Origin of the sequence: Cohnella herbarum (assembly GCF_012849095.1) — a bacterium.
Taxonomy (GTDB): Bacteria; Bacillota; Bacilli; order Paenibacillales; family Paenibacillaceae; genus Cohnella; species Cohnella herbarum.
This window is the reverse complement of the sequence record NZ_CP051680.1, coordinates 2,652,888-2,768,230: the sequence shown is the minus strand read 5'-3', so window position 1 is coordinate 2,768,230 and position 115,343 is coordinate 2,652,888. Positions and strand designations below refer to the sequence as shown.

The 115,343-nt window shown below is 51.3% G+C and carries 86 protein-coding genes (1 of these 86 only partly in view); 67 read left to right on the top strand and 19 right to left on the bottom strand.

Annotated features, from left to right (window positions below; all coding sequences use genetic code 11):
- On the top strand, window positions 1–2,144 hold the 3' portion of the coding sequence (locus HH215_RS12360; protein ID WP_169280183.1) for a DUF4832 domain-containing protein. Its footprint begins 772 nt before the window's first position; the window shows 2,144 of its 2,916 coding nt (coding positions 773–2,916); its start codon lies beyond the left edge, outside the window; its stop codon occupies window positions 2,142–2,144.
- A gap of 71 nt (window positions 2,145–2,215) precedes the next feature.
- On the opposite strand, the gene HH215_RS36365 is transcribed toward HH215_RS12360, so the two are convergent.
- Entirely contained in the window at window positions 2,216–7,192 is a 4,977-nt protein-coding gene (locus tag HH215_RS36365; RefSeq protein ID WP_169280182.1) for a DUF4832 domain-containing protein, read from the bottom strand.
- A gap of 387 nt (window positions 7,193–7,579) precedes the next feature.
- Here HH215_RS36365 and HH215_RS36025 point away from each other — a divergent pair, with 387 nt between their 5' ends.
- The 7 genes from HH215_RS36025 to HH215_RS12320 all read left to right on the top strand — a co-directional run bounded on the left by HH215_RS36025 (window position 7,580) and on the right by HH215_RS12320 (window position 18,769).
- Window positions 7,580–9,844 (top strand): DUF4832 domain-containing protein, encoded by a 2,265-nt coding sequence (locus HH215_RS36025; protein WP_217362292.1) that lies wholly within the window; start codon window positions 7,580–7,582, stop codon window positions 9,842–9,844.
- Between the two features lie 794 nt (window positions 9,845–10,638).
- Window positions 10,639–11,994: an ABC transporter substrate-binding protein gene (locus HH215_RS12345; RefSeq protein WP_254450457.1), complete on the top strand. Its 1,356-nt coding sequence runs from the start codon at window positions 10,639–10,641 to the stop codon at window positions 11,992–11,994.
- A 72-nt stretch (window positions 11,995–12,066) separates the two neighbouring features.
- Window positions 12,067–12,936 (top strand): carbohydrate ABC transporter permease, encoded by an 870-nt coding sequence (locus HH215_RS12340; RefSeq protein WP_169280181.1) that lies wholly within the window; start codon window positions 12,067–12,069, stop codon window positions 12,934–12,936.
- 16 nt (window positions 12,937–12,952) lie between these two features.
- Window positions 12,953–13,792: a carbohydrate ABC transporter permease gene (locus HH215_RS12335; RefSeq protein WP_169280180.1), complete on the top strand. Its 840-nt coding sequence runs from the start codon at window positions 12,953–12,955 to the stop codon at window positions 13,790–13,792.
- Between the two features lie 137 nt (window positions 13,793–13,929).
- On the top strand, window positions 13,930–15,414 hold the full coding sequence (locus HH215_RS12330) for an extracellular solute-binding protein (protein WP_169280179.1): 1,485 nt from the start codon (window positions 13,930–13,932) through the stop codon (window positions 15,412–15,414).
- A complete protein-coding gene (locus tag HH215_RS12325) occupies window positions 15,411–17,150 on the top strand; it encodes a sensor histidine kinase (protein WP_169280178.1) in 1,740 nt (579 codons plus the stop codon). Before HH215_RS12330 ends, HH215_RS12325 begins: the two co-directional genes overlap by 4 nt.
- Window positions 17,151–17,152: 2 nt before the next feature.
- Window positions 17,153–18,769 (top strand): response regulator transcription factor, encoded by a 1,617-nt coding sequence (locus HH215_RS12320; RefSeq protein WP_169280177.1) that lies wholly within the window; start codon window positions 17,153–17,155, stop codon window positions 18,767–18,769.
- A gap of 267 nt (window positions 18,770–19,036) precedes the next feature.
- On the opposite strand, the gene HH215_RS12315 is transcribed toward HH215_RS12320, so the two are convergent.
- Both HH215_RS12315 and HH215_RS12310 read right to left on the bottom strand, forming a co-directional pair.
- A complete protein-coding gene (locus tag HH215_RS12315) occupies window positions 19,037–19,549 on the bottom strand; it encodes a transcriptional regulator (RefSeq protein ID WP_254450456.1) in 513 nt (170 codons plus the stop codon).
- A gap of 167 nt (window positions 19,550–19,716) precedes the next feature.
- A complete protein-coding gene (locus tag HH215_RS12310; protein ID WP_169280176.1) occupies window positions 19,717–20,151 on the bottom strand; it encodes a flavodoxin domain-containing protein in 435 nt (144 codons plus the stop codon).
- Between the two features lie 256 nt (window positions 20,152–20,407).
- Between HH215_RS12310 and HH215_RS12305 the strand changes: the two genes are divergently transcribed.
- The 4 genes from HH215_RS12305 to HH215_RS12290 all read left to right on the top strand — a co-directional run bounded on the left by HH215_RS12305 (window position 20,408) and on the right by HH215_RS12290 (window position 23,213).
- Entirely contained in the window at window positions 20,408–20,851 is a 444-nt protein-coding gene (locus HH215_RS12305) for a VOC family protein (protein WP_169280175.1), read from the top strand.
- A 64-nt stretch (window positions 20,852–20,915) separates the two neighbouring features.
- Window positions 20,916–21,545 (top strand): TetR/AcrR family transcriptional regulator, encoded by a 630-nt coding sequence (locus tag HH215_RS12300; protein WP_169280174.1) that lies wholly within the window; start codon window positions 20,916–20,918, stop codon window positions 21,543–21,545.
- A gap of 120 nt (window positions 21,546–21,665) precedes the next feature.
- A complete protein-coding gene (locus tag HH215_RS12295; protein WP_169280173.1) occupies window positions 21,666–22,250 on the top strand; it encodes a TetR/AcrR family transcriptional regulator in 585 nt (194 codons plus the stop codon).
- Between the two features lie 69 nt (window positions 22,251–22,319).
- A complete protein-coding gene (locus HH215_RS12290) occupies window positions 22,320–23,213 on the top strand; it encodes an alpha/beta fold hydrolase (RefSeq protein WP_169280172.1) in 894 nt (297 codons plus the stop codon).
- A 12-nt stretch (window positions 23,214–23,225) separates the two neighbouring features.
- On the opposite strand, the gene HH215_RS12285 is transcribed toward HH215_RS12290, so the two are convergent.
- Entirely contained in the window at window positions 23,226–23,630 is a 405-nt protein-coding gene (locus tag HH215_RS12285) for a MerR family transcriptional regulator (protein ID WP_169280171.1), read from the bottom strand.
- Between the two features lie 112 nt (window positions 23,631–23,742).
- Between HH215_RS12285 and HH215_RS12280 the strand changes: the two genes are divergently transcribed.
- The 24 genes from HH215_RS12280 (at window position 23,743) to HH215_RS12165 (ending at window position 50,224) form a co-directional block, all read left to right on the top strand.
- Window positions 23,743–24,507 carry an SDR family oxidoreductase gene (locus HH215_RS12280; RefSeq protein WP_169280170.1) on the top strand — a complete coding sequence of 255 codons (765 nt, stop codon included), beginning with the start codon at window positions 23,743–23,745 and terminating at the stop codon, window positions 24,505–24,507.
- Between the two features lie 489 nt (window positions 24,508–24,996).
- A complete protein-coding gene (gene tnpC / locus HH215_RS12275; RefSeq protein WP_169280169.1) occupies window positions 24,997–26,490 on the top strand; it encodes an IS66 family transposase in 1,494 nt (497 codons plus the stop codon).
- Between the two features lie 286 nt (window positions 26,491–26,776).
- Complete coding sequence (locus HH215_RS12270) at window positions 26,777–27,529, top strand: GntR family transcriptional regulator (protein WP_169280168.1); 753 nt, start codon at window positions 26,777–26,779, stop codon at window positions 27,527–27,529.
- 78 nt (window positions 27,530–27,607) lie between these two features.
- A complete protein-coding gene (locus tag HH215_RS12265) occupies window positions 27,608–28,549 on the top strand; it encodes a glycoside hydrolase family 88 protein (protein ID WP_169280167.1) in 942 nt (313 codons plus the stop codon).
- A 21-nt stretch (window positions 28,550–28,570) separates the two neighbouring features.
- Window positions 28,571–29,554 carry a PfkB family carbohydrate kinase gene (locus HH215_RS12260; RefSeq protein ID WP_169280166.1) on the top strand — a complete coding sequence of 328 codons (984 nt, stop codon included), beginning with the start codon at window positions 28,571–28,573 and terminating at the stop codon, window positions 29,552–29,554.
- Between the two features lie 3 nt (window positions 29,555–29,557).
- Window positions 29,558–30,391, top strand: a complete 834-nt coding sequence (locus HH215_RS12255) for a sugar phosphate isomerase/epimerase family protein (protein ID WP_169280165.1) — start codon at window positions 29,558–29,560, stop codon at window positions 30,389–30,391.
- A gap of 14 nt (window positions 30,392–30,405) precedes the next feature.
- Window positions 30,406–30,723, top strand: coding sequence for a Gfo/Idh/MocA family oxidoreductase (locus HH215_RS12250; protein WP_169280164.1), 318 nt, complete (start codon window positions 30,406–30,408; stop codon window positions 30,721–30,723).
- 55 nt (window positions 30,724–30,778) lie between these two features.
- Window positions 30,779–32,122, top strand: a complete 1,344-nt coding sequence (locus tag HH215_RS12245) for an ABC transporter substrate-binding protein (protein ID WP_169280163.1) — start codon at window positions 30,779–30,781, stop codon at window positions 32,120–32,122.
- A 98-nt stretch (window positions 32,123–32,220) separates the two neighbouring features.
- Window positions 32,221–33,141, top strand: a complete 921-nt coding sequence (locus tag HH215_RS12240; RefSeq protein ID WP_169280162.1) for a carbohydrate ABC transporter permease — start codon at window positions 32,221–32,223, stop codon at window positions 33,139–33,141.
- Window positions 33,138–33,959 (top strand): carbohydrate ABC transporter permease, encoded by an 822-nt coding sequence (locus tag HH215_RS12235; RefSeq protein ID WP_169280161.1) that lies wholly within the window; start codon window positions 33,138–33,140, stop codon window positions 33,957–33,959. The genes HH215_RS12240 and HH215_RS12235 overlap by 4 nt, the downstream gene beginning before the upstream one ends.
- A 40-nt stretch (window positions 33,960–33,999) precedes the next feature.
- Window positions 34,000–35,052: a zinc-dependent alcohol dehydrogenase gene (locus HH215_RS12230; RefSeq protein ID WP_217362291.1), complete on the top strand. Its 1,053-nt coding sequence runs from the start codon at window positions 34,000–34,002 to the stop codon at window positions 35,050–35,052.
- A 24-nt stretch (window positions 35,053–35,076) separates the two neighbouring features.
- Complete coding sequence (locus HH215_RS12225) at window positions 35,077–36,078, top strand: SMP-30/gluconolactonase/LRE family protein (protein ID WP_169280160.1); 1,002 nt, start codon at window positions 35,077–35,079, stop codon at window positions 36,076–36,078.
- A gap of 126 nt (window positions 36,079–36,204) precedes the next feature.
- On the top strand, window positions 36,205–37,158 hold the full coding sequence (locus tag HH215_RS12220; protein ID WP_169280159.1) for a phosphoglycerate dehydrogenase: 954 nt from the start codon (window positions 36,205–36,207) through the stop codon (window positions 37,156–37,158).
- A 26-nt stretch (window positions 37,159–37,184) separates the two neighbouring features.
- The gene (locus tag HH215_RS12215; protein ID WP_169280158.1) at window positions 37,185–38,132 is read left to right on the top strand and encodes a shikimate dehydrogenase family protein; all 948 of its coding nucleotides are present in this window, start codon (window positions 37,185–37,187) and stop codon (window positions 38,130–38,132) included.
- Between the two features lie 24 nt (window positions 38,133–38,156).
- A complete protein-coding gene (locus tag HH215_RS12210; protein ID WP_169280157.1) occupies window positions 38,157–38,741 on the top strand; it encodes a glucose-6-phosphate isomerase in 585 nt (194 codons plus the stop codon).
- Window positions 38,742–38,762: 21 nt separating this feature from the next.
- Entirely contained in the window at window positions 38,763–39,743 is a 981-nt protein-coding gene (locus HH215_RS12205; RefSeq protein WP_169280156.1) for an aldo/keto reductase, read from the top strand.
- Between the two features lie 427 nt (window positions 39,744–40,170).
- Window positions 40,171–41,055, top strand: coding sequence for an ABC transporter permease (locus HH215_RS12200; RefSeq protein WP_169284357.1), 885 nt, complete (start codon window positions 40,171–40,173; stop codon window positions 41,053–41,055).
- 16 nt (window positions 41,056–41,071) lie between these two features.
- Complete coding sequence (locus tag HH215_RS12195; protein WP_375140521.1) at window positions 41,072–41,944, top strand: carbohydrate ABC transporter permease; 873 nt, start codon at window positions 41,072–41,074, stop codon at window positions 41,942–41,944.
- 148 nt (window positions 41,945–42,092) lie between these two features.
- Entirely contained in the window at window positions 42,093–43,691 is a 1,599-nt protein-coding gene (locus HH215_RS12190; RefSeq protein WP_169280155.1) for an extracellular solute-binding protein, read from the top strand.
- A gap of 145 nt (window positions 43,692–43,836) precedes the next feature.
- Window positions 43,837–44,871, top strand: coding sequence for a response regulator (locus HH215_RS12185; RefSeq protein WP_169280154.1), 1,035 nt, complete (start codon window positions 43,837–43,839; stop codon window positions 44,869–44,871).
- On the top strand, window positions 44,868–46,718 hold the full coding sequence (locus HH215_RS12180) for a cache domain-containing sensor histidine kinase (protein ID WP_169280153.1): 1,851 nt from the start codon (window positions 44,868–44,870) through the stop codon (window positions 46,716–46,718). Before HH215_RS12185 ends, HH215_RS12180 begins: the two co-directional genes overlap by 4 nt.
- Before the next feature lie 34 nt (window positions 46,719–46,752).
- Window positions 46,753–47,520: an SDR family NAD(P)-dependent oxidoreductase gene (locus HH215_RS12175; RefSeq protein WP_169280152.1), complete on the top strand. Its 768-nt coding sequence runs from the start codon at window positions 46,753–46,755 to the stop codon at window positions 47,518–47,520.
- Window positions 47,521–47,563: 43 nt separating this feature from the next.
- Window positions 47,564–49,876, top strand: a complete 2,313-nt coding sequence (locus tag HH215_RS12170) for a DUF4962 domain-containing protein (protein WP_169280151.1) — start codon at window positions 47,564–47,566, stop codon at window positions 49,874–49,876.
- Between the two features lie 24 nt (window positions 49,877–49,900).
- Window positions 49,901–50,224: a cupin domain-containing protein gene (locus tag HH215_RS12165; protein WP_169280150.1), complete on the top strand. Its 324-nt coding sequence runs from the start codon at window positions 49,901–49,903 to the stop codon at window positions 50,222–50,224.
- A 67-nt stretch (window positions 50,225–50,291) separates the two neighbouring features.
- Here the strand turns inward: HH215_RS12165 and HH215_RS12160 are convergent, their stop codons facing one another.
- Both HH215_RS12160 and HH215_RS12155 read right to left on the bottom strand, forming a co-directional pair.
- A complete protein-coding gene (locus tag HH215_RS12160) occupies window positions 50,292–51,080 on the bottom strand; it encodes an alpha/beta fold hydrolase (protein ID WP_169280149.1) in 789 nt (262 codons plus the stop codon).
- A complete protein-coding gene (locus HH215_RS12155) occupies window positions 51,052–51,615 on the bottom strand; it encodes a PadR family transcriptional regulator (RefSeq protein ID WP_169280148.1) in 564 nt (187 codons plus the stop codon). The genes HH215_RS12160 and HH215_RS12155 overlap by 29 nt, the downstream gene beginning before the upstream one ends.
- A gap of 197 nt (window positions 51,616–51,812) precedes the next feature.
- Between HH215_RS12155 and HH215_RS12150 the strand changes: the two genes are divergently transcribed.
- The 3 genes from HH215_RS12150 to HH215_RS12140 all read left to right on the top strand — a co-directional run bounded on the left by HH215_RS12150 (window position 51,813) and on the right by HH215_RS12140 (window position 56,887).
- Window positions 51,813–52,262 carry a VOC family protein gene (locus HH215_RS12150; protein ID WP_169280147.1) on the top strand — a complete coding sequence of 150 codons (450 nt, stop codon included), beginning with the start codon at window positions 51,813–51,815 and terminating at the stop codon, window positions 52,260–52,262.
- Between the two features lie 762 nt (window positions 52,263–53,024).
- On the top strand, window positions 53,025–55,247 hold the full coding sequence (locus HH215_RS12145; RefSeq protein WP_510549639.1) for a bifunctional 2',3'-cyclic-nucleotide 2'-phosphodiesterase/3'-nucleotidase: 2,223 nt from the start codon (window positions 53,025–53,027) through the stop codon (window positions 55,245–55,247).
- 194 nt (window positions 55,248–55,441) lie between these two features.
- Window positions 55,442–56,887: a hypothetical protein gene (locus HH215_RS12140; RefSeq protein WP_169280146.1), complete on the top strand. Its 1,446-nt coding sequence runs from the start codon at window positions 55,442–55,444 to the stop codon at window positions 56,885–56,887.
- Window positions 56,888–56,926: 39 nt separating this feature from the next.
- Here the strand turns inward: HH215_RS12140 and HH215_RS12135 are convergent, their stop codons facing one another.
- The gene (locus HH215_RS12135; RefSeq protein WP_169280145.1) at window positions 56,927–57,259 is read right to left on the bottom strand and encodes a winged helix-turn-helix transcriptional regulator; all 333 of its coding nucleotides are present in this window, start codon (window positions 57,257–57,259) and stop codon (window positions 56,927–56,929) included.
- A gap of 223 nt (window positions 57,260–57,482) precedes the next feature.
- On the opposite strand from HH215_RS12135, the gene HH215_RS12130 reads away from it, so the two are divergent.
- The gene (locus HH215_RS12130; RefSeq protein WP_169284354.1) at window positions 57,483–58,268 is read left to right on the top strand and encodes a TetR/AcrR family transcriptional regulator; all 786 of its coding nucleotides are present in this window, start codon (window positions 57,483–57,485) and stop codon (window positions 58,266–58,268) included.
- Window positions 58,269–58,388: 120 nt separating this feature from the next.
- Here the strand turns inward: HH215_RS12130 and HH215_RS12125 are convergent, their stop codons facing one another.
- The 5 genes from HH215_RS12125 to HH215_RS12105 all read right to left on the bottom strand — a co-directional run bounded on the left by HH215_RS12125 (window position 58,389) and on the right by HH215_RS12105 (window position 62,661).
- Window positions 58,389–59,177 carry an ABC transporter permease gene (locus HH215_RS12125; RefSeq protein WP_169280144.1) on the bottom strand — a complete coding sequence of 263 codons (789 nt, stop codon included), beginning with the start codon at window positions 59,175–59,177 and terminating at the stop codon, window positions 58,389–58,391.
- On the bottom strand, window positions 59,174–60,058 hold the full coding sequence (locus tag HH215_RS12120; RefSeq protein ID WP_169280143.1) for an ATP-binding cassette domain-containing protein: 885 nt from the start codon (window positions 60,056–60,058) through the stop codon (window positions 59,174–59,176). Before HH215_RS12120 ends, HH215_RS12125 begins: the two co-directional genes overlap by 4 nt.
- A 261-nt stretch (window positions 60,059–60,319) precedes the next feature.
- Entirely contained in the window at window positions 60,320–60,877 is a 558-nt protein-coding gene (locus HH215_RS12115; RefSeq protein ID WP_169280142.1) for a peroxiredoxin-like family protein, read from the bottom strand.
- An 83-nt stretch (window positions 60,878–60,960) separates the two neighbouring features.
- Complete coding sequence (locus HH215_RS12110; RefSeq protein ID WP_169280141.1) at window positions 60,961–61,638, bottom strand: Crp/Fnr family transcriptional regulator; 678 nt, start codon at window positions 61,636–61,638, stop codon at window positions 60,961–60,963.
- A gap of 39 nt (window positions 61,639–61,677) precedes the next feature.
- Window positions 61,678–62,661: a LacI family DNA-binding transcriptional regulator gene (locus HH215_RS12105; protein ID WP_169280140.1), complete on the bottom strand. Its 984-nt coding sequence runs from the start codon at window positions 62,659–62,661 to the stop codon at window positions 61,678–61,680.
- Window positions 62,662–62,880: 219 nt separating this feature from the next.
- On the opposite strand from HH215_RS12105, the gene HH215_RS12100 reads away from it, so the two are divergent.
- Window positions 62,881–65,091 (top strand): glycoside hydrolase family 3 N-terminal domain-containing protein, encoded by a 2,211-nt coding sequence (locus HH215_RS12100; RefSeq protein ID WP_169280139.1) that lies wholly within the window; start codon window positions 62,881–62,883, stop codon window positions 65,089–65,091.
- 499 nt (window positions 65,092–65,590) lie between these two features.
- Here HH215_RS12100 and HH215_RS12095 read toward each other — a convergent pair whose 3' ends face one another.
- Window positions 65,591–66,463 (bottom strand): carbohydrate ABC transporter permease, encoded by an 873-nt coding sequence (locus HH215_RS12095; protein WP_169280138.1) that lies wholly within the window; start codon window positions 66,461–66,463, stop codon window positions 65,591–65,593.
- 119 nt (window positions 66,464–66,582) lie between these two features.
- A complete protein-coding gene (locus HH215_RS12090) occupies window positions 66,583–67,536 on the bottom strand; it encodes an ABC transporter permease (RefSeq protein ID WP_169280137.1) in 954 nt (317 codons plus the stop codon).
- A 145-nt stretch (window positions 67,537–67,681) separates the two neighbouring features.
- Between HH215_RS12090 and HH215_RS12085 the strand changes: the two genes are divergently transcribed.
- From HH215_RS12085 to HH215_RS12045, 9 genes are all read left to right on the top strand, one after another.
- Window positions 67,682–69,514 (top strand): sensor histidine kinase, encoded by a 1,833-nt coding sequence (locus HH215_RS12085; RefSeq protein WP_169280136.1) that lies wholly within the window; start codon window positions 67,682–67,684, stop codon window positions 69,512–69,514.
- Window positions 69,495–71,102: a response regulator gene (locus HH215_RS12080; RefSeq protein ID WP_169280135.1), complete on the top strand. Its 1,608-nt coding sequence runs from the start codon at window positions 69,495–69,497 to the stop codon at window positions 71,100–71,102. The genes HH215_RS12085 and HH215_RS12080 overlap by 20 nt, the downstream gene beginning before the upstream one ends.
- Window positions 71,103–71,209: 107 nt before the next feature.
- Window positions 71,210–72,898 carry a type 2 periplasmic-binding domain-containing protein gene (locus tag HH215_RS12075; protein WP_169280134.1) on the top strand — a complete coding sequence of 563 codons (1,689 nt, stop codon included), beginning with the start codon at window positions 71,210–71,212 and terminating at the stop codon, window positions 72,896–72,898.
- A gap of 222 nt (window positions 72,899–73,120) precedes the next feature.
- Window positions 73,121–74,956, top strand: a complete 1,836-nt coding sequence (locus HH215_RS12070; RefSeq protein WP_169280133.1) for a CapA family protein — start codon at window positions 73,121–73,123, stop codon at window positions 74,954–74,956.
- Window positions 74,957–75,002: 46 nt separating this feature from the next.
- Complete coding sequence (locus HH215_RS12065; RefSeq protein ID WP_169280132.1) at window positions 75,003–75,731, top strand: N-acetylmuramoyl-L-alanine amidase family protein; 729 nt, start codon at window positions 75,003–75,005, stop codon at window positions 75,729–75,731.
- 83 nt (window positions 75,732–75,814) lie between these two features.
- A complete protein-coding gene (locus tag HH215_RS12060) occupies window positions 75,815–76,471 on the top strand; it encodes a response regulator transcription factor (protein ID WP_169280131.1) in 657 nt (218 codons plus the stop codon).
- A 3-nt stretch (window positions 76,472–76,474) separates the two neighbouring features.
- Window positions 76,475–77,929, top strand: a complete 1,455-nt coding sequence (locus tag HH215_RS12055) for a sensor histidine kinase (RefSeq protein WP_169280130.1) — start codon at window positions 76,475–76,477, stop codon at window positions 77,927–77,929.
- Window positions 77,929–78,675, top strand: a complete 747-nt coding sequence (locus HH215_RS12050) for a hypothetical protein (RefSeq protein ID WP_169280129.1) — start codon at window positions 77,929–77,931, stop codon at window positions 78,673–78,675. The genes HH215_RS12055 and HH215_RS12050 overlap by 1 nt, the downstream gene beginning before the upstream one ends.
- Before the next feature lie 169 nt (window positions 78,676–78,844).
- A complete protein-coding gene (locus HH215_RS12045) occupies window positions 78,845–82,192 on the top strand; it encodes an ATP-binding protein (RefSeq protein WP_169280128.1) in 3,348 nt (1,115 codons plus the stop codon).
- A 104-nt stretch (window positions 82,193–82,296) separates the two neighbouring features.
- On the opposite strand, the gene HH215_RS12040 is transcribed toward HH215_RS12045, so the two are convergent.
- The gene (locus tag HH215_RS12040) at window positions 82,297–83,031 is read right to left on the bottom strand and encodes a stalk domain-containing protein (protein WP_169280127.1); all 735 of its coding nucleotides are present in this window, start codon (window positions 83,029–83,031) and stop codon (window positions 82,297–82,299) included.
- A 181-nt stretch (window positions 83,032–83,212) separates the two neighbouring features.
- On the opposite strand from HH215_RS12040, the gene HH215_RS12035 reads away from it, so the two are divergent.
- The 7 genes from HH215_RS12035 (at window position 83,213) to HH215_RS12005 (ending at window position 96,425) form a co-directional block, all read left to right on the top strand.
- Complete coding sequence (locus HH215_RS12035; protein ID WP_169280126.1) at window positions 83,213–87,025, top strand: RCC1 domain-containing protein; 3,813 nt, start codon at window positions 83,213–83,215, stop codon at window positions 87,023–87,025.
- A gap of 54 nt (window positions 87,026–87,079) precedes the next feature.
- Window positions 87,080–88,801 carry an S-layer homology domain-containing protein gene (locus HH215_RS12030; RefSeq protein ID WP_169280125.1) on the top strand — a complete coding sequence of 574 codons (1,722 nt, stop codon included), beginning with the start codon at window positions 87,080–87,082 and terminating at the stop codon, window positions 88,799–88,801.
- A gap of 182 nt (window positions 88,802–88,983) precedes the next feature.
- A complete protein-coding gene (locus HH215_RS12025) occupies window positions 88,984–90,825 on the top strand; it encodes an assimilatory sulfite reductase (NADPH) flavoprotein subunit (protein ID WP_169280124.1) in 1,842 nt (613 codons plus the stop codon).
- A 31-nt stretch (window positions 90,826–90,856) separates the two neighbouring features.
- Window positions 90,857–92,578 carry an assimilatory sulfite reductase (NADPH) hemoprotein subunit gene (gene cysI / locus HH215_RS12020; RefSeq protein WP_169280123.1) on the top strand — a complete coding sequence of 574 codons (1,722 nt, stop codon included), beginning with the start codon at window positions 90,857–90,859 and terminating at the stop codon, window positions 92,576–92,578.
- A 134-nt stretch (window positions 92,579–92,712) separates the two neighbouring features.
- Window positions 92,713–93,600 (top strand): EamA family transporter RarD, encoded by an 888-nt coding sequence (rarD, locus tag HH215_RS12015; RefSeq protein WP_169280122.1) that lies wholly within the window; start codon window positions 92,713–92,715, stop codon window positions 93,598–93,600.
- 153 nt (window positions 93,601–93,753) lie between these two features.
- On the top strand, window positions 93,754–94,986 hold the full coding sequence (locus HH215_RS12010) for an MFS transporter (RefSeq protein WP_254450454.1): 1,233 nt from the start codon (window positions 93,754–93,756) through the stop codon (window positions 94,984–94,986).
- Window positions 94,987–95,003: 17 nt separating this feature from the next.
- The gene (locus tag HH215_RS12005; RefSeq protein WP_169280120.1) at window positions 95,004–96,425 is read left to right on the top strand and encodes a cobyrinic acid a,c-diamide synthase CobB; all 1,422 of its coding nucleotides are present in this window, start codon (window positions 95,004–95,006) and stop codon (window positions 96,423–96,425) included.
- 550 nt (window positions 96,426–96,975) lie between these two features.
- Here the strand turns inward: HH215_RS12005 and HH215_RS12000 are convergent.
- Window positions 96,976–97,923: an aldo/keto reductase family protein gene (locus HH215_RS12000; RefSeq protein WP_169280119.1), complete on the bottom strand. Its 948-nt coding sequence runs from the start codon at window positions 97,921–97,923 to the stop codon at window positions 96,976–96,978.
- 243 nt (window positions 97,924–98,166) lie between these two features.
- Between HH215_RS12000 and HH215_RS11995 the strand changes: the two genes are divergently transcribed.
- Window positions 98,167–100,197 carry a glycosyltransferase gene (locus tag HH215_RS11995; RefSeq protein ID WP_169280118.1) on the top strand — a complete coding sequence of 677 codons (2,031 nt, stop codon included), beginning with the start codon at window positions 98,167–98,169 and terminating at the stop codon, window positions 100,195–100,197.
- A 52-nt stretch (window positions 100,198–100,249) separates the two neighbouring features.
- Here HH215_RS11995 and HH215_RS11990 read toward each other — a convergent pair whose 3' ends face one another.
- Both HH215_RS11990 and HH215_RS11985 read right to left on the bottom strand, forming a co-directional pair.
- The gene (locus HH215_RS11990) at window positions 100,250–101,344 is read right to left on the bottom strand and encodes a Gfo/Idh/MocA family protein (RefSeq protein ID WP_169280117.1); all 1,095 of its coding nucleotides are present in this window, start codon (window positions 101,342–101,344) and stop codon (window positions 100,250–100,252) included.
- The gene (locus tag HH215_RS11985; protein ID WP_169280116.1) at window positions 101,341–102,453 is read right to left on the bottom strand and encodes a DegT/DnrJ/EryC1/StrS family aminotransferase; all 1,113 of its coding nucleotides are present in this window, start codon (window positions 102,451–102,453) and stop codon (window positions 101,341–101,343) included. The genes HH215_RS11990 and HH215_RS11985 overlap by 4 nt, the downstream gene beginning before the upstream one ends.
- A gap of 166 nt (window positions 102,454–102,619) precedes the next feature.
- Here HH215_RS11985 and HH215_RS11980 point away from each other — a divergent pair, with 166 nt between their 5' ends.
- From HH215_RS11980 to HH215_RS11965, 4 genes are all read left to right on the top strand, one after another.
- Window positions 102,620–103,333, top strand: a complete 714-nt coding sequence (locus tag HH215_RS11980) for an acyltransferase (protein WP_169280115.1) — start codon at window positions 102,620–102,622, stop codon at window positions 103,331–103,333.
- Window positions 103,330–104,676 carry a nucleotide sugar dehydrogenase gene (locus HH215_RS11975; protein ID WP_254450453.1) on the top strand — a complete coding sequence of 449 codons (1,347 nt, stop codon included), beginning with the start codon at window positions 103,330–103,332 and terminating at the stop codon, window positions 104,674–104,676. Before HH215_RS11980 ends, HH215_RS11975 begins: the two co-directional genes overlap by 4 nt.
- A gap of 108 nt (window positions 104,677–104,784) precedes the next feature.
- Window positions 104,785–107,115, top strand: a complete 2,331-nt coding sequence (locus tag HH215_RS11970; protein ID WP_169280114.1) for an NTTRR-F1 domain — start codon at window positions 104,785–104,787, stop codon at window positions 107,113–107,115.
- Window positions 107,116–107,245: 130 nt separating this feature from the next.
- On the top strand, window positions 107,246–108,316 hold the full coding sequence (locus HH215_RS11965; protein WP_169280113.1) for a glycosyltransferase family 2 protein: 1,071 nt from the start codon (window positions 107,246–107,248) through the stop codon (window positions 108,314–108,316).
- A gap of 103 nt (window positions 108,317–108,419) precedes the next feature.
- Here the strand turns inward: HH215_RS11965 and HH215_RS11960 are convergent, their stop codons facing one another.
- Complete coding sequence (locus tag HH215_RS11960; RefSeq protein WP_169280112.1) at window positions 108,420–108,758, bottom strand: L,D-transpeptidase; 339 nt, start codon at window positions 108,756–108,758, stop codon at window positions 108,420–108,422.
- A 113-nt stretch (window positions 108,759–108,871) separates the two neighbouring features.
- On the opposite strand from HH215_RS11960, the gene HH215_RS11955 reads away from it, so the two are divergent.
- The 5 genes from HH215_RS11955 (at window position 108,872) to HH215_RS11935 (ending at window position 115,049) form a co-directional block, all read left to right on the top strand.
- Entirely contained in the window at window positions 108,872–110,146 is a 1,275-nt protein-coding gene (locus HH215_RS11955) for a M48 family metallopeptidase (protein ID WP_169280111.1), read from the top strand.
- A 196-nt stretch (window positions 110,147–110,342) separates the two neighbouring features.
- Entirely contained in the window at window positions 110,343–110,924 is a 582-nt protein-coding gene (locus HH215_RS11950) for a hypothetical protein (protein WP_169280110.1), read from the top strand.
- 76 nt (window positions 110,925–111,000) lie between these two features.
- Window positions 111,001–113,304, top strand: a complete 2,304-nt coding sequence (locus tag HH215_RS11945) for a glycosyl hydrolase family 65 domain-containing protein (protein WP_169280109.1) — start codon at window positions 111,001–111,003, stop codon at window positions 113,302–113,304.
- Window positions 113,297–113,929 carry a beta-phosphoglucomutase gene (pgmB, locus tag HH215_RS11940; protein WP_375140520.1) on the top strand — a complete coding sequence of 211 codons (633 nt, stop codon included), beginning with the start codon at window positions 113,297–113,299 and terminating at the stop codon, window positions 113,927–113,929. Before HH215_RS11945 ends, pgmB begins: the two co-directional genes overlap by 8 nt.
- A gap of 124 nt (window positions 113,930–114,053) precedes the next feature.
- A complete protein-coding gene (locus tag HH215_RS11935) occupies window positions 114,054–115,049 on the top strand; it encodes an aldose 1-epimerase (protein ID WP_169280108.1) in 996 nt (331 codons plus the stop codon).
- The last annotated feature ends 294 nt before the right edge of the window (window positions 115,050–115,343 follow it).

Below are 115,343 nucleotides of genomic sequence, written 5' to 3'. Positions count from 1 at the left end.
TCAACAGCGGGGAAGTGGCTTACGACTGGGGCGATCAATCGAATCTGGGTGGTAGCCCGGATGGGACATTAGGAAGCGCGAGCAATACGAACTACGTTATCGATTGGATCATGAGGACGCACACGTCGAGCCTGGGATGGATCGCGGAATACAACGCGAGCAATTCCGCCGTCGAAGCCGGTGCGACCGCCATGCAGAAGGTGCTCGGATACCGGTTCGTCATTAACCAGGCGACCTTCTCCGGCAGCGTACAGCCCGGCGGCACGATGAACGTATCGTTTAACGTGACGAATAAAGGCTCATCTCCGTTCTACTACGATTGGCCGGTAGAAGCCAGCTTGCTAAGAGCGGACAAATCGGTCGCTTGGAAAGGGCTGTTTAACGCCGATGTCAGGCAATGGCTTCCGGGGACGGATTGGAACGTCGCTACGAGAGCCTATAACAATGCTCCCGCCGCGAATGCCGTTTCGGGTGCGTTTACGATCCCAACCAACCTGGCTGCGGGAACGTATACTCTAGCTTTGTCCATCTTGGATCCTTCGGGCTGGAAACCAAGCGTTCGATTCGCCAATACGAACTATTATGCCGGTGGCCGGACCCCGATCGGCAAAGTGGGAATCGGCGGGGATCCGAGCGATCAGAATCTCGGTTCGTTCGCCGCGCTAAAACCGGATAACACGTTGTCTTATAGCTTAACAAGCGGTCCTTACGACGGAGGTACGAGCGGAGGGGGCGGCGGAGACACGCAAGCGCCTAGCGCGCCCGCGAATCTAATCAGCACGGGTACGACCGCAAGCAGCGCTAGCTTAGCTTGGAGCGCTTCGACGGACAATGTCGGGGTAACCGGCTACGACGTGTACCGCGGGGGCAGCTTGATCGGATCGACGTCATCTACTTCTTACACCGACTCGGGGCTAAACGCCGCAACGGCATACAGCTACACGGTGAAAGCGAAGGACGCCGCGGGCAATGTTTCGCTTTCCAGCAATACGTTAAACGTCACGACCGCATCCGGCGGCGGAGGGGGAACCGTCTCCTACGAAGCGGAAGCTTCCGTGAATACAATGGCCGGAGGAGCTGCGGCAAGCGCGTGTTCCGCTTGCTCCGGCGGCTCGAAAGTCGGTTATGTCGGCAATAACGCCGGAACGCTTCAGTTCAACGGAGTTAACGCGTCCGCGGCGGGAGCGGCTACGTTGACCGTGTCGTATTTGAATGGCGATGCCAGCCGTACGGCGCAAATAAGCGTAAACGGCGGATCGGCGGTCACGCTTACGTTTCCAAACACGGGCGGATGGACTACGGTCGGAACCATTCAGACGCAAGTACAGCTGAACGCGGGCAACAATACGATCAAATTGTCCAATCCGAGCGGCTGGGCACCCGATTTCGACCGGATCCAGGTGAGTTCGGGAAGCGGTTCGGGAGATACGCAAGCGCCCTCCGCTCCATCCAACCTAAGCGTCGCGGGTAAAACGGCATCGAGCATTAGCTTGTCTTGGACGGCAGCTACGGACAATGTCGGAGTCGTCGGTTACGATATTTACAGAGGCGGCTCTTACGTAGGGACGTCTACGACAACCGCTTATACCGATACGGGACTTGCCGCAAGCACGGCATACTCCTATTTCGTCAAAGCCAAGGATGCCGCGAACAATATTTCCGCGGCGAGCAATACCGTCTCGGATACGACGAGCTCCTCCGGCGGAGGCACGGCGGCGCTTGTGTTGGACAATTTCGATAATTCTCCTTCTTGGCCCGGGAGCAACGACTTGGGCAAGTGGGCCGGAGCCAACAGCTTCGCGAACAATGCGGGAGCGATCGATAGCGGAGCGCTTAAGCTTCAATATAGCAATAATGGATGGCTCGGGAGCGACGTAAATCAGAGCATCGCCGCTTATACGAAGATGATCGTTCGAGTGAAGGGGGCCGCCGGAGGGGAGCAAAGCCATTTCCGCGTTACGCTTGGCGGCGTCGAGAAAACGTTCGGAGATTTCAGCGGGAATACGATAACGACGGCATACAAAGACATCGCGATCGACTTGGTCGCGAACGGAGTGAACCGGAGCGCGCCGGGCCAATTGACGATGGCGTTCTGGTATGGCGGCAGCGGAACGATCTGGATCGACGAAATTCGGTTTGAATAGTCGGTCGGTTGTTAGGAGCAAAGAGCTTGGCGAGAGCATCGCCAAGCTCTTTGCTTTTGGTTATTAGGGACTTATTGAAGCGTAATCGGGCCGAGCTCGAGCCAGCCGTCCGCTCCTTGGCTTTGATTGGCAAACAGGATCGGAAGCGGGTTGTTCCAGGGCAAGTAACTCGGCATGTGGCCCTTGGCTCGCACGTCCGCCTCTTTGATTTTCCAGAGGGGATTATACACGTGCATGACCAGTTTGTATTGGCCGGGCGGTACGCCCGCGGCATTAACCGTCGCGTCGAAATACTGCGGCTGGCCGAAGTTGACGTAAATTGGATTACCGGATACGTTCCATTCCGGGAATACCTTGACTTGCTTCGGCACGATCGTCCGTAAATCCCAATCGGTCGTCCACGTTTTGACGATATTGCCGCTTCCGTCTTTCAGCGCGAGCTCAACGGGATACATGTCCGGACCGTAATAGAAAGGCGCCGAACCGCTGTTCTCGATTTGAACTCCGACTTTGAAGCTGCCGGATACGGAATTGTTGAAGTACGCGTTCTTCGCGTAGAAATTGTAGCCCATCTTCTGCCATACGCTCACTTCGTTCGGATCGTTTTTGTTGTATTTGCAATTCTGGCAGATCATCCAAGTCGCATGGGTCATTTCAACGTCCGTCAAGGCGTCGTCCTTGGTAGCGGAAGCCGGGTCGAACAGATTTCCTTGGACTTCGGGACGAACTTCGCCTCCGATGCTTGCCGTTACCCATTTGTTCTCCGCGCCGAATAGGAGCGCTTGAGTCAACAGGGAATCCGATTTGCCGTTCATGGACAGGGGTAGCGTCATACTGCCAACGCGTCCGAGTACGGGATCCATCTCCCGGTAGGCGAACGAGTCGTCATGGTAGCCGATTCGCGCGAGTGTCGTAATGTGCGTTCCTCCGCCGGATCGCGGATATCTGTTCTCAACCCGGGTGACGCGGAAAGCGGAGTTATAGGCATCGAGAATGAGATTCGCGTTGGCGTCGGACATCATCCAGTTCTGAGTGCCGTTACTGCCGTCGTTCGGCCAAGTATGCCATTCCCCCCATCGGCCTACGAGCCCCATGTGGATGAAGGCGATGCGAGGATCGCCGTCGTACTTGGCTCCGAACGCGGCGATGAAGTTCTGGAACGCTTGCATGACGACAGGAGAATCGTAGTTGAGGATACAGCCGTTTCGGACTTGGCTCATTAAGAAGTCCGGAACGTCTTTGCTCGAGAACGATTCGCAGGATGCGACCCGCAGCGATAGCTGTTTGCCGTGGGAAGCGACTTCGTCCAACGCTTTCTCCACGAGTTCCCAATCGTACGAGTTCGCGCCGGTCATCAGCTCGCCGAAGCCGAAGTACTTCCATTCGATCGAATTGTTGATTCCGCCGTATTGCGTTGCGGTCTTATCGGCATGATCGCCGGGATAGTACCAGATCGCGAAGCCTTTCAGCGGATTGGTAACCGGGTCGGTTCCTTTCGCCAAGGGATGAACCGCAAGCGATGCATCCGGACTGTTTACCGCGTAAGGATTGACGGGGACTCCGGCCGGAACGGTCGAAGCGGCTCCTCCGGGAGGCGGCGCATTCGTCGTGACTGCGAGCGAAGAGCTCGCGGCGGACAAGTTCCCGGCGGCATCGGCGGCTTTGACGGTATAGTTGTAGGAGGTGTTTGCCGCGAGTCCCGTATCTGTGAAGGCGGTTCCCGTCGGCGTGCCGACGGAGGTCCCGTTCCGGTAGACGACATAGCCGGTTACGCCTACATTGTCAGTCGAAGCGCTCCAAGATAGGCTGACGGAATTGCTGGTTTTTACCGTTGAAGCTAAGTTGGAAGGAATGGAGGGCGCGATGGCGTCAGGCGGAGCACTGAGCGTAATTCTGTCGAAATCCGGCGCCCAGCCGCCGGAATTCGACAATTTAATCGTATTCGTTCCCGCGGTAAGGGATAGCGTTACGTCAATCGAAGCGACGGTACTCCATCCCCCGCTATTCGGAAAATTCAACGTGGCGGGAGAACCGCCGTTCACGCTGATTTGCGCGGAGCGGCCGGCGTCCCCGTTCAGATAATAGACTTTGACCGTTTGGCTTCCGGAGCTGGCCGGAGTTACTCCATTGAACTGAAGCGTGCCGCCGTTGTTGCCGACGTATCCGACTTTGGAGCCGCCGGAGCATGTGCCGCATGAAGAGACCGCGGCTCCGCCTGCTAACGTATTGCCCGCCGCTTCCGCTTCATAGCTGATTTGCGAAGAGGCGGCATCGGTCGTTACCAATAGGCTTGGGCTGGCCGCGGATTGGTTACCCGCGGCATCCGTAGCTTTGACGGTATAACTGTAAGTTGTGGCCGCACTTAGCCCTGTGTCGGTAAAGCTGGTTCCCGTCAGCGTGCCGACTTGCGTCCCGTTCCGATAGACGACGTAACCAGTAACGCCTACGTTATCGGTAGACGCGCTCCAAGAAAGACCGACCGTGCTGCTTGTTTTGCCCGTAGACGCAAGGTTCGCCGGAACCGAAGGCGCGATCGTATCTCCGCCATTGCCGCCGGTACCGCCTCCATCGGCGGAGATCGTGTCGATCATAAGTACCGAATAGGTAGCGTCGCGATGCACGATGCGCAAATACTGGGTATTGGCTAGGTTTGCGTTAAATGCGGATAGCGGAATGGCGATATCCGTATAGCTGCCGGTAATATTTCCGTATGTGCTAATCGGCCCGACCGTGTGATCCGTACCGTCATTTAGCACGACATTCCAATGGCTCTCGGTGTCGGTATCGCTCCAATCGCGTGCTCGGATGATTAAATTGCTTGCCCCGGCTAGGCTTTGATTAACGTTTTCCTGCAAAAATTGTCCGTTTCCGCCGGAGTTCAGGACGATATTACCCGAGCTGTCCGATCCGTAATACAAACTATCCATCGTCCAACTGAAGCTTTGGTTCAGATCGTTTTTCTTATTGGCGAAAACCGTCTGGTTGGCGTAAGAATCGATCGTTACCGGCTGAGGAGCGGAAGGGGTCGCGCTCGCCTGAGGCGAGTTGCCGCTGCTGCCGGCTCCGTTCGCCGCGCGGACTACGTAATAGTAGGTCGTTCCGTTCGTCAATGCGGTGTTCGTGTAAGAGGTGCCGGCAATGCCCGTGGCGACTTGGGCATATCCCGTTCCGTTCGTGGCGGAGCGGAGCACGGTATAGCTAGTTGCTCCCGTGGAAGCGGGCCAGGTCAGAACGACTTGCGAATTGCCCGGCGTCGCCGTTAACGAAGCGGGGGCGGAAGGAATCGAGATGGCTGCCGGAGTCGCGCCGGCTTGGTTCGAGTTGCCGCTTGTTCCAACGGCGTTAACGGCTCTGACCACGTAATAATAAGTCGTTCCGTTCGTTAAACCGGTATTCGTATAGCTTGTGGACGTAAGGCCGCTCGCAATTTGCGCGTAGCCGGAGCCGCTGGTAGCGGAACGAAGCACCGTGTAGCTGCTCGCCCCCGCGGAAATGTCCCAAGTCAAAGTAACTTGGCTATTACCCGGCGATGCTTGCAAGTTCGCCGGCGCTTCGGGCACGACCGGGTCTCCGCTGACGGATATGGCGTTTGCCAACACGTTGTAACCTTTGACGGCATCCCATGTGCCCGTATTGGCGAACCGGACGGAATATTCCGGCCGCGTGCGTAAGTTGACGTCCGCATCCGGGAGCCAGAGGGCTAATTTGTAGGTACCGGCAACCATGTTGCCCGGAAGGGCGACGGTTTGGTTCGATAAAGCGACGGGGCCGCTCAACCATTGCCGTACGTCCACTCCGGTCAACTGGACATTATAGCGCTGCGTTCCGTTATCGAATACTAGGAAAGCAGGGCGTGATTTAATGATCCCGGAATAGCCGTCATTGCTCAGGTTGGCGGAGAAGCCGAAGCTGCCGCCGGGACTTATGCTCGTAGGGAAGTTGGCGTCGATCAACCGCAGCCTGTAACCGAGCTTTCGCTTGATCCGGGTAAAGGCGGTTTCCGCCGGATCGTTGCCGGATGCGGAGAGGTTGGCATTTTTCCAGATGTTGATATTAACGGCCGCGAAATCCTCGTTGATTTCGGTAAAATTGAGCTTGCTCATTTCCGACTGGACATTAACGCCCGCCAAGTCGTTGCTGCCCGCGGAGTCGCAGGTTTCCCCTCCCATCATTTTATTGCCACCGGTAGAGGTCGCCAGATCGTACATCCATTGCTTCTTCTGTTCGACATAGAACCAGCCCATCCAAGAATTGTTATCGTAGGTTCCCATATCCGCGCTGTCGGACAGGAAACAGTCGTTATGGAAGCCGATCCGGTCCTTGTCGTCCTGCGTCAAAGCGGTCGTTCCCGAAGGAGTTGGAAGCTCGAGCACCTCCTTGATGAATATCGGGTAACGAATGACGAGCGGAATGGAGGAAGGAGTCGTGCTCAAAATTTTCTTAATGATGCGATAACGCGTGTCGGCATCCGTTCGGGTGAACGGATCGGTAAATTGACTCGTATGCCATTCCCCCCACGGTCCGAGATAGCCGGCTTCCAAATGGAGAACGACATCGGCGTTGGCCGATATGACCGCGTTGATCTGCTGAATATGCCCCAGTATGCGGCTTTCGGGGACGGTCGGCGATCCCGACCAGGCGTAGGCGGGACGCAGGACGATTTTTAATCCTGCTGTCCGAATGGCCGCGAGACCGGAGGATAAGCTGTCGAGAAGAGCTTGCGGAAGTTGATCCGCGTTCGTGTACTTGTCTAGGTGGATATAGCTGTGAATGAGGGAGTTCCCGGCTTGTTTGGCACGGGCGAAGGTGCGGTCCAGCATGTCCGGGTTAAAGCCGGCGATGCTCGTAGCGGAGCTGGCGTAGTCGTTGACGGAGGGATCGTTGACTATCTCGTACCGGTTATGATATCCGCGCTCCGGGTTCGGGAAAACGCTTGCATAATCGGGGTTAAAAGTAAAAGAGGCAGCGTTGGCAACATAGGCGGGCAATAAGCCTGCAATCAGAATAACGGTCAACAAGGCCGCGAGAAGCTTCTTTTTTAACATCATCGTACCTCCACGTTTTTATTGAGATTCCATGAAGATCCCATCTAAATGATGTCGGAAAGGTCACCCCCTTATCTTCCGATTCGCCTACCTTTCAAATCTAACCTCCTTGAATTGCGCAGCGGATAGAAAATATTTGCGCAACTTATTCACATTATAACTGCTTTTTTCACAGTTTAAACGCTTCTTTTTACCTGTTTAATAACTATTTAGTCGGGTAAGAGAAGTTAAAATGAATCATTCTATACATTAATAGCGCTTACATGTTATAATCCGCTTGATTTAATTGCGCAAATATTTGCTCTATTGCGAAGGGGGCGCTAAGGCATTGGGAGCGTTAGGGTGCGCGTATGTTTGGATGCAAAAAGAAAAAGCGGGAGGATGAAGGCTATGAGGAAAACGGGAGAAGGATTGTTTCTCAAGAAGGCTGGATCGATTGCGCTAGCGTTCGCGATCGTCCTAGCGGGGGTGGGGAGTTACTCCGCGAAAGCGGCGGGTACATCGGTATCGCCGATCATCGACGATTACGAAAGCTATGCGGACGACGCGGCAATACAGTCCTCATGGAGGCTGGATTGGTCGGATAAGCCGGGTTCGGTGGCCGTCGGGATCGGTAAAGCAAGCGGCAGCCAAACGTTGAAGCTGACCGTCAAGGATTCCTCGGCGACTTGGGCGAATATTTTGCATCCGATTGCGGAAACGAACGGCGATGCTTCGGGGTTTGAGGGCGTGACCTTCTGGCTGAATAACGACACGTCGGATGGCAAGGCGTTAGATCTCGGCATGGAAGCGAAGACGGGCGCGGCCAATGGGGCGTTTAATCTGAAGACGGATGGGGCGGCGCAAGTATCGAAGACGGCTGGCAGTTGGGAAACGGCCAAATTCAACGGAGGGTCGCTTCGCGTCGAGGCCGGATTTAAGGGGACGGTGCGCATTGCATGGGATCAATTTAATCAAGCTGCATGGCAATGCGGAGGAGACCAGGTAAAATGCGGTGCCGAATTGGACCCGAGCAAAATGACCGGTTTTCAGTTCGGATACAATCCGACCGTTCATGCTAACAACGTCATTCAGATCGACGATGTCGGGTATTATGGCAATTCATCTTCCTCGGGCGGCACAAGTACCCCCGGCGTTCCGGCGGCTCCGAAAACGGGACCGAAAGCTCCTTCTTGGGCAACTCTCGCCGGTACTCATAAACTAGCATACAAACAAGCGCCGATCGATAATCCGCTGAAAGGGTTTTTGCCTTTTCTGGACGCGGGGAAGGAAGGCTTCTACAAGGAGGGCGACGACTGGCGCGACCGTCCGAGTCAAATGCCGTACAGCCTGGAGTTCCTATACGAGCCTGTCGGCGCCGTGATGAAAGGTCCGAACAAGTTCGATTGGAGCCACTTCGACAAGCAACTGAACGAAATCGCATCCCGCGGGCATCAAGCGGTATTTCGGTTTTATTTGGATTATCCGAACAAACCGTCCGGAATACCGAAATTCTTGCTGGATGGCGGACTCCGGACGAATAGCTACACGGAATTCGACAATGGCAAGGAATCCGCTAGCGTATCGCCGGACTGGAACGATCCGAATCTGGTCACAGCTCTGGAGAGCTTCTCTGCCGCCTTGGGCAAACGTTATGACGGCGATCCTCGGGTAGGCTTCATCATGGTCGGATTAATTGGTTTCTGGGGGGAATGGCATACGTGGCCTTATGACGGCTGGACGCCGAAGAAGGACGAGCAAGGAAACGAGCTCAAGGATGAGAAGGGCGAGACGGTTCGTCTAACCAATTGGATGCCGTCGGAAGGAAATCAAAAAAGGGTGCTGGACGCTATGGACAAGGCGTTCGATCATAAGCGCCTCGTCGTGCGTAATCCGATAGCCAACGACACGTTTCAGACGAAAAATTACGATATCGGATACCATGACGATTCCTTTGCTTTCGAGACGCTGCCACTGAGCATGGGAGGGCAAGATTGGCATTTCTGGGGCCGGGCAATTACGGCGGGCGATACCGACTTCTGGAAGAAGCGGCCTATGGGTGGAGAGATGCGGCCGGAAATCCAAGTTCCGATGTGGAACAACGACCCGCCGCGCTATAATGACCCTGCGAAACCGATAGATGGCAAACAAGGAGAAGATTTTTACGAAAGCCTCAAGCTGACGCATGCTTCGTTCATGATGAACCAAGGCGTGTTCCAGATGCCGATGTCGGGAGAACCCTTGAAAAAGGCGAAAGAAGGCTCTAGAAGTCTCGGGTACGAGTACCAGGTATCCAAAGCTTATTTAGACGGAACCGAAGGAAAACTGAAGATCGGCGTGGAAATCGAGAATCGCGGAGTCGCGCCGTTCTATTACGATTGGAAAGTGGAGCTCGCGGCGAAGTCCGGGGGTAAAATCATTAACGTTTGGAGCGTGAACTGGAAAATCAGCGGAGTGCTTCCGAACGATTCCGAGGGCAATCAAAGCGTCGCTTTCCAATCGATCACGCAAAATCCGAAGCTGGCGAACGGCTCGTACGAGATCTTAATGCGCGTTGTCAATCCGCTTGAGAAGCTCAATTCCAAAGCCGTTAAATTCATGTTCGCCAATAAGGATCAAGGTGCCGACGGATGGTTAAAGCTAGGTCAAGTGAAAATATCGAACCCGGGACGATAAAAAGCGGGCGGGCTGAATAACGGAACCGAGGGCGCTCTTCCCTCGGTTTTTAAGTATCTTAACGTTACAGAGCCGACTCCGAGCACGGATGATGCAATAGTGTCAAAAAGTAACGTTGTAGCGCCGACTCCGAGCACGAATGATGCCATAGTGCCAAAAAGCAACGCTGTAGCGCCGACTCCGAGCACGAATGATGCCATAGTGTCAAAAAGTAACGTTGTAGCGCCGACTCTGAGCACTAATGATGCCATAGTGTCAAAAAGTAACGTTGTAGTGCCGACTCCGAGCACGGATGATGCCATAGTGTCAAAAAGTAACGTTGTAGCGCCGACTCCGAGCACGGATGATGCCATAGTGCCAAAAAGCAACGCTGTAGCGCCGACTCCGAGCACGAATGATGCCATAGTGCCAAAAAGTAACTAGACCGCAGGCAACGGCTTAGATCCCATATTTGACTAGTCATTGACCGTTTCCAGCGGTGTCGCCGGTTCGAAGATGACGAATCCATTTTACTATAATTGCGCAAATAAATTGCGCGAAATGCCACTCCAATTTAGCCGAAAATGATTATCTACTATCCCGAAATCAAGATCATGATCTTAAGATTAGGGCTGAAATCTTTAAATTGTGGCATTTATTTGGGGGAGTATCCTGCTTTATGATGAAGATGTCAAAAACGTACTTTCTTTTTTACCCCAAAATATTTGCGCAAAATATTTCGGAGTATTGATGGAGATGTATCATCATCTTCAGAAGCAGCAGCAACACACAAAAAACCTTGAGGGGGAAATGAAATGTTGGTCCGCAACAAAATGATGGCCTCGGTATTGAGCTTGTTCTTGGTTGCCACCTTGGTTTTGGCAGGGTGCAGCGGGAAGAATGAAAAGAACACGGCGAGCGAACCGGCCGATAGCGCGAAAGCGAGCGAAAAAGCAAGCGAGGCAGCAAGTGAGAAAGCAAGCGAAGAGCCCGCGAAAGAGGTAACGATCAGCTATACGATCTGGGATAAGATCCAGCAGCCGGCCATGGAGGCGATCGCGAAAGAATTTACGGCAGAGAATCCGAATATCAAAGTCAAAGTCGAGGTCATCCCTTGGGGGGACTATTGGACGAAAATGTCGGCCGCTGCGCCTGCCGGTACTTTGCCGGACGTTTTCTGGATGCACGGAGGACAATTTATCAAGTATGCGACCGGCGGCTTCTTGGAGCCGATTACGGATAAAGTACAATCCGGCATCATCGACCTGAACAATTACGCGGCAAACCTGGGCTCCATTTACACGCTGGATGGCCAAAACTATGGAGTCCCGAAAGACTTCGATACGATCGGCCTCGCTTACAACAAAGAACTGTTCGACCAAGCGGGCGTTCCTTACCCGGACGACACGTGGGATTATAACAAGCTGGCGGAAGTCGCCAAGCAATTATCCCAGCCGGACAAAGGCATTTATGGCTTCGGCGCCAAGCTGGACACGCAAGTCGGTTACTGGAACGATATGCTGGCCAACGGCGGACATATTCTTTCGGACGACTTGAGCAAGTCGGGATACGACGAGCCGGCATCGATCGAAGCGTTAAAATTCCGCTATCAAATGATTCTGGATAAAGCTTCTCCGACGCACCAACAAATGACGGACACCGAATCGACCGAAATGTTCAAATCCGGCAAGCTGGCCATGATCTTCGAAGGCTCGTGGCGTAATGCGGATATCGACGGAAGCGAGATCATTCACGGCAAATGGAACTGGGCTAAGTTGCCGAAAGGAAAAGTCAAACGGGGCAACATCATCAACGGTCTTGGCAACGTGATGTCCGCCAAAGGCAAGAACAAGGCAGAAGCCGGCTTGTTCCTCCAGTTCCTCGGCTCCAAACGCGCCGCGGAAATTACGGCGGAAATGGGAGCGGCGATCCCGGCCTTTAACGGTACGCAAGACGCTTGGGTGAAATCCAAGCCGGACTTGAATTTGCAAGTGTTCATCGATCAAGTCGCCGATGCGATTCCGTATCCGAGCGGTACGAAAGCTTATCCGGTGTGGTTCGCTAAAGAATCCGAAATTATGTCTCAAGCATGGGGCGGAGTTATCTCTATCGAAGAAGGCGCTAAAAAAGTAGCCGAAATGATGAATCAGGCGATCGCCGATAGCAAATAACGATTTTTACACGATCCATTTGAAGGCATTCCGTTTCGACGGAATGCCTTCGATGAACGAAGGGGGATGGCCATGAATTCGAAAAGCAGATATGCCTGGGCGTATGCCATGATTGCTCCTACTCTGATCGGAACTTTGCTGTTCTGGAGTTGGCCCGCGGTTTACTCGATTTACTTGGGATTTCTGAAGTCCGAGAACTTCGGTCTCGTTAACCATTGGGTAGGTTTGCGAAATTACGAGAAGCTGTTCCATGACGAAGAGTTCTTTAGAAACCTGCGGAACACGCTATATTACGTCGTGCTTTTCGTGCCCCTTACGCTTGTATGCTCTACTTTTATCGCGGTACTGCTGAACTCGAAGCTCAAAGGTTTGTCCGCTTATCGAGTCATTTATTTCTTGCCGCAAGTCACGATGCCGGCCGCGGCCGCGATGGTGTGGGTCGTGCTGTTCGCCCAAGATTACGGTCTTGTCAATTACGTGCTCGGAACGCACGTGTCGTGGCTGTCGGATCCGCGGTTCGCCATGTACTCGCTCGTCATCGTCGGAGTTTGGGCGGCGATCGGCTTTAACATGCTGCTCATTCTGGCTGGACTGCAAGGCATTCCGAGAACGTTGTACGAAGCGGCCGAAATCGACGGAGCGGTCGGATTCAACAAATTTCGTTACATTACGCTTCCGTTGCTGACGCCGACGCTGTTTTTTACGTCGATCGTACTCATCATAGGGGCTACGCAAGTGTTCGATTCGATCTATATGCTGATCGGCAAAACGAGCGTCGCGCTTCCTTCGGTCCGGTCGCTCGTCTATGCATACTATCAAAACGCATTCGTTTATTACGATCAAAACTACGGTGCGGTCATCGTTAACATATTGCTGGTATTGAACTTGATCCTGACGGGACTCCAGTTTTTATTCCAGAAAAAATGGGTCGTCTACGATTGAGGAGGCATGACAGGACATGATGAAAAGCCAATCCCTAACGAGCAAGCGGACGAATCTGGCCATTCACGCGATTCTGATCGCGATCTCCGTCGTCATGATCGTTCCGTTTCTTTGGATGATCCTTACGTCCTTTAAGACAATGACCGAAGCGACGCAAATCCCGGTCAAAATATTTCCCTCCGAGTTCAGATGGAGCAGTTATCCGGAGGCGTTTAAACAGTCCGCGTTTCAATATTACTATTTGAATACGGCTTTATCGGCGTTTATGAAAACATTGTTTCCTATCATCTTCAGCTCCATGGCGGCTTACGCGTTCGCCAGAATTAAATTCCCCGGACGATCGCTATGTTTTTTTCTCATCATTTCCGTCATGATGGTTCCGAATCCGGTTTTTTACACGCCTCAATACTTGATGATGAGCAAGCTGGGCTTGGTAAATACGGTAACCGCTCTGTGGATTGCCTCGCTGATCAGTCCGTTCGCCACGTTTTTGCTTAGACAATTTTTCCTTGGCATCTCCAAGGAATTGGAGGAAGCAGCGATTCTGGACGGTTGCAATCCGTTCCAGATTTTCTGGCATATTATGCTCCCTCTAGTGAAGTCGGCTCTGGTCGCGGTAGTGATTATTCAGCTTCTGTGGTCCTGGAACGAGCTGCAATGGCCGCTTATCATTAACAGTTCTCCGGAGAAATTAACCTTATCGGCGGGACTAGCCACCTTGGTTTCCAAGTTCGCGACGAATTATCCGGTATTGATGGCAGGTGCTTTCATGGCCGTTATTCCGATGATTTTCTTGTTCTTTATTTTCCAGAAGCGATTTATCGAAGGCGTGGCCTTCAGTGCCCATAAAGGCTAATCGCACGACTACTCAAATAAACGTTACAAGCCGACGCTATTCCTATAGGAGTAGCGTCATCCTTTTTTCCGTATTGATAGGATACAAACATAGGTGGATAATAGCTTTAACGGCCGGAGAGGGAAGGGGTTATTAGAGTGAGGTGTCGCGGGCTTGGGATAGTACTGCTTATTCTGGCAATCGGTTTCGTTAGCGGATGCAGTAACGATCAAGATCTACTCGTTCCTCCGGAAGAGTCGAAATCTATCGTTAAGCTTAAAGTAATCATGCCGGGCGACGAGTCGAATCGGATGAGAGAATTCGTCAACAATGAATTAAACGATCGGCTTAGGAAAGATCTGAATACGGAGCTTGACTTCACGTATATCCCTTGGGCGAACTATCAACAAAAGCTCGAACTAGCTCTCGCTACCGGAGAGAAGTATGATCTCTTCTGGTATGGAACCCCCTTTGTTTCCGGCTACAAAACGAAAGGTTATATTCAGCCCCTTGACGGGCTTCTAGCGAAATACGGCGCGGATCTTACGAAAAACATTCCGGCGGACAATTTCAAACTGGACCAAATCGACGGAAAACAATGGGCGATTCCTTCCCAAGCCTTCACGTCGGCAGGCAAGTTCACCTCTGTCATGGTACGCCAAGATTTGCTCGAATCGGTCGGAATGAACGAAATTAGATCGATCGACGATCTGGAAGTTTTTTATGCCAAAATGCATGCCAAGGACCCGAGCTACTACGGATATTTGGAAACCGATCGAGGTCAAGAGGTATTGTGGCGCGAGCTTTCGGACAACAATTATACCGCTTTGGATGAGCGCCAAATGTTTGCGGTGGATGAAGCTACGGGCGAAATGATCAGTTATTTGGAAACCGATCTCTACAAGAAGGTTGCCCATGTGAGAGAGTCATGGGTCGAGCAGGGCATTATCGATAAAAACCTGATCGGCAATCCGGCTTCCAAAATCGACCAGGAAAACGCGGGTAAGCTGCTCTTCCGGGTAGGCGCCGTCTCGCGCGCGATGGAAAATCTTCAAACCGCTCAAAAGGCGGATCCTCGCGCTAGACTTCGAGAGTATTATCTCTCCCCGGGGAAGCTGAAGTATATTCTCGCTCCAAGCAACGAGGCGTACATGATTCCGACTGCGGCCCAAAACCCGGAGCGCGCGATGATGTTCATGAATTGGATTCTGAAAAACAAAGAAAATTACACTTTCATCATCTACGGCGTCGAAGGAAAGGACTATACGTTGGAAAACCGCAAAATTAAATTATTGACTAACGACCAACTGATGTACGAGTGGATGTGGCGGAACAAAAATTATTTTACCGCTCCGACGAACGTGGATGATGAAATGGTTGAAGATATGCTCACCAACGACGATAACGCGCGGATTTCCCGCTTATTCGGCTTCCACTTTAATGAAGAACCGGTTAAGAGCGAATTGGCTCGGGTAATGGCCGTATACAAGATGAGGTTCGAGCCGATTAATGCGGGGCTAGTTAATTACGACGAGAATTTTCAGGAAGCGCTCGCATCTCTTAAGAAGGCCGGGTACGACAAAGTATTCGCGGAACTTAAGAAACAGTATTCCGAATTTCAGGCATCGGCGGGGGACAAATGATCAAGTTCGGAACTTTTGCCAAATTGGCGATTACGCTTCTTCTGCTGCTCGCGCCGATTTTAGGTTTATATGCCGTTTCGAACCGAACGAGCACCCGAGTCCTTACGGATGAAATCATTAAAGTGAAAAAGTATCAAATCGAGACCTTTGCCGGGCAAATCGAGCAAATGTTTTTTCAACTGGATACGTATAAGAAGATGCTTTACGAAAGCACGGATGTTCGCAATTTGGCCTATCCCGACTTACTGAACGATAATCTGCAGCAATTCCGTACGGCCGGAACGGTGTCGGAGGAAATAAACCGCTTAGCCGGATACGGCGGGTGGAAAGCCGTCATTGCGGTCGTTTATCCAAGAGTAGGAAACGTGATCAAGAGCAATTCCAATTTGAATGCGCTCCCTTCAGAATTGCCGAAGCAAGACACGTTCTGGCAATATTACCCCGATGCCAAGGGAGCGTATTTTATGGAAGTGCTCTCTTATCCCGACGGTTCGGCGGAGTCGAACGAAGTGGATATGCGGGTCGTGCTGAAGGTGGACGAGGTGGAAGTGAGAAGTGCGTTGACCGACTTCAAGACGAACGGTTCCGGGGATCCTTTCCTGTATCAGCCCGGTTCGGATCCCATCTACAATAATTCCTCCAATCGCAATCTCACGAACGAATTGCTGGCCGGGTTTACGCAAGAGCCTTCGGTTGACGGCGGTTATCTCCTTCTGAAGGCAGAGAAGATGGATTATCAAGTCCACTATCAGAAGGTGAATTCGCTCGGTTGGTATCTTGTCGATTATGTTCCGATTACGCAGGTGATGGCGCCCATTCAACGAAACCAAACGATGTTCTACGCGATAAGCGGGATGATGATATTCATGGGGGCTTATCTGGCTTTCGTGTTGTACCGAAACGTTCAAATTCCTTTTCAAAGGCTGATGCAGAGCATGAATCTCATCGAGAAAGGGCTCTATTCCAGCCGGATGAAAGGTAAGCCCAAAGGGGAATTCCGTTTTCTGTACGACCGTTTTAATTCTATGGCATCCAAAATCGAAGAGTTGATCGAGGACGTATTCAAGGAGCAAATACGGTCCAAGGAAGCGACGCTAAAGCAACTCCAGTCTCAGATTAATCCTCATTTCCTGTATAACACTCTCGCCTATATCAAGAGCATGGTTGAACTGAACGAGAAGGAAGCGGCGGTCTCGATGACGATGAACTTGAGCAAATATTACCGGTATACGACCAAGACGGGGCGGAAAATGGCAACGTTGGAAGAGGAATTGGAGTTGGTGAGCAACTATTTGCAAATCCATGATTCGTTATCGGACGGGTTCGAGTTCGAGATCGACGTGGATCCGACGATGCTTCCGATGGAAGTTCCGCGATTGATCCTGCAACCGCTGGTCGAGAACGTGATCCTGCATGGCTTCAAAAACCAAACCGAATACGGAATGATACAAATTCGAGGGTGGCTGGACGGAGAGATGGCTCGAGTAACCGTGGAAGATAGCGGGCTTGGCATCGATCCGCCTCTTATGGAAGCCATGCTCTCGAGAATCCGACTCGCCAACGATCAGGAAATCGAGTCCGGCTTGCAAAATGTTCATCAGCGATTGAAACTGCTTTATGGCGAGGGAGCGGGACTCCACCTTCTCGGTTCGAAGCTTGGCGGGGTGTGCGTGGAACTCGTGTGGAAATACGAAACGAATTCGGTGACGAAGCCGTCGGAAGAAGCGGGGGAATAGTATTGTACGAAATATTGATCGTGGATGACCATACTCACCTGGTCGACAGCTTGGCTATCGGGTTGCCTTGGGAGCTGATGGGGATTACGGCTGTACACAAGGCTTACTCCGGCGAAGAAGCTTTGGAATTGTTGGGTTACCATGCCATCGATATCGTCGTCACCGATATTCAGATGGGCGGCATGAGCGGGCTGGAATTGATCTCTCACGTGAACGAGAAGTGGAAGAACATTAAATCGGTCATCCTGACGGGTCACGATGAGTTTCAGTATGCGAAAGAAGCGCTGCAGAAGCATGTCAGCGATTATTTATTGAAGCCGGTGTCCAATGATGAATTGGAACAAACGCTCCGCAGGTTAATCGACGATATGGAGCAGGAAGGCGAACAACTGATCAATCAGCAGAAAATCTCTTATTTGTTCCGGGAAAGCTTGCCTAAGCTCAGGGAATCTCTTTTTCAAGAGTTATTGTCTGGCAAAAATATTCCTTTATCCGTAGTCAAGGATAAAATCCATCTCTATGAGCTGCCCTTCTCTCTGGAGGAGCCGACATTACTGATTTGCATCCGCGTGGAGGAGGATTATTCCCATACGGATCTCTATAGCGTTTCATTGCTTGAATACGCGATGTTCAATATTGCCGAAGAGGTTTTCTCCAAGAGCTTTCATGTATGGCATTGCAAGGATCCATACGACTATTTGATCTTTCTTGTTCAGCCAATGAAAAATACCAACGATACCGGCAAAGAAACGGCTGCCGACGTGGAAATTCTGGCGCGTCTGGCCCAGCATCAGATCAAACTGTACTTGAAGACTAAAGTTTCTATCGTAGTCAGCCGGGAGGGATTATTTCCGCAAGAACTGACCGCGATGTACCATTCGGCATTATCCACCTATTCGGATTTCATCGGTTATCAGACCGAGAGTTTTCTGAATGTCGTCCAAGGGCAGGAGTTCAAGGAAATCCGTCCGCTGGCCGATTTGTACGCGGCGCCGACCCTCATGCAACTCATCGAAGTGGAGCAGTGGGGGGCATTCGAGGAGAAGCTGTCGAGGATTTTCGAGGAGTTGTGCAGCAACGGGAACAATACGAATGAATACGGCTTCGAAATCTATGTGGCATTGCTTCAAGCGTACTCTTACTTCGTCCACAAGAAGGGCAAGCGAATGTTCGAAGTATTCGGCAGAGATATCGACAAGATGCTGAAGGCAGATGCCAGTTGGAGCGCGGAGCCTTTAAGGGAGTGGGCGTTTGGAAGTTTCCATCAGCTCAAAGCCTACAGCGACAGCCGTTCCGACAATCTGCGATTAGACTTGATGGAACGGGTATACCGCTTCGTGGGCGAGCACTTGAAAGACGTCACGCTTCAATCCGTTGCGGATCACGTCCATTTGCACCCGGTCTATATCTCTAACCTGTTCAAGCAGGAGGCGGGCGAGAATTTCTCCGGTTACGTTTTACGCTTGCGGATGGATAAAGCTCTTCAGCTACTGAGGGATAAAGATATGAAGATCAATCAAATCGCCCTGGAAGTCGGCTATCAGAAGCCGCAATATTTCATTAAATTGTTCAAAACGCAGTTCGGGGTGACTCCTCAGGAGTATAAGAACAGTTTGTAGTGGATGATGAAAACGGGAAGGGCAGCCGGAGGAATACCGGGTCTGCCCTTTCCTGAGTTTTAACTCTAAGGGAAGCCACAGCCCTTATTCTGCTTAAAAAGGGGCTTTTCAAAATGTAACGGAAGTGAGCGCCCTTATGCGATGATAATCCACTGAAATGATGGCATATGATCATGAATAGCGGCGTCCAGTTCCGTTACAATTACAAAACACCCGTTTTCGTCGAAATAACGGCTGTGGGCGCCGTAAAAAAATATCGCTCGCTTTTTATACGAGCTTATACGTGCGATACCGCTTATCCCCGCTAGCAACGACTAACCATTTTTTGCTTACCAAATTATGCAGTAGTTCTCTAGTGTGGCGTTCGGATAACCGCAAATGCGCAGAAAGTTCACGAGGTGCGAAAGGGCGCATCATTCTGCGGGCAAACCGCAACGTTTCCGCTTCAGCCCAATTCTGTTCGGAAGGAACGGCTGTAGAAAGGAATTTCCCGACAAAGGCGAGCGTCAATTGCTTACAAACGCCCGGATCATCTCTAATAGACAAGTAAGCGATGGGGAGGAATACCCAGTCGTCAAGAACGAGCAAGGCTTGTTTCATACACAAATCCTTAAACCGACCAGTCTCGATATCTCTGGCATGGGTTCGGTAATCGTGGATCTCGATACAACCTTTCGCGCTCGGTGGCATATACGCGAGGTCCAAGTAACGGTAACCGTTGTTCATGTCCCGAACTTCGTACTCGGGATACAAATGGTCCAGGTTCCAGAACAAACTCATCTTTTCACCGCTCCCACCCCATAGATTCACGCAAAAAAGCCGCTCCAATACGACATTGCTCCTAAGAGTCGTTCGTATCATAGCGGCATGTGCTTCATACCTGAAATTTGATTTCAATGTATCATATTATGTTCCATCCAATCAAGCTCGGTTGAACGACACGCGGGTTACTGCTTAAACTTTTCCGAAAAAACCTTTATTTTATCTACGAAAATGCCTTTGAGCTGATCGGCTCCTTCCCTTGGCGCAGCATAGGCTTTGTATCCGCCGAATGATTCGATACAGATCGCCGCCTCTTTCAAAGCGACCGGAAAGTTCGACTCAATGAGTTCTTCGGTCTGCTTGGGCTTTTCGTTGCAAATAAAATAACCCATTCTTTTCTTTAGCAGTTCGGTTTGATTTTTCTTGATAAAGTCGCGAACCGGTTTATATATTTTTCCGTCCCTTACTCCAGCACCCAAAATGATGCTATCGAATTCATCGAGATTCGGCTTTTCAGACTCGAGATTACACATCGTGCTGGAAGGGAGTTCATCGCATAATACTTTGGCGCATTGCGTAGATGCTCCCGTTTTCGTGGCGTATAGAATGAGTACTGCCATCGTTGGTCCCCCGTTTTTGTTGAAATGTTATGGATGAATACCGGAATAGCCGATGAAGAGTTTCGTTTGAAAGTAATCTCTATCGCCGATTATCTCTATAGTCAAGATATATTTCATTTTAGAGGGAGCGCTAACCGTTGTCAAGAAAGGTGAGAAGACGCTAAAGGGGGAACCGTTAAATGAAATTAATGGATATTTACATACATACAGTATGTATGTTAAATTAAAATCATCAAAATATAAAGGAGCTTTCATAATGAAAATATCGAGTTTTTATCCGGTCATCTTAACGGAACAAGTCGCGGCCAGCTCGGCGTTCTACAAGGAGCATTTCGGTTTTGAACCGGTATTCGAATCCGATTGGTACGTCAGCTTGAAGTCGACAGAGGGCAGCTCGTCTTTCGAGTTAGCGATCATGGACGCTAGCCATACTACGATTCCGGAATCTTTTAGAACCCGAGTGCAAGGATTGATTCTGAATTTCGAAGTGGAAGACGTGGACGCGGAATACGAAAGGCTCATTCGAAACGCCAAGCTTCCTTTGCAATCGGACATACGAAGCGAGGAATTCGGACAGAGACATTTCATCACGTCGGATCCGAACGGAATTCTGATCGACGTCATTACGATTATTCCGCCAACGGAAGAGTTCAGCAGCCAATATACCGACAACGTATGGTCCAAAGACGAGACGCCTTGACAAAGCAGCCTAAGCTTTGAGAGAGTGAGGATATCGAGTCGAGGACAGGGGAAAAGATGGCATAATGAAAAAAAATAAAGCGGAAACGGATGATACGATCCGCAAACTGATCGCGGTGGCCAGAACGCATTTCACGGAATACGGGTTCGCGGATGCGGCATTGGAAACGATCGTTCGCGACGCTCAATTGACGCGAGGAGCGTTGTATCACCATTTCGGGAACAAGAAGGGATTGTTTCGCATCGTGCTGGAGGCCGTTCAGCAGGAAGTTGCGGAGCGAGTAGAGCAAGAAGCTTCCGGAAGCGAGGACGTATGGGAACAACTGCGGCTTGGTTGCTTAGCGTTCGTGACAGCGGCGGTCGAACCCCGGAACAAGAGGATCATGTTGATCGACGGGCCCGCCGTTTTGGGATGGGAAGAATGGCGCTCGATGGATGAGATCCACTCGATGAGGCTGCTGCGCGGTCAACTTGAATTGATGAAACGGGAAGGTTATCTTAAACCGGTCTCGATCGATGCCATGACGCACTTTCTGTCCGGGGCTTTGAATGAAATCGCCCTATGGAACGCGCAAGCTTCGAAAGATCAATCGTCCATGGAGGAAACGACGACCGTGATTTCTTTGTTCTTGGAAGGATTCAAACGGCGAACGGCGGAGCAACCCAAAGATGCTTCCAACGAATCGAGTCGGTAACTTTACTTGAATTCAGGCGATCCCTTATTTCGATTAAGGGGTCGCCTGTTATTTTTTCGTCAGACACTTGTATAACGGATAATTTCTGTGTATTATTCATAAATGAAAGGTGGTTCATTTATGGTTCAGGTTTTGAAGGAGGAATTGAGGCAGTCGATCTTGCGCGCGGCTCAAGAAGAATTCCTCCAGTACGGGTACAAGGGGGCTTCCGTTAAGCGGATCGCGGAGCAAGTAGGCGTTTCCGTAGGAAACCTGTATCGGTATTACGCGGGCAAAGAAATTTTATTCGACTCGATAGTTGAACCGGTGTTCCGCGAGTTGGAGCTAGTGATTGCTAATCACGATCAAAGACCGCATCAGAATGAGAACATATTCGAACTGGTCGTACAAGCATTAACGGATCTCGTGGGGAAACTGAGAAAACCGCTTCTAATTCTAATCGATGGAAGCAGAGGAACCAGACACGAAGACGCGGTTCATCTATTGCACAAGACGATGTCGGACAATGTTGCCGAACATCTCGCGGCCTATAACGCAAAGAAGGGCAAACAAGCTTACTCGGAGCAGACGGCATGGCCGGTTGCGGTTGCGTTTATGCAAGGGTATTTCGAGATTATCCGTCATCGCTCCGATTCGGAAGATTGTAAAAAAACGATTCAGCAGTACGTCGCATTTTGGTACGAAGGCTTGCGCGAATTTATGTAATCCGGACAGCGTGGCCTTTTTTTTATATCTAATAGTGAATTATTATTCATTTTTGGGAGAGTGGAAACCATGGAAAGTAAATCGGCAGTATTCAAGACGAAAACCGGATATAACCTGGAGTATTCCGTTGTCGGACAGGGAGAGCCTGTCCTAATCATGCACGGAGGGCATTCCAATTGTTACGAACAATTCGGTATGGCTGAATTCATAGAACGGGGATTCTCGGTTATTACTCCGTCGAGGCCGGGTTATGGTCGTACGTCCAAGGAGCTAGGGATTAGTATGGAAACCGCGTGCGATGCGTATTTGGAACTGCTGGAAGAGCTTCATCTTCCGGAAGTTCATGTTGTCGCGATATCCGCCGGCGGGCCGAGCGGGATTCAATTTGCGGCTCGTCATCCGGAGCGAGTCAGAAGTCTGATCTTGCAATCGGCGGTAGCCGACATTTTTTTGACCCCGGGAGATAAATTGTACAGAACCGCGCGAACCTTATTCCGGCCTTCTTACGAGAAATATCTATGGGCACTTATGCGGTTCATGAACAATCTGTTTCCAAACCTGCTTTTTAAGAGTATGCTCGCTTCCTTCAGTAAACTTCCTAGCAAAGAGGTTTTGCCGCAAATTAGCGATGATGATCGGAAGCAGTTTATGAAAATGATCAATCTTCAACGATCGGGACACGGATTTTATATCGATCTGGAGATAGCCGGACAGGATCTGACTTCCGTCTTGACCGATATTCAATGTCCCGCCTTGATTATGCATAGCATTCACGACGCGTCCGTACCTATGGAGCATGCGCGCCACGCTAATCGACACATTCCAAACTCGCGGCTATGCGAGCTGGAAAGCTGGGGGCATTTGATTTGGTTAGGCAAAGATGCATCCGATATGTATCATAAGCTGTTTGTTTTTCTGGAGAGTCAGCTTCAATACTCATCGCCTAAGGATGAAAGAAGCTAGTAATTGCGGATATCATTTCTCTATGGCGATCTTCTCAAGAAGCTCGTCCATTTTTTTGATCATTTCGGGATCTTCGTAGAAAGCGATTTTCGAATCGATGAGCTCGAGGTTTTTTTGCAAGTCGTTAATTTGTTTCTTGACCTCTTCCCGATGAACGGAGAGCATCGATTTACGGTTATCGATCGTAACTCTGCCCTGCGTGCACATGTCGCTGTATTGTTTAATTTCTTTAATCGGCATGCCCGTATTTTTCAAACAACAGATCAAGGCAACCCAGTCTAGATCCGTATCGGTGAACATTCGGTTTCCGGATGTATTCCTGCCGATAAAGGGCATAAGCCCTTCTTTGTCATAATAACGCAACGTGTGCGCGGACAGGCCGAACATCTTGGCGACCTCGTTGATCGAATAATTCATTTTTTCAACCTCCTCGCTTGACTTAGAGTTTACTCTAAGTGATATCCTCACTATAGACCGCAAGATCTAACGGATCAAGGGGTCAATCGTTCAATCTAGGGGAGAATGCTCAATGGAAAACGCTCATAAAATCGCATTAGTAACCGGCGGCAGTCGCGGGCTAGGTAAAAATACCGCAATCGCGCTGTCCCGTAAAGGGATCGACGTTATCGTTACTTATCATACCCGCAAGGAAGAAGCGGATTCGGTCGTCAAGGAAATCGAAGGAAACGGACGGAATGCAGCGGCGCTTCAATTGGATGCAGGTGACGTGTCTTCATTCGACGAATTCGCTTCGCGGTTGACGAACGTGCTGCAAGAAAAGTGGAATCAAGATCAGTTCGACTTTCTGATTAACAATGCCGGTTTCGGATTAAACGAACCGCTCGCGAGCACGACGGAAGCTCAGTTCGATAGCTTGATGAACGTGCACTTCAAGGGCGTGTTTTTCCTGACGCAAAAGCTGGTTTCCAAGATTGCCGATAACGGAGGAATCATCAACATCTCGACGGGATTGACTCGGTTCTCTTTCGCTGGCAGCGGCGCTTATGCGGCGATGAAAGGCGCAATCGAAGTATTGACGAAGTATATGGCCAAAGAGTGGGGAGCAAGAGGAATCCGGGTTAACGCGGTTGCTCCGGGAGCGATCGCCACGGATTTCGGAGGTGGTGCGGTGAGGGATAACGAGCAAGTGAAAGGTCACATCGCATCCCTGACTACGTTGGGCAGAGTCGGAGAACCCGATGATATCGGCGGTGTCATAGCATCGTTGTGCACGTCCGACATGAGGTGGGTAAACGCTCAGCGCATCGAAGCTTCCGGCGGGATGTTGCTTTGATCTCGTTTAGTTGAAGAGCTAAAAGAAGCTTGGACCTCCCTCAAGGAGGTTCGGGCTTTTTTTGCGCAAAGAGATCGTTCAGATGACATCGACTGAAAAAGACTTCGATCAATACTTGCAGAAGCACATCATGAATAACAAGAAGATGCATATGATTGGCCGCTATAACGAACCGTAGGTAACTTACGTCAGACCGAATAGCTTGCATCAAAGTTGCCCTTTGAGGCATGGATCAGGAATAACGTTACGGCATCACGCTATATCGTTCCACATTTCAGCATGAACCAAGAATAGGGTTACGGCATCACCTTATGATCCCCGTCAACTAGGTTTTCCCTGTCATTTTGTGAGAATAGAGTGATCACATCGTTACTACTCAGGTCTCCCCAAATTCGGGGAGATTTTTTCTTTGCTATTTAAAGGAATTCGAGCATCTCACAGCGAAGTAGTAGTTAAAGAAACTTTGCTAGTGAGGAGCGCGTGACACCCGTGAAACTAACTTCGCAACAAGTGAATAAGATTTGCAAGGACGACGAAGAAATTGCGGGTTATTTCAGTGCGCTCCTAACTCAAAACCAACAGTTGACCCAACTTGTCGAAAAGCAGGCCGTTCAAATTGAGAAGCAAACCCTCCAAATCGAGAAGTTAGAAAAGCGCGTTAACGAGTTAGAAAGACAACTCGGTCAAAATAGCGACAACAGCAGCAAACCGCCTTCCAGTGACGGATTGCGCAAACAAACTAATCTACGTCAATCTGGTGGCAAAATGGGCGCGCCCAAAGGCCATGATGGACATACGCTTCGTTTTAGCACTTCGCCGGACGAAATCGTCGTGCATTCGGTATCCACTTGTAAGCATTGTGCTCAATCCCTTGATAGGGTGGCCGTGCAAGGCTACACCAAGAGACAAGTATTCGACTTACCCCTTCCCCGTTTGGTTGTAACTGAGCATCGCGCGGAGGAGAAGTGTTGCCCTCGCTGCCATACACGCCAGCGTGCTACCTTTCCAGACCGAGTTCAAGCACCTGTTCAGTATGGAGAAGGTTTTACAGCTTGGACGGCTTACTTGAATGTATATCAGCTTCTGCCACTGGATCGCATCTCGCGATTGTTTTCCGATCTGACCGGTTACCATCCTAGCGAAGCGACGCTGTTGGCACAGATCAAGACGATGGCATCCGTTGTAGCGGATCAAGAGCCGGTTATTCGAACGCATCTTCTCAAGCAGCCTTTCATTCACTGCGATGAAACACCGATGCGCTTGAATGGCAAACAACAGTATCTCCATACGCACTCCAACGCCGAATGGACCTTGTTAGCCATGCACGCAAGGCGATGTGGGCCGGCGCTTGTAGACATGGGCGTATTGCCTTCTTACACCGGTATCGCGGTTCATGACTGTCTGAATTCCTACTTCAAGCCAGAGTTTAAGTTCACGCACGCTTTGTGTAACGCGCACTTGTTGCGCGAATGCCAAGGGATCGCGGAGCATGACCATCATAAGTGGGCATCCGACATGAAGGAACTACTCCAAAGAAGTTGGTCGCTAGCCAAGGAGGCTCGTGCGTTAGACATCCCCTTGTCGGATCAGGTTCTCAACGAGATTGATCTACGCTTCGACACCATTTTGGAACTCGGAAAAACCGAATGGACGAAAGATGCGGTGCGTGAAAAAACAGGGCCTCGAGGACGGAAGTGCAAAAGCAAAGCAGCTAATCTTGGGCAGCGATTCGAGCTCCACAAAGCGTCGATTCTTCGCTTTCTTTACGATGCCCGCATCCCTTTTGACAACAACCAGGCTGAACGAGACATCCGTATGTCCAAGGTGAAACAGAAGATTTCTGGATGCTTCCGTACGGCGACTGGCGGCGAACAATTTGCAAGTATTCGTGGCTTTATTTCCACTCTCCTCAAACAGAATCTTCCTTTACATGCCTCACTCGTATCAGCACTCCGTGGTAATTTCCAATTCAAGACTACCTGAGTAGTAACGATCACATCGCTCTATCATAAGTCACCGATCGGATTGAATGAAGAATAGGGTTACAGCATCACCTTATCGTTTCAACCATATATTTGCAGCTTTGAATGACCGGTACCGCCGCCTCATACATCCCGGTAAAAAAAGAGAGCTGCACGTTACAATTGTTCCATTTTTCCGCCCAATCTTGCTTGACTTTCCTTATCGTAGACGATAGAATAAGCAATACAAACGTCCTAATGTAATGACATTATGAACTGTTGCAAGGTACAAAAAAGGGGATAATCAAATGGCCGACTTGTTTGGCAAATCGTTGAACAAAGAAGTGCCGATACCTTATTATTACCAGCTGAAAGAAATCCTGCTGGATTATATTACGAATCAGCACGAGGATCGCGATCGTCCGATCCCGACCGAAGTCGAGATCAGCGCGAACTTCAACATAAGCAGGCCGACCGTGCGGCAAGCGATCAACGAGCTAGTCGTCGAAGGTTATCTGATCCGTCAGAAGGGCAAAGGCACGTTCATTACGAAGCCGAAGATCAGCCAAGCGTTCCTTCAGAATCTCGACAGCTTTAACAACGAGATGGTTAAGAAAGGCCTAGAACCGACTACGAAGGTGCTCGGTCTTGAAGTGCTCAGCTGCGACGAGAAAGTCGGAGAAGCGCTCAAAGTTCCGACGGGCAGCAAGGTGATTCAGCTTCGCAGGCTTCGTTTCGCGAACGGCGAACCGATCGTGTACGTCGTCACTTACTTGCCGTTTGACAGGTGTCAGCCGATCATGGAGAAGGATTTGGAATTCGAATCGCTATATGGCATATTAAGAGATGTGTGCGGGCTTTCCTTGTTAAAAGCGGTGCGTAATCTGGAAGCCGTTCTGGCAGGGGAATACGAAGCGAAAATCCTCGATATCGATAAGGGTGCGCCGATTCAGTACATCGAGAGTATTACGTACTTGACGGACGAAACTCCCATTGAATATTCGTTGGCTAAATATCGCGGGGATCGAAGCCAATTCACGTTCGAGCTCGGCATTCGGTAAGCGATTGAATCGTTTACCTTTCTTTATTCCTAATAATGTAATGACATTATAACGTATTGAATGGGATGGTGTTGAAGGATGAATCATACGGTCGAAAAAGTAAAACGCGCGATGATGAGCATGCAGAGACAATCGTGGGAACAAGGCGTCGCCTCCCAGGCATTGATTGAGAGCGGTTACAAGGAAGATGCGGTGCTGCTGGCGCACGATGCTGTCGTTAGACAGGATTCATCCGGCAGGCTGGGCGTGATCGGAGACGAAAAAGCGGTCACCGATGCGGCATCTAACGGGGGGCCGGTGCTGTTCGCTTATAAGCAGACCGGTAATGAAGAATACAAGGAAGCCGCGGAAAGAATGGCGAATTATTTGCTGAACGCCGCGCCGCGCACCGAGAACGGAGCGCTGTCTCATGTCAACCACTTAACCCAAGTATGGGTAGACTCGTTCTATATGGCTCCGCCGTTCTTGGCCGAAGCGGGATATTACGAAGATGCGGTGGCGCAGGTCGAGCGGTTCCGCGAACTTTTGTTAAATAAGGAAAAGCGCATGTATGCTCATATATGGGACGACGGAGAAAAGAAGTTCGGTCGAGCCGATTGTTGGGGCGTCGGTAACGGATGGGCGGCGGCCGGCATGATCAGAGTCGCTCGAACGCTGCCGGATTCGATGAAAGCGGATAAGGAACGTTTGATCGGCTATGTGCGCGAATTGATCGAGGCATGCCTTCCGTATCAACGCGAGGACGGTTTGTTCCATGACGTGCTGGACCATCCAGATACGTTCGTCGAGACGAACGTTGCTCAGATGCTCGCTTACGCGATTTTCTCCGGTGTTAAGGCCGGTTGGTTGGATGCTCGTTACTTGGATAATGCGAACAGAATGAGAAGCGCCGCGCAAGCGAAAGTAGACGAATACGGATTCGTGAGGGGCGTGTGCGGCTCGCCGAATTTCAATCGATCCGGAACCGCAACGGAAGGGCAAGCTTTCTTCTTATTGATGGAATCGGCAGCCGAATCATAATCGCTAAAGGGGGGCAACAGGATGAATAGCAGCACGGAAGTGATAAGCTTAGGCGAATTGCTCATCGATTTCGTTTCGGTAGATGTAGATCGTTCATTGGCGGATAGCAGCGGCTTCGCGAAGGCTCCCGGAGGCGCTCCGGCCAACGTCGCGGCGGGACTCGCCAAGCTAGGAAGAAAGGCCGGGTTCATCGGCAAAGTCGGACGCGATCCGTTCGGCGAATACTTAACGCAAGTGCTCAGGGACGCCGGCATCGACGTCAGCGGCATGAGTTACGACGACGAGGCGAGAACGACGCTTTCGTACGTGGCAAACCGTTCGAACGGCGTTCGCGATTGCATGTTTTACCGGAATCCGGGCGCCGATATGCGACTAGCGCCCGCGGACTTGGACGAAACGGCTTTCGCATCCGCTAAAGCGTTCCATTTCGGTTCTATCAGCCTCGGCTGCGAACCGGTTCGATCAGCGACGATGCAGGCACTCGAATGGGCGAAGAAGTACGATCTGCTCGTCTCTTACGATCCGAATCTTCGTCTGAGCCTATGGGATGACGAAGATTTCGCGAAGAAGGAAATTCGCGCGGCATTCCGGTTTGCGGACGTCGTAAAGATCAGCGAGGAAGAGATGGAGTTCGTCACGGGTTTCGACACGCTTGAAGAAAGCGCTTCCTATATCTTGAAGCAAGGACCGAAGCTCGTTGTAATCACGCGTGGCGGAGATGGTTGTTACTATACGGACGGTAAATCAAGCGGAAGTCTGGAAGGCCACCGGATGAATGTCGTGGAGACGACGGGCGCCGGCGATGCTTTCGTTGCCGGTTTGCTTACTAAACTGTTGGAGCGAAGGGACCGTACAGGTACGTTCGAACTGGTTGCGGACGAGGAGACGGCCGAAGCGATTCGTTTCGCCAATGCGGCAGGAGCTCTGGCGACGACAAAAGTCGGAGCGATTCCAGCAATGCCATCGCAGGATGAAGTCGGGAGATTACTAAGGGAGGGGAATTAACCGATGAGACTAGGCGGTTATGTGAAAGCTCCATACGATGGGCCCGAACAGTGGGCACGGGAGGCTAGTCGTTTAGGTTTTCGCGCGACGCCATCTCCGATCGATTACAGAGCGGATGAAAGTACGGTCGCGGCGTATCGGGAGGCCGCCTCGAAGGCGGATATCGTTATCGCGGAAGTCGGCGCATGGGGGAATCCGCTTAGCCAGGACGATGCGGTTCGCAAGGAAGCGATAGCTTACGCCCAGAGACAGCTTGAATTAGCCGACAGAATCGATGCCCGGGTTTGCGTGAATATAACGGGATCCAGAAGCGATCAATGGGATGGACCTCATCCGGATAACTTCTCGGACGATACGTTCGCGCTTATCGTCGACTCGGTTCGCGAGATCATCGACGGCGCGAAACCGACGCGAAGCTACTACGCATTGGAGACGATGCCTTGGGCGATCCCGGATTCGGCGGATAGCTATTTGCGATTAATTCAAGCGATCGATCGGCCTCGGATGGCCGTACATTTCGATCCGGTGAACATGATCAACTCGCCGCGTACGTTCTATCGCAACGGGGACATGATTCGCGATTTCGTGGCGAAGCTCGGGCCTTACATTCGCAACGGGCACGCCAAGGATATCGCGCTCGGCAGCAAGCTGACGGTTCATTTGTCCGAGACGATTCCCGGTACGGGACAGCTCGATTACGCGACGTTCTTGACCGAATTGAACAAGCTGGATCCGGATTTGACCCTGATTATCGAACATCTGGATCGCGAGGAAGATTTCGTTCAGGCCTATGCCCACATTAAAGGCGTGGCGGATAAGCTGAACGTCCCGATCTGAGGTAGGTGAATGAAATGACTCGTAACGACAACATCGGAATGGGTTTTATCGGCGCGGGCACGATGGGGACGATTCATATGGAAACGTTCCTCCGAATGCCCGGCGTCGAGCTAGCGGCGGTGGCGGACGTATCCGCAGCCCGGGCCGAGCAAGTCGCCGCCCCAACGCGTTTCACGCTATCTGGCGATCGCCGCTCGCGTTATAACGATCGTCCGGGACTGGAGCGGAAGCCAAAGTCGACCTTTTTTTCGGCCGATAATGTAAAGACATTCTTACGTAAAGAGATTAATGTAAATTCTACAAGGGAGGTAATGTCGCGCTTATCGGTTTGAAGGGACACGACAACATTGAATAACCAAAACAGATCCATAATCAGGAGGGGTACACTTGAAAACAAAAAATGTTGCTACGAAGTTTTCCGCGCTTATTCTAGGTATGTCCGTCATTCTCGCAGGGTGCGGAGGCGGCAACAATAACGCATCGCCTTCCGCAAGCGCACCGTCCAGTCCGGCTGCTTCATCCGCTTCCGCGGGAGGAGAGAAAGCTCCGGCGGATTACAAGGGCGAAGTTACTCTGTGGGCATGGGGCGATTTCGAGAGCAAGCTGATCCCCGAGTTCAACAAAGAATACCCGAACGTCAAAATCAACGTCGTCGTCGTACCGAACGCCGATTACGGCAAGAAGCTGCAAACGGCGATCGCTTCCAAAGGCGAAATGCCGGATATCGCGCTGCTTGAAGTGAGCGGTCGCGGATCGTTCATGGCAATGGACGTCTGGGAGAATCTCGAGAAGGAACCTTATAACGTCAACCGCGCCGACATCGTCGATTTCGCGATTCCGCTGAACTCGAACGAGAAGGGCGAGATCGTTACGCTGCAAGAAGATGCTACGATGGCGGGCATCGCGTACAAACGCGATCTGGCGAAGCAGTATCTCGGAACGGACGATCCGGCCGAAGTCGAGAAAATGTTCCCGACATGGGACGCTTTCATCGAAAAAGGCAAAGAAGTATTCGAGAAGAGCGGCGGCAAAGTCACTTTGATGGACGGCATTCTCGAAGGCGGCTTCCGTCTCGTGAGCGGCGAATATACGGAGCCATACGTCAAGGACGGCAAGCTGAACCTCGAACCGACGTTCCTGCCGACTTACAAAACGCTTGAGAAAATGGTTGCCAGCAACGCGGTCGGCAAATACGAAACTTGGTCCGCGCCTTGGAACGCAAGCTTCACGACGAACACCGCGATCATGTATGCTACCCCGACGTGGTTCGTACCGTTCGGTATCAAACCGAACGATAAAAAAGGCGAGGGCAACTACGGTCTGATCCGCGCTCCTATCGGCGGCTATTCGTGGGGCGGAACGAGCATGTCCATTCCTAAAGACGCAAAGAACAAAGAGTTGGCTTGGCAATTCGTGAAATGGGTAACGTTGTCGGAAAGCGGCGCAACGGCGTTCAAAACGTTGAACAGTTCGCCGACGCTGTACAAACCAGTATTCGAGCAAGAAGGTTTCTACACGGACAAAGATCCTTATTTCGGCGGCCAAGACATCATGGCGAAGTTCATCGAATTGGGTAAAGAAGCGAAAGTGCGTCCGATTACGAAATACGACAGAATCGTCACCGATTCCAATACGCTCGTCATGAAAATGATGATGCAGGGTACTTCGGCGGAAGAAGCTTACGATACGCTCGTGAAAGACGTATTGAAGAAAGCGCCTGAATTGAAATAACGAGTCGGCCATCGCGACCGCGTTCGCGCCGGGGAGCTTAACGGTTCCCTCCGCGACGCGTTAAGCGGTTGCTGGGATAGAGAGAGCGGGTGAGTTCCATGAGCGACTCGATGTCGCGCGCGCGCAAAGCTCAACGCTGGGCGCCCTATATTTTCGTATCGCCGTTTTTCCTGATCTTCGGTTTGTTCTCTTTGTTCCCGATTTTGTTCACGTTGTATATCAGCTTGACCGACTGGAGTCTTAGCGGAGCGCCGCAATGGATAGGCTTCGGAAACTACGCCGAAGCGTTACAGGACAGCCGTTTCTACGACGCGCTGCTTAACACGGTAATATTCATGATTATGATTATTCCTCCCCAGATCATCATCGCCCTGTTCATAAGCGTGCTGTTGACGAGCGGCAGGGTGCCGTTCGTGGGAGCTTTCCGGCTGGTCAATTTCTTGCCGTATATTACGACCTCGGTCGCGGTCGGTCTTATCTTCGGAATATTGTTCGACTGGAACTTCGGCAGCATCAACTCGATGTTGGCGAGTCTAGGCGTCACGCAAGAGAACATCAACTGGCTAGGTCAGCCTTGGCCTTCGCGCTTCGTCGTTGCCATGGTGACGGTGTGGAAATACTTCGGCTATACAGCCGTTATGTTCCTTGTCGGCATAACCGGCATCAGCAGGCAGTTGTACGAGGCGGCGGACTTGGACGGCGCGTCGAAAATGCAACAATTCCGGTACGTTACGCTTCCGATGCTTCGCCCGGTCATGGTATTCGTCATCTTGACGACGATGATCGGATGTTTCCAGATTTTCGACGAGCCTTACATGCTGTTCACGGGAATGGGAGCTTCGGTCGTCGGCGGTCCGGAAGGCGCGGCTTTGACGGGCACCTGGTTGATCTACGATAACGTATTCGGAAGCTTGTCCCGATTCGGTTACGGTTCATCGATCGCGTATATGCTTTTCCTCTTTATCTGCTTGGTGTCGTTCCTAACGTTCCGACTGATGAACAAGGGGGAAGACGCATGAGAAAACTAGGCATCAACGGATGGATCGGCTTGTTGCTCATGCTCGTCATTTCCGTCGTCTCCTTCTACCCGTTCTATTCTATGATCATCATGAGCACGTACGAGTCGAACGAATTGTATACTGGCATCAAGCTTCTTCCCAGCAGCTATTTGGCAGAAAATTGGAATTCCCTTTTCTCCATCGACTTCTTGGCTTATTATAAAAACAGCTTGATCGTGTCGATCTCTACGACCGTTCTCGGCGTTTTGGTCAGCGCGGCCGCCGGGTTCGCGTTCGGCAAATACGAGTTTCGGTTCAAAAACTTGTTGTTCGTTCTGTTGTTAGGAACGATGATGATTCCGATGCAATTCGGCATCGTCGCTTTCGTACTTGAGATGCGCTGGTTCGGATGGCTCAATACGATGCTGCCGCTCATTATCCCACCGGCCGCGAACGCGTTCGGCGTGTTCTGGATGACACAGTTCGCACGAAGCTCGATTCCGAGCGAAGTGCTCGAAAGCGGCCGGATCGACGGCTGCGGCGAGACGGGGCTGTTCTTCCGAATCGTCTTGCCGTTCCTGCGACCGGCGTTCGTCACGTTAGGTTTGCTGTTCTTCCTATGGTCTTGGAACAGTTTCTTCGTTCCCCTGATCGTGTTGAACGACGATTCGCTGTACACGATTCCGCTCGGTATCCGCGCTCTGGCCGGACAATTCCGCGCGGACAACGCGGCGCAAATTCTCGGCTTGACGCTGGGAACGATTCCGGTGCTTTTGTTCTTCTCGATTTTCTCGAAAAATTTGATCGAAGGGTTAGCTTCGTCCGCGGTTAAAGGTTGATCGCAGCTACTTGCGGCCGGGTGACCATGGAGGCAATGCCATGAAAATGAAAAGTCTCATCACGGACGGCAAGGGCGGGGTCGAAGTCGTTGAGGTTTCCCGTCCTTCCTATAACGAATATCAAGCGTTAGTGAAGCTGGAAAGCTGCGGCTTATGCCGCGGTACCGACACGAAGATCATCGAAGGCAAATTCAAAGGGTTCGATACTTACCCGGCGGCGCTCGGACATGAAGGCGTCGGCCGCGTCATCGAGAAAGGCTCCGCGGTCACCGGCTTCGAAATCGGAGATTCGGTACTGTTGCCCTTCCTGGAAGGCGTTTCTGACGGCGTTTATCATTCCGGCTGGGGAGCGTTCTCGGAATATGCCGTCGTCGGCGATGCGAACGCGTTGATCGCCGCCGGCAAAGGGCCGGGCGACCCGCTGTTCTCCGAAGCTTACTATGCGCAGCAAGTCGTACCGAAGGACATTCCCGCCGTCGAAGCGGCAATGATCGTCACGTTCCGCGAGGTGCTCGCCGCTTGCCGGCGGTTCGGATTCAAGGCGGGGGAAAGCATCGTTATCTTCGGAGCCGGACCGGTCGGTCTTACTTTCGTTAAGTTCGCGAAATTGCTTGGTTTGGGTCCGATCGTCGTTTCCGTTAACCGCGACGAGAAAATCGCGGAAGCGCTCGAAGCCGGAGCCGATTATGTTTTCAATAGCCGGACAACCGATATCGTTCGGGAAATTCGCACGCTGTTTCCGGGCGGGGTTGATTACACGGTCGACGCGATCGGCAACAACGAGGTGCTCGCCCAGTCGATGGAGCTCGTGCGCGACGGTGGTCGGATCTGTTGTTACGGCGTCTCGTCGGATCTGAAGATGGAGCTTGATTGGAGCAAGGCCGCTTACAATTGGTCGCTGCATTTCTTGCAATTTCCGTCCAAGCTGGAAGAAGCGGAAAGCTACGAGCAAATCCTAGCTTGGATTCGCACGGGAGAGCTTGTACCTTCGGATTATATTTCCGACGTGCTGGAGTTTTCCGACATCGGATCTCTCGGCGACTATTTAGGCAAGGGACGCATTCAGAAAAAAATGATTATCCGGTTCGGATAAAAATAGAAAAGGTGGAATTCGCTTATGTTAACTCCAAAATTGTTCGCCAAGTTACCCGAGGATATCGCAGTAACGCCGGACGCGATGGCGATCGACGCCAAAGGCAGATTGATCTTGTCTTGCCCTAACTACGCCGATCCTTCCAAACGCGGCTGTTTGCTTCGTTTCGGCGAAGACCAAGTACCCGAGAAGTGGGCCGACATTCCGCTGCATCCGATTACGGGTAAAGCTTTCCCGATGGGAATAGCTTTCGGACCGGACGGCGATCTCTACGTCGTAGACAACCAAGGCTGGTCCGGCGCGCCGGAGCTGCAGTTCCATGGCCGCATTCTGCGCCTGACCATTACGGAAGAGGGCGAAGTCGTTCGCACCAGAGTCGTCGCCGGCAACATGGAGCACCCGAACGGCATTCGCATTCGCGACGGTTACCTCTACGCAACGCAAAGCACGATGTCGTTGGTTAAGGATCCAAGCGGGTTGCTTATGAGTTGCGTCTATAAGTTCGCGCTAGACGACGAGAATATCGAAGTGACGAACACGCTCGAGGATAAAAACATCTGGACGACGTTCTTGACGCATAATTTGGAAGTACAATACGGCGCGGACGGGATTGTCTTCGACAAGGAAGGAAATCTGTACGTAGGCAATTTCGGAGACGGAGCCGTTCATAAAATCGTGCCGAACGACGACGGTTCTGCGAAGAGCAACGTCGTCTGGGCGAAAGATCCGGCGCAATTGCAGAGCACGGACGGCATGATCTTCGACGAGGAAGGCAACTTGTATATCGCGGACTTCTCGGCCAACTCGATCGGCATGGTCACTCCGGACGGGAAAGTAACAAGATTGGCGCAAAGCCCGGACACGGACGGCTTCAACGGAGAGATCGATCAACCGAGCGAACCGATCGTCTGGAACGGCAAGCTCGTCATCTCTTGCTTCGATCTGGTCACGGGACCGGACAAGGTGAATACGAAGCACGAGCTGCCGGCTACCGTGTGTTACTTGGATCTGTCCGAGAAAGCTTAATTAGAAGGCGGACGGCGATGGCCGTCCGGCTTTCGGTTTCCGCTTCGGTCTATCGACCGTGGCGGAGTCTGCGTTCGAATGTCATGACAAGTTAACATTCGAACAAAAAAGGAAGGTGGCAAGGTGATGAAGAAAGTACTTATTACTCCGAAATCCTACCATCACTACAAAGACAAGGCTTACGCCATGCTTCGAGCCCAAGGATACGAGCCGATCGAGAACCGGACGGGACGTACGTTAACCGAAGACGAGATCGTCGAATTGGCCGGAGAGGGCGTGGTCGGAGTCATCGTCGGCGTCGATCCGATGTCGGCACGCGTGCTGGACCGCTTGAAAGACGTTCGCGCAATATCGAAGTACGGCATGGGCGTCGACAACATCGATACGGTCAGAGCCGCCGAACTTGGCATTCAGGTTCAAGCGGCGAAAGGCACGAATAACGTTTCCGTGGCGGAGCTTGCGATCGGGCTGATCTTCGCGATCTCGCGGCACATTCCCGAGATGGCGTGGGAAGTGAAAGCGGGCGGCTGGGGCCGCGTGCTCGGCAGGGAACTGACGGGCAAGAAGCTAGGTCTCGTCGGCGGGGGGCAAATAGGCTTCGAAGTGGCCAAGCGCGCTCTGGGGCTGGAGATGGAAGTGGCGGTTTACGATCCGTTCCTAACGGAAGAGGCGTTGGCATCGAAGCCGGGAATAAGGCTGGAACGCGATTTGGACGTGCTGTTCGCGGAATCGGATTATGTCTCGCTTCACGTTCCGGCTACGAAGGATACGTTGCATCTCGTTAGTGACCGGACGCTTTCGCTTATGAAGCCTACGGCTTTCTTAATCAATACGTCGCGGGGCGAATTGGTAGACGAGGAAGCCTTATACGAAGCGCTGTCGGGCGGCAAGCTCGCGGGCGCGGCTTCGGACGTCTACTCGAGCGAGCCGCCGCAACCCGGAAGCAAGTTAGCCGGATTGGATTCATTTATCCTCACGCCGCATACCGGCGCTTATACGCATGAAGCAATAGAGAAAATGGTCGTTCGGTCAACCGCGAACCTGCTTGAAATGCTGGCGCAAAGCGGAACGAACGCGTAACGACCTACTAAAGGAGAGAAACCGGCATGAAACTGAAACTGCCTGACAAAGCGACGCAACCGACAATGTATTTCATCGGCGTAACGACGGGCAAATCATCTATAATGAAACTATTCCCCGAATGGGCTAACGTTCTCGGATTGGACGGAGCGGTGATCAAAGGAATCGACATCGCCATTCACGCCGATCCTGAGGAATATCGCCGGGTAGTAGAGTTCATCCGCGACGACGAGTTGTCGCTCGGAGCGCTCGTAACGACGCACAAAATCGATTTATATGAAGCCGCGAAAGATTTGTTCGACGAGCTTGACCCGTACGCGACGATGTTCGGAGAGCTGTCTTCCATCTCGAAGCTGGACGGTAAACTTATCGGCCATGCGAAAGACCCGATAACGAGCGGTCTCGCCATGGAAGCGTTCGTCCCGCAAGGGTTCTGGGAAAACCATGGCGGCGAACTGTTCGTTATGGGCGCCGGAGGCAGCGCGATCGCGATCTGTTCCACGCTGCTCGAGGGAAAGCACGGTCGCGATATTCCGTCCCGCATCGTAGTTACGAACCGCAGCGAACCGCGGTTGAAGGAAATCGAGCGAATCGTTCGCACGCTGCGTCCGGACGTTCCGGCGGATTTTATTTTGACGCCCGGATCGGAAGATAACGATGCCGCGATGCTGGGCATCAAATCGCATTCCCTCGTTATTAACGCGACCGGACAAGGCAAGGATCGCCCGGGTTCGCCGTTGACGGACGGCGCCGTTTTCCCGCAAGGCAGCCTCGTATGGGAGCTCAATTATCGGGGAGAGCTCGACTTCATGAAGCAGGCGAACGTCTCGGCGTCTTCGCGAGAGCTGACGATCGAAGACGGCTGGATCTACTTCCTCCATGGCTGGACGCAGGTGATTGCCGAAGTGTTCCATCTGGATATGACGCAGGATCGGTTCGATCGCATCGAACGGTTATCCGCCGCAATTCGCTAGGAGATCGAAAGGAGAAATACAATCATGAACGACAAACAAGCCACTCTTCCGTTTACCGAATATTTCGATCTGCAAAGCGGGTTGTCGAGCACAAGGCCGTCGACGAAGCGTTCACTGTCACGAATGAAGGGCATGTATGCGAACGAAGCCGCTTTCGATCAAGCCGTCGCGGACGGAGACCCGCTAGTCTACGAATTTTACGAGCTGACTCTTCCCGAGCATCCGGGAGAACTGCTATTCGGTACTAGCATCCTTTATCCAGGGAAAGTCGGAGACGAGTATTATATGACCAAAGGTCATTTTCACACGATTCTGGAAACGGGCGAAGTCTATTATTGTCTATCGGGTCAAGGTTTCATGCTGATGGAAAATCCGGAAGGCGACGTTCGGATCGAGAAGTTCAGTCCGGGAGCGGCGGTTTACGTACCGCCTCGCTATGCTCACCGGAGCATCAACAGCGGCAGCAATGAACCGCTCGTCACCTTCTTCGTCTATCGGGCGGATGCGGGCCACGATTACGGGACGATCGAGACGAAAGGCTACCGCAAGCGGGTCGTAGATCGCGACGGCACGGCGGAAGTGATCGACAACGAGCGTTGGAAAGCTTAATTTAGGAGGAGTGGAATCGCAATGGAATATACTTTCTTGGGAAGATCCGGGCTTCGAGTGAGCAAGCTGTGTCTCGGTACGATGAACTTCGGCGTGGATACGAATGAAGCGGAATCGTTCCGCATCATGGATGAGGCGTTGGACGCGGGCATTACTTTCTTCGATACGGCGAATATTTACGGCTGGGGCGAGAACGCGGGTTTGACGGAGACGATCATCGGCAAGTGGTTCGCCCAAGGCGGACAACGCCGCGAGAAAGTCGTGCTGGCTACGAAAGTATTCGAACCGATCAGCAATCCGGTCGATGGCCCGAACGATGTTAAAGGGTTATCATTGTATAAGATCCGTCGTCATTTGGAAGGTTCTTTTCGCAGGTTGCAAACCGATCACGTCGAATTGTACAAAATGCATCATATCGACCGTCGCACGCCATGGGAAGAATTATGGGAAGCGTTCGAGACGATCGTTCGGCAAGGAAAAGCCGATTATATCGGGTCTAGCAACTTCGCGGGCTGGCAACTGGTCAAGGCGCAGGCGGCCGCGAAAGAGCGCAAGTTCATGGGGCTTGTGGTCGAACAACATAAATACAGCTTGTTGAACCGGATTCCGGAGCTTGAAGTATTGCCCGCTGCCCGGGATCTTGGCATCGGCGTCGTTGCTTGGAGTCCGCTGGACGGCGGTATGCTAGGCGGACGGGCGCTGAAGAGCGGCGGCGAAGGCCGTACCGACCGCATGAAGGAACGGATCGAGCAGCATCGGAGCCAGCTTGAAAGATTTTCGTCTCTCTGCGCGGAGCTAGGGGAGAAGGAATCGAACGTTGCCCTGGCGTGGGTGCTGGCGAACCCGGATCTGACGGCTCCGATTATCGGACCGCGGACGGCAGATCAACTGAAGGATGCGCTTCGCGCCGTCGAGCTATCGCTTGAGGCATCCGTGCTGGCGGAGCTCGACGCGATTTTCCCGGGACCGGGCGGAGAAGCTCCGGAAGCTTATTCTTGGTAAAAGTAGCAACGGCGAGAAGACGAGGATCGTCTTAACCGCTAGGAGTTAGTTGATGCTCGTACTCATAGATGAATAAAGAGAAAAAGAAGCGCTTCGGTCTATACGCCGGAGCGCTTCTTTGTGACGAACGGCTGTTGAAAGAATTCGAGATGAGGTTGCATTACGAACGGGATAGAGTACTCTCAGTGCGCTACAGTCAGTTCGGGCAACGGATGGTGAGGCAGCGGTCTAATGGGTTGGAAATCAAAGAAAAGTGTGCTGCAAGCCGCTGGCAGCGGTCTAACCAACAGCCAGCGAGAGGAGCCCGACCTAAAAAAAACACAAGCGCGATTAAAGCGATTCCATTGTTGACGGTCCCCCGCAAAGGCTAGGATGAGAGTATGAACAACGCCAATTGCGAAAGGGGGGACGGCTCTTGCTCGGTTACATGTGGAAGTACCGGACGTTGTATCTGATCTCGATCCCGGGCATCGTCTATTTTCTCGTGTTCAAATACGTGCCATTGCTCGGATCGGTTATCGCGTTCCAAAATTACAATTTGTTCGCCGGCTTCGGGGGAAGTCCGTGGGTTGGCTTCGAACATTTCGAGAGGATGTTCAGCCATTACGATTTCCTGCGCATTCTGAAGAACACGCTGCTGCTGGGCGCTTACGACATCTTGTTCGCGTTCACCGCGCCAATCGTACTCGCTCTGCTGCTTAACGAAGTGAGGCTTACCTTGTACAAAAAACTGATACAGACGATCGTATACGCTCCGCACTTCTTGTCTTGGGTCATCATTAGCGGTATTTTCGTCGGCATGTTATCTCCTTCGTCGGGTATCGCGAACGTCATTCTCGGTTGGTTCGGCATCGATCCGATTTATTTTCTCGGGGAAGATTCCTATATCCGTGCCATTCTCGTCGGCTCCGGTTTATGGCGGGATGTCGGATGGGGCACGATTATTTATTTGGCGGCGTTGACCGGAATTAATCCGGAGTTGTACGAGGCATCCGAGATCGATGGGGCCGGCAGATGGAAACAGACGTTAAAAATAACTCTGCCAGCGCTTCTGCCCGTCATAACGGTATTGTTTTTGCTGAAAATCGGAGATTTCATGGATTACGGCTTCGAACGCGTATTCGTGTTCCAGAATCCGCTGAACATTCAGAACAGCGAAATTCTCGACACTTACATTTACAAAGCCGGTTTGAAGCAATTGCAGTACAGCTATGCCACCGCGATCGGATTGTTCAAGTCCGTAGTCGGATTGATTTTATTGGTCATGGCTAATTCGTTGAGCCGCAAAGCAACCGGGGAATCGTTGTATTAAAGGAGGGGCGGCCGTGATCGGACGCGAGCATTGGAGCAGGAAGCTGTTCTTGATTTGCAACTATATATTTCTGACGGGATTGTCCCTTACGATGCTGCTGCCGTTCTTGAACGTCATCGCGCAATCGTTTAGCGGATCCGCGGCGATCGACCGGGGCGACGTCATGTTCTGGCCCGTCGATTTTACGCTGAATTATTACCGGTACGTGTTCGACGACGCATCCATCTGGCGCGCATTCGGAGTTACCGTATACATTACGGTTGTCGGTACCGCTATTAACCTCATCGCTACTTCGTCGCTCGCCTATCCGCTGTCGAGAGGGGAATACGTCGGCCGAAAATTTATTATGCTGTTCGTGCTGATGACGATGATTTTTACCGCGCCGCTGATTCCCCAATTTATTCTGATGAGGGAAATTAATCTGATCAATACGTTGTGGGCGTTAATGATTCCGACGGCCATCAGCGCGTTTAACATGATCGTTCTGCGTTCCTTCTTCATGCAAATTCCGACGGAGCTGATCGACAGCGCCAGAATCGACGGTTGCGGGGAGCTGCGGATTCTATGGCGATTGATGCTGCCATTGTCCAAGCCTGCACTGGCGACGGTCGGAATATTTTATTCGGTAACGAACTGGAACAAATATATGGATGCGTTGTATTATTTGAATGATCGCAGCCTATATCCTCTGCAGGTCAAGTTGAGAGAACTATTGATCAACGACGATCTTGTCGACACCGGCAACTTGCCGTTCGATGTGGCTTCCCAATCGGTGCAAGGCGTGCAGATGGCGGTTATATTGGTCGCGACCGTTCCGATCATCCTCTTGTATCCGTTTATGCAGCGGTATTTTATTAAAGGAATGCTCATCGGCTCGATCAAATCTTGATTTGGAATAATTATTATTTTATATAAAAAAATGACAAACGAAGCCAAAGCGACTCCATTGTAGGCGACGCCTCGACCTTCCTATACTGAGGTTGTGTTATGAAAGCGCTCTACCTAATCTATGGCGACTGAGGAGTTGAGGGGGATCTATGAAAAAACTGTTCGTATCCGCGCTGATCGCGACGATGTTCGTCTCTACGTTGGCGGCCTGCTCAAGCAACAATGAACCTTCGGGAAGTGCGAGCGCTCCCGCAAGTTCCGCCGCATCCAGCGAGAAGCCTTCCGAGCCGGCGAAAGCCGATCCGACCGGATTCTCGATTTCGATGCGGACGTTAAACGTGTCTTACGTGGAGCAGCATCCGGACATCAACAAGGACAAGTACGTGCTCGAACTGGAGAAAATGACGAACACCGATTTGGATATTCGTTTGATCCCGCATAACGAGTATCAGGATAAAATGGTTCAAATGTTCGCGACGAACGACATTCCGGACGTCGTGCAAGGCAGCGGCGGAATTAGCGGCAACGAGTTGGCGGGGGCGGTACCGAATGGCGTCTTCTTGCCTTTGAACGATCTGCTTAAGGAGCACGGGCAAAATTTGCTGAAGTTTATTCCCCAGGAAGCTTGGGCGAGAATGACGGATTCCAAGACCGGCAATATTTACGGCATTCCCGAAATCCTAAGCAACCCGTCGCGAAGGGCGACTTGGATCCGGACGGATCTGCTGGAAAAGACGGGCAAGCCGGTTCCGAAGACGGTGGAAGAAACGATCGACGTACTGCGGGCGTTCAAGGAGCTTGGCGTCGAGCAACCGTACGCCGGCCGCAAAAACTTCAAGTACGCGGACACGTTCTTCGGTTCGTATGACGTCCTCGGGTATTTGAACTCGTTCAAGCAGTTCCCGGACGGTAAAGTCAAACCGAGTTTCTTCGACGCCGAGGCGATGAAAAAAGCGCTTCTGGCTTACAAAGCGATGTACGACGAAGGGCTGATCAGCAAGGAATTCGCTACGGTCGAAAGCGCCGATTTCAAGAGCATCGTCACGAGCGGCAAAGCGGGAATGTGGTCGATGAACGCCAACGAACTCCCGATCTGGGGCGCTCAGCTCATGGCGAACGTTCCCGGCGCGAAGGTTGCGCTCATCCCGTCTCCGGTCGGAGACGACGGCAAAGGCGGTTACGGTCACTATAATCCGGTCACGAGATCGTATTTTATTAACGTGAAGGCGAAAGACAAGGCTGCCGAAATCGTGAAATTCTTCGATTGGATGGTCGGCGAACAAGCGGAGCTGTTTTTCAGCTACGGGATCGAAGGAGAAGACTACCAAACCGACGGAAGCAACGTGCAATACGTCGCTCCGACGGACGAGGAAGGCACCAACAAGCAGCGTTATTTGAACTATTGGTTATGGATGGTTCAAGACACGACCTACAACAAACGGATCGCCGATCTATCCGAGCCGGGCAAGATGATGGTCGATGCTTTCGACAATATGCTGTCCAAGGAAGGGCGCAGAGGAATCGAGTTCGAGCCGAGGTTAGAGGCGCTCGTGAAATACCCGGATTTGAATCCGTTGTCCGATCAGCTTCCGCCGCTCGTACTCGAGCATGTGCTTAAGATGGTGTACGGCAAAGAGCCGATCGACAATTACGAGAAAGTGCTCGAGGAGTATTTATCCAAAGGCGGCAACGAAGTGATCGAGGAAGCAACTGCACGTTATAACGATAAAGATAACGCTTTCGAATAATGATCGCTAGAATCTCCGGCTTGTACTAGAATGGCAATATGAGTTTCGGATGCTCTTCCCGCCGGGATATCGATTCCGTCGGGAGAGCATCTTGTTTGCTCCCAATTCGGAATTGCCCAACGAGGCAGGCAAGGAGGAATCATCCATGTACCGCATCCTGGTTGTTGACGACGAGCCGATGATCCGCAAGGGATTGCAGAAGCTGATTAGGGAATCCGATCTGGCCGTCTGCGAAGCCGATACGGCGGAGAACGGGGCCGAGGCGCTCGAGAAGATCGCGTTGCGCCGGCCGCATCTCTTGTTCACGGACATCAAGATGCCTAAGATGGACGGCTTGGAACTATGCCGGCAAGTGAACGAACGGTACCCCGACTTGCCGGTTGTCGTCATATCGGGATATGGAGATTTCGAATACGCCAGACAATGCCTGTCATTCGGCGTTAAGGAGTATATGCTTAAGCCCGTTACGAAAGCGGCGGTAAGCCGGACGGTCGCCAAGCTCATCTCGGGTTTGGAAGCCCGTCAGCCGCAGGCTTATATTCCGTTGTCCATGACCGAAGCGTGGCTGGATCGACTAAGGGAAGGCATATGGCATTTGCGTCCTGAAACCATCGAACAGGTCATGGAGCAGATCGGATTATACTGCGCTTCCGTTAAGATCGACGCCCGCCAGTTGGGAGAGCTCGCACAAGAGATTTCCGACAAGCTGCTCGATCGCTTGAATGCGCTGGACGTGTATCCGTTCGAACGTCCGCAAAGGCTTGCGGAGGGGGATTTGCCAGCGCTTGAATGGTTACATCGGTCGATGATCGGAACGTTGGGGCTATTGCGAGCGAAACGCAAAGGAAACTTGAAGGAACCGGTCGAGGAAGCGAAAAACTACATCGAGCAGCACTTGAACACGGAGCTGTCGCTGGAGGAAGTGGCCGATAGGCTCGGCCTAAACCCGTCCTATTTCAGTCAGTTATTCAAACAAATGACGAACGAAACGTTCGTGCAATATCGGACGAAACGGCGGATGGAGAGGGCAAAGCGGTTATTGTCGATGCCGTATCATAAAATCACCGACGTCTCCGCCGAAGTCGGATTCGCCGATCATCCTCATTTTACGAAAACATTCAAAAAATATAGCGGCCTTACGCCGTCCGAATACCGGGATTCGTTAGGGATCAAAGGATGAAGAGGAGCCTATCCCGGAAGCTGTTTCTGTATTTCTTCATCGTGATCTTGTTCTCGCTGTCGACGGTCGCCGTCTTCACGTATTTGGAATCTTCCGCCGCGATCGACAAGCAAGTCGAGAAGTACATTTCCACCGTGATCGATAATGCGGGCGCGCAGACGGATTTCCAGCTCGAGACGTTCGAGAGGGTGAGCAATTCGATTCTCTCGCAGCTGGCGGTCAAGAAGTTTCTCGATATGGATCCGAAGGATAGTTATGAATTCTATCGCTTCACGAACGTGATCCGGCAAGACGTGTTTCAGAAAATTTTCATTACGTACCCGACGCAAATTCATATGATGTACATTTTGGGCGAGCATGGGCGGTCGATCTTCGACCAGAACCAAAGCTTCTCTTCGCTATCGGTCGATCCGACGGCCAGATATAACGAATTAAAAGATAAAACGCCCGAAAACGGCGCGATTGCGATTCTGGGCACCGGACTGACGAAAGACGAACGGGTCGTGACGATCGCGCGCAAGATCAGAGGCTATTCTTCTTATGCGGTGAAAGGCATTCTCGCGATCGAGTTGAACGAGAGCCAGCTGTCGAATATGTGGAATCAAGTCGATCTTGGAGAGAACGGGTTTTTCTTCATCCTCGATCCAGAGGGGGAAGTCGTTTATGCTCCCGATGGAGCGACGAGAAGCGAGATCGCGGCGACGGGCATCGGACGAAAAATCGCGGGAAGCGGGAACAGCCGATTTTTCGAAACGATAAACGGGAAAAGCACGTTGATCGTCTCGCGCAAGTCCGATTATTCCGGTTGGACGATGGCGATCTCGATGCCTCTGGACGAGCTTCGGGCTCCGGTATCCGGCATACGGTCCACGACCGTAACGGTCGGTCTCGCGACGCTGGCGATCGCCCTGTTCTTAGCTTTCCGGTTCGGCAATTCGATCGTGCGTCCGATTCGGACGTTGAAGAACGGGATGCGCGAGACGGAGAAGGGCAATTGGAAAAGCATCGAGATGAAGCCCCGGGACGACGAGATCGGGGGGCTTATCCATAGCTACAATCTAATGGTAAGCAGATTATCCGACATGATCGAGCGGGTATACGATACGGAGCTGAGCAGCCAGAAGACGAAGCTGCAGCTTCAAGAAATCGAATTGGAGCGGCATAAGGCGGAGTTTCAAGCGTTGCAGTTGCAGATTAATCCTCATTTTCTGTACAACACGTTGGAGACGATCAATTGTTATGCCATCGTTCAAGATTCGGACGAAATATCCGAAATGGTCGAGGCGATGGCTTTTATGTTCCGCTATTCGATTCAGACGAATCTGGAAGAAGTCACGTTGGTCAACGAGTTGAATCACGTACGCAATTATATGATTATCCAGAAACACCGCATCGGGCGCGATTTCGAGATCGACGTCGCCACGCCGCCAGCGCTTCTTCTGTCGAGAATGGTTAGGCTGACGTTGCAGCCGATCGTGGAAAATATTTTCCAACATGCGTTCTCGGAAGGTTTCGAATCTTGGCATTTCATTCGGATCGACACCCGCGTCGAGGGCGAGCAATTGCTCGTTATCGTCGAAGACAACGGAGTGGGAATGACTCATGGGAAGCTGGCGGCATTGCGTAAGAGGCTGGATAGGAACCGGTTGGCCGACGCGGAGGAACGGGAAGGAAAGCGCCGGGGAATCGGGCTCGTGAACGTGCATCGGCGCATTCAGATGGTATACGGCGACGAATACGGATTATCCGTCGAAAGTCCGAACGGCGAAGGAACGCGGGTCATGCTGAGAATGCCTAACGCGGTCCGATTGCAACTGAAGACGAACAGGGACGGGACGAACAGTTAGAATTAACGCAACGAGAGAGAGTGAGGAATCCGAGATGATCATCGATTTGACGGGAAGATCGGCTATCGTAACCGGAGCCAGCGGAGGAATCGGCAAAGCGATCGCGACGGCGTTGGCGGCAGCGGGGGCAAAGGTAGCTGTTAATTATTTGAGTAGCGGGGATGCGGCCGAAGAAGCGGTTGCTTCGATTAGAAGCCTAGGAGGACAGGCGGTCGCGATACAAGCGGATGTCTCTCTTGCGGAGGGAGCGGAGAAGCTGGCAAGGGAGGCAAAGGAAGCTTTCGGCGAACCGATTGAAATTCTCGTTAACAATGCCGGGCATCTCGTTCAACGGTTGTCCAACGAAGAGATGACGGAGGACCTTTACGAGCGAATCATGGACGTGAACTTGAAGAGCGCCGTGTTCGTCGCCAAGGCGATTATTCCCGGGATGAAGGCGTCCGGCAACGGACGGATCGTGAACCTGACCTCGGTTGCCGCGCATAACGGGGGAGGACCGGGCGCTTCGATCTATGCGGCCAGCAAAGCCGCGGTCATTGCCTATACGAAAGGTTTGGCCAAGGAGCTTGCCGGCAGCGGCATTAACGCGAACGCGATTTCGCCGGGTTTTATCGGAGGAACGGCTTTCCATTCGACGTTTACATCCGCGGGCGCGAGGGAAGCGACGATTCAAGGCATTCCTCTGCGCAGGGAAGGAACGCCGGAAGACGTGGCGGGCGTCGCGTTGTTTCTCGTATCGGAATTGTCCGCTTATATTACGGGAGAGACGATCGAAGTCAACGGCGGAATGTACATGCGATAGCCGCGTCGCTTGCCTACACGAACAGCGAGAGGGGAGTTTCGGAATGTCCAAGCTATTCGAGCCCGTCAGCGGTCTGCTGACTGTGCCTTATGAACCGAACGATCGATCGGAGCTGCGCGAAAATCCGCCGAGGTTTACCTGGATGCCCGCGAAACCGGAAGAGGACCGGTACGTGCTGCAAGTGTCGTCTTCGGCCGGCTTCGAAGCGGATCTCACGGAGACGATCGAGCCCGTGCCTTATAACTTTCATACGCCTGATCGCGTTTACGAACCGGGAACTTATTATTGGAGATATGCGCTATTAGAGGAAGTAGGCCAAGGAAAGGTCGTTCGTTCCGATTGGAGCGCGACGAGATCGTTCGTCGTGCCGGAGAGAGTCGCGGAAACTCCGCTGCCTTCCCGACAATCGAGGTACGCCGAAGCATCCTCTTCCCATCCCAGACTCTGGCTGCAGCCCGAACGGGTGGAAGCTTTCCGGCGGAGGATAAGCGAGGAACATACGGCTTTCGGTTGGGACGTCTTTCTCGAGAAATCGGTTCGTCCATGGCTGGATAAGGAACCGATTGCGGAACCGGCGCGTTATCCGGACAACAAACGGGTAGCCGCCCTATGGCGCCGAATGTACATGGATTGCCAGGAGACGCTTTACGCGATTCGCCATCTGAGCGTCGCGGGGGTTTTGTTGGAAGACGAGAACATCATCGAGCAAGCGAAGATGTGGTTGTTGCGCGTGGTCGGTTGGGATGTCCGAGGTACGACATCTCGAGATTACAACGACGAGGCCGCTTTCCGGATCGTCCAAGCGGTTGCGTGGGGCTACGATTGGCTGCACGGATACTTGTCCGATGAAGAAAGGTCGACGGTGCGAGCGAATTTGCTGGCACGCACCGAGCAAGTCGCGCATCACGTTATCGAGCGTTCACGCATCCATCGGGTTCCTTACGATAGCCATGCGGTGAGATCGTTATCGTCCGTGCTCGCTCCGGCTTGTATCGCGATGTTGCACGAGGAGCCCAAAGCCCGAGAGTGGCTCGATTATACGCTCGAGTATTTTTCTTGCCTATATACTCCATGGGGCGGAGCGGACGGGGGATGGGCGGAAGGTCCGATGTATTGGACGACAGGTTTGGCCTATTTGATCGACGCGTTTAACTTGATCCGCCATTACGTCGGAATCGACTTGTTCGAACGTCCGTTCTTCGCGAGTACGGGGGATTTTCCCCTCTATACGAACAGTCCGGATACGATCAGGGCGAGCTTCGGTGACCAATCGTCGCTCGGGGAACCTCCTAGCCTGAAGACCGCGTACAACATTCGCCAGTTCGCCGGATTGACGGGGAACGGACTTTACCAATGGTACTATGAGCAAGTCCGACAGTCGGATAAAGACGCGGATTCGAAGTTTTACAATTATGGTTGGTGGGATTTCCGTTTCGACGACTTGCTGTACCGGCACGATTATCCCGAAGTCGAACCCGTCGCGCCTGTCCCGGGCGAAGTTGAACCCGTAAAATGGTTCCGCGACGTGGGTTGGGTCGCGATCCATCGCCGGATGGACGATCCGTCGGAGCATATTCAACTGCTTGCCAAGAGCAGTTCTTATGGTTCGCTTAGCCACAGTCACGGCGATCAGAACGGATTCCTGCTGCATGCTTACGGCGAACCGCTCGCTATCGACAGCGGGTATTATATTGCTTTCGGAAGCACGATGCACCGCAATTGGAGGAGACAGACGATCTCCAAGAACGTCTTGTTGATCGACGGCCAAGGGCAATATGCCGGGACGGACAAGGTAAAGTGCAAGGAAGCTTCCGGCTGCGTCGAAGAAGCGTCGTCCCGTCCGGGACTCGCTTACGTCCGAATGGACGCGACGCCGGCTTACCGTGAGAACGCGCCGCAGCTTAAGCGGTACGTGCGCGAAATTCATTGGTTGGACGATTCGTACGCGGTCATCGTCGATTCGGTCGACCTGGATCGACCGGGTCGCGTCGCCTGGCTAATGCATGCGCTCGATAAAATGCGTTTGAAGGGACAGTCGTTTCGGGTCGTCGGCGCCAAGGCGGAGATGGAAGGACGTTTCGTCTACTGCTCTTCCGGCGATCTGGAGCTAAGCCAGCACGATCGGTTTACGGACGTCGAGCCTTCCGAGGTGGAGGGACTGGCGAGTCACTGGCACTTGTCCGCCGAGACGGGGCTCGCGACCAGCCACCGAATCGTAACGCTGCTTGTGCCGATGAAGAAGGATGCGAACCAATACGTCTCGTATTTCATCGACGATCAGGATCATGGCATTCATTTGTATTTTACGGACGCGAACGGATCGACGCGGATGGTGGCCGTAAGCAAAGCTTATTAGACGTTGTGAGGAGGAAGAACCGGAATGAGCAACATCGGGATCTGGGAAAACGCGGAGCCGGGCGTGCGACGTAAAATATTGCGAGCCGAGGGCGGTCTAATGATGATGGAGGTTCATTTCGAGAACGGGGCGGAAGGATACGAGCACGACCACCCGCACGAGCAAATGTCCTATTGCTTGAAAGGCACAATGGTATTCACGATCGACGGGGTCAACACGACTATTACGCAAGGGGAGTCGATCTATATCCCGAGTCAAGCGCGTCACGGAGCGAAAGCGCTCGAGCCTTCGGCGCTGCTGGACACGTTCACGCCGATCCGCCGCGATTTACTGCGGCTCGATACGTGAACGTGTACCGATCGCGAGCGTAAATGGCGTTCGCTCGAATTAGCAATCGCGGATTTACATCGGCTTCTCACAGAGCCGATATAAATCCGCGATAGAGGGTATTGAACTCTTCGGGCGCATCGGCGTTCGCGCAATGTCCCGCTCCAGCGATGGTGGCCATTCGGGAGCGGGATTCAAGCCGATGAAGCTCCAACGCGGCTTGTCGCGCCAGCAGGAGGTCGTGTTCCCCGACAACGATGAACAACGGGTAGGGCATAGGAGCGCTTTTGGGGACGAGGAACGAATTCATCCCGCTCATCGAAGAAAACGAGCGCCGGCTAAAAGCTTGAATGCCTTGCTCGAATAACCGTTTTCCGCGTTCGGTGTGACAGGAGACGGAGAGTAAGTAGCGCTTAAATCGCTTCATGGAAAATAGGACGAGTAGCATCCACTTCAAGCCCTCCTTCTTTTGAGCGCGTAGGATGGCTTTGTTCGCTTTGTGTACCGAGTAACCTCCGACCATCGTAACCGACTTGACTTGGTTCGGATATTGGTCGGCGAACGCTTGGGCGACTAGCGATCCCAAAGAGATTCCTAGGAGATGGCAGCTTTGAATGCGATGCTCGGATAGAATAGAGCAGCATATTTCGGGCATATCCTTAAGCGTGATTCGGTTAGATAAACCGGAATTCGTTCCGTGACCGGGGAGATCGATTAGAACGATTCGATAGTCACCTTCGAAATAAGCGACCTGATCTTGGAACAGAGAACTGTCGGCGAACGCCGCGTGAAGCATCAGAATCGTTTCTATCCCATCTTCGTTACGAACGCGGTAGCGAATTTCTTCGTTACGGAATACGATTTTCCTCTCCCCCATCCGAAGATCCCTCCAGCTCTATTTTGAATTGAGAGAACCAATCCAGCATGCATCGGTGCAGATGGATTCCAAATTCCAATGTCTTAATCTGATATGCCGCAATTTGCCGGAGATGATCCGGAACGGTTATTTTCGCGGCTTCGAGGGAGGCCGCATCGAACTCTTCGAGAGAGGATTCAAGCTCGGCAACGATGGCGTTAACGATAACCAATCGTTCTTCAGGGGTCATCAACCCTAGGAAAAACAGCCTCGTCGTCATTTCCTGTTCCAATCGGCTAGGAGCGATCGGAGAAAGCATCCAATTCATAAAATGACGTTTTCCGGAATCGTTGACGGTATACAGTTTTTTTCTGCGCCCCTGTTGAGCGGCTTCCGACCACTCGACCTGGAAGCCTTCTTCGAGTTTCTTGAGCGCCGCTTGGATGCTCCCGAGACTTGCGCTGTAGAACGGAGAAACTTTCCTTTGCAAAATTTTCTTAATATCGTATTGCGATAGGGACCGGATCATAAGAAGACCCAAAATGACAAACTCCATTGACATCATCTCGATTCTATTTCCATGGGGATAGCAATATCATAATATACCCATTAGGTATATACAAGAGGGGAAAGCAATCCAAAAGAAATCGCGGAGGTTGACAGTATTATAATGAATAAAACCGATCTTTAAGCTCGGTTCTTCTATGTTTAGACACCGGTAGCGCCAATTTGATGAAAAGGGAGCAAACCGACATGCAGAAGATATCTCCGTTCTTATGGTTTGACGGACAAGCGGAAGAGGCGATGAATTTCTACACTTCCATCTTTAACAATTCGAAGATCGAAGACGTTAATCGAAACGGAGCCCAGGTGATCTCCGGAACATTCCAATTGGAAGGCCAACGCTTCATGGCGCTCAACGGGGGGCCTCAGTTCAATTTTTCCCCGGCCATCTCGCTGTTCGTCAGTTGCGAGACGCAGCAGGAAGTAGACGAGTTGTGGGAGAAGCTGTCCGAAGGCGGGGAAAAACAAAGATGCGGCTGGCTGCAAGATAAATTCGACGTATCTTGGCAGATCATTCCTACCGCTTTAGGAACCTTGTTGTCCGACAAGGACGCCGCGAAAGCTCAAAGGGTCATGCAAGCGATGTTGCAGATGGATAAGATCGATATCGAGAGGCTGCAGCAAGCTTCCGAGGGTTAGGGTTGCGAAGAATGGGATCTCGAATGTAAACACGTGCCTGATCCGGGTGCGTGTTTTTACGTTCGACTATCGGATGTGATATCCATCAATGTAAGTTGGAGAAGCACAAAACAAACGTGTACCGCCTAAGGATGACGGCACCGGAGTTATGCTTGACGATTCACGATAACATGCTGCTGGATGCTCCTGGATGGCACCGTCGATAAGAAGGATGGGCTTTACTGGCTTGCTCTTCTGAGAATTACGGAATCGTGTTCCGTTATTCCTTGCGACGACCTACTTCCGCGATCGTTTAGCGGCAGGGATTTCCGCTATTCCCCGGTTTATTGGTGGTAACGAGAGTGGGTGGGAGCAATAAAGGAACTCAGTTCCGGTATCTCCCTCGAAAACAAACTTCGCACTCGAATAACGGAAAAATATGCCGGTATTAGGTAAGTTTGAATCTGCTCACTGAGCGAAATAGCGGAAGCTCAGCACCCTTATTTCTTTGGAAACCCGCTCGCGGAGAGAACCAGTGGCGGGATTGTTTCAATTTCATAAGCGATTGCCCTGCAAATGTGCCCCTACTCAAAACCGCGCTAAATTGTCGTCATATGTATTTTGAACGAGTATTTTGACGTCATAGACTCCTTTGTACCTATGAAAATAAGACGATATACGAATGATTCTTTTTCCTGTATCGTAAGATAATGTAAGATTTAGTAACACGAATCGACCGAATATTGAGGAGGGCGCCAATTGTTACGACACTCTATGTTCAAAATGAGGCCAAATCGCGCAATATTACTTTCTTCCGTAGTTGCCTTCTGCGTCATCGCTTCCCCATTGGCGGCTGTAGCTGCCGAAACGGATTCGCCGACCGTAAAACTGCGTATTATGGAAACGACGGACCTGCACACGAATATGGTGAACTACGATTATTTCTCGGACAAGCCTACGGATGAATACGGCTTCGCGAAAACCGCGACACTGATCAAGAAGGCGCGGGACGAGGCGAAGAACAGCGTGTTGATCGACAACGGCGACCTGATCCAAGGCAATCCTCTCGGCGACTACGTGGCTAAGATTGCTCCCTTGAAGAAAGGCGAGACTCATCCGGTATTCAAAGCGATGAATCTAGTCGGTTACGACGTAGGGAATTACGGCAATCACGAATTCAATTTCGGGTTGGATTTCCTGGCCAATTCCGTGAGCGGCGCGAAGTTTCCGTATATTAACGCGAACGTATATAAATTCGACGGCGATAAAGACGAATCCAACGACGTGAATATGTTCAAACCGTACCTCATCTTGGACAAGGAGGTCGTCGACGAGTCGGGCGCCAAGCATAAGCTTAAAGTAGGCGTAATCGGATTCGTGCCTCCGCAAATTAATCAGTGGGACAAAGCTAATCTGGAAGGAAAAGTCATAACGAAGGACATCGTGAAAACCGCGGAGAAATTCGTGCCGGAGATGAAGAGCGCGGGCGCGGATCTGATCATCGCCGTTCCTCACTCGGGATTCGAAGATATTCCGCAGGTTGAAAATATGGAAAACTCCGTGTTGTATTTGAGCAAAGTGAAGGGAATCGACGCGATCTTGTTCGGTCATGCCCATAAGATTTTCCCAAGCGCGTCGTTTAAGGACTCCGACATCGTGAACGTGGCCAAAGGAACGATCAACGGCGTGCCGTCGGTCGAACCCGGCTTCTGGGGGAACAACCTTGGCATTATCGATCTAACGTTAAAGCAAACCGACGGAAAATGGTCCGTTGCGGATTCCGCGGTCTCCGTCAAACCGATCTACGATACGGCTAATAAGAAGTCGCTGGTCGATGCCGATACAAGCGTATTGGACGCAGTCTACGAGGATCACCAGCATACTCTGGATTACGTTCGCGGTTCGGTCGGGCAAACAACCGCTCCGATCAACAGCTTCTTCGCGCTCGTACAGGACGATCCTTCCATTCAGATCGTGACGAACGCTCAGAAGTGGTACGTCGAGAAACATCTGCAAGGAACGGAATACGAGGGAATTCCCGTATTATCCGCAGGCGCACCGTTCAAAGCGGGCGGACGCCAGGGTCCGGCTTATTTTACGGACATTCCTAAGGGAGATATCGCGATCAAGAACGTATCCGATCTCTACTTATACTCCAATACGGTGAATGCCGTTCTCGTGACGGGAGCCGAAATTCAAGAGTGGCTGGAATGGTCCGCGGGGCAATTCAATAAAGTCGATACTACAGTTAAGGGAAAACAAGAGCTTATTAATTTCGATTTCCCGACTTACAATTTCGACGTTATCGATGGCGTTACGTATCAGATCGATGTCACGCAACCGGCTAAATACGATGCCAAGGGAGACGTACTTAATGCAGGCTCTAACCGGATCAAGAACCTGTCCTATGAAGGCAAACCGATAGATCCGGATAAAAAATTCATCGTGGCGACGAACAACTACCGCGCTTCGTCGAGCAAGTTCGCGAATCCGGACGGCAAACGAATCGTTCTGGCTTCGCCCGACGAGAATCGGCAAGCGATTATCGATTACATTCAAACGTCCAAGACGATTAACCCTAGCGCGGACGGCAACTGGTCGTTACTCCCGATAAAAGCCGACGTACTGGTCACCTTCAAAACATCGCCGGCTGCCAAGACGTTCGCCTCCGATCTGAAAACGATGACTTTCGTCGAAGAATCGGCGGATGGGTACTCCGAATATAAATTAAATTTCGCCGAGTTTAGCGCGCCTGTCGTAACCGCTCCCGAGCCGGAAACCGAAACGGAGCCGGAGCAAGAGCCGGAGCAAGAGCCGGAGATCATCGTCGATCCGGGTCCGATCGTTTCGGAAGATATCGCTTATATCGTCAAGAAAGGCGATACGTTGTCCGAGATCGGAGCCGAGTACGGAGTGGATTGGAAGCTTCTGGCCAAGATCAACAAATTGAAAAACCCGAATCTGATCTATGTCGGACAAACGATCGTCATTCCGGCGACTAAATAATACGTCATCTAATAAGCCCTTGCCGTTTCCCTCGGGATACGCGTTAGGGCTTTTTTTTCGTTTGCAATCCGTTGAAGAGCAGTATCAAATAAGTTCCTTACTTACGAAAGGGATACGTTAATACAATAAAGTGCGTACTGTTCAAAGACGAAAGGAGTTGGTAATGTTATCGAAAAGAAAGGATGAGGCTGGAAATGGCGGAGTTTCGATTGAACGTAGGGAAGCGATCGATCGTATGGGGAACGAGGATCGATGTCGATATCGATGTCAATGGAGTCGCCGATGGGGTTGTCGGAGGAGAAGCTATAAATTCTATAAGTCGATCGCATGGGAGCGAAGGTTGGGATTGGGATCTCCCCGACGGCGTGTATCGGGCGAAAGGGATCGTTAGGGAATTAGGAACTCTTCTTGAGGCGATCTTAATTCAACTTGGCGATTCGGCGGATTCGGAGGCATTGCTCTTGAATATCGAAGCGAGTCTCGCGATTTCCGGAAGGGAAGCCGTGCTGCCGCTTCGTTCGCTTGAGCTTGGAGATAAAGCCGGATCGGAGCTTTCCGGGCAAGCGGAGCGCGTCGGAGCTTCGTTGGCGGGTTGGGCGCGGGAGTTCTTAGCACAAGAGCATGCGCTTAAACAATACGGGAAATCGACTCTTGGCGAACTTCGGTTCAGAAGCCGATGCGATCATCATCTATGGACTCCGAAAGTAACCGAGTTGCTGACGGGGGCCGGGGGAGGACCTTCGGTCATGCAGCTATTCAATGAATATTTGCATCAGATCGTGCTTCTAAGAGATGCTCTAATTCCCTTCGATAATTGGGAAGAAGTCCCGATTGAGCTCAAGGGTCGGGGAGACGGGAAAGGTTTTAGATTTCTGGAGCAAGCCCGAACGGAATTCCTCTCGGAGTTGCTCGTGCGGAAGATGTCCCACAAAGGGCTTGTTCGTTTTGCCCAAACCGCGTTGAGCTCGGGATTGTCCAAGGTCGGTTACGGATTTCAATACAAGCACGGTACGATACTCCCGGCTAGCTTGGGCGGCGCATTGGAGTGCGGCCCATCCTATTTACTTCGGTGGTATCCGGTCTGGACGACAGGAAACGAATCTTCCGTTGAACCGACAGCGGTAGTAATCGATTATGCCTCCCCGGATTATTACTCCGAGCCTCGCAGCCATGCGGGATCGGGCTTACCGTTTCGGTTAGCGATCGCGAATCTGAAGCTTGAGGATATCGATGAAGCTCGACTTATCGAGATTGTTGGCGAAACGGACCGGATTGAGCTGCAGTATCGGCTTCGGATCGAGTCCGTTGACTATGGCGTGGATCTCGGTCAAGCGTTGAGAGGGCATCGTTTCATGTATCGGCCCCATTCCGATTCGAAGTCGGAGGAGAGCACGACCGTGAAGGAGAATGCGGATATGATAGGGCATCGCGTGCAGGACATCCTCGGTTTGCCGGGACTGGTCACGAGCGATTCCGGCATTCATTACATCTCCGCCGAAGGGAACTCTATCGTCCAATGGGCTTTGCTCGGTAAAATCTATCCTGAGAACGTAATACTGCTGAACGATGGAGAGCCGGATGAGCTTGAGGCTGCAAAAGATTCCGGGAAAGGGTTCGGGACGAAATTTTTGATCCGATAAACGTATTAAAGCTCCGTTCGGAGGCATCGGATCGGGGCATTAAGTTTGTTTGTTTTTGAGGTAGTCCGACCCTAATTCGCACAACGTATTCAGCATCGGAACTAAGCTTAGTCCTAGCGGAGAAAGGAAATATTCGACTTTTGGCGGGGCTACGGCATATACTTTCCGGATAACGAGCCCGTCGTTTTCTAATTCCCGCAATTGCATCGTTAACATTTTCTGAGTTGCCCCGGGCATTAATTTCTGCAGCTCGTTGTAACGAAAAGTTTGGTTGGATAGATGGGATAAGATCAATACTTTCCACTTGCCGCTAATCAATCCCAGAATAATTTCCGAAGCGCATTGATAATCGTATTTCTTAAACTTAATCACAACCGGCACCTCGTTTCTTGAAGTAAATCATATTATTCACCTGTATTTACTATGAATTATAACAAACTTATCGGGAAAGATTCAATTTATTGTTTGAGAATACGATGCCGTCCGTTGGAAGAAATCACCCCCAGTGAGTTTATGATATACTGTTTATTATATAAACAATTTTTGCCGAACCCGATATCGGGGCAGACAAACGAACTCTGGGGGATTTGGATTGATGCAGAACAACGACCACTCCGATCGCGACGCGTTAAACGATTTGCCTAATGGCGTAAAGCTGAGTTGGGGACTTGGAAAACAACCTTCGAGAGGGCCGAAAGGCGAGCTGAGCGTCAAAAAAATCGTGGACGCGGCAATCGCGATCGCCGATCAAGAAGGGCTTGCGGCCGTCTCGATGAATCGAGTCGCTTCTTCGCTCGGGTTTACGACGATGTCTCTCTACCGATATATTTCTAGCAAGGACGATCTCCTGATTCTTATGCAAGACGCCATTTGCGAAGTTGCGATTCCGCCGGAGACGGACGGGAGCGATTGGCGCGAACAAATGAGAGCTTATCTAAAAGCATGCACCGATATATTCTGCAGCCATCCTTGGTTTGGCGATCTCTCGATTACGAGTATTCCGTTGGGGCCGAACAATCTGCAAGTCATCGATTGGATGCTTAGGACGATGCGCGATTTTCCGTTGAACGACTACGAGAAAATGTCTATCCTGCTCCTGATCAGCAGTTACGCCCGGTCAACCGGAATTATCAAGAGGGATATGGTTCGGGCCATACAAGCCGGAGGAAGTGCCGAGGCATTCACCGGTTTGAACTATAGCGCGGCTCTTAAGCAATTGGTTCAACCGGAACGCTTCCCGAGCCTGCACCCGATCGTGATGTCCGGGGCTTACACGGGCGAGAACGAGAGCGAGAATACGGTCGGCGATGATTTCGATTTCGGTTTGGAGCGGATTCTGGATGGCATCCAGCATTATCTCGACATTAAGAGGGAGGATTGACGGAAACCGAAATGAACGATTCAACATTCGAACTTGAAAAAGAACAGCGGTCCGGGAAATGCCGGGTTGCTGTTCTTTTTTTGCACGGATAGGACAGGGTGTTTACTTCCGGCTGTCTCGTTACTTTCGTAATGCCTTGCGACGATATGCCGCGACGATCCAGACAAGCGAAAGCAACAATATCGCCGTACACCAGCCGATAGCCCACCAAGCGTTGTCGTGGATCGGCGTGCCGGTTAGAAGACCGCGAATCGTCTCGATGACCGGAGTGATCGGTTGGTGCTCCGCGAAGCCTTGCAGCCAAGACGGCATCGTGCTCGTCGGGACGAACGCGCTGGACAGGTAGGGGAGGAAAAGCAAGGCGAACCCGTAGCCGCTGGCAGCGGAAGGACTACCCGTGACGCTGCCGATCGCAGCGAACAACCAAGTAAACGTAAGGATGAAAAGGACGATAACTCCTAAAGCGGCCAACCACTCTAACGCGCTAGCGGATGGCTTAAATCCGACGAGCAGCGCGACTCCGATGACGACCGCGGTTGCCAGCAAATTGCGTGCAAGACTCGCTACGACATGCCCGGTTATAACGCTTAAGCTATGAATCGGCATCGTCCGAAAGCGGTCGATGATGCCGTTCGTCATGTCCTGAGCGACATCTACTGCCGTACTGGAAGAACCGAATCCGGCGCACAACAGAATAATTCCGGGAACGACGTAGTTCACGTAATTTCCGCTCGGATCGATCGCCCCGCCGAACACGTAAGAGAACATCAGCATGAGCATGACGGGAAGCATGATGGCCATAATCAATGCTTCGGCGTTGCGCAAGCTATGACGTAAGCTTCGGCCGATGAAGACGGCATTCGTGACGCCGAACGATGCCGATTTGGTTGTTGAACGGGATAAGTTCATGATAGGGATCTCTCCTTTTCTTTTGTCGTAAGCGCGAGGAACACGTCGTCCATACTCGGTTTACGGATGCTTACCTTCGTATCCGGAGAGACTTTGGATGCTAATTCGTTGAGCGTTTGTCTAATATCGAGAATAGTTCCTGTGGTTGAAACCGCCCGGATCAAGTCGTCGTTTCCGTTACGCAATTCAATGACTTCGTCGCCGATACTCGATTTCAGTTCCTTAGCCGTACCTGTCGCGACGACCCGTCCTTCGTTAATAACCGAGATGATGTCGGCCAGTTGATCGGCTTCTTCCAAGTATTGAGTCGTTAGAAACACGGTCATCCCTTGCTCTTTCAACCGGAGGATGATTTCCCACAGCGCGCGACGGCTTATCGTATCCAGCCCCGTGGTCGGTTCATCCAGAAACAGTATCGGACGGCTTACGACGAGGCTGATGGCGAGATCGAGCCTTCGCCGCATGCCCCCCGAATAAGTTTTGACGCGCTTGCTTGCAGCGGCACCGAGGTCGAAATGCTGCAGCAGTTCTTCCGTCCGCGAGCGGGATTCCTCTACCGTAAGCCCCGAAAGTCTGCCGATCATCCTCAGATTCTCCTCGCCGGTGAGTACCTCGTCAACCGCGGCGAATTGGCCGGTAAGACTAATGGATTTCTTGACCCCGTTTTTCTCGGACACGACATCGTACCCTAACACCCGTACGGAGCCTTCATCCGGCGTAGATAACGTAGACAAGATGTTGATCAACGTTGTTTTTCCGGCACCGTTAGGGCCGAGCAAAGCGTATATAGTGCCTGCCGGCACTCGTAGGTCGATCCCGTCCAATACGATTTGTTTGCCGAACTTTTTACGAAGACCATTCGTTTCGATGGCTAGCTTCATGCTTGTTCTCCCCTCAATTTAAACTGTGTGTGATATAAACAGTATATTAAATACACTGTTAATGAGCAATAGGAACTTATTTATTTTTTTTTTGGGAGAAGTCCGCGATGAACGGCACGAAAAAAACGGTCGAGTCGGGAGGAGTTTCGAACTCCGGCGACAAGACCGATATACGTTCTCGTAATGTTTTTCATGACAAATAAATCGTTAGAGGAAAAAGATTATTCGGTTACAAAGGATTGTCTCTATCGTGTATTGGCGTTATCGCTGGTTCGCTACGAAACGATCGATCGACTCGAACGGCATATCGTCCGTTATTAACTGATTATAGTGGGCAACCCTTACGATTCCGGATTCGTCGATTAGAAATTCTGCCGGCATGCGATTGAAATTAGAACCTTCCTCATGCGTCAGTTTAAATCCGGCGGCTTCGATTTCGGCGATGACGGTTTTCGTGCGCGGATCGGATAACGTGGCTTGTGCTTTCGCTTCGGAGATTTCCACGCCATACCGATCATAGATTTCGCCTCGCGGATCTGCAATGATCGGGAATGGGGCATTTTGTTGACCGACGTGAGCGATAACATTTTCTACAGGGGATTCAAAGATCGCTATCACGGCTAATCCGTGACGTTGCCATTCGGGGTAACGTTCGCTAAAGCGATGAACTCGGAGATTACACAACCCGCATGCGGAAAACCGGAAAAAAGCGATCAACAGCTTGCGGCCTTTGTAGGGATCAAGAGAAACGGGATTGCCAAGCGAATCGGTGGCGCGGAACAAGGGAGCGGAGTCCCCGGGTAACAGCTTTTGGGTCATTATGAAATTCCTCCTTATGGATTGGGAGCATGATTGCTGCCTTATTACCCAATCTAACAGGAAAGTTAGTCTCCTTCAGTGACCTAGTCACCAAGCAAAGCTTCAAGATCGCTTCTGCGAGTCACTTCCACCCAACCTCTACCGGTCACGATCCAACCTTTTCTCTGAAATCGTAGAAGGGTACGCGAAACGACTTCGCGAACGGAACCGCTCTCGGCGGCTAGCTCCTTGTGCGTCACTGCAAGCCGAGGCTCCTCTTCGGAAGACGCGCGCAATATGGCTTTCGCGAGCCGCGCCTCCAAGGGCATCGTCTGTCTCCCCCGCAACAGCTCGCTCATGCGCAAAGTCCCGTCCAACAAACCGCCGAATATGGCGTTGCGAATGGACTCGTACTGCTGAATCCAACGCAGAAAGCTGCTCTTGGACAGGAAGATCGCTTCGACATCCGTCTCGGCGATCAACGAACCGGGATACTCGCGGTCGCTCAGTCCGCTTAGTACCAACAGAGAGCACACTTCTCCCGAGTTCAGCAGGTTGAGTACGGATTCGTTCCCGTTATCTTCGATCAACGTAATCCGGGCCGTTCCGCTTAATAAGAACATGCCGTAACGAGAGGCGTCGTCTTTATTGAATAGACGAGCTTTGGCAGGGAAAGAAACGGCGAACGGCTGCGCGGCCAACCATTCCGCGTCGGATACGGCACTTAGGTAAGGGAATGCTTTCAGTAAACTCGCGCGCGATTGTTGTATGTCGAACTCCATGGCACACACCCCCATCATCACATTATTTCATGAATGCTACTAGTCCGATAATGGAGTTATCGGCTTTACCGACTCTCCTTGAACGAGGGTCACGTATATCCGCTCGTGATCGACGGTTTCGCCGGAGAGGATCTTAAGGAGCTGTTCGGAAGCGAGCGCTCCCCACTTGCGCATGGAATAATCGATCGTCGACAATCTCGGTTGCGAGAACTGGGCAAGCTCGATATTGTCGAACCCGATCAGATGAATTTGTTCTCCGATAACAAGCGAAGAATGGTTTCGTAAGTAGCGATATGCGCCAAAGGCCATTTCGTCGTTGAGACAGAAGACGGCTGCGGGGCGGCTGTATTCCGCTTCGATTCGTCGTGCCGCCGCTTCGCCCGAGGCTTTGCCGAAATCGCCCTGAATTTCGATGAATTCCAGTTGAGGATTGCGTTCTACGATTTGCTTGACCGCGCGAAGACGCTGATTGGCGTCGTAAGAGCCGATGGGTCCCGTTACCGCGTAGATTTTGTCGTGTCCTAGCCCGATCAAATATTCCATCGCCAATGCGGCGCCTGCTTTATTGTCCAATAATACTTGATTGAGGTTCGGATGGTGTAGTTCCCGGTCAAGCACGACGATCTTATGTCCCTTATTCGCGTACTGAATGATCTCCTCGTCGGAAAACGTTTCGTCGAGAACGATCGCGCCGTCGATCATTCGTTCGGGTATAAGCCTACGCGACCTTGTACCGCTGCATACGAGCAGATCGTAACCGTTCCGGCTTAAATAATCTTTAACCCCTTGCAATAAATCTCCATAGAAACTGCCGTTGAAATCCGTCAGAAATATCCCGATCAAGTTGGATTGCCTTGTCTTAAGCAGCCTGGCTGCCGCATGAGGGACGTAATTCAACTCCTCGGCAATACCGAGTATTCTCGCAGCGGTTTCCTTCGTTACCTTTTCGCTTCCGTTAAGCGCGTACGAAACGGTGGATATGGAAACGCCTGCTTTCTTCGCGATATCTTTGATGCTAACCATAATGAATTGCTCCTTCCGACTACGGGTGAAACGTTTCGATATTCACTATACAGGATTAGGATTTGGCTTTCAATCTCTCGTTTTCTCTTTTTTCTGCTATAAATTAGGAATAATTATTAGTTTGACAGCGACTTGAAGGTACAACTATAATTTAATCGAACGTCAATCGAAACGTTTCGATTGGACTGAAAAAACATACATCAGAGAGGTTGCGTTTGAATGTCCGATCCAACGAAGCAAACCCATCGCGATTCGAAAAAGAATCCGTCTTTAAATGAATTAATCCGGCAAATGACGCTCGACGAGAAGATCGCGCAGCTCGTTCAATTGGCCGTTCCTTTCTACGAGGGAGCGGAAGGCGACGGTCTGATTACGGGGCCGATGGCTTCTCTGGGCATTACGGAAGAAACCGTGCACAACTCCGGTTCCGTATTAGGCATGGCAGGAGCCGCTGAAACGATTAACGTCCAACGGACGCATCTGGAGAACAATCGGCTGGGTATTCCGTTGCTGATGATGGCGGATATCGTTCACGGATTTAAAACGATATTTCCCGTTCCGCTGGCGATCGGCTGCTCATGGGACCCGGAGTTAGCGGAGAAAAGCGCCGAGATTGCCGCGAAAGAAGCTTCCGTATCGGGCGTTCACGTGACTTACGCTCCGATGGTGGACCTCGTTCGGGATCCTCGGTGGGGCAGGGTCGTTGAATCGACCGGCGAGGACCCCTACCTGAATTCGGTATTCGCGCGTGCATTCGTTCGCGGTTTCCAAGGAACGGATTTGGCTAACGACACCGACAGGGTTGCCGCCTGCGTGAAGCACTTCGCGGCATATGGAGCTGCCGAAGCCGGTCGAGACTATAACACGGTCGATTTGTCGGAAAGGCAGATGCACGAGTTTTATTTGCCCGCATACAAAGCGGCGTTGGACGAAGGCTGCGAGATGGTCATGACTGCATTCAACACGGTGGACGGGGTACCGGCGACCGGAAACTCGAAGCTGATGAGGAAGCTGCTTCGCGAGGAGTGGGGATTCGACGGGATTCTCATCTCCGACTGGGGTGCGGTAAAAGAACTTATCGCGCACGGAATCGCCGCGGACGAGAAGGAAGCGGCGCTTAAGGCAATTAAAGCCGGTGTGGATATCGAGATGATGACCTCTTGTTACGTCAAGAACTTATCCGAGCTCATCGAGAATAAAGAAGTAAACGAATCTCTGATCGACGAAGCAGTCATGCGGATCCTGACTTTGAAACAGAAGCTTGGATTGTTCGAAAACCCGTACAGGGCAGCCGACCCGGAACGAGAGCGCGAAATCGTGTTCTGCGACGAGCATCGGACTTCCGCGCGGGAATTGGCGGTTAAATCTTGCGTGTTGCTGAAGAACGAAGGAGTGCTGCCTCTCAACGGAAATTCGGATCGGAAGATCGCTTTGATCGGTCCGTTCGCGAGAAGCGGCGACGTGCTCGGTCCCTGGTCTTGGACGGGGTCGAAGGAAGACGCGATAAAGCTAGACGACGGGATGAGGAAAAAGTTGTCCGGATCGTCCGAGCTATTGGTTGCGGACGGATGCGGAATCGAAACGACCACGATGGAGCAATGGCAAGAAGCGCTCGCGTCGGCTCAATCTGCCGATACGATCGTCTTGGCCCTGGGCGAGCATTCCGATATGAGCGGCGAAGCGGGCTGCAGAGCGGACATTCGGTTGCCGGAAGTTCAGCTGGAGCTGATTCGCAAGATCAAGTCGCTAGGCAAACCGGTCGTCGTCGTGCTGTTCAACGGACGTCCGCTTGATCTGCACGGCGTATACGACGAAGCGGACGCCATTCTGGAAGCTTGGTATCCCGGCTCCGAGGCGGGTGACGCGGTTGCGGACTTGTTGTTCGGAGACGCTAATCCTTCCGGACGGTTGACGATGTCGTTCCCTTACAGCGTAGGCCAAGTGCCGGTTTATTATAACGCATATAACACGGGTCGCCCTCAAGGGGCACCGGACGCGCAAGTTCGTTACGTCTCGCAATATCTAGACATTCCGAACGAGCCGTTCCTCCCGTTCGGTTTCGGATTGAGCTACTCCAGCTTCGAATACGAAGGGGCAAAGCTTTCCTCGGATGTCATTACGATGGAGGAGTCGATTAAAGTATCGGTGACGATAACGAATAAAGGCAATCTTGCTGGAGAAGAAACCGTACAGCTTTACGTACGGGACATCACGGGCGAAGTCGTGCGGCCCGTCAAGGAATTGAAAGATTTCCGCAAGGTCGCGCTTCAACCGGGAGAAAGCCGCGAGATCGAATTTACTCTCGACGAGAAGCAGTTGCGTTATTATCATTCGGACCTTTCGCATGACAGCGACGCGGGCGCATTCGTAGCTTTCGTTGGTCCGAACAGCAAGACGAACGCCGAGCTTCCTTTTAAGCTAGTGAAGTAACGTATCCGAACTCAAGCCTTATGGGGTTGTCCTCGTTCATCTAGGGGACAGCCCCGACTGCGCGGCTAACTAACCATTGACCGAAAATGCAAATACAGTTATCACGTTTACCCTATGCCGATCCGAATACGATCAAGCGCGGTTCGTAATAACTGTATTTTTTGTTGCATTTGCAAATTGCTTGGATCTGTCGTTGGCCGTAAAGGCCAGTCATAGTCGCATTTTGCGACAATGGGAGGAGCAGTCGGACGGGAAGGCATGCCATAGTCGCATTTTGCGACAATAGGGGCAGCAGTCGCCCGAGAAGTCGCGTCATAGTCGCATTTTGCGACAATGGGAGAAGAAACCGACCAAGAAGTCGCGCCATAGTCGCATTTTGCGACAATAGTGTAGGAGCTTTATGGGGTAGCAGTCCCTGAGCCCTCATTCCATCATGCAATTGGAATCCAAAAACGGCAGAAGGCATAAGCCCCCTCCCGCCCGGCGAATCCGCGACCTTCTATTCCTTAACGGCGCCGATGACGACGCCTTTAACGAAGAAGCGTTGCAAGAACGGGTACACGATCAGGATCGGTAACGCCCCGATGAAGATCTGAGCCGCTTTGATCGTTCGCTGCGACTTGTTGATGACGACCGATACGTCGAAACCCGTCATATTATCGGCTACGATTACGGTTTGCATAAAGCTGGCGAGCGGAAGCTTCTCGGCTTGCTTCATATAGATCAGACCGTCGAAATAAGCGTTCCAGTGGCCGACCATCGTGAACAACGCGATCGTCGCGATCGCCGGTAAGGAGATCGGAAGGTAGATGGAGAAGAAGCTTCGAAGATGCCCGGCTCCGTCCATGAACGCGGCCTCTTCCAGCTCTTTCGGCACGGTACGGAAGAAGTTCAAGAGCAAGATGATGTTATAGACCGTGACCAAGCCGGGAAGAATCAACGCCAACAGGTTATTTAATAAACCGAGCTTCAAGATTAGGATGTAGGCCGGGATAAGTCCCCCGGTAAAGAGCATCGTGACGACAAAATACCAAAGGTATACGTTCCTGGCACGAAATACGCGCGTATCCTTGGATAACGCGTAAGCGGCAACGGCGTTGACGGCCAGTGCCATCGCCGTTCCTAGGATGGTTCTTTTTAACGAAACCCCAAGGGACGTTAAGAAATTAGAGTTCTCGAATGTTCTTGCGTAAGCCTCGAACGTGAAGTCGACCGGCCAGAACGATACGAGCCCGGCGTTAGCCGGAGCGGTCGAGCTTAATGATACCATCAGCAAATGGAATAGAGGAAGCAAACAAACGATCGAGATGATGCCGAGCATCGTATAGTTAAATACGCTGAAAATGCGATAGGGCAACGTTTTGTGGTACATGCGATGACATCCTTTCAATAGGTTACTCAACAAGTCCGATTTTGATCACGAAGCCTATCTAGAAGCGTACCCGACATCGAATCTTGTTTTTGAACACGCGCCTCAAGTTTCTAATCGTGCTAGAAAATTCGATATCCGGCAACTTTATAGGCGATGCGGTACGAAATGACGATCAAGGTCAAACTTATGACCGATTTGAATAAGCTGACAGCCGTAGCGAAACTGAATTGTCCGCTCAGCAATCCTTCCCGGTAGACGAACGTGTCTATGATATCGCCTTGTTGGTAAATCATCGGACTGTACAAGTTAAATACTTGGTCGAAGTTCGCGTTCATTACGTTACCCAACGCAAGCGTGGCGACGACGATCAGAATCGGCACGAGCGAAGGAATCGTAATATGCATCGTTTGCTTGAACCGGCCCGCGCCGTCGACTTCGGCTGCTTCGTATAGCGAAGGATTGATTCCCGACAATGCGGCCAGGAAGACGATCGTGTTAAATCCGAATTCTTTCCATACGTCACTGACGATGATCGTAATCCGGAACCAAGTTCCGTCGCCAAGGAAGAAGATCGGCTTATCGAGACCGAATACGTTCATCAGGAATTGGTTGACGATCCCGGTCTGGGAAAGCAAGTCGATCAGAATTCCCGAGAGGATAACCCAGGATAGAAAGTGGGGTAAATAAACGAGCGTCTGGATGGATCGTTTGTATCCCATATGCCTGACTTCGTTCAGCATCAGGGCGAACGTAAACGGGATGATCAGGTTCAATACGACTTTGGAGCAAGCGAACAATAGCGTATTCCAAATGATTTTCACGAAATAATCGTTCTCGAACATATAGCGGAAGTGCTTTAAGCCGACCCATTCCGAACCGGTGAATCCAAGCGCGGCCTTATAATCTTGGAAGGCCATAATAATGCCCGACATAGGCAAATAGGAAAAGACGAAAACCAGCAGGACGGCCGGCAGCACCATCAAGTGCAGAGTCCACGGAATTTTGTATCCTTTTCTTTTTTCGGATTTCCGGACGGCTTTGAGGTTGTCGTTCCGAAGCGTATTTTCTTTCATAGCTCTCTCCCGTTCCATAAAATCTCAATTGTATAAGAGGTGGTGCCCTGTTATATATAGTAACAACGCGTACGTTCATCGAACTATAAGACATTGTTAGGATCGATAGGATTTTGTTAGGGACATTGTCTGGGGGGACCGACTAATGAAGTTGGGCAGCGGCATGGGGTATATGAAAAATAGAATGGGATCCAAAACAAGCCTGTTCGCGAAAATAAACTTATTGATTCTCGTACTGTTCATACCGATCGTTATTTTGTTTACTTACTCCAACGGAGTCACGTCCAACGTTATCGGCAAGGAACTTCAAGATTCGAACATTAAGCAGCTTTCATTCCTTTCCAGTCAAATCGAATCGCGTATCAAACAGACGATGGATTTCGTAGTCACCTTCTCGAGAGATCCGAACGTTCGTAAGTTCAACGGTCTGAACATATGGGACGATCGTTACGATCGAATGCAGACGAGATACGTGATCCAGGAAAAGATGATGCTTCAATCCGGGGTCATGGGCATTTGGCCGGTCCAATTTACCGTTTATTCGCAACAGAACAAAGAAGCGATCACGAACGCCAGCGATAAGGTAGAATACGACCCGGAGTATTTGAAAAGAAACATGACCGGCAAATGGTCGTACGGGGACGGACAAACGACGGTGGCGGGTCAATCGAAGGCGTTTCATTGGTTTTATTCCGATTCGTTCGGTCAGCAAGATGCGCTTAGAGGGAGTAATTTGGTCGTACAAGCCAGCTTTAACCACGATAATCTCCAGAACATGCTGGACACCTATAAGGCCGGCGGTCAAGGCGATCCGTTATTTTACCATAAGGGAGAGGCTCCCATCCTGAACCGTAGCGCTTCCCCTGCTTTGACTGAAGAACTGGTTCGATATTTAGACGGTAAAATGTTGGGGGATACGGCTCAGGAAGTCGTCAAGTTAGACGATAAAAGCTACTTAATGAGCGCGGTGAAGTCGCCTAATCTGGAATGGTATTTGGTGGACATCGTTCCGCTGGATCAAATCCTCGGCCCGATTTCGTTCAGTCGCAATTTTTTCTATTTGGCCATGATTTTGCTCTTCGTCGTCGGAATATCCGCTTCCGTATTGATGTACAGGAACGTTCAACGACCGATCCGCAAGCTTGTCCGAGGATTGCAAAGCGTGCAACGGGGAGATTTCTCCGTTCGGCTCGATTCCAATACGAACAACGAATTCGCCTTCCTGTTCTACCGGTTTAACGATATGTCCATACAGATCCAAAGCTTAATCGAGAACGTATTAAGCGAGAAGCTTCTCGCGCGCGAAGCGACGTTAAAGCAACTTCAAGCGCAAATAAATCCTCATTTTCTGTACAACTGTATCGGATACATGATTAATATGGCCCAAATGAAGGATGAAGAAGCGGTCGTCTCGATGGGATATAACCTTAGCGCTTATTATCGTTACATTACCCGAATGGAACGGCCGACGGCGGCATTAAGTGAGGAAATCCAATTGATTCATAATTACTTGGACATCCAGAAGCTTCGCAACGGCAGAATTCATTATCATATCGATATTCCCGAAGACATGATGAAGCAGCAGGTTCCTCGCTTGATGTTGCAGCCGATCGTAGAGAACGCCGTCATACATGGAGTAGGAAAGAGCTATTCGTCGGGAGAGATTCGGATTACGGGTACAATATCGGGCGGCTTCTGCAAGCTGTTCGTGGACGATGACGGTCCCGGAATGGACGAAGAACAGTTAGAGGCGCTTAATCGCAAAATGCGGGAACCGATGCAAGAAGATAGGGGTTACGGCTTCTGGAACACGAATCAGCGGATCATTCACCAATTCGGCGAAAGATCATCGCTTCTATTCGTCAAGTCGGAGCTCGGAGGATTTCGAACGGAGATCGTCTGGGAGATTCCCGCGAACGAAAACCGCAATCCATCCCATCCACAAGGAGATCGACCAAATGCAAATGATCATCGTTGACGACGAAGCCCATTGGGCGGATAACTTATCCATGAATAAGCCTTGGCACACGCTGGGCATCGAGCAAGTTCATAAAGCGTATTCCGCGCAAGAAGCGTTGCGCATCATCGAGACGCACCCAATCGATATCGTGATTTCCGACGTTCTCATGCCCGAAATGACGGGAATCGAGCTGATCGGGGAAATTCGCGAAAGAGACAAGAACATCAAGTGCATCATTCTGTCCGGACATTCCGATTTCGAATACGCGAAGGAAGCGCTTCGGCATCAAGCGGTAGATTATTTACTTAAGCCCCCGACGGACGAAGAACTGCTCGGAGCGGTGCAATCCGCGGTCGAGCAATTGAAGACGGAATGGGAAAGCGTAAGCTCCAACGAACGCACTCAATTTACGTTGCGCGAAAACCTGCCGCTGTTGCGCGGGCAACTGCTGTTAAGCGCGTTCAGAGGCGAGCGGCTACCCGAGGAAGAATGGACCCGGAAGCTCGAGACCTACGGCTTGCCCATCCGCGATGGAGAGTGCGCGCTGCTGCTCGTCCGGATGGAGGACGAATTCGTACAGTATCGCAACAACGGACGGCAGCTGTTGGAATACGCCATTATTAATATCGCGGAAGAAATTTTCGGAGAATTGTCTCACGTATGGGGCGTAAAGGAAGAGCATGGGTACTTGGCGTTCTTGTTGCAATTCAAGGATTCCGTGCAGGATGCGGGGAAAGAGGTTCTGCTCGAGAAGCTTGCGATGCAGCTCCAATCGAAGGTTAAGCAATACCTGAAAGGAGCCGTTTCCATCGTAACGACGGAGCAATTCCGATTCCCCTCCGAGCTGTCCAAGCGATATCGGCACGCGCTAGCCTACTTTAGGCAGATCGTCGGAGATGAACGGGAATTCATCATGCGGGCGGGAGATTTGGAGAGCAGCTTGTCGCACGGTGCCTTGGATGCCATTCATACGCCTCCGGGCTTGAATAATCTGTTGGAGGCCGGACGATGGGATGCGGCCGAACTGAAGCTCCACGACATTTTCGCGGAATTGGATGAGAAATGGTCCGAATCCTGGGAGCATTGTTTGGAGACGGGGTCTATTATCGTTTCGACTTATGCTCATTTCGCGCACCGCAACGGTCACACGCTAGCCGGGTTGTTGGGAGATGAGATGGAGGCGGTGCAGAACGGGGAGGCATTTTCCTCCATCGGCAAACTCCGTAGCTGGTCCCTCGAAGGACTAGGCAAACTGAAAGAGGGAACGTCCAATGATGTGAAGGACATCCGCTCCGTCTACGTTAAGAAAATTCAAGAATTCGTGCAGGCCAACTTGCATCACGACGTGTCGCTTCGCGCGCTCGCGGATCACGTGAACCTGCATCCCACGCATCTGTCGAAGCTGTATAAGATCGAAACCGGCGAAGGAGTAAGCGAATACGTATCCCGGTTGAGATTGGAGACGGCCTGCCATAAGCTGAAGACGACCGACCGGAAAGTATACGAGATCAGCGCGGACATCGGATATCTGGACCCGGCGTATTTCATTAAAGTGTTCAAGAGGCAGTTCGGAGTTACGCCGCAGGAATACCGGGAAAGAAATTAACAACATGACAGAGTCCTATGGAAACTAACAAACTCCTATAGATGACCTCCTAGCCTCGTTGGTAAAGTAAACTCGTAACAATCTTACACCGTAGGGGGAAATCAGAAATGGGTAAGTACAATAAGTTATGGATGCCGCTCGTAGCGGCGACGTTACTCGTCTCGGCTTGCAGCAACGGCAATGACAACAAGGGCAACGCGACAGAATCGGCAAGCCCGTCCGCATCGGCTTCCGCCGGGAAATCCGAAGCGGATCTCGCGTTCGAGAAAGGCAAGTACGATCCTCCGATCGAGATCAGCACGGTTATCATGCCTAAAGAGTACACCAAGGGAGAGACGAAGGATAACAATGTCCATGACCGTTGGATGTTGGAAACGTTAGGCCTAAAGTACAAGGATACTTGGTATCCGGCAGGCAGCGACCAATACAGACAACAGCTTCAGCTCGCGTTGACTTCCGGCGAGAAGCTGCCCGATTTCGTAATGGTGCCGACCGATGCCGTACTTACGAATCAGTTGATCGATTCCAAGCAATTTATGCCGATCGACGAGTTGTTCGATAAATACGCGACGCAAGTATGGAAAGACCATGCCGCGGCGAATCCGGAATTGTGGTATCCCTTCACAAGGGACGGTAAAAAATGGAACCTTCCGATCATGGAATATACGGACAACGATGACACGCTTCTATGGTTACGCGAGGATTGGATGGAGAAGCTGAATCTCCAAGCGCCAAAAACGATTGCGGAACTCGAGAACATCATGGATAAATTCAAGAACGAGAACCCGGACGGATTGGCTGCGAAAGACGTCTTCCCGCTGGCGATTTCCTTGAAAAACAATACGAACACTTGGATGGGCGGCCTTGACTGGTTATTCGGCGCTTACGGCTCCGTTCAAGAGCAGTGGAACAAAGACGCTAACGGCAACCTAGAATACGGTTCCGTTAACCCGGGCGCGAAGCAAGCGCTAGCCAAGCTGCAAGAATGGATGGAAAAAGGATATATTCACCCGGATTCCGCGCTATGGGATGAAGGCAAATCGGCGGAAATCTGGACCAAAGGAAACGCGGGCGTATTGCCTGGCGCGAACTGGGTTCCGGACTGGCCGGCTCCGGATTTGTTGAAAAACGTAAAGGGATCTAAATACAAAGCGTACCCGGTACCAGCAGGTCCTGATGGCCTTATCGGTACGAAATGGCAAAATTCCGGCGTTAACAGCAGCTTTATGATTAACAAAGACGCTAAACATCCGGAAGCGATTATTCTTTATTACAACTACTTGCTGGAAAACTTAGCTAACCCGACCGTGGGCAGCCCTTACGAGCACGGATTCGCGAAAGGATACGACTGGGATATCATCGACGGTCAACCGACGAACGATAAAGAAAAAATCGGAGCCGATTTCTTCGACAAATTCCCTTACATCACAGGTCCTGCGCGTATTCCCAACTTGTACATGGCGACGCTCGTTAAGCTGGCGGACGGCGGTACGCCCGAAACGCCTTACGAGAAGCAACAAGCTACGTTCCGTAAACCCGAGAACTGGTATGCGGCTAAAGTCGTGATGTCGCAAATCGACATCCGTAAGCAAAATTACTTCACGGGCGCCGCAACGCCTACGATGATCGAAAAATGGAATCTGCTTCGCCAATCCGAGCTTGAAACGTTCAACAAAATCATCTATGGTAAACTTCCCGTAGATGCTTTCGATCAGTTCGTTACGACTTGGAAAGCGAACGGCGGAGAACAAGTGACGAAAGAAGTCAACGAATGGTTCCAATCCGTATCTAAATAAGTATAGGAGATAGTAAAAGATCGCTCTTTCGTTCGGCGCAATTAGCCGAAGGGAGAGCGATCTTTTTCGACGTTTCCAGTTAATGCGTGTCACGCATGAGTTAAACCGAGTTACTGAAAGTTTTACAACTTCATTACAACTCTATCTAACTTTTGATATATCCGAAGATTAGACTTGGTCTACGGCATACGACAATTCGCAACATCAAAAGGAGCAACCGAGATGTACAAACGCAATTGTATTTATCTCCTTGGCGTCATGACTCTTGCCGTCGTAATGACGGCATGCGCCGAGTCTGCGAACAAAGAAGGAGCTATGAATACGGAACAAACGGGGACCGTGCAACAGAATCGGGTACCTACGGAGGCAGAGTGCAAAGAAAAAGCGGACGATTGCCATTCCGAGGCTGCGGACAGCGCTCTCCAAATATTAGTCAACAAAACGCATAGCCTTGGCAAGGACGAAGTGCCTCCCGATTTGGTAACCGTCGATGTTCCGACCGTTCTGGATAATCCCGAGGTCAACCAGATGAAGGAGGAGGCGGCTCAAGCGCTCAAGGAGTTGTTCGGCGAGGCAGAGAAATCAGGGATGAAGCTTTACGCTCGTTCCGGTTATAGGTCGTATCGAACGCAGGTCGCTTTGTTTCAAGGATACATGGACAAGCATGGGGAGGAAGCGGCTAACCGGTTCAGCGCTAAAGCAGGACAAAGCGAACACCAGACCGGCTTGGTGATGGATATAACGAGCGACAGCGCTTCGCTGCAGCTATCGGAACAATTCGGAGAGACGGATGAAGGCCGATGGGTGAGCGAGAATGCTCACAAGCACGGTTTTATAATCAGGTATCCGAAAGGCAAGGAAGCAATTACCGGTTACATTTACGAACCGTGGCATTTACGCTATTTAGGTGTTGATCTGGCAACTAAAGTCTATGAAAGCGGACTGACGTTCGAAGAGTATTTGGTAGAGTCGCAAAAGGCCAAAAGCGATGATTCCGAACAAGGATCACATACAAACATAACCCTTGCGGCGGCGGGAGACATCATGTTCCATAAGGAGCAGTTGAAGAGCGGATACGACCCCGTTACGAAATCTTACGACTTTAAAGAGTTTTTCGAAGAAGTGAAGCCGATTATCAGTGCCGCGGATATTGCGATCGCCAACTTCGAAACGACGACCGGCGGAACGGAAACTTATGAATATATGGGATATCCCAGGTTTAATTCGCCCGATGAAGTGCTCGACTCGATTCAAGACGCGGGGTTCGACGTGATGGCAACGGCCAATAACCATAGCTTGGATACGGGGAAGAAAGGGCTCATCCGCACGCTAGAGAAGATTAAGGGCAGCGGGATGGATTCCGTTGGAACGTATGCGAAACGACCCGGTACGAGGGTGCTGATGAAGGAAATAAAAGGCGTAAAGCTGGCTTTCCTATCCTATACCGAGAGCACGAATGGTCTTGCCAACGCGCTATCGTCCGAAGATCGGGATTCCATCATTAATATCATCGACGAGCAAAAGATCAAAGAAGATATCCAATACGCGAAAGATCGGCAAGCAGACGTCATTATTGCCTTCGTACATTGGGGAAACGAATACGAGCGCAAGCCGACGAGAGAACAGGTGAAGTGGGCCCAACTGATGGCAGAAGAGGGCGTCGGCATTATTCTGGGCAGTCATCCCCACGTGATCCAGAGGTCCGAGCAATTGAAGTTGAACGGAAACAGCGCCTTCGTCGTTTATTCTATGGGTAACTTCATTTCCAACCAAAGGACGGAAACGCTTGACAACGAGTACACCGAGGATGGAATCATTATTCATTTTGAAATTCGGAAGAACAACGAAACCAACGAAACGAAAATCGTTAAGGTGAAATATATTCCGACTTGGGTTTACAGAAATTTGGATCAAGGACAACAAGCATTCACTTATAGAATACTTCCGATTGAAAGTTATGCCGACAAGAATCGGTTGTCCGAGGACGATAAGCGAAGAATGCAGCGTTCTTATAAGGATACGATTGCTCAGATGAACGCGCCTGTTTATGCCAATTAATCTATTAAATCGATTCTAATATAATTGCAGATTGGAAGGATAACAGATGGATAAGCTTATTAGCAGAAAAGTCCGCAAACGTCCCGGTGCATGGTTGTTGAGTTCATTGGTCTTGATCTTGGTTGGTTGGTTCGTGTACGATGCTTCTTTGCCGGTGACATCGGCATTTAAACCAACGGTTACGCCGCCAACGAAGGATAAGGCTTCCATCGCGGGAGGCGATGCGGAGACTCCCTTCAAAATCGTTATAGACGCCGGGCATGGAGGCAAAGACCCCGGAGCAAACGGAGTGAGCGGCAACCAAGAGAAAGAATATACGCTGGCCCTTTCCCGCAAAGTCGTTGAATTGCTTGAACAAGAGCCGATGTTCGAAGCCTATATGACCCGAACCGACGACTCGTTCGTGGGGTTGGAAGATCGAGCGTTATTCGCGAACGAGCGAGAAGCGGACGCGTTCATCTCGATTCATGGCAATACGTTCACCGATCCCTCCGTATCGGGGACGGAGAGCTATTACTTCAACGACGACAGCCTCGCTTTGGCTCAAACGATTCACGGAGAGCTTGTGAAAGCGACGGGCTTCGATGATCGCGGCGTTAAAAAAGAAGGTTGGAAAGTGCTCACGCACAACGAACGGACGGCAATCTTATTGGAAGTCGGATTCCTGACGAATAAGAACGAAGAATCGGCCTTGTTAAACGATGCCAAGCAGGATCTAATCGCGCAATCGATCGTCAACGGATTAAAGCAATACTTCAATCCGAGCGAGGGATAACGCTTGCTGGTAGATTTAGCGTGTTGTTGCAGGCACCGTAATTGTTTAGAATTTAGTTGAATATCGGAGGGGATCCAAGGGATTTGAATAAACGAATATTAATCGTCGAGGACGACGTCCACATATCGAAAATCATTAAAATGAATTTGAACTTGGTCCATTATGAAACAACGGAAGCGTATGACGGATATGAAGCGTTAGAGGCCATCAAACACGGGAAGTACGATTTGATTTTGTTGGATATTATGATTCCCCGGATGGACGGCTTTGCATTAATGGAAAGAATAAAAAGTTATCAAATTCCGGTCATTTTTCTTACCGCCAAAAACTCGGTATTCGATAAAGTGAAGGGTCTCAAGCTAGGGGCTGACGATTATATCGTCAAGCCCTTCGAAGCGATCGAGCTATTGGCCAGAATCGAAACGGTGCTTAGAAGATACGGTCATGGGGACAGCGTGATCGAATTCAAATCCGTTAAAGTATACATCGAGAAGCGGGAAGTAACCGTAAACGGCGATGCGGTCGAACTGACGCCCAAAGAGTTCGATTTGCTCGTCGTCCTGATCAAGAACAAAAATATCGCGCTTTCCAGAGAGCAGTTCCTTGATAAAGTATGGGGCGGGGACTATTTCGGCGAGACCAGAACGGTGGATATGCACATTAAATCCGTGAGAAAGAAGCTGAATTTACAAGATTACATTAAAACAATCTATAAGATCGGTTATAGGTTGGAGGAGTAATCCATGAAATTCTGGCAGAAGATTTACCTCTTTTCGATCATGGCATTCATTGTCGTGTTTAATCTTGCATCGATAATGGTCATAGAAAGAAATCACAGCAAGATGCTGCAACAAGAAATCAACAATACGTTAAGCGAAAATATGAGCATTAACTCGAGCGTTAGCGCGATTATTCCCCTGTTGAGAATATACGATTCCAACGAGTACGAGAAAAGCGTGTTAACGAATATCGCGAATGAATTCGTGGACAAGAATAGTCACTCGAATATTTATTTGGAAATCGTCGACGATGAACGTCGAACGATCTATAGCAACAAGGATAGCGGCAAGCTTTCAACAAACATGCCTTCGGATCGCAAGGAATTAGTCGATCTGCAGGCGAATGAAATCAAATATATTTTGCGGGATATCGATGATCGGACTTTCTTATTCACGGCGAATATTACCGAGATCAATAATAAAAAGTATACGTTCACTTATATTAAAGAAGTTACTCCCTTGTACGAAGAACGAATCGATCAGTATCGGTTTTTCGTGAAGGTGGATATAGGGGCCTGCCTCATCTATATGGTCGTGATGTTCTTTATTAGCAAAGGGCTGACAAAACCGATCGACAAAATGATTAGAACGGCCAAAGATATTGCGCAGGGCAATTTCTCGGAGCGGGTGCAACTCAAGTCCAAGGATGAGATCGGTATTCTGGCAACGAATTTCAATGCCATGGCCGTCGTCGTGGAGGCTAAGATCAACGAGTTGGAGCTGCACAACAGCGAGAAGCAAAGATTCATCGATAATTTCACTCACGAATTGAAAACGCCGCTAACCTCCATCATAGGCTATGCGAACTATTTGAAGGTTACGAAATATAACGAGGAAATATTCGTGGACGGGTTACAGGTCATCTACAGCGAGGCCAAAAGGTTAGAGTCCCTGTCTATCAAGCTCATGGATTTAATCTTGCTTAAAGAAGACCAGTTTCAAATGGTAACGGAAAATTTGAACGACTTGATCATCGAAATGGAATCTTCCTTAAAAATGAGGGCCGCTAGTAAAAACATAAAAATCATCACGACTTGCGATCAGTGTAGCTTAAAGCTTGAGAAGGATTTGATTAAGGTGTTGATATTCAATCTGGTCGACAATGCGATAAAAGCCTCAAACGAGCTTGAAAGCATAACGATTCGGACTTTCGAGAGCGACGGAAATTGCGTATTGGAGGTAGCAGATAACGGGATCGGTATTCCCTCGGATCACATCGACAAAATTTTCGAACCCTTCTATATGGCCGATAAAGCAAGAACAAGAAACAATAACGGTGCAGGTTTGGGGCTGTCGATCTGTCAAGCCGTTGCGGGCATTCATCATGCGACGATTGAAGTCATCAGCGAGATCAATAGGGGGACTACGATTCGAGTCGTATTCCAACAGCGAAATTGGCAAGATGAGGTGAACGAATAATGAATAAGCTGAAGTTATTCATCATCTGTTCCGCGTTCCTGATCATGCTCACAGGTTGCAATGGATTGTATCACGCTATTGATAAAGATACCGTAATGGTTAAGAAAATAACGAAAGAGCATACTAGCGGCAAAGTGGAATATGAAGGCGTTCTGTCCGAAGATGCGATGATCACGATAAGCCTAAATGCGATAAATAAATATTTCGGCAATAACCTGACTCCGGATGATATCGTATCGGAACTGGCATTGATGAAGCAACAAGAAATCAAATTGATGCTGGCCGATCTAACCAAAAAATATAATCGATTAAACCAAAAGTTTCTGGTGGAATATAAATCGCAATTAAGCAAAGTACCCGCGGGCATTTATTTTGTTTATATCGCCAATAAATACGATCCAAGCGATGCCTATTCCGTCGCGGTTAATCCAAGGGACGGGGATGTCGTCAGCATATCGAGCAACTTCGTTAAGATGAATACGGAAAAACAGAATAAACTAAAATGGGATCAGACCGAGTTAAAGAAAATAGCGGATGAATTCGTCAAGGGTATGAACGATATTCGCGTATCCGATTTGGTACTGGATGTCAACGAAGACGTTAAAGAGTGGGGCGGCGCGGCGGAATTGTTCTACAAGAGCAAGGAGGATCAATCCATCGCGTTATGCGTATCCATTGATATGAGCTCTAAACAAGTCATCGGTTTTTACAAAGATATTATGGCCGTGCTAAGAAGTTCTATATAATCCTCTCGTAGGTCATAGTTCGTTATGGCCTCGGAGGATTTTTTGCGCTTAATCGAAGAAAAACCAAGTTAACCGGGTGGATTATTCTTGAGTATGCGATAAAGGGATTAGGCTTCCTGAGGTAGAATAAAATGTCAAAGGCCTTATTTTGTCGTAAGGAGGGGTGCGAATGGCAAGCTGCCATACCCGGTTGTTAGGAGGTTTGAATATCACCATTGACGCCGAGGAAATGCGGGGGATATCGGGAAACAAAGTCAAACTGCTGCTGGCCTACTTACTCCTCTCGATCGATATGCCGCAAACCCGGAAACAAATCGCTTTCGACTTCTGGCCGGAATCCACCGAGAAGCAAGCGCTGTCCAATTTACGCAAGCTCCTTCACGACCTTAGAACGAACGTACCGCAAATCGACCGATATCTCAACGTAACTCCCGCATACATTCATTGGAACGATAAACTGCCCTTTCATTCCGACGTCCGGGAATTCGTACAATTGGCGAAAGGGACCTCGCTCCATGAACTTCGCACCGCGGAGGATCTATACAAGGGCGAGCTTCTTCCGGGATATTACGAGGAATGGCTCGGCTTGAAGCGGGAACTGCTCGCACGGACTTATTTGAACGTGCTGGACAAGCTCATCGCGATTTTGGAACATCAACGGGATTACTCGTCGGCGCTGTTTTATGCCAATAAGATGTTGATTCACAATAGACTAAGCGAAGAAAGCTACCGCACGCTCATGCGGCTGCATGCCTTAAATAAAGATAAAGCGGGTCTCATGCAAACGTATCGGCAACTGATCGATGTATTGCAAGCCGAGCTCGGAATCGAACCTGCGGAGGAAACGGTACGGCTTTGGGATAAGCTTAACCGAAACGGCATCGAGTCGCCGACTGCCTCGAGCAGCCAGACGCCTTTAGTAGGCAGAGTCGGCGAATGGGGAACGCTGCTAAGCGCCTGGAAGGAAGCGACCGTCGGCGATTCTGCCTTATTGATCCTGAAGGGGGAAGCCGGAATCGGCAAGACGAGACTCGCATTGGAATTCCAGGCGTGGCTCGAGAGCCGGGGCATTCAAACCGCGTTTGCCGGCTGTTATCCATCCATGAAAGCATTGTCATACACGCCGATTACGGCATGGCTAAGAAGCCTGCCCTTGCCGAAGCTCGATCCGGCTGCGCTCTCCGAACTGTCCCGCCTGCTGCCGGAGCTGTCGGAACGATATTCCGACTTGCCGAAGCCGAATCCCGTTCTGGAAAGCTGGCAGTTAAACCAATGGTACGAAGCGATCGAGCGAATGTTGCTGGCCAAGCAGCCTCTTATGCTCATTCTGGACGACATGCAATGGAGCGACGAAGAGACGTTGCAGTTGCTATCCTACATTCTTCGCGGGGATTCCGATGCCAAGCTGCTCGTGATCGCGACAATGAGAACGGACGAGCATCCGGGCGATTCCGTTAACCACTTGATATCGAATGTTCGGATCGAAAGGAAGTTGACGGAGATCGATCTTGCTCCGCTCAGCGAGGAGGAGACGAAACGTTTAATGGTCGAAGCCGTCGGCGGTTCGCTAGCTAACCGCCATGCGTCAGGATTGCATGCGGACACCGGGGGCAATCCGCTGTTTATAATGGAGACGCTGCGAGAATGGCAGCTGGACGGAGGAGATAACGGATACCGCCTCTCACCTCTGGTTGAGTCGATCATCGAAAACCGGTTAAGGAAGCTTGCTCCGGAATATAGCCGCCTCGTATCGGCCATCGCGGCTTTCGGCAGACCCGTATCGGCGGCTTTTATGGCGCTGGTGACGAATACGGAAGAGGAAGCGGCTTTAGAGCGGATCGAACGGCTGGAGCACATGAAAATTTTGCAGGATGCGGGCGGCGGGAATTACGACTTCTCGCACGAGATGGTCAGGGAGACCGAGTATAAGCTGAACAACGAGAGCAGGCGTCGCCGAATCCATGGGCAAATCGCGCGAAGCCTGACCGTGTTTCATCGAGAGCGGTTGGAAGCCTTCGCCGCGGAAGTCGCCTTCCACTACGAGCTAGCGGGCATGGATAGCGATGCCGTTGTCTATTATGAAATGGCTTCCGACGCCGCGGAAAAAATGTATGCTAACGAAACTCGGATCAACTATTATAAGAAGCTGTGCGTTCTGCTTCCTCCCACGCGGATTTTGCCCATTCTGATGAAGCTTGGCGACGCTTTGATTATCGTCGGCCGCTGGGGCGAGGCGGAACGAACTTACAGGCAATGGCTAGAACGTTCCGGGAACTCCGCCGCGCTTCAAGAACGATCGTTCTGCGACCTCGCTCTCGGCAATTGTTTGCGGCTGCAAGGAAAGTACGAGGAGGCCATGCAATATTTGGAACGGGCCAGGCGCTGCTTCGAACTGATGGACGATCCATCCGGTCTGGATTCCATCTATGTGACGCTTGGAATGCTGCATTATTATATGGGAAATTACGATAACGTTCTCTATTATCAGAAGAGGAGGGCGGAGCTGCCTCAAGCCGATCAAAGCAAGAGGGAAGATAGCCGGTTCTTCGGCATAATCGGGCACTTATATTATGATCAATGCGAGTACGATCAGGCGATCCATTGGATTAAAAAACAAATTAAGCTCGCTGCGGATAGCGAGGACAAATATGCGATTGAACAAGCGATGGGAACATTGGCGATGGTGCACATGGATATCGACGAGATGGATCGGGCTTTCGACTTGATCGCGGATAAAATGACGATCAGCAAATCGATCGGAGACCGAATGGGCTATGCTATTGCCCAGTGCATGCTGGGCAAGTATTACGGGTATCTCGGACATTACGAGCTTGCGTCCAGGTGCATCGCATACGCTCTGGAAGAAGCCGTAGCGGTGTCGGATTTGCGGGCCGTCGCGATCGCGCTCAGTTATGAAGGTCGTAACCTTATGGCTCAGGGGCGACTGGAACAATCCGAGCTTCTGTTCGATCGATCGGTAAGGCTGTTTAACCAATTGCGCACACCGTATTTTGCATGCGAAACGCTCTATTTCTTAAGTTTGCTGCGGCAAAACCAGCATCGATACGAAAGCGCAGTCGAAACGGCGGAAGAAGCGCTCCGAATGGCCGAGCGGATCAAGCGCAAAGAAATGCAGGTCAATCTCCGGGTTCATCTATCGCTTCTGAATGTCGAAATGGAGCGGCTAAGCGCGGAACAGGCGATGGACGAGCTGAGGGGCTTGCTGGAACGTTATCCGGACCGGCAAAATCAGGCAACCGTTCGCTTCGCGATGTGGAAGGTCGTACCCGATTCAACCGAATACCGGGCATCGGCGCTGCTGTTGAACGAAGAGCTGAGCCGAAAGTCGGGCAAGCGGGAATATAACGACAGGTGCCGTGAATTGAACGGTACCGGTCATGCGGCGGCGGCGCGTCCGATGCCGCAACTGGCCGCCGAGTCCGCCCGGGACAGAAGGATTACCCCGAACCTGCTGACAGCGATCGATCGTTGCTTAAACGGTGAATACGTACATTAAGCAATTCAGACGAACACCCTCGATCTAACCGTTAGATGCGGAGGATCGAGGGTGTTCGTTTTCCTTGCATGAGATGCCCGTGGTGGCGGGGCTGGGACGGCGGGTTACCGCGAAGTCGGAAGCGGATCCGACGTTACGTAACTGTCTTTCAGAACGTAAAGAAGCGGCTTTTCGGCTTGATTGGCCGCATCGTAAGCAGATACAAATGCCTGCTGGCTGCCTTGCAGGTCGATATCGATTTCCGTAACCTTACCTTCCTCCAAACTGATTTCCTCGGCTAGCTGCTGCTTGTTCTCGTTCAATACCCGCACTTTCATCGCCGATTGCCCGATCATCGCCAAGTGCAGCGTCTCGTATTTTTTTCCGAAGTCGAGCTGCAGATTAGGCGATCCTTCATACCAACCCAATCCTACGTTTTCGGCAGCGAATGCATATGCGCCATTATACTGCTTCCCTTCGAAAACAAGCTGCTTTTTATCGACGATATCGTAGGATTTCTCGCTCCAAAACTCCGCCTTTACCTGCTTGGAGTATAAATTCGTAACGGTGCTGCCTTCCCCCAATTTGACGGTTTGCGTAGATCCTTCCCATGCCACCGGAAAGTTAAAAGCGCTGGCGATGACCCGAAGCGGCAAATAAATCGTTCCGTTGTAGGAGATCGGCAGCACCTCTTGTCCGCGGTCGTCCTTCGGACGCCAGTCTTCGCCGTCCTTGACGAATTTGATATCTCCGTTCAAAAAAGCTTTGATGGCGGTAACTTTAGTGGCGGCGAACGCCCCGGCGGACATCAAGAGCAGCGCGGTTGCGGCGAGCAACACAATGAAGCTTATTTTTTTCATCCCTCTGCTTCCTTCCTCATTGATTTAGATTCAACGAATGAAGATTAGCAGGAGAAGCGCTTCAAAAGCGTTACAAAAGGGGCGGAAAGAGAAGAAACGCTTTTGAAGCGCTCCGTTTCTTAATATGGATCCGATGCAGTTCATTGGCTTACGTATCATTAGAAAGGTTGTGATGGGGATCGTGAAGAAGCGGATCGAATCTTTAATTGCGCTGGTTGTCATGTGTGGTATGATTCTCTCAATTTATCCGAGTATTGCAGCGGCCGACAATTCCGCTTGCGCTCCTAATTTCACGACGAATCCGATGGTTGCCGGCGGGGGTGTCCACACCGTTGCGTTGAAAAGCGACGGAACCGTCTGGTCATGGGGGGAGAACACCTACGGCCAGTTGGGAGATGGTACGCGCGGGAATGGAAGCATTTTCCCCGTGAAGGCGCAGGCCTTGTGCGATATCGTCGCCATTTCCGGCGGATGGGCACATACCGTAGCACTGAAGAGTGATGGAACGGTGTGGACTTGGGGGAACAACGAGTATGGTCAGCTAGGATATCCATACCCCCAGGTTCAAAGCAGCGCTGTTCCCATGCAAGTGAAGTGGCAAGAGAGCGGGCAAGTAATCGAGCTAAGCGACGTCGTCGCGATTGATGCAGGATCTTATCATACGGTAGCCCTGAAACGAGATGGGACGGTATGGACATGGGGAAACAATTATAAGGGGGAGCTTGGGTATGAAACGGATAAAACTCAATATGGAAACTACTACTTGCCAAGCAGCGTACCTAAGCGAATTCCCGATTTGACCGGGGTGAAAGCGATTGCCGCGGGATTCGGGGTAAGCAACGACTCCGCATATACAGCTGCCTTGAAGAATGATGGAACGGTATGGACGTGGGGATCCAACAGATACGGCGCTCTCGGATACGATACGCAGGATCCTCTTAAGCCGCAACCTGTACCTAGTCAGGTTCCGGACGTAAGCGATATCGCTTCTATTGCCGCAGGGTCGACCCATGTCGTTGCATTGAAAACAGACGGTACGGTATGGGCGTGGGGGAGCAACGAGGAAGGTCAGCTTGGAAGCGGAGGCATCGGATATGAAACGTACAAATTAAAAGTACGTCATCCGCTAGATTCCTCGCAGGAGCTTAACGGCGTCGTCTCGATGAATTCGACGGGAAGTCACACGCTGGTTAAGCTAAACGACGGAACGGTATGGGCGTGGGGAAGAAATATCGAAGGCCAGATCGGAGACGGATCGTTTAATAGAGCCGTATTAGCCCAGAAACCGCTGCTTAACGGGAGTTTCACGGCGTTCGGATCGGGTTGGGGCCATTCGATCGCGGTTATAGACGACGGAACCGTCTGGACGTGGGGTTTGAACGCAAGGGGGCAACTCGGATACGATACGTCGATACCGGAAGATCCCGGTTTTTATCCGCCTTCCAACGCTCCTCGTCCCGTCGAGGGATTTAGCGTATACGAAACGCCGTCCGATCCGACTTTAACGCTTTCCGGCAAAAATCGTTTGCCGTTTTCCGAAACGATGGAATTGACCGCCTTGTTATATAACCCGGGGAACGAGCTTACCCGGATTAGACTTCAACTGACTCCGGGTCCCGGATTACGTCTTGTCGATAACGATGCCGTCCAAACGATCGATCGCGTCGCTTCCGGAACGGGCGTCTCGAAGAAGTGGAGGGCGAGGGCAGAGGAACCGGGTATGCATTCCTTGACGGTGCAGGCTTTTCGGGAGAATGAAACGGTGCCGTTCGTCGAAGCTTCCTATCAGATCGAAGCGTTGGCGTCCGTCGTGCCTCCCGGCGTTGCTTTGGAAGGTTTTGCCGGGGCGAGATCGGACGGAACGCCGGTGGCCATAAGATCCTCGCTGCTTACGATCGATGTCGGGGCTGCTTGCCAGAGCGTTAGGCTTTACGTGAAAGACCCTGCCGGAAACAGGCGAGAGATCGGTCGGCAATCGCCTCCCGCGGCGGTATTTTCATTTACTCCCTCATTATTGGGGATGGAACAATCGCCGTTGACCGTAGAGATCGAATCGGCATGTCTGAATGCCGACTTCCCCATCGAATTAATCGATCCGAGCGGAGTCGTCTACAATGCGGAACAAGGAATGAATTGGCCTCTGCCTGGCGCTACGGTTGTATTGGAATATTACGATCCTGCGTTAAGCGAATGGGTCCAAATGAGCGAAGAAGCCTATCAAGGCAGATTGTCTCCGACCACGAATCCGCAATTGACAGGCGGGGATGGTCGATATGCTTGGGATGTAGCGGCCGGAGCTTATAGGGTGAGGGTAAGCAGGCCCGGCTTCGCGCCGGTGACAAGCGATACCGTCAATGTTCCTCCTCCGGTGACGGATTTGCACGTTGGCTTAACCCCGGTCGATAAAGTCGTGCCAAGTCTTTCCGTGACCGGAGTAACTTACGGGGCAACGTATTCGCAATCCGTTACGGTACGGTTTCAAGCGGCTGACGATGCGTCCGGCGTTCGATACGTGAGTTATAGGCTGAATCAGGGCGCAGAACAAAGAGTAAACGGAGATCAAGGCGCGCTCACGGTATCCGCTCGAGGTTCGCACGTCATCGATTTTACTGTTGCCGATCATGCCGGGAATCTATTCACTTCGGCTATCGCCTTTAAGATTGCCGATACGGGCGGTTCAAATCCGGGAGGTTCAACCGGCGGAGGCGGCAGTTCGTCAAACGGCGCGACAAGCTTACGGATTCTCATCGACGGCAAGGCGTTCGAGAACATTGCCACGGTCGTCGCTTCGAAGGTGAATGGAGCAGACAATCTGGCCGTGAAGGTGGATGCCGCTTTGTTCGCTGCACAATTGGCTAAAGCGGGAAACAAGCCGGTCATCGCTATTCCCGTGAGCGGGAGCGCTAGCAAGGTAACGTTCGCATTGGCCGGGGATGCAGTGAAGGCGATGGAAAATAAGCAAGCCGTTCTGGAGCTGCGAACGCCTCTCGGTAACTACAGGATGCCATCCGAGGAGTTCCGCATTGATTCCTTGGCGAAACGATTGGGCGATCAAGTTAAACTCGCGGATGTCCTCGTTCATACGGATATTGCCAAAAGCGGTCCGGACAAAGTCAAGCTAGCGGATAAAGCCGCATCCGATCAACATTTCACCGTAGTTGTTCCGCCGGCCGAATTCTATGTGCTCGCCTCGTCCAACGGCAAGTCAGTCGAAGCGGACAAATTCGAGACTTACGTCGCATACGAAATACCGCTTCCGAAAGGCGCTCTCTCCGGCCGCGGCAACACCATAACCGCTCTTGCGCTGGAGGCGGACGGAACGGTTCATCATGCGCCGACTTCCTTCGCATCGCGTGACGGAATCGATTATGCAGTCGTCCGTAGCTTGTTGAGCGGCACGTATTTCGTCGTTAATCACCCCAAGTCGTTCGCGGATGTCAAGGGACATTGGGCTGAGAAAGCGGTCAACGACTTGGCATCGAGAATGATCGTAAAAGGAGTCGATGATACGCACTATCGGCCGAATGCGGTCGTTACCCGCGCGGAGTTCGCGGCAATTCTCGTAAGGGCGTTGGGAATCGCCGACAACGGGCAAACTTCCGCTTTCACGGATGTGGGTGCGGGAGATTGGTTCGCCGGCGCGGTGGCGAAAGCGCAGGAGTACCGGCTCGTCGAAGGAGACGCCAGACGGAAGTTCCATCCGACAAAGTCGATTGCAAGACAAGAAGCGATCGTGATGATCGTCCGGGCGATGAAGCTTGCAGGGCTAAACGCGAACATCGGCGCGGCCGAAGCGGATGCGGAGATGTCCAAGTTCGCGGATGGCGCGGCTGTAGCCGCATGGGCCAAGGAGGCATTCGCCGCAGCCGTTAAGAACGGTATCGTCGGCGGTTCGAATGGGAAAGCCAAGCCGGCAAGCGCCGTTACGAGAGCGGAAACGGCGGCCATCGTTCAACGGCTGCTGGAAAAATCGAAGCTGATCGGCGACAGTTAAGAGCGCAACCATAAGTCGGGAGGGAACTACGTGCTTGTTATCAGGAAAAGTTTAATGCTATTTATCGTTGGGTTGTTGATGTGCGCCATAGGGCCGATGCAACGGTCGAATGCGGCGCAATTTACGCGTATTACCGTTATGGACGCAGATCTCCGCCAAGTATCCTATCTGATCGCCGGAGTAAAATATTATATCGTGGGGGAATCCGACAAGGCATCATCGACATCGGTGGAAAACTATAAGCAAGAGTATTCGACCGATAACGGCGCTACTTGGCTCCAACTTCCGCAAGCGGGATACGACTTGTACAAAGGACCGTTCATCTATATGCCGATCGATCCGCAGCTCGTTTCCGTTAAGTTTCGAATGAGCGCCTACTTCGATCCGCTCATCGGTTCGTTGACATATTCGGAGAAGACGATCGGTCCATTCAACATTTTGCAGCCCGGGGATGTTTCGGATTTTACGACGATTCCGAACAAAGACGGGTCGGTTACGCTTAACTGGAACGACAATTCGAACATGGAATCTTATTACGAGATTGTCCGTTCGGGACCCGACGGCGACAAAATATTTTACGTGAAAAATACGAAGGATCATATCGGGCCGCTTAAGTACGAGGATAAGCAGACGAACACCGTGAAAAGAACGATCTATGTATACAAAGTGACGCCGGTCATCGACCAATACAGCTTACCGGATTACCTTCAGCCGGGGAACGTATGGTCGATCGTCAAGACGGATAGGGAACTGATAATCACCGATAAAGTCGATATCGATCTTAATTTGCCGATCTTTAACCTCGATTCCAAAATCAAAATAGACCCTAGCACGCCTATTAAAACGGTCGAAGCGTTGGATTATCTTAAGCATATAGACTTAACGATCGGCGATCTCGACAAAAAGCCGGTAAAAGACGTGAAGCTGGATAAGTCTTACCTGACTTTGAAGACAGGGGTTAGCGCAACGCTAACCCCGACTATCTCTCCTCCCGATGCGGCCATTACGAGAGTCAAATGGGAAAGCAGCAATAGCCAGATCGCCGAAGTGGACGCAAGCGGCAAGGTAACGGGCAAATCGCCTGGCGCGGCGAGCATATCCGCGACGACGGAGATGGGAAACCTGAAGGCGATTTGCCTCGTGTACGTTGAATCGGATAACATAGCGAAACCGGAGAATCCGCCTGTCGTCGACTTGCCGGGCAATTCCGAGAAGCCCCAGGTTCCACCTGCGGCCGCTCTTTCGGATATCGCGGGACATAAGTCGAGTGCGGAAATCTCGGAAGCGGTAGCGCTGGGCGTCGTGTTCGGTTATTCGGACGGTACGTTCCGACCCGACGAGAACGTTACTCACGCCGAATTCGCCAGCATGATCATTCGGGCGCTGAAGCCAGAGGGCGAGGGGACGCCGCTTGTTTTCAAGGATAAGAACGAGATCGGAGCATGGGCGGTGAAGCCGGTGCAACAGGCCGTGAAGCTCGGCATTATCAAAGGGGGCTCGGACGGCAAGTTCCGGCCAAGCGCGAATATATCCCGCGCGGAAATGATTGCGATGGTCATCCGCGCTTCCGGTCTCGAAGAGGACAAAGGGAAGCCAACCGTCTTCGCCGACGATGCGGACATACCGGGATGGGCGAAACCGTCCGTGTCCAAAGCCGAGGAAACCGGCATCATCATCGTCGGGGGTTTACCGGAAGGCAAATTCGCTCCGCTGACGCCATCAACGCGAGCGGATGCGGCTTCCGCCATCGTCCGGATGCTGAAACTAGGACAATAAGGCCATAGAATCGCGCTTACAGCCGGGGGGACCGTTCCTCCGGTTGTTTTTTTCGTTTAGGGCTATTAGACCTTTCATATATAAGGAAAAGAGAGTAGTTGTATAAATTAATCTGATGGGGATAGTCGAAATTAATAGGTTATAATGTATGAGAGGAAATAATAAGTACGAGGTGGATAGCGTTGCAACTACAGGTAACTAACAGCCCGTTTAATCAAGAGCAAGTAGAGCTTCTGAACCGGCTCCTGCCCCAATTGACAGAGGTTCAGCAAATTTGGTTGTCCGGCTACCTTGCTGCATTACGCGGATCGGCCATGTCTACGTCACCTATGGCCGTTTCGCAGATTGAGCCGACGAACGGCGCAGTTCAATCTCTGAGCGCGCAAGCCGCAATCTCTCGAGAGGTAACGATCCTTTTCGGATCCCAAACCGGTAATTCGCAACGATTAGCGAAAGAGTTGTCCGGTCAGCTCGATAAGCAAGGCGTTCAGGTAACTCTTGCTTCCATGAGCGATTTTAAGCCGAACAATCTAAAGAAGCTTCAGCATCTATTGATATTGGTAAGTACGCATGGCGAAGGGGATCCGCCGGATAACGCATTGCCTTTCTATGAATTCCTTCATAGCAAGCGGGCGCCCCGATTGGAGGAATTGAGGTATTCCGTGTTGTCCTTGGGCGACAGTTCCTATGAGTTTTTCTGTAAAACCGGCATAGATTTCGACCTTCGATTGGAAGAACTCGGAGCTACGCGGCTCTCACCGAGAGTGGACTGCGATGTGGATTACGATGATTCCGCCGCGCTTTGGTTTGAGAGTGTTAAAGGCGCGCTTAGCGTAAATTCCGCCGCTCCGAGTTCTTCTTCCGGGGAAACGAACCTATCGGTCCCGGTGCAATCGGCGTATTCTCGGACGAATCCCTTTCAAGCCGAGCTTCTTGAGAATCTGAACTTGAACGGTAGAGGCTCGCAACGAGAAACCCGTCATCTCGAGATTTCCCTGGAAGGCTCTAATCTTCAATATGAACCAGGAGATTGCTTGGGGATCTACCCGGAAAATCACCCTGATCTCGTGAACCAATTGATCGCGACGATGGGATGGACGCCCGAAGAGCCGATTCCCGTGAATAAGAACGGCGATCTATTGCCGCTTCGGGAAGCGTTGCTCCGCCATTTCGAAATTACGGTTCTGACGAAACCGTTATTGGAGCAAGCGGCTAAGCTAAGCTCAAGCGCCAAATTGCGCGAATTGGTCGAACCGGAGAGGGAGCAGGAGCTTAGAGCTTATCTGAAGGAAAGGGATTTGTTGGATTTGGTTCAGGATTTCTCTCCATGGGAAGCGACTGCCGCGCAATTCGTCTCCATTCTCAGGAAAATGCCGGCCCGTCTCTATTCGATCGCGAGCAGCTCCAAGGTTAATCCGGACGAGGTGCACGTGACGATCAGAACCGTGCGGTACGAGGCGCATGGACGCGACCGATACGGCGTATGCTCGGTGTATAGCTCGGAGCGGGTGAAACCTGGCGATTCCTTGCGGGTATACATTCATGACAATCCGAATTTCAAGCTTCCCGCGAATCCGGAAACCCCGATCATCATGATCGGACCCGGAACGGGAGTCGCTCCTTTCCGGGCGTTCTTGCAAGATCGGGAGGAATCGGGCGCAACGGGGAAAACGTGGTTATTTTATGGGGATCAGCATTTCCTGACGGATTTCCTCTATCAAATCGAATGGCAGAAGTGGCTGAACGACGGCGTGCTAACCCGAATGGACGTCGCTTTCTCCCGGGATACGGATAAGAAGGTTTACGTACAGCACCGCATGCTGGAGAAGAGCCGAGAGTTGTTCCAATGGCTGCAAGACGGGGCTAGCGTATATGTTTGCGGCGACGAGAAACATATGGCGCATGACGTGCATGCCGTATTAGGAACGATTCTCGAAAGAGAAGGCGGTATGACTTCCGAGCAAGCGGCTGCTTATCTCGCCGAGATGCAACAACAGAGACGTTATCAACGCGATGTTTATTAAGAACTAGATATGAAAGCGAGGGATATTCGTTATGGCCCATGATCGTACCCTACCGCCAAACGCACCGCATAGCGATGTCGAAGATATTAAACGACGAAGCGATTACTTAAGGGGTACTCTTGAAGAGAGCCTCGAAGACGTGATCACGGGATCGATATCCCACGACGATAATCGCTTAATGAAATTCCACGGAAGCTACATGCAGGATGACCGGGATCTACGCAACGAACGCCATCGGCAGAAGCTCGAGCCGGCTTATCAGTTCATGGTCCGCATACGGGCGGCGGGCGGGATCGTCACGCCCGAGCAATGGTTGGCGATCGACGGGCTTTCTCGGCAATACGCCAGCGGTTCAATCCGATTGACGACTAGGCAGTCTATTCAATTGCACGGCATTCTGAAGTGGAATATGAAACAGAGCATTCGGGAAATTAACGACGTACTGCTTACCACGTTAGCGGCTTGCGGAGACGTGAACCGCAACGTCATGTGTAACCCAAACCCTGATCAATCGGAAGTTCATGCCGAAGTGTACGAATGGTCTAAGCGGCTTAGCGAACATCTCTCCCCTCGGACGACCGCTTATCACGAGATCTGGCTCGACGGCGAGAAGGTATTGGACAGCCAAGAGAACAACGGCGAGGTAGAGCCGATATACGGCCCCGTCTATTTGCCGCGCAAGTTTAAGATCGGCGTAGCCGTACCGCCTTCCAATGACGTGGACGTATTTTCGCAGGATCTCGGACTTATCGCGATTTACAAAGACAATCGGTTGTTAGGATTTAATATCGCGGTAGGCGGCGGGATGGGGATGACTTACGGCGACACGAAAACCTATCCCCAACTTGGCCGCGTGATCGGATTCTGCACGCCGGAACAAGTGATCGACGTTGCCGAGAAGACGGTGATGATCCAACGCGATTACGGCAATCGGTCCGTCCGCAAGTACGCGCGGTTTAAGTACACGATCGATGATCGGGGAATCGAATGGTTCGTTAACGAACTGCATGCGAGGCTGGGTTGGAAACTCGAACAAGCGCGCCCTTACGAATTCGAGCATAACGGCGATCGATACGGTTGGGTCAAAGGAAGCAACGGCAAATGGCATTTCACGTTGTTTATCCAGAACGGCCGGGTTCAGGACGACGGCGACAACTTATTGTTGACCGGTCTTCGCGAGATTGCCAAGATTCATACGGGAGACTTCCGGTTATCCGCGAATCAGAACCTGATCATCGGAAACGTGACGAGCCAGAAGAAGCGCAAAATCGAGGCGTTGGCCAGTCAATACGGCCTTACCGACGGCATGCACTACTCCGCTCTGCGAAGAAGCTCCATGGCTTGCGTTGCGCTCCCCACTTGCGGGCTCGCGATGGCTGAATCGGAGCGTTACCTTCCCGTTCTATTGGAGAAGATCGAGTCGATCTTGTCCGAAAACGGTCTAACCGAAGATTCGATCGTCATTCGGATGACGGGCTGCCCGAATGGATGCGCGCGCCCCGGATTGGGCGAAATCGCGTTCATCGGCAAAGCTCCCGGCAAATACAATCTTTATCTAGGCGCGGGTTTCTCGGGGGATCGGTTGAATAAGCTTTACAAGGAAAATATAGACGAGAATGAAATTCTGAGCACCTTGCGCCCAATGATCGGTCGATATGCGGAGGAAAGACTGAAAGGCGAGCACTTCGGCGATTTCGTCATCCGCACCGGATACGTAAAGGCCGTAAGCTCGGGTACGGATTTTCATGAATAAAAAAGATATTTTGGAAATTCGGGTCGTTCTGCGCTTTGTTCGTCCATTTAACTAACAATTACCATATTCAGCTTACGCCTAAGGTGGTATAATTCCGTTCATGTCTTATCGAGCGGAAAGAAGGTTAAGTCAACATGAAAAACGGGCTCATTAACGCGATTATCGCGTATACGATTTGGGGGCTTCTCCCGATCTATTGGAAATGGTTCGAGTCGATGCCGGCCGGAGAGATATTGTCCCATCGCATCGTATGGTCGTTCTTATTCGTCGCGGGACTCATCGCGGTTCAGAAACGGTGGAAAGAGCTGAAGTCGACGATTACGGATAGGAAAACATTGGTGCCCTTAATCTTCAGCAGCCTATTGATTACCGCGAACTGGTTGATCTTCATCTGGGCCGTTAATAGCGGCCATGTCGTGGAAACGAGTATTGGGTATTATTTAACCCCTCTGATTAACGTCGTCCTTGCGGTGTTTTTCCTGCGCGAGAAACCTACCGGAGGCCAGTGGGTGGCGGTTCTGCTTGCCGGAGCCGGCGTTCTTCTCGTAGCGATCGATTACGGAAGTTTCCCGTGGGTATCGATCTCCTTGGCGTTAAGCTTTGGATTCTACGGGCTCGTGAAGAAGAGGGTGAAGATGGAAGCTTCGATCGGTCTCATGACGGAGACGATGATCGTCGTTCCCGTAGCGCTTATTTACTGGGGATACCTCGGCGCATCGCATCAGAGTACGGCATGGACGATGAGCGTCTCTTCCTTGGCGTTATTGATACTATCCGGAGTCGCGACGGCTACGCCGCTTCTGCTATTCGCCAAAGCGGCAAGCAAGCTGCCGCTTTCGATGCTGGGTTTCGTGCAATATATCGGCCCAACGTTAACTTTGATCATAAGCGTGCTTGTGTTTAAGGAGACGATTAGCGCCGTTCTGCTCATCAGCTTCTGTCTGATCTGGACCGCTCTTGTCGTATACGCGATGTCTTCCATCCGCGCCGCGAGAGTTCCTCAGTCCGCCCATGCTAAGTAAGGGACGGATAACGAAATACGGGACCCGATTTCGATCGAGGTTTCGTATTTTTTTATATCAAAATTTACTTAAGCGATTACGCGACTCGGGCAAATGGTTTACAATAGCAAAGACTCGAGCGCTTATTACATACTTACTTGGAGGAATTTCTGCTTGAAGCTAGGTCGGCTAAACACAAATTATTGGTTATTATTGCTCATCGTATTCGGAGGATTTCTGATCTTCGGATTTTCGGAAAACGTGAAGGGTCCGGCGATTCCGAGAATGCAGTCCGATTTCAGCTTGGACGAAACCCAATTGGGCATTTTGCTAGCGTTCAATTCGATAGGTTATCTCGTTGCCTGCTCGTTTACCGGCTTGCTGTCGAGCAAGATCGGCATAAAGTGGACGGGAATTATCGCGTTTGCTTCGATGGCGATTTCCGGCGTGCTCATGTACCTGTCGGCAAGCTACGCGTTTCTATCGGCTTCTTATTTTCTCATGTACATCGGGAACGGGATGCTAGAGATCGGATTGGCGATTATGGCTGCCCGGATTTTTACTAAGAATACCGGGGCCATGATGAACTTGTCCCATTTTTTCTACGGTTTGAGCTCCGCGGTCGCCCCGATCGTCGCTTCGTCGATGATGGGATGGAATTTGTTCGGAGGCGAGTTGGGCTGGCGGGGCATGTATCTCGTCATGTTGAGCTTGTCTTTGTTGCCGATTATTCCTTCGTTAATGGCCAAGTTTCCCGGGGATAACCAGGAGCATGGGGAAAGGATGACTCTGAAAAGCTTCACGAAGGATCCCGGAGCGTGGTTAATCGTTGCCGTGTTATCTTTCGGAGTCGTCTCGGAGCTTGCGGTTGGCGGTTGGCTCGTTAACTTCCTGGAGAAGGCTTACGGATGGTCGACGGATGCCGCCGCCGGCATGCTGTCCATCTTTTTCGTGTTTTTCATGGGAGCGAGGTTATTCCTTGGACCGGTTACGGATAAGATCGGTTATACGCTGTCCATCATCATTTTGTCCGCTTTCTCGGGCATATGCAGCTTGCTGGCTATTTTCCTTGGCGAGCAGGGCGCGATTTGGTTCGCGATTGCGGGCATCGGGATCGCTCCGATCTATCCGACCGTTATGGCTATGCTAGCCAAACGCTATCCGAGAGGAACGGATACGGCGATTACCTTTACCGTTACGATCATGGGAATCGCTAGCGTAGTGGGGAATTTGCTGATCGGAGTCATTATTGACGGGGTGCAAAAATTATTCGGCAATGATGAGGAGAGCAGCTTACTGCTCGGACTCCAAGCCGGGTACGGCTTTATCGCCGCGATGGCCTTGTTGTGCTCGGTTAGTTGCTTCATTTTATATCGATATCTTCATAAGAAGAACGAGTTGGTTTAAGGAAGGAAGTGTAACGGATGAGCGCGCGGAAAATCGTGATCGCGGGTACAGGAAGCGGAGTAGGAAAGACGACGTTAACGATCGGGCTGATGGCGGCTTTGAAGCGCGGCGGACGGCGGGTTCAGGGCTTTAAATGCGGACCGGATTATATCGATCCGACCTATCATTCGGCGGTAACCCGGCGTATATCGCGGAACCTTGATAGTTACATGCTCGCTCACGACACGGTGAGAGAGGTATATGCCAGAGCTAGCGAAGACGCGGATATCTCCGTCATCGAAGGCGTTATGGGACTATACGACGGTAAAAACCCGACGAACGGAGAAGGAAGCACGGCGGAAATCAGCGTATTGCTGGAAGCTCCGATCTTGCTGGTCATCGATTGCAAGAGCATGGCGAGGAGCGTCGCGGCGATCGTCAAAGGATTCCAGAGCTTCGATCCCCGGGTGCGGATAGCGGGGATCATCGCGAACAAGGTCGGCAGCGAAGGCCATTATCATATCGTTCGCGATGCCGTCGAGCTGGAATGCGGCATCCCGGTCGTTGGATATATGAAACGCGAAGACGAGATCGAGATGCCCGAGAGGCATCTTGGCCTTGTACCTTCCATCGAGAGAGGACAGTTGCAGCCTTTCTTCGATCGGCTAGGCGAGCTTGTCTCGGCTACCGTGGACGTGGAGCGTATATGGGAGCTGGCACAGTCGCCAAGTGTAGCGACGGTAGCTCCCGAGACAGGTTTGTTCCGTTCGCGGGGCGTTAAGGCGGAACAAAGGGTCAGAATCGCGGTTGCGAAAGATGCGGCTTTTAATTTCTACTACCAAGAGAATTTAGAGCTGCTGGAATGTTACGGAGCCGATCCGGTTTACTTCTCGCCGCTTCAGGGAGAGCGACTGCCGGATAACGTTCAGGGCTTGTATTTGGGCGGCGGATTTCCGGAAGAGTTTGCGGCGGAACTAGCCGCCGACGAAGCCGTTAAGCAATCGATCCGGCAGGCGATTCAAGATGGACTTCCAACGCTGGCGGAGTGCGGCGGGTTTATGTATTTGACTCGAGCCATCGAAGATACGCAGGGACGGCAGTATCCGATGCTTGGCTTGATTCCGGGCATCGTCCGGATGCAAAATAAGCTGGCGGCGCTTGGTTACAGGGAAATCGTTGGCAGGGAGGGCAACTATCTGCTGGGGCCTTCCGACAGTGCCAAGGGGCATGAGTTTCATTACTCGGTTTACGAAGCGGATTCGGAGGAAGATACGAACTCTTATGCGTATGAAGCTTCCGGTCGTCTGGGGAGGAAACAGGACGGATATATGAACGCAAGCGGCAATTTGATTGCCGGGTACGTTCATTTCCATTTCGGCTCCGAGCCCGCCATGGTCGAGCGCTGGGTAGATCGGTGCCGAAAATTTGGGAAATTTGGCTATTCATTTAGCTCAGAGTGAATCGCCAGACTTATCAAAAGATTGATTGCGATGCATTAATGTAACGGTCAGAATGACCGTCTCATATGAGATATTGTTCTGTTGAACTTGTATGGCGGTCAAAATGACCGTCTCAACGTACATTTCGGGGGAATTGCGCCAATTATAAGTGTCCAGACGGTCAAAATGACCGTCTGGATGGGAAAGTTAGCTCAATTACTCGCGTGTAACGGTCAAATTTGCCGTCTCGGAGGATGAAACTCGCGCTATTCCTTTTCCTGAGCTAAATTAAGAAACACGAATTCTATCAATTTAAGTGTATGTTTTACATTTAGAAGGTGGAAATGAGGGATTCAAGTCAATCTAATTGTACATTTTACACTTAGATTTTCAGTATAAAGAGTAGGCGAATAGCCGAACAGCGCCGAAGTTAGAGAACTCTCAGTGCGCTATGAAGATGCGAAACCCATAGGAACAATCGCCAATAGGACACGCCCCCAATAAATCGTCGAATAACAAGAAACAGCCCTAAGTGACTAGGGCTGTTTCTGTTTTTCCGAGACTAACCGTCTTAATTTACCGAGCCGAGAATTTCTTCGATCGCAGCGAGAGTTTCCTCGGACAGCGTAACTCCGGTCGCTTTGACGTTCTCTTCGACTTGCTCCGGACGGCTGGCTCCGACTAAGGCGCTTGCGACGTTAGGCTGGCGAAGAATCCATGCGAGGGCGAGCTGTCCGGTCGTGAGATCGATCTCGCGAGCGATCGCGGACAACTTCTTCACGGCTTCGATTTTCTCTTCCGTGATGCCGTTCTTCACCCATTCCAGCTTAGCGGCGCGGCTATCGGACGGTATGGAAGAGGCGGAATCGTATTTGCCCGTGAGCAAGCCTTGCGCGAGCGGCGAGAAGACGACCTGAGAGATGCCTTTCGCTTGGCCGAGCGGAATGACTTCCTTCTCGATGTAGCGGTTGAACATGTTGTATACGGGTTGGCTAACGACGATCCGGTCGAGCAAATAGCGATCAGCCGTTCCGAGAGCCTCTTCCATCTGTGCGGCCGTCCATTCGCTAACGCCGACGTAGAGCACTTTGCCTTGACGGACGAAATCGTCGATCGTGCGCAGCGTCTCGTCGATCGGCGTATCTTGATCGTAACGGTGGCAATAGAAAATATCGACGTAATCCAAACCCAATCGGCTTAAGCTGGCATTGATCTGTTCGGTGACATGTTTGCGGGACAGGCCGCGATCGTTCGGACCTTCTCCCATCGGCCAGAATGCTTTCGTGGCAAGGACATAGCTTTCCCGAGGATAGTCGCGAAGGATGTCGCCCATGACTTTCTCGGCGGCTCCTTGTTCGTACACGTTGGCGGTATCGAAAAAGTTCACTCCGAGCTCGTACGCTTTACGGACCGCGGAGGCGGCTCGTTCCTGTTCGACGTACCCTCCGTACGTAAGCCAACTGCCTAAACTGATCTCGCTTACTTTAAGGCCGCTGCGGCCTAATCTACGGTAATTCATCGCAGAGTCATCCTTTCTGTCAATCAAATGGTTACAGAATTGATTTTAACGTAGCAGCCCGAAGAGGGGAAGAAGTGAAACTTTGCATACTTAATATACTCTAGGTTACTAGTTAACCGTTGAATAGCCGAAATTGCCTTCGTTTAGGGCTCTTGATCGCATCACGCATGGGATAAGCTATCATATACTGTTCAGGGAATGGCTTGGCAGGAAAATGGATTCGGCGAACACGGAGGTCGGAGGATGGACAAACAATCGCAATCGCAAACAGATCACGAAGAGCTGCCCGGGCAAAATAGCTATAGGCGTCCAAAGCTTGTTTTTTTCGTCAGGAGCGGGTTGGATGCTTTCATCGATCCGATCATTGCCCATCTTTCTATCCCTTTCACTACGATGAAAATCATCGTCCGGGAAAATAGCCAAATCGATCAGGGCATGAACTGGGCGGATATTTGTTGGTTCGAGTGGTGCGATAACCTAATCGTTTATGGAAGTAAGCTGCCTATCGCGAATCGGAGGAAAATCATTTGCAGGCTGCACAGCTATGAAGCTTTCAGCTCTTACCCGTATCAGGTGAATTGGGGAACGGTAGATAAAGTTATTTTCGTCGGCAAACCGATTCAAGATTATGTCTTACAACATGTAAAAGGATTATCGGAGCGGAAAACGGTCGTCATTCCCAACGGCGTGGACTTGAATAAGTATCGGTTGATCGAACGAGAGAAAGGCTTCAACATCGCATTCGTCGGATACATCAGCGCGAAGAAAGGTCCGATGCTGCTGTTGCATGCCTTCAAAGCCATTCATGACAGAGATGCCCGATACAAGCTTTACATTGCCGGGAAATACCAAGATGAGCGCTATCGTCTCTATTTTAATCAAATGATCGAGCAGTTGAACTTGACCGACGCCGTTCAATTCGAAGGTTGGCAGACGGACGTTAACCGCTACTTGGAAAACAAACACTACATTATTTCTACAAGTCCGTTAGAAAGTCAACATATGTCCATGATGGAAGCGATGGCGGCAGGTCTTAAACCGCTCGTTCATCATTTCTACGGGGCGAAACAAGTGTATGACGCAAGCTTCGTCTGGAACACGATCGACGAATTGATCGGTATGGTCATGGATGAGGAATACTCGTCCGGCGTTTATCGGGCCTTTATCGAGCGGAACTATTCCTTACCTGACCAGAACTTTAAAATCGAACAGTTGCTAAGAAAATTTTTACCTATTGCCCAAGCGGAAAATAGGCATACGAACATTCAAAAGGCGCCAAAAGTCACGGTTGGGATCGTCAATTATAATTACGGCCGATTTCTGGACGAGTGTTTACAATCGGTTCTGACCCAGGCTTATCCGAATATAGAAATTCTCGTCGTGGACGATCATTCGACGGATGATTCCATGGCGATTATCGAACGGTATGCAAAAAGTCATTCGAATATTAGAGTTATCAGACATACGGACAATTCGAACTTACCAGACCGCGCGTTCCATGAAATATTTCGGGAAGCGAACGGGGAATACGTCTTGTTATTAAGCGCGGACGATTTTCTGCCGAATGCTGGAGTGCTTAGTCATTATGTCGGTTGCTTCTTTAATCATCCGAACGCGGACTATGTCTATGGAGATATAACCCTTGTTAACGTTAACGCGAAAGCCATCGGCAAGTGGACATACCGGTCCTATACCGACGAAGAAGCGGTGCAGAACATTTTTCAGAGATGGGGCTCGGGAGTCATTCCGATGATCGGCATGTTCAGATCGTCTTATTACCGATCAGCCAGCCATTCGTGGTTCGTCGATCCGGCGAAACCGATCGCGGGAGATACGTTGAATTGCTTGATCAATATCGACAGAGGATGGAATCGCCATTATTTGCAGCAGCCGATGCTGTGCTACCGAAGGCACGGCGATAGCATAAGCCATCGAATAGACGAGAGAATCGTATCGCTCATCTACATCGTTGAATATATCGTAGCCCGTTTCAAGCAAGAAATCCTCTTTCCAACAATTCCTTGGAACACGCTTGGAGAGAGGGAAGCAAGCGCCTTGAAGCATTTTTATATCGGCAAACATTTCGCGGGCATGGCTGTTTATTATCAAACTTGTCCTTTTACAAGCGGACTGGATCCTATCCAAAAAAAGAAATGCGTTCAGCCCATTCTAGCTAGAATGAACCATTATTTCGATCTGAGTCTTCAGTTCGGGGATGATTGTAAGCAGAAAATATCCGTGGTCGTTGAACAAGTTAGTCCGTTGGTCTTGTAATTTCGGCATTTGAAGAAAGGGCTTCGCCATCCGACGGGAATGACGATGCCCTTTAATTATTGTCGTTGAAGTGATGATCCGCCATCATACGGGTATCGAACGAGAGTAAGGGCAACCGGATAGGGCTTGCGATTCTGGCGGATTCGTATATCGCGAATACGGTTTCCAGCGCTCTTCGTCCGTCCGGCGTATCGACCGCGAACAACGGATCATGGGGATGTCCTTGCAGGGAGCCGACGAAATGCTCGTACATCGCGAGATGCTCGTCGAAGTCAGCAGCCTCCGGAAGGAGCGGGGTTTCTTGACCGACTGCATGCCATCTTCGAACTTCCGTTAAACCGGTTCCCCCGATACTGATCGTACCTAGGTCTCCGAATAAAGATAACGATTGATCCAAATTATTCGGTTGGCTAATCGTGTTAGCTTCGACGATCCCGATTGCGCCATTGGCGAAACGGATCGTTCCTATGGCGACGTCTTCGGTCGGCTTAACGTTTTTCCCCCACCCGAGCATTCCGTAAACCGAATCCACGGTTTCTCCCATCATCCACAGAAGCAAATCGATCAGATGAACGCCTTGGTTGAGCAGCATGCCCCCGTCTTGATCCCACGATCCGCGCCAAGGTGCGGCCGCGTAATAGGCCGGAGAACGATTTAGCCTCACCGTAACGGTACCGGATCTTATCGTTCCTAAAGTTCCGTTGTCAACCCATTCCTTCGCAAGTCTCATGAGAGGACGATACCGCAATTGATGGCACACTTGTACCCTAAGCCGCAGGTTTGCGGCCGATTCGGCAATCTCGTCGGCGTCCCGAAGAGAAAGGGCCATCGGCTTCTCGAGCAGGACAGGTTTGCCTGCCCGAAGAGCGGCAACCGCCAAGTGTGCATGCGAATGAGAAGGGGTGGCAATAACGACGGCATCCACATTCGCATCCCGAAGCAAGCCATCAGGGTCCGAATGCTTCGCGACTGCAACCGTATCCGTCGATAGCTCCCGATTAACAAGGGAATATTTCCGCTCCAACTCCTCCATTCGTTCTGGGAGAGGATCATACAAATCGGTCAATCTAGCATTGGAGCATTTCGCGATCGAAACGACGTGTTTTTCCGAAATTCGCCCGCAACCGATGATTCCGAAACGTATCATAGTTCACCTTGTCCTGCTTCGATATCTTGAAGAGCGTTAATGACGGCATCCTGTTGTTGTTCCGTGAGCAGCGGCCCCATCGGCAGCGCTAAAGCTTCCAAGGATAGGCGTTCCGCTTCGGGGAACGATCCGATGTTATAACCTAACCCTTCGTAAACCTTCTGAAGGTGCAGTGGTTTGGGGTAATAAATGCCGCTTTGAATGTTTCGGGCGAGCAATCGTTCGCGGATTCGATCCCGTTCGGCGCTACGAATGCAGAAGAGATTGTATACATGCTTGCGCTCCGGCGTTCTCATGGGAAGGGTGATTGACGAAAGCGTCGATAACTGCTCATAGTAGCGATCCGCTAGAGCGATTCTGCGCTCATTCCACTCGTTAACCTTTTCCAGAACGACTAACAGAACGGCGGCATGCAGCTCGTCAAGCCGACTGTTATAGCCGACTCGATGATGGTAGTAACGTTTGGCGCTTCCGTGTTGCCTAAGCTCCCGAACGGCTTCCGCCAGTGCGCTGTCTGAGGTAAGAATAAGTCCCCCGTCTCCGATCGTCCCTAAGTTTTTGCTTGGGAAAAAAGAAAAACAGGCTGCGTGTCCGATACTGCCTACGGACTTGTCCCGATAAGCGGCGCCGAAAGCTTGGCAAGCATCTTCGATCACGATCAACCCGAATCGGGCAGCGATCCGCATGATCTCCTCCATGTCCGCGGGCTGGCCGAACAGGTGAACGGGTAAAATGGCTTTCGTTCTTGGCGTAATCGCTTCTTCGATTCTCGCAGGATCCAGATTCCACGATTGATCGATATCAACGAACACCGGCGTCGCGCCGACTCTGGAAATCGCTTCGGAAGTCGCTACGAAAGTATAGGGCGTGGTGATGACCTCATCGCCGGGACCGATCCCGTAAGCATCTAAAGTCAGCACGAGCGCATCCGTCCCGTTGGCGACCGCGATCGCATGATCGGAGCCGGACAGGTAAGCGATTTTCTGTTCTAATTGACGAACTTTCGGTCCTAGAATGTACGTGCCTTGCTCGATCGTGTCTGCTATTTCCGATAGAATCTCGGATTTTAAACTGCGGAATTGTTCGGCTATCGGCATTAATTCGATCATTTAGCAGTCTCCTTGCCGTAAATCATTTTCGTATAGGGTATGCGTTTCGGTTTGAACATGCTTCCGCTGCAACACTGGCAATAGAGTTTGGACTTGCATAGATCATGTAAGGTGGGGCTTAACAGCTTATCCATGCAGTAGACTCGGAAAGGTTAGGAGGTAGACTATGACGTTGGATCCTTCTGTTCGATGGGGCTCAAATGTGATCGTAGGTCAGCACGCGGTAATCGAACCCTACGCGATAATCGGGGACGATGTATCTATCGGCCACGGCGTTGTCATTAAGGAAGGAACGATCGTAGGCAATCGCGTGACCATCGGCGATCTTTCCGTATTAGGAAAAACTCCGTCGGCAAACAAGAAAAAAGCGGTGAAGCCAACGGCTGAACTGCCGGTTCTTACGATCGGGGAAGGGGCTAAGATCGGTAGCGGTTGCGTCATCTATCGCGGGGTTACGCTGGGGGTCGATGTACTTGTGGGTGACCTGGCAGGGATACGCGAGCAAGTGGAGGTCGGAGAGAGCAGCATCATTGGAAGAAACGTAGCGATAGAGCCTCATACCGTAATCGGTAGTTTCGTAACGATCCAGACTTCTTCGTATATTACGAGCAACATGATCATTGAAGATGGCGTTTTTATCGGCCCATGCTGCTCGACTTCCAACGACAAATATATGGGAAGAGGGGATTATCCTCATCTAGGGCCGGTTATTCGCAAGGGTGCCAGAATAGGCAATAACGCGACTTTGCTTCCGGGGATTACGATCGGGGAAGGAGCGATGATCGGCGCGGGCGCAGTCATCACCCGTGATGTACCTCCTTACGTCACGTATGTCGGCAATCCTGGAAAACCATTGCTAGAAAGGAGAGAGAACGAGTGACGGAGCATGCTGTTCGAACCGATGGGGGGTTGGAATTAGGAGAGCGGACAGTCGCCATCGTCGGACTTGGTTACGTAGGTTTACCGATTGCGCTTCTTTTCGCGGGACAAGGATTTACCGTGCTTGGTTTGGATGCCGATCGGAAAAAAATATCGAGTTTGCAAATCGGTCGAAGCTACTTACCGGATATTGCCGATCAACAAATCGCTTCGGCGATAAGCTCTGGCCGGTTTAGCCCATGTATGGACTACGAACGGCTAGGAGAGGCATCCGCGATTATCATTTGCGTTCCGACGCCGCTATCGGCTGGTCAACTGCCTGATCTTAGCTATCTGGAGAACGCAGCCATCGAAACAGGCAAAGCGTTATCCATAGGACAGTTGGTCGTTCTGGAAAGCTCGACTTATCCGGGGACGACAACGGAGGTGCTTGTTCCGATCCTTGAGAGAGAGAGCGGGTTGACCGTCGGCAAGGATTTCCATGTCGGTTATTCTCCGGAACGAATCGATCCAGGCAATAAACAATTTGCGGTAAGGGACATTCCGAAAGTCGTTAGCGGGGTGACGTCGGATTGTTTGCGTAGGACGGAGTCCATATATTGCGAGGTATTTCAATCGGTAGTGAGAGTATCGTCGCCGGAAGTAGCGGAGATGACCAAACTGCTAGAGAACACCTACAGGCTTGTGAATATCTCTTTCATTAATGAAATGGCGATATTGTGCGATGGTCTAGGCATCGACCTGTGGGAAGCGATCGAAGCCGCAAAGACGAAATCGTTCGGATATTCGGCGTTCTACCCGGGACCGGGAGTCGGCGGACATTGCATTCCGGTAGACCCGCAATATCTCCAATGGAGAGCGGGAGAATTCGGCTTGAAGAGCGGATTCATCGAGCTGTCGGAGCGGGTTAATCAATCGATGATCGATTACTTGGCGGATCGAGTCGAAGGAGTGTCGGAGTCGAATTGTTCTACTCGGACGGCATTGATCTATGGCGCGGCGTATAAAAAAGACGTAGACGACATTCGCGAATCTCCTTCAATCGCGTTGATGGAACGGTTACAGGATAGGGGATTTATCGTTTCGTATCACGATCCTCTCGTTCGAGAGGTTTGGGTAAACGGAAAGCGGATGCGTAGCGTCGCATTGACGGAGGAACGGTTAAGCCAATCGGATTGCGTCATCATCATGACCGATCATACCGGTATACCGATTGATAGGATCGTATCGCACGCTAGGGGGATACTCGATACTCGAAACGTGACTGCAGGTTATAGCGAGAGACATATAGATCGCGTTGGAAGCGGAAATTTCGGCAATTATCGCAAAAATCCGCATCGATGAAGGCTAGTAAAAGCACGGGCAACATCATGAAACAATAAGATGTAATAGATTTCGTGACAAGCCTTGGCTTCGATGAAATCGAGACTGGTTCAAGGTGGTGATACTAAAATGTCAATACAGAACAGAATTAATAACGGCGGATTCGAAACAGGCACGATTATTTCTTGGACAGTCGTGAATGCCTCTATTAACACGACTATGAGCCACAGCGGTTTTAATTGCGCGCAATTGAGAGGAGGTTTGGCTAGCTCGTACATTGCCCAAAGCGTTCCGGCCATTCCGGGAGAAAACTTCGAGTTCCGGGCCTCTTTTGCTAAAGCGTCCCCTAACTTGGGGTCATTCGCGATTGTTACGCTCAGTTACTTGGATGCTTCATTTAATGTGCTCGCAACAGGTTTGCTAGATTACATTCCCTATAGCATCTCGAGCCTGACAGGCAGTGATTGGGTCGAAGTGTACCAAACGACTTCGATAGCTCCACCAATGACGACTCAAGCGTTGCTCATCATACAACCGTTACCGATTGCGGGTACGTCAGACTTGCTTGTCGATGATGTTGAATTGCTTACGACCAGCGGATCTGGAACTGGAGCAACAGGAGCAACAGGAGCAACGGGAGCAACAGGAGCTACAGGAGCAACGGGAGCAACAGGAGCAACGGGAGCAACAGGAGCAACGGGAGCTACAGGAGCAACAGGAGCTACAGGAGTTACAGGTACAACTGGAGCAACGGGAGCTACAGGTACAACTGGAGCAGATGGTGCAACGGGAGCAACGGGAGCTACAGGAGCTACAGGAGCTACAGGTACAACTGGAGCAACGGGAGCTACAGGTACAACTGGAGCAGATGGTGCAACGGGAGCAACGGGAGCAACGGGAGCTACAGGATTAACGGGAGCAACCGGAACCACGGGGGCTACAGGAACAACAGGAACAACAGGAACAACAGGAACAACAGGAACAACAGGAGCTACGGGTGAAACAGGAGCAACTGGGGTTACAGGAGTAACGGGGGCGACCGGAGCAACAGGGTTAACGGGAGCAACCGGAACCACGGGGGCTACAGGAGCTACAGGAGCGACTGGTGAAACTGGAGCGACGGGACCAACCGGGGAAATCGGACCTGCCGGACCAACAGGTGCAGATGGAGCAACAGGGCCAACAGGGCCGACAGGTGCAGATGGAGCAACTGGACCGGCAGGACCGACAGGTGCAGACGGAGCAACAGGGCCAGCAGGACCGACGGGTGCAGACGGAGCGACTGGACCGGCAGGACCGACGGGTGCAGACGGAGCAACAGGACCGGCAGGACCGACAGGTGCAGACGGAGCAACGGGACCAGCCGGACCGACGGGTGCAGATGGAGCAACAGGACCGACAGGTGCAGACGGAGCAACAGGACCAGCCGGACCGACAGGTGCAGATGGAGCAACTGGACCGACAGGACCGACAGGTGCGGATGGTGCAACTGGACCGACAGGACCAGCCGGACCGACAGGTGCAGATGGAGCGACAGGGCCAGCAGGACCGACAGGTGCAGACGGAGCAACTGGACCGGCAGGACCGACGGGTGCAGATGGAGCGACAGGGCCAGCCGGACCGACAGGTGCAGACGGAGCAACTGGACCGGCAGGACCGACGGGTGCAGATGGAGCGACAGGACCAGCCGGACCGACAGGTGCGGATGGTGCAACTGGACCGACAGGACCAGCCGGACCGACAGGTGCAGATGGAGCAACCGGACCAGCCGGACCGACAGGTGCAGATGGAGCAACTGGACCGGCAGGACCGACAGGTGAAGACGGAGCAACGGGACCAGCCGGACCGACAGGTGCAGACGGAGCGACAGGAGCAATCGGACCGACGGGTGAAACTGGACCAATTGGACCGGTAGGACCAACAGGTGCGGATGGCGCAACTGGACCACGAGGTATACAAGGAACAATGGGACCGCAAGGACCGCAAGGAACAATGGGTCCACAAGGACCGCAAGGAACAATGGGTCCACAAGGACCGTCCGGTCCACAACCTAATCTTTTTGCTGCGACTGCTGCATCCGCGATACCGATAACTTTACTTGACGGATCAACGCAAACCTTGATTTCCTTGAACGGAATCTCGGTTGCTACAGGTGATTTACTCATGATTGATTATGCGTTAGAGTTCGGCTTGGATACTTCAACCTCAACCGGTGAAGTTGATTTACCCATCGAGTTAATTCGAAATGGAAGTGTTCTGCAAACGATTCGATATCATCAAAATCATCTATTGGAAGAAACAGAAATAGCTCAACCATTGTCTTACACTTATATCGATAATGCAGTTGCTTCCTCAAGTTTTGATTACAGAATTAGGGTTGCCTATACGAATGCCGGAGCAACAGCCTTCACCGCAACGGCATCGCAAATCAACCTAAACATTATCCGTTTTGAATCTTAAATCTTCAAGGGCAGGACGTTCGTCCAGTGGACGAATGTTCCTGTTTCTATTCATGCTTGAGGTCATTCCTAGAATGAAAGCACGAAACGGCGTTAGATTCTTAACCGCTTCAAGGGAGGAAACAAGCAGAATGGTTACGGTGAGTTTATGCATGATGGTGAAAAATGAAGAAGCCGTTCTGGCGCGTTGTCTCGATTCGGTAAGTGATCTGGTTGATGAGATTAACATTGTCGATACGGGCTCATCCGATTCAACGGTCGATATTGCCCGGAATTATACGGATCGGGTATTTTTTTTCAAATGGACGGGTAACTTCGCAGAAGCTCGCAACGAATCATTTTCCCATGCGACTCAAGACTATATTTTCTTCCTAGATGCGGACGACGTATTGTTGGAGCGCGATCGGGAAGCTTTCAAACAGTTGAAGGAAACGCTCGATCCCAGGATCGATTCCGTATCCATGTTTTATCACAACGGTGAGGATGAATTCGGGAACGTGACGCTTCGATATCGGCGGAATCGTCTTGTTAAACGTTCACGCAATTTCATATGGGAAGGCGATTGCCACAATTATTTGAAAGTAGCCGGCCGGATCGTCAATTCCGATATCGCAGTCACACATAGGAAAATTAAGCATTCAGCGGGTCGCAATCTGGATATTTACAAGATGAAGATCGAGCGTGGAGATACTTTTACGGCTCGGGATCATTTCTATCATGGTAACGAATTACGAGAGAACCAACATTATCGGGAAGCTATTGAAAGCTATAAGAACAATCTGGCGACGAATGAAGGCTGGGTCGATGAGAAAATAAATGCTTGCATCAATATGGCCGACTGCTATAGATTTCTGAACGAACGGGATAACGAACTGCCCTCTTTGTTTAAATCCTTCGAATATAGCAGCCCTCGCCCGGAGGTGCTGTGCAGGATCGGAGATCATTTTAAGCATAAAAAAGACTTTCGTACGGCTGCTTACTGGTATGAGCTGGCAACAAATATTCCGGAGGACAATGAGCAATGGAGCTTCCATTATCCTGCGTATCGAACTTGGTATCCTCATCTTCAGTTGTGCGTCTGTTATTATTATTTAAACCGTTTCGTAACCTCCAACTGGCACAACGAAGAGGCTCGGAAATACCGACCAGAGGATCGATTAATTCTGCATAATAAGAAATTGTTGGAGTTTAAGCTTAGTTGAGAGCTCGAAAGACGGGAGGAGACCAGATCAACGGTCTCTTCTTTTACTCGGAACGGCCATTCCGGGAGTACTCCGATGAAATCGGTTATCGATATATTGAAACTCAAAGCCTGATCGTCACTCTCGTCCGAATCGGAACTAGCGCTGCCAATTGAAGAACATCTTCGTTATACATCCGGATACAGCCATGACTAACTTCTCGGCCGATGGAGGAAGGGTCGTTCGTGCCGTGTATCCCATAATGCGGACGGGACAGTCCCATCCAGAACGCACCGAAGGGACCGCCGGGATCGGCTTGCTTATTCACGATCATGTACTCTCCGGCAGGCGTTTTGGTCAGCACTTTCCCAATGCCTACGGGAAAAGAGCGAACAACGTTATTCCCATCCAATAGGTAAAGCGTTCGATCCGATAGATCGACGATTATTCGATATTGCGGCATGTCGACGCTCCTTTTCGAAATAGCGAGACTGGAAAATCCGGATCGTTCATTCTTTTGAAGTCCGCATGGGAAGTGGTATGATCGTACTATCCGAGCACAAGGGGAAATCCGCCATGCCGATCGTTAGAAAAGTTCCTTACTTAAGATATTTACTCCTTTTCGCGTGTTATGCCATCTTCATGGCTTTATATGTATGGTATACCTCGCCCAATCAAGTACCCGAAGCTTATCGGGGTACGGCCGCGGATCCTTCGACCTTCTTCACTCCCGAACAACTGAACAACAGCGAGACGATCAATTCGGTACGCAACTGGATTTTCTTCATCAGCGGACCTTGGGAGTGGTTAATCTACTTGTTTTTGCTCCTTAGCGGTTTGTCGACAAGCTGGAGGGATGGTCTCGAACGTTATCGCCTTCCGATATACATACGTTTTCCGATATATGTGCTGCTAGTAAATGCGGTATCGTTCTTGCTTTATTTTCCGCTGCGGGTCGCAGGTTATAACTTATCGAAATCTTATGGCATATCGACGCAACCGGTTGCGGACTGGCTTAGGGATAAGCTGATCGGGTTCGGAATCGGTTATTTGACGATGTTGGCCGTATCGGCCGTCGCATTCTGGATAATCTCCCGAGGAGGTCGGTGGTGGCTTAAGCTGTGGCTCTTATCGGTGCCGTTTACCCTATTCATGATGTATGTTCAGCCTGTTGTCATCGATCCGCTATATAATCAATTTACGACTTTATCCGATCCGAGCTTAGAACATAAAATCTTGGAGTTGGCAGCCAAAGCGGACATTCCCGCGCATCGGGTATACGAAGTCGACATGTCGGCTAAGACGAACGCGATGAACGCTTACGTCAACGGGATCGGTTCTTCCCTGCGGATCGTCTTGTGGGATACGACGTTAAAGCAGTTAAACGAACCGGAAATCCTACTCATCATGGCGCATGAAATGGGTCATTACGTGAAGCATCATCTGGAATGGAGCGCCGTTGGCGCAATCGGGTCGTCGCTGGGGCTGTTAGCGATCGGAGGAGCATTGTATAAGGTTCTCGTTCGAAATCACGGGTCGAAATGGGGAATTCGTTCGATGTCCGATATGGCCGCATTGCCGCTCGTGTTGCTTATTCTATCTATGATTTCCTTCGTGACGTTACCCGTATCGAATGCGATTTCCCGGAATGCGGAAGCATCCGCGGATCGATATGCGATGGAATTGATCGGCAGCGCGGAAGGGTCGATATCCATGAATCAGAAAATGTCCGTAGTCGTGCTGAGCGACGTAAATCCGCCGCTTCTCGTGAAGTGGTTCAGGAGCGACCATCCGTCCGACATGGAAAGGATTATCGATGCAGAGCGATTTGAGCGGTCCAGAGGCAATTGAGTTGGAATTGTATTTTCTGGCGGGGCTCGCGACCGCTTCACACTTCATGGAGAAGTTCCGCGTAGCACTCCTAGATCGAATAACGATAACAGGTATAACTCAACACTTAGGGCAGCCCGTCCATTCGGAGCTGCTATTTCCTTATGGGGATTGGAGTAGGACAGTCATCCCTCAATTATGGGAAATACGCTCGGACATGAGTCTCCCTCCGGCGAAGATCTCGAACTCGATCGGGGGAAAGCGGGCGATTGCGGCCATGGCGACGATGAGACTGGCCGTCGACCGCCGTACGACAACGCTGCTGATCGGTCACAGCGGAGGCGGCGTCGCGGCTATACATGCAGCGTATCTGCTGATGAAGAGCGAGAGCCGTTCGAATTGTCTGGTCGTGATGATCGGATCACCGAAATGCCGAATTCCGCAGGAGCTTCGGCCATCCGTATTGTCGATAAGCGCTGCGGGAACTCGTAAAAGGGCCAACGACGCCGAGGGCAAGTCCCCTGATCTCGTTTCCCGTCTCGGTACGCATGGCGGTTGGATGCGGACGAGACATAACGAGATAAATAATCATTCGGCATTCAGAAACGGATTTCCTGCGTGGCATAAGCACAAACATGCACCGGCGGCGATGAGAACCGTGCCGATTATCGGAGGACATGCGGATTATTTTCGCGATAGTTCATCTTATGTGAATTCATCGGGTTCGTCGAACCTGGATATTACCCTTGATGCCATTCTCTCTTGGCTTATTCAATGGAATCAAACATCATTTCGGTAATATCGCTCATTTCAGCGCAAGCGAGCCGCCTTCATAATTGAAGGTATATTTCGTAGCTGAAAGCGAGGGTGTCCAAGTGAGCTGGATCGTAGAGGAAATAGGATTTGATCCGAATAGGATCACGACGAACGGGAATAAGTTCATGCTCGGCAATGGAGCGATGGGTTACCGAGGAACATTGGAGGAGTTTAAGAAGGAGCAGTTACCGGCTTGTACGCTAGCCGGTTTGTACGATAAAGTCGGCGATCAATGGAGAGAACCGATCAATGCGCCCAACGGTTTATTTACGCAACTGATCTTGAACGGTGAGATTCTGAGTCCTCTGACTTCGAGATATGATTCGCATCGCGTAGCGCTTAATATTCGAGACGCAACCTATCACCGCGATACGGCTTTCGTTGTCGGAGACAACCGGATCGAAGTCCGTACTCGTAGGTTCCTAAGTATGGAACATCTGGATCTTATTCTAATGAAGGTCGAATTCCGATGCTCGCAGGATTGCGAAATAACGGTGCGAACCGGTATTGACGGCGATGTATGGGACATTAACGGTCCCCATCTGCAGGAGTACGAATTGTCGGCCGGGGATGGCCTAATCGGGTTATCATGCATAACTCAAGAGCTTAAGAAGTCGGTTTCCGTGGCGGAAGGCATCACGTTGGTAGGTGCGGCAGAGGAAGTGCTCATTCAGGATTCGTTATCCATGCTTCGAGAAATCCAGATCAAATGTTTCGCGGGAGAAACCTACGGGTTTACGAAATACGTGGCCGTCGGCTTCGGCGATCAGCGGGAACAAGTATCGAAAACGGTACAGTCACGGGTGCGGGAAGCGATGCGCGATCGTTACGAAACTCTTTTGCATAGGCACGCGTTGCATTGGGAGAGGAAATGGGAGTTGTCCGACGTCGAGATCGAAGGAGACGATGACGCTCAGTTTGCTCTGCGATACAGTATTTATCAGTTGCATATTATCGCGCCGACGGAGTCGGAAAAGGTATCCATTCCCGCTAGGGGATTATCCGGTCAAGTCTATAAAGGTGCGGTATTCTGGGATACGGAGATGTTCATGCTCCCGTTTTTCCTGTACAGTCAGCCGAAAATCGCTAGAAATCTGGTGATGTACCGGGTTCATACGTTGGACGGAGCCCGCAGAAAAGCGGCGGAGTATGGTTACCGCGGAGCTTACTACGCGTGGGAGAGCCAAGATACGGGAGACGATGCATGCACGTTGTTCAATATTACAGACGTGTTCACGAATCGTCCGATGAGAACTTATTTTCGCGACAAGCAAGTCCATATTAGCGCCGATGCCGCGTACGGGATATGGCAATATTACGAGTTTACCGGGGATGACAGCGTTTTGCTCGAAGGCGGAGCGGAGGTCCTATTGGAATGCGCCCGTTTCTTCTATTCCTATTCCTACTATAAAGAAGAGAAAAATCGTTATGAAATTCTCGACGTAACCGGCCCCGACGAGTACCACGAGCGGGTCAACAATAACGCTTTTACGAACGAACTCGTTAGGACGACGCTAGAGATCGCGTTCAAAGCGATGGCCGTTCTCGAATCGAAGTATCCGGAAGCCTATGCGTCTTTAATGGAGAAGCTGGATTTCAGCGAAGATCTTGGCAAATTGAGCAGCATGCTCGGGCAGCTATACACGCCTCAACCCGATCCTGCAACGCTGGTCATCGAACAGTTTGACGGGTACTCGAAGCTTGAGGACGTAGATTTACGGACGCTCAAGTCAAGAATTATGGATAAAAACGAATATTTGGGCGGGGGTAACGGACTCGCGACGACGACGCAAATTCTGAAGCAGGCCGATGTCGTGCTCATGCTCCATCTATTCAAAAACCGGTTTAGCCAGGAAGTGAAGAAGGCAAACTGGGAGTATTACGAACCGAGGACTGAACACGGCTCCAGTTTGAGCTCATGCGTCTATGCGCTGGTAGCGGCGGACATCGGAAATTCCGATTGGGCCTACCCGTATTTCATGCGAACCGCAACGATAGATTTGACCGGCGATTCGAAGCAATACGTCGGAACGTTATATATCGGGGGAACGCATCCGGCCGCGAACGGGGGAGCATGGATGGCCGCCGTTCTTGGCTTCGCGGGACTTCACTTGAGAGAAGGGAAAGTTCTGTTTCAGCCTTCGCTGCCGGAGCATTGGCAATCGATCGCGTTCCCGATTCAGATTAGGGGACAGCAATTCCGAGTTAACGTTACCGCGACCGAAGTGGTCATACTCTCCGATAATCGCAATAAGCTACAGCAGACGTTCCAAGTCGGAACGGAGGAGAGGACGATTGAACCGGGCGGTCGATCATCTTTCCCGAATGAGGGGAAGAGAAGAGGTGACGGACTTGCTGGCTAATTTCAGGGGGGCGTTGTTCGATCTGGACGGGGTGTTGGTCGATACGGCCAAATATCATTACTTGGCATGGAAGCAACTTGCGGAGCAATGGGGTTTCGAATTTACGGAAAGCGACAACGAGCGGTTAAAGGGAGTTAGCCGGATGAGGTCGCTCGACATCGTTCTTGAGATCGGAGGGATTAGGCTTACGGAAGACGAGAAGCTTCGGAAAGCGGATGAGAAGAACGAGCAGTATTTGCAGTATATTCGTCAGATGGACGAGTCGGAGTTATTGCCTGGGGCTAGGGAGTACCTTTTGCGTTTAAGGGAAAGCGGCGTCAAGATCGCTTTGGGATCGGCGAGCAAGAACGCGACGTTTATTCTGGAGAAGGTAGGCATTGCGGAGTTGTTCGATGCGGTCGTTGACGGGACTAAGGTATCCAAGGCGAAACCGGATCCGGAAGTTTTCGAAGCAGGTTGCCGAGAGCTTGGATTATTACCCGGGGAATGCGTCGTGTTCGAGGATGCCGAAGCCGGAGTCCAAGCGGCGATTGCCGCCGGAATGTACGTCGTCGGCATCGGAAGCCCCGCTATTCTCGGTAGAGCGAATCGCGTTATTGGCGGTCTGTATGAGCTGGTTGGTTAAAACTTGTGAATCCTGCTGAATAGAGCAAATTGAATTGTGCTAATAGAATCGCGTTAATAGTGTTGACGTTTCCTTCCGCGGACTTATATACTCGTACATAATAATGACTGTGGAGGATGCGACGATGACTCAACATTATGCGAAACAAGGAACTTATGAGAACGAGCAGGCCATTTACATTAAACACGGTCCATATTCGGCGATTCTGCTTCCGGGAATCGGAGGAAACTTGATCTCTTTCCGCGATGACGAGAGGGATTATCGATTTATAAGAGAACCGGAAGGAGCCGATTGGGAAGCGTTCGTTCAGACGCCGATGCTTCATGGAATTCCGGTGTTGTTTCCCCCGAACCGGTACGATGGCGGGAAATTCGAGTTCGATGGACGCACGTATAAGTTTCCGATTAACGAGGAAAAGACCGGGAACCATATTCATGGATTCGTGTACCGGTCGAAGTGGGAGGTCGTAAGTTACGGGAGTACGGAGCAGGAAAGCTCCGTTACCGTAAAGCTGCGATTCGATGAGCAAAACCCGGAATACTCGTATTTTCCGCATACGTTTACTTTGTCGCAAACTTTCTCGTTGTCGGCAAAAGGGCTTTCGATGCACTTCGAGGCGGTGAATGAAAGCGCCGAAGCGATGCCTTTCATGCTTGGGTTCCATACGAGCGTTAACGCTCCTTTCGCGACCGGAAGCAGCGTGCAGGATTTGGAAACCGGCATCTCTATCGGCAAGCGTTGGGAATTAAATGAGCGCATGCTTCCGACCGAACGCGCACTCCCGTTAAGCGAGGGCGAGGAGCTTCTCAGTAAGGGAGAGGGCGATCCTTATTTCGAATCTCTCGACAATCATTATTCCGCTGTGGCAGGTAAGAATAATAGAAATGCTATGACGATATACGATCGCCGCGTTAACGTTCGGTTCGTCTATGAAGCAGGCGATGCATACAAGCATTGGATGGTGTACAATGCGGCGGCTAACGGCAAGTTTTTCTGCCCGGAACCGCAAACTGGCATGGTCAACGCGCCCAACGTCAATTTTCCCGCCGAGCAAACCGGTCTGATCCGGTTGGAGCCGGGCCAACGGTGGTCCGCGGTAAGCCGGATGTACGTAGAGTAGGGAATTAATCTTTTCCCTTTGCAATAGTATCGATCTCGTCAAGACCCACAGGAGCGCGTCCTTATGACCGCTCCTTTTGTTGTGCGACGGCAGTCGTCTACACGAGGGCTGTCTGTCCCAGGTTAACGGCAAATAGCCCGGCTGAGCCGGGTTAGATCGGTGAAATTGCCATCGTAAGGGCAAATAGCCCGGCTGGGCCGGGTTAGATCGGTGAAATTGCCATCGTAAGGGGAAAAGTGTGCTACAAGCCGCTGTCAGCGGTCTAATGGGTTAGATATCGAGGGAAAGTGTGCT

Excerpts from the sequence above, each read along its gene's own strand:
- HH215_RS36365 (WP_169280182.1), bottom strand. The coding sequence starts at position 7,192 with ATGATGTTAAAAAAGAAGCTTCTCGCGGCCTTGTTGACCGTTATTCTG.
- HH215_RS36025 (WP_217362292.1), top strand. The coding sequence starts at position 7,580 with ATGAGGAAAACGGGAGAAGGATTGTTTCTCAAGAAGGCTGGATCGATT.
- HH215_RS12345 (WP_254450457.1), top strand. The coding sequence starts at position 10,639 with ATGTTGGTCCGCAACAAAATGATGGCCTCGGTATTGAGCTTGTTCTTG.
- HH215_RS12340 (WP_169280181.1), top strand. The coding sequence starts at position 12,067 with ATGAATTCGAAAAGCAGATATGCCTGGGCGTATGCCATGATTGCTCCT.
- HH215_RS12335 (WP_169280180.1), top strand. The coding sequence starts at position 12,953 with ATGATGAAAAGCCAATCCCTAACGAGCAAGCGGACGAATCTGGCCATT.
- HH215_RS12325 (WP_169280178.1), top strand. The coding sequence starts at position 15,411 with ATGATCAAGTTCGGAACTTTTGCCAAATTGGCGATTACGCTTCTTCTG.
- HH215_RS12315 (WP_254450456.1), bottom strand. The coding sequence starts at position 19,549 with ATGAGTTTGTTCTGGAACCTGGACCATTTGTATCCCGAGTACGAAGTT.
- HH215_RS12310 (WP_169280176.1), bottom strand. The coding sequence starts at position 20,151 with ATGGCAGTACTCATTCTATACGCCACGAAAACGGGAGCATCTACGCAA.
- HH215_RS12305 (WP_169280175.1), top strand. The coding sequence starts at position 20,408 with ATGAAAATATCGAGTTTTTATCCGGTCATCTTAACGGAACAAGTCGCG.
- HH215_RS12300 (WP_169280174.1), top strand. The coding sequence starts at position 20,916 with ATGAAAAAAAATAAAGCGGAAACGGATGATACGATCCGCAAACTGATC.
- HH215_RS12295 (WP_169280173.1), top strand. The coding sequence starts at position 21,666 with ATGGTTCAGGTTTTGAAGGAGGAATTGAGGCAGTCGATCTTGCGCGCG.
- HH215_RS12290 (WP_169280172.1), top strand. The coding sequence starts at position 22,320 with ATGGAAAGTAAATCGGCAGTATTCAAGACGAAAACCGGATATAACCTG.
- HH215_RS12285 (WP_169280171.1), bottom strand. The coding sequence starts at position 23,630 with ATGAATTATTCGATCAACGAGGTCGCCAAGATGTTCGGCCTGTCCGCG.
- HH215_RS12280 (WP_169280170.1), top strand. The coding sequence starts at position 23,743 with ATGGAAAACGCTCATAAAATCGCATTAGTAACCGGCGGCAGTCGCGGG.
- HH215_RS12270 (WP_169280168.1), top strand. The coding sequence starts at position 26,777 with ATGGCCGACTTGTTTGGCAAATCGTTGAACAAAGAAGTGCCGATACCT.
- HH215_RS12265 (WP_169280167.1), top strand. The coding sequence starts at position 27,608 with ATGAATCATACGGTCGAAAAAGTAAAACGCGCGATGATGAGCATGCAG.
- HH215_RS12260 (WP_169280166.1), top strand. The coding sequence starts at position 28,571 with ATGAATAGCAGCACGGAAGTGATAAGCTTAGGCGAATTGCTCATCGAT.
- HH215_RS12255 (WP_169280165.1), top strand. The coding sequence starts at position 29,558 with ATGAGACTAGGCGGTTATGTGAAAGCTCCATACGATGGGCCCGAACAG.
- HH215_RS12250 (WP_169280164.1), top strand. The coding sequence starts at position 30,406 with ATGACTCGTAACGACAACATCGGAATGGGTTTTATCGGCGCGGGCACG.
- HH215_RS12240 (WP_169280162.1), top strand. The coding sequence starts at position 32,221 with ATGAGCGACTCGATGTCGCGCGCGCGCAAAGCTCAACGCTGGGCGCCC.
- HH215_RS12235 (WP_169280161.1), top strand. The coding sequence starts at position 33,138 with ATGAGAAAACTAGGCATCAACGGATGGATCGGCTTGTTGCTCATGCTC.
- HH215_RS12230 (WP_217362291.1), top strand. The coding sequence starts at position 34,000 with ATGAAAATGAAAAGTCTCATCACGGACGGCAAGGGCGGGGTCGAAGTC.
- HH215_RS12225 (WP_169280160.1), top strand. The coding sequence starts at position 35,077 with ATGTTAACTCCAAAATTGTTCGCCAAGTTACCCGAGGATATCGCAGTA.
- HH215_RS12220 (WP_169280159.1), top strand. The coding sequence starts at position 36,205 with ATGAAGAAAGTACTTATTACTCCGAAATCCTACCATCACTACAAAGAC.
- HH215_RS12215 (WP_169280158.1), top strand. The coding sequence starts at position 37,185 with ATGAAACTGAAACTGCCTGACAAAGCGACGCAACCGACAATGTATTTC.
- HH215_RS12210 (WP_169280157.1), top strand. The coding sequence starts at position 38,157 with ATGAACGACAAACAAGCCACTCTTCCGTTTACCGAATATTTCGATCTG.
- HH215_RS12205 (WP_169280156.1), top strand. The coding sequence starts at position 38,763 with ATGGAATATACTTTCTTGGGAAGATCCGGGCTTCGAGTGAGCAAGCTG.
- HH215_RS12200 (WP_169284357.1), top strand. The coding sequence starts at position 40,171 with ATGTGGAAGTACCGGACGTTGTATCTGATCTCGATCCCGGGCATCGTC.
- HH215_RS12190 (WP_169280155.1), top strand. The coding sequence starts at position 42,093 with ATGAAAAAACTGTTCGTATCCGCGCTGATCGCGACGATGTTCGTCTCT.
- HH215_RS12185 (WP_169280154.1), top strand. The coding sequence starts at position 43,837 with ATGTACCGCATCCTGGTTGTTGACGACGAGCCGATGATCCGCAAGGGA.
- HH215_RS12180 (WP_169280153.1), top strand. The coding sequence starts at position 44,868 with ATGAAGAGGAGCCTATCCCGGAAGCTGTTTCTGTATTTCTTCATCGTG.
- HH215_RS12175 (WP_169280152.1), top strand. The coding sequence starts at position 46,753 with ATGATCATCGATTTGACGGGAAGATCGGCTATCGTAACCGGAGCCAGC.
- HH215_RS12170 (WP_169280151.1), top strand. The coding sequence starts at position 47,564 with ATGTCCAAGCTATTCGAGCCCGTCAGCGGTCTGCTGACTGTGCCTTAT.
- HH215_RS12165 (WP_169280150.1), top strand. The coding sequence starts at position 49,901 with ATGAGCAACATCGGGATCTGGGAAAACGCGGAGCCGGGCGTGCGACGT.
- HH215_RS12160 (WP_169280149.1), bottom strand. The coding sequence starts at position 51,080 with ATGGGGGAGAGGAAAATCGTATTCCGTAACGAAGAAATTCGCTACCGC.
- HH215_RS12155 (WP_169280148.1), bottom strand. The coding sequence starts at position 51,615 with ATGGAGTTTGTCATTTTGGGTCTTCTTATGATCCGGTCCCTATCGCAA.
- HH215_RS12150 (WP_169280147.1), top strand. The coding sequence starts at position 51,813 with ATGCAGAAGATATCTCCGTTCTTATGGTTTGACGGACAAGCGGAAGAG.
- HH215_RS12145 (WP_510549639.1), top strand. The coding sequence starts at position 53,025 with ATGAGGCCAAATCGCGCAATATTACTTTCTTCCGTAGTTGCCTTCTGC.
- HH215_RS12140 (WP_169280146.1), top strand. The coding sequence starts at position 55,442 with ATGGCGGAGTTTCGATTGAACGTAGGGAAGCGATCGATCGTATGGGGA.
- HH215_RS12130 (WP_169284354.1), top strand. The coding sequence starts at position 57,483 with ATGCAGAACAACGACCACTCCGATCGCGACGCGTTAAACGATTTGCCT.
- HH215_RS12125 (WP_169280144.1), bottom strand. The coding sequence starts at position 59,177 with ATGAACTTATCCCGTTCAACAACCAAATCGGCATCGTTCGGCGTCACG.
- HH215_RS12120 (WP_169280143.1), bottom strand. The coding sequence starts at position 60,058 with ATGAAGCTAGCCATCGAAACGAATGGTCTTCGTAAAAAGTTCGGCAAA.
- HH215_RS12115 (WP_169280142.1), bottom strand. The coding sequence starts at position 60,877 with ATGACCCAAAAGCTGTTACCCGGGGACTCCGCTCCCTTGTTCCGCGCC.
- HH215_RS12110 (WP_169280141.1), bottom strand. The coding sequence starts at position 61,638 with ATGGAGTTCGACATACAACAATCGCGCGCGAGTTTACTGAAAGCATTC.
- HH215_RS12105 (WP_169280140.1), bottom strand. The coding sequence starts at position 62,661 with ATGGTTAGCATCAAAGATATCGCGAAGAAAGCAGGCGTTTCCATATCC.
- HH215_RS12100 (WP_169280139.1), top strand. The coding sequence starts at position 62,881 with ATGTCCGATCCAACGAAGCAAACCCATCGCGATTCGAAAAAGAATCCG.
- HH215_RS12095 (WP_169280138.1), bottom strand. The coding sequence starts at position 66,463 with ATGTACCACAAAACGTTGCCCTATCGCATTTTCAGCGTATTTAACTAT.
- HH215_RS12090 (WP_169280137.1), bottom strand. The coding sequence starts at position 67,536 with ATGAAAGAAAATACGCTTCGGAACGACAACCTCAAAGCCGTCCGGAAA.
- HH215_RS12085 (WP_169280136.1), top strand. The coding sequence starts at position 67,682 with ATGAAGTTGGGCAGCGGCATGGGGTATATGAAAAATAGAATGGGATCC.
- HH215_RS12080 (WP_169280135.1), top strand. The coding sequence starts at position 69,495 with ATGCAAATGATCATCGTTGACGACGAAGCCCATTGGGCGGATAACTTA.
- HH215_RS12075 (WP_169280134.1), top strand. The coding sequence starts at position 71,210 with ATGGGTAAGTACAATAAGTTATGGATGCCGCTCGTAGCGGCGACGTTA.
- HH215_RS12070 (WP_169280133.1), top strand. The coding sequence starts at position 73,121 with ATGTACAAACGCAATTGTATTTATCTCCTTGGCGTCATGACTCTTGCC.
- HH215_RS12065 (WP_169280132.1), top strand. The coding sequence starts at position 75,003 with ATGGATAAGCTTATTAGCAGAAAAGTCCGCAAACGTCCCGGTGCATGG.
- HH215_RS12055 (WP_169280130.1), top strand. The coding sequence starts at position 76,475 with ATGAAATTCTGGCAGAAGATTTACCTCTTTTCGATCATGGCATTCATT.
- HH215_RS12050 (WP_169280129.1), top strand. The coding sequence starts at position 77,929 with ATGAATAAGCTGAAGTTATTCATCATCTGTTCCGCGTTCCTGATCATG.
- HH215_RS12045 (WP_169280128.1), top strand. The coding sequence starts at position 78,845 with ATGGCAAGCTGCCATACCCGGTTGTTAGGAGGTTTGAATATCACCATT.
- HH215_RS12040 (WP_169280127.1), bottom strand. The coding sequence starts at position 83,031 with ATGAAAAAAATAAGCTTCATTGTGTTGCTCGCCGCAACCGCGCTGCTC.
- HH215_RS12030 (WP_169280125.1), top strand. The coding sequence starts at position 87,080 with ATGCTATTTATCGTTGGGTTGTTGATGTGCGCCATAGGGCCGATGCAA.
- cysI (WP_169280123.1), top strand. The coding sequence starts at position 90,857 with ATGGCCCATGATCGTACCCTACCGCCAAACGCACCGCATAGCGATGTC.
- rarD (WP_169280122.1), top strand. The coding sequence starts at position 92,713 with ATGAAAAACGGGCTCATTAACGCGATTATCGCGTATACGATTTGGGGG.
- HH215_RS12005 (WP_169280120.1), top strand. The coding sequence starts at position 95,004 with ATGAGCGCGCGGAAAATCGTGATCGCGGGTACAGGAAGCGGAGTAGGA.
- HH215_RS12000 (WP_169280119.1), bottom strand. The coding sequence starts at position 97,923 with ATGAATTACCGTAGATTAGGCCGCAGCGGCCTTAAAGTAAGCGAGATC.
- HH215_RS11995 (WP_169280118.1), top strand. The coding sequence starts at position 98,167 with ATGGACAAACAATCGCAATCGCAAACAGATCACGAAGAGCTGCCCGGG.
- HH215_RS11990 (WP_169280117.1), bottom strand. The coding sequence starts at position 101,344 with ATGATACGTTTCGGAATCATCGGTTGCGGGCGAATTTCGGAAAAACAC.
- HH215_RS11985 (WP_169280116.1), bottom strand. The coding sequence starts at position 102,453 with ATGATCGAATTAATGCCGATAGCCGAACAATTCCGCAGTTTAAAATCC.
- HH215_RS11980 (WP_169280115.1), top strand. The coding sequence starts at position 102,620 with ATGACGTTGGATCCTTCTGTTCGATGGGGCTCAAATGTGATCGTAGGT.
- HH215_RS11970 (WP_169280114.1), top strand. The coding sequence starts at position 104,785 with ATGTCAATACAGAACAGAATTAATAACGGCGGATTCGAAACAGGCACG.
- HH215_RS11965 (WP_169280113.1), top strand. The coding sequence starts at position 107,246 with ATGGTTACGGTGAGTTTATGCATGATGGTGAAAAATGAAGAAGCCGTT.
- HH215_RS11960 (WP_169280112.1), bottom strand. The coding sequence starts at position 108,758 with ATGCCGCAATATCGAATAATCGTCGATCTATCGGATCGAACGCTTTAC.
- HH215_RS11955 (WP_169280111.1), top strand. The coding sequence starts at position 108,872 with ATGCCGATCGTTAGAAAAGTTCCTTACTTAAGATATTTACTCCTTTTC.
- HH215_RS11950 (WP_169280110.1), top strand. The coding sequence starts at position 110,343 with ATGAGTCTCCCTCCGGCGAAGATCTCGAACTCGATCGGGGGAAAGCGG.
- HH215_RS11935 (WP_169280108.1), top strand. The coding sequence starts at position 114,054 with ATGACTCAACATTATGCGAAACAAGGAACTTATGAGAACGAGCAGGCC.